The organism is Erysipelothrix aquatica (assembly GCF_009828775.2).
GTDB lineage: Bacteria > Bacillota_I > Bacilli_A > Erysipelotrichales > Erysipelotrichaceae > Erysipelothrix > Erysipelothrix aquatica.
This window is the reverse complement of sequence record NZ_WTSY02000006.1, coordinates 1-83,225: the sequence shown is the minus strand read 5'-3', so window position 1 is coordinate 83,225 and position 83,225 is coordinate 1. Positions and strand designations below refer to the sequence as shown.

At 39.0% G+C, this 83,225-nt stretch carries 79 protein-coding genes, 1 tRNA gene, 2 pseudogenes and 1 riboswitch; of the genes and pseudogenes, 23 read left to right on the top strand and 59 right to left on the bottom strand.

Going from position 1 to position 83,225, the window contains the following annotated elements:
* Nucleotides 1–117, top strand: a pseudogene (locus tag GVV20_RS03130) (IS30 family transposase); the annotation flags it as partial.
* 40 nt (nt 118–157) lie between these two features.
* On the opposite strand, the gene GVV20_RS03125 reads toward GVV20_RS03130, so the two are convergent.
* The 5 genes from GVV20_RS03125 to sdaAB form a co-directional block, all read right to left on the bottom strand.
* Nucleotides 158–2,869 carry an InlB B-repeat-containing protein gene (locus GVV20_RS03125; RefSeq protein WP_159740889.1) on the bottom strand — a complete coding sequence of 904 codons (2,712 nt, stop codon included), beginning with the start codon at nt 2,867–2,869 and terminating at the stop codon, nt 158–160.
* A gap of 125 nt (nt 2,870–2,994) precedes the next feature.
* Nucleotides 2,995–4,311, bottom strand: coding sequence for a sensor histidine kinase (locus GVV20_RS03120; protein WP_159740888.1), 1,317 nt, complete (start codon nt 4,309–4,311; stop codon nt 2,995–2,997).
* A gap of 11 nt (nt 4,312–4,322) precedes the next feature.
* Entirely contained in the window at nt 4,323–5,042 is a 720-nt protein-coding gene (locus tag GVV20_RS03115; protein ID WP_159740887.1) for a LytR/AlgR family response regulator transcription factor, read from the bottom strand.
* Nucleotides 5,043–5,221: 179 nt separating this feature from the next.
* Entirely contained in the window at nt 5,222–6,103 is an 882-nt protein-coding gene (gene sdaAA / locus GVV20_RS03110; protein ID WP_159740886.1) for an L-serine ammonia-lyase, iron-sulfur-dependent, subunit alpha, read from the bottom strand.
* Nucleotides 6,103–6,780: an L-serine ammonia-lyase, iron-sulfur-dependent subunit beta gene (sdaAB, locus tag GVV20_RS03105; RefSeq protein ID WP_159740885.1), complete on the bottom strand. Its 678-nt coding sequence runs from the start codon at nt 6,778–6,780 to the stop codon at nt 6,103–6,105. Before sdaAB ends, sdaAA begins: the two co-directional genes overlap by 1 nt.
* A gap of 419 nt (nt 6,781–7,199) precedes the next feature.
* Here sdaAB and GVV20_RS03100 point away from each other — a divergent pair, with 419 nt between their 5' ends.
* The gene (locus GVV20_RS03100; RefSeq protein ID WP_159740884.1) at nt 7,200–8,945 is read left to right on the top strand and encodes an ABC transporter ATP-binding protein; all 1,746 of its coding nucleotides are present in this window, start codon (nt 7,200–7,202) and stop codon (nt 8,943–8,945) included.
* Nucleotides 8,938–10,752: an ABC transporter ATP-binding protein gene (locus tag GVV20_RS03095; RefSeq protein ID WP_159740883.1), complete on the top strand. Its 1,815-nt coding sequence runs from the start codon at nt 8,938–8,940 to the stop codon at nt 10,750–10,752. The genes GVV20_RS03100 and GVV20_RS03095 overlap by 8 nt, the downstream gene beginning before the upstream one ends.
* A 43-nt stretch (nt 10,753–10,795) precedes the next feature.
* Here the strand turns inward: GVV20_RS03095 and GVV20_RS03090 are convergent, their stop codons facing one another.
* The 7 genes from GVV20_RS03090 to GVV20_RS03060 form a co-directional block, all read right to left on the bottom strand.
* Complete coding sequence (locus tag GVV20_RS03090) at nt 10,796–11,401, bottom strand: SIMPL domain-containing protein (protein ID WP_159740882.1); 606 nt, start codon at nt 11,399–11,401, stop codon at nt 10,796–10,798.
* A gap of 54 nt (nt 11,402–11,455) precedes the next feature.
* Nucleotides 11,456–12,028 (bottom strand): phosphoribosyltransferase family protein, encoded by a 573-nt coding sequence (locus GVV20_RS03085; protein ID WP_159740881.1) that lies wholly within the window; start codon nt 12,026–12,028, stop codon nt 11,456–11,458.
* Between the two features lie 14 nt (nt 12,029–12,042).
* Nucleotides 12,043–13,419 carry an NCS2 family permease gene (locus GVV20_RS03080; RefSeq protein ID WP_159740880.1) on the bottom strand — a complete coding sequence of 459 codons (1,377 nt, stop codon included), beginning with the start codon at nt 13,417–13,419 and terminating at the stop codon, nt 12,043–12,045.
* A gap of 66 nt (nt 13,420–13,485) precedes the next feature.
* A riboswitch (purine riboswitch) is annotated at nt 13,486–13,587 on the bottom strand.
* 27 nt (nt 13,588–13,614) lie between these two features.
* Nucleotides 13,615–14,961 (bottom strand): sensor histidine kinase, encoded by a 1,347-nt coding sequence (locus GVV20_RS03075; protein ID WP_159740879.1) that lies wholly within the window; start codon nt 14,959–14,961, stop codon nt 13,615–13,617.
* Nucleotides 14,962–15,200: 239 nt separating this feature from the next.
* Nucleotides 15,201–16,352: a hypothetical protein gene (locus tag GVV20_RS03070; RefSeq protein WP_159740878.1), complete on the bottom strand. Its 1,152-nt coding sequence runs from the start codon at nt 16,350–16,352 to the stop codon at nt 15,201–15,203.
* Between the two features lie 8 nt (nt 16,353–16,360).
* Nucleotides 16,361–17,200: a YitT family protein gene (locus GVV20_RS03065; protein WP_159740877.1), complete on the bottom strand. Its 840-nt coding sequence runs from the start codon at nt 17,198–17,200 to the stop codon at nt 16,361–16,363.
* Nucleotides 17,193–18,314: a M20/M25/M40 family metallo-hydrolase gene (locus GVV20_RS03060; RefSeq protein ID WP_159740876.1), complete on the bottom strand. Its 1,122-nt coding sequence runs from the start codon at nt 18,312–18,314 to the stop codon at nt 17,193–17,195. Before GVV20_RS03060 ends, GVV20_RS03065 begins: the two co-directional genes overlap by 8 nt.
* 140 nt (nt 18,315–18,454) lie before the next feature.
* Here GVV20_RS03060 and GVV20_RS03055 point away from each other — a divergent pair, with 140 nt between their 5' ends.
* Complete coding sequence (locus GVV20_RS03055) at nt 18,455–19,894, top strand: AcpB/EbpR/MafR family transcriptional regulator (RefSeq protein WP_159740875.1); 1,440 nt, start codon at nt 18,455–18,457, stop codon at nt 19,892–19,894.
* A gap of 41 nt (nt 19,895–19,935) precedes the next feature.
* Here GVV20_RS03055 and GVV20_RS03050 read toward each other — a convergent pair whose 3' ends face one another.
* The 16 genes from GVV20_RS03050 to GVV20_RS02975 all read right to left on the bottom strand — a co-directional run bounded on the left by GVV20_RS03050 (nt 19,936) and on the right by GVV20_RS02975 (nt 35,422).
* Nucleotides 19,936–21,087 carry a hypothetical protein gene (locus GVV20_RS03050; protein WP_159740874.1) on the bottom strand — a complete coding sequence of 384 codons (1,152 nt, stop codon included), beginning with the start codon at nt 21,085–21,087 and terminating at the stop codon, nt 19,936–19,938.
* An 89-nt stretch (nt 21,088–21,176) separates the two neighbouring features.
* Nucleotides 21,177–21,548 (bottom strand): hypothetical protein, encoded by a 372-nt coding sequence (locus GVV20_RS03045; RefSeq protein ID WP_159740873.1) that lies wholly within the window; start codon nt 21,546–21,548, stop codon nt 21,177–21,179.
* 122 nt (nt 21,549–21,670) lie between these two features.
* Nucleotides 21,671–22,966 carry a phosphopyruvate hydratase gene (gene eno / locus GVV20_RS03040; protein WP_159812795.1) on the bottom strand — a complete coding sequence of 432 codons (1,296 nt, stop codon included), beginning with the start codon at nt 22,964–22,966 and terminating at the stop codon, nt 21,671–21,673.
* A gap of 33 nt (nt 22,967–22,999) precedes the next feature.
* Nucleotides 23,000–23,743, bottom strand: a complete 744-nt coding sequence (gene tpiA, locus GVV20_RS03035) for a triose-phosphate isomerase (RefSeq protein ID WP_159812793.1) — start codon at nt 23,741–23,743, stop codon at nt 23,000–23,002.
* 3 nt (nt 23,744–23,746) lie between these two features.
* A complete protein-coding gene (locus GVV20_RS03030) occupies nt 23,747–24,946 on the bottom strand; it encodes a phosphoglycerate kinase (protein ID WP_159812791.1) in 1,200 nt (399 codons plus the stop codon).
* 158 nt (nt 24,947–25,104) lie between these two features.
* Nucleotides 25,105–25,512, bottom strand: coding sequence for a hypothetical protein (locus GVV20_RS03025; protein WP_159741102.1), 408 nt, complete (start codon nt 25,510–25,512; stop codon nt 25,105–25,107).
* 43 nt (nt 25,513–25,555) lie between these two features.
* Entirely contained in the window at nt 25,556–25,747 is a 192-nt protein-coding gene (locus GVV20_RS03020; protein WP_159649366.1) for a copper chaperone, read from the bottom strand.
* 69 nt (nt 25,748–25,816) lie between these two features.
* A complete protein-coding gene (locus tag GVV20_RS03015; RefSeq protein ID WP_159741101.1) occupies nt 25,817–28,267 on the bottom strand; it encodes a heavy metal translocating P-type ATPase in 2,451 nt (816 codons plus the stop codon).
* 23 nt (nt 28,268–28,290) lie between these two features.
* Complete coding sequence (locus GVV20_RS03010; RefSeq protein WP_159741100.1) at nt 28,291–28,491, bottom strand: heavy-metal-associated domain-containing protein; 201 nt, start codon at nt 28,489–28,491, stop codon at nt 28,291–28,293.
* Between the two features lie 371 nt (nt 28,492–28,862).
* On the bottom strand, nt 28,863–29,153 hold the full coding sequence (locus GVV20_RS03005) for a hypothetical protein (protein ID WP_159741099.1): 291 nt from the start codon (nt 29,151–29,153) through the stop codon (nt 28,863–28,865).
* A gap of 178 nt (nt 29,154–29,331) precedes the next feature.
* Nucleotides 29,332–29,616 (bottom strand): hypothetical protein, encoded by a 285-nt coding sequence (locus GVV20_RS03000; RefSeq protein ID WP_159741098.1) that lies wholly within the window; start codon nt 29,614–29,616, stop codon nt 29,332–29,334.
* A gap of 86 nt (nt 29,617–29,702) precedes the next feature.
* A complete protein-coding gene (gene deoD / locus GVV20_RS02995; RefSeq protein ID WP_159639186.1) occupies nt 29,703–30,422 on the bottom strand; it encodes a purine-nucleoside phosphorylase in 720 nt (239 codons plus the stop codon).
* Nucleotides 30,423–30,482: 60 nt separating this feature from the next.
* Entirely contained in the window at nt 30,483–31,268 is a 786-nt protein-coding gene (locus GVV20_RS02990) for a GNAT family N-acetyltransferase (protein WP_159741097.1), read from the bottom strand.
* Nucleotides 31,269–31,409: 141 nt separating this feature from the next.
* Nucleotides 31,410–34,019 (bottom strand): bifunctional acetaldehyde-CoA/alcohol dehydrogenase, encoded by a 2,610-nt coding sequence (gene adhE / locus GVV20_RS02985; RefSeq protein ID WP_159741096.1) that lies wholly within the window; start codon nt 34,017–34,019, stop codon nt 31,410–31,412.
* Between the two features lie 159 nt (nt 34,020–34,178).
* Nucleotides 34,179–34,574, bottom strand: coding sequence for an MJ0042-type zinc finger domain-containing protein (locus GVV20_RS02980; protein WP_159741095.1), 396 nt, complete (start codon nt 34,572–34,574; stop codon nt 34,179–34,181).
* Entirely contained in the window at nt 34,571–35,422 is an 852-nt protein-coding gene (locus GVV20_RS02975; protein WP_250690169.1) for an aldose 1-epimerase family protein, read from the bottom strand. The genes GVV20_RS02980 and GVV20_RS02975 overlap by 4 nt, the downstream gene beginning before the upstream one ends.
* A gap of 122 nt (nt 35,423–35,544) precedes the next feature.
* On the opposite strand from GVV20_RS02975, the gene GVV20_RS02970 reads away from it, so the two are divergent.
* Nucleotides 35,545–36,309 (top strand): lipoyl protein ligase domain-containing protein, encoded by a 765-nt coding sequence (locus tag GVV20_RS02970; RefSeq protein ID WP_159741093.1) that lies wholly within the window; start codon nt 35,545–35,547, stop codon nt 36,307–36,309.
* 49 nt (nt 36,310–36,358) lie between these two features.
* Here the strand turns inward: GVV20_RS02970 and GVV20_RS02965 are convergent, their stop codons facing one another.
* On the bottom strand, nt 36,359–36,766 hold the full coding sequence (locus GVV20_RS02965) for an OsmC family protein (protein WP_159741092.1): 408 nt from the start codon (nt 36,764–36,766) through the stop codon (nt 36,359–36,361).
* A gap of 209 nt (nt 36,767–36,975) precedes the next feature.
* Between GVV20_RS02965 and GVV20_RS02960 the strand changes: the two genes are divergently transcribed.
* Genes GVV20_RS02960 through GVV20_RS02950 form a run of 3 tightly spaced genes read left to right on the top strand, consistent with a single transcriptional unit; the run spans nt 36,976 to nt 39,165 of the window.
* On the top strand, nt 36,976–37,695 hold the full coding sequence (locus GVV20_RS02960) for a methionine ABC transporter ATP-binding protein (RefSeq protein WP_159741091.1): 720 nt from the start codon (nt 36,976–36,978) through the stop codon (nt 37,693–37,695).
* Nucleotides 37,692–38,354: a methionine ABC transporter permease gene (locus GVV20_RS02955; protein WP_159633547.1), complete on the top strand. Its 663-nt coding sequence runs from the start codon at nt 37,692–37,694 to the stop codon at nt 38,352–38,354. Before GVV20_RS02960 ends, GVV20_RS02955 begins: the two co-directional genes overlap by 4 nt.
* Before the next feature lie 13 nt (nt 38,355–38,367).
* A complete protein-coding gene (locus GVV20_RS02950; RefSeq protein ID WP_159741090.1) occupies nt 38,368–39,165 on the top strand; it encodes a MetQ/NlpA family ABC transporter substrate-binding protein in 798 nt (265 codons plus the stop codon).
* 41 nt (nt 39,166–39,206) lie between these two features.
* Here GVV20_RS02950 and GVV20_RS02945 read toward each other — a convergent pair whose 3' ends face one another.
* The 5 genes from GVV20_RS02945 to GVV20_RS02925 are packed head-to-tail and all read right to left on the bottom strand — an operon-like array spanning nt 39,207 to nt 43,673.
* Entirely contained in the window at nt 39,207–39,950 is a 744-nt protein-coding gene (locus GVV20_RS02945; RefSeq protein WP_159741089.1) for an ABC transporter permease, read from the bottom strand.
* Entirely contained in the window at nt 39,943–40,953 is a 1,011-nt protein-coding gene (locus GVV20_RS02940) for an ABC transporter substrate-binding protein (RefSeq protein WP_159741088.1), read from the bottom strand. The genes GVV20_RS02945 and GVV20_RS02940 overlap by 8 nt, the downstream gene beginning before the upstream one ends.
* 7 nt (nt 40,954–40,960) lie before the next feature.
* Complete coding sequence (locus GVV20_RS02935; RefSeq protein WP_159644650.1) at nt 40,961–41,728, bottom strand: ABC transporter permease; 768 nt, start codon at nt 41,726–41,728, stop codon at nt 40,961–40,963.
* The gene (locus GVV20_RS02930) at nt 41,715–42,479 is read right to left on the bottom strand and encodes an ABC transporter ATP-binding protein (protein ID WP_159812789.1); all 765 of its coding nucleotides are present in this window, start codon (nt 42,477–42,479) and stop codon (nt 41,715–41,717) included. The genes GVV20_RS02935 and GVV20_RS02930 overlap by 14 nt, the downstream gene beginning before the upstream one ends.
* 12 nt (nt 42,480–42,491) lie before the next feature.
* The gene (locus GVV20_RS02925; protein ID WP_159741007.1) at nt 42,492–43,673 is read right to left on the bottom strand and encodes a PucR family transcriptional regulator; all 1,182 of its coding nucleotides are present in this window, start codon (nt 43,671–43,673) and stop codon (nt 42,492–42,494) included.
* 169 nt (nt 43,674–43,842) lie between these two features.
* On the opposite strand from GVV20_RS02925, the gene GVV20_RS02920 reads away from it, so the two are divergent.
* Together GVV20_RS02920 and GVV20_RS02915 are read left to right on the top strand one after the other, a co-directional pair.
* Entirely contained in the window at nt 43,843–45,054 is a 1,212-nt protein-coding gene (locus GVV20_RS02920) for an MFS transporter (protein ID WP_159741008.1), read from the top strand.
* Between the two features lie 4 nt (nt 45,055–45,058).
* A complete protein-coding gene (locus GVV20_RS02915; RefSeq protein WP_159741009.1) occupies nt 45,059–45,817 on the top strand; it encodes a nucleoside phosphorylase in 759 nt (252 codons plus the stop codon).
* A gap of 34 nt (nt 45,818–45,851) precedes the next feature.
* Here GVV20_RS02915 and GVV20_RS02910 read toward each other — a convergent pair whose 3' ends face one another.
* Nucleotides 45,852–46,151: a hypothetical protein gene (locus GVV20_RS02910; protein WP_159741010.1), complete on the bottom strand. Its 300-nt coding sequence runs from the start codon at nt 46,149–46,151 to the stop codon at nt 45,852–45,854.
* A 246-nt stretch (nt 46,152–46,397) separates the two neighbouring features.
* Here GVV20_RS02910 and GVV20_RS02905 point away from each other — a divergent pair, with 246 nt between their 5' ends.
* Complete coding sequence (locus tag GVV20_RS02905) at nt 46,398–47,093, top strand: GntR family transcriptional regulator (protein WP_159633577.1); 696 nt, start codon at nt 46,398–46,400, stop codon at nt 47,091–47,093.
* Complete coding sequence (locus tag GVV20_RS02900) at nt 47,090–47,893, top strand: triphosphoribosyl-dephospho-CoA synthase (protein WP_159741011.1); 804 nt, start codon at nt 47,090–47,092, stop codon at nt 47,891–47,893. Before GVV20_RS02905 ends, GVV20_RS02900 begins: the two co-directional genes overlap by 4 nt.
* 35 nt (nt 47,894–47,928) lie before the next feature.
* Here the strand turns inward: GVV20_RS02900 and GVV20_RS02895 are convergent, their stop codons facing one another.
* Nucleotides 47,929–48,843 (bottom strand): LysR family transcriptional regulator, encoded by a 915-nt coding sequence (locus GVV20_RS02895; RefSeq protein ID WP_159741012.1) that lies wholly within the window; start codon nt 48,841–48,843, stop codon nt 47,929–47,931.
* A gap of 101 nt (nt 48,844–48,944) precedes the next feature.
* Here GVV20_RS02895 and GVV20_RS02890 point away from each other — a divergent pair, with 101 nt between their 5' ends.
* Together GVV20_RS02890 and GVV20_RS02885 are read left to right on the top strand one after the other, a co-directional pair.
* Nucleotides 48,945–50,306 (top strand): acyclic terpene utilization AtuA family protein, encoded by a 1,362-nt coding sequence (locus tag GVV20_RS02890; protein WP_159741013.1) that lies wholly within the window; start codon nt 48,945–48,947, stop codon nt 50,304–50,306.
* On the top strand, nt 50,306–50,617 hold the full coding sequence (locus GVV20_RS02885; protein WP_159741014.1) for a DUF4387 domain-containing protein: 312 nt from the start codon (nt 50,306–50,308) through the stop codon (nt 50,615–50,617). Before GVV20_RS02890 ends, GVV20_RS02885 begins: the two co-directional genes overlap by 1 nt.
* 128 nt (nt 50,618–50,745) lie before the next feature.
* Here GVV20_RS02885 and GVV20_RS02880 read toward each other — a convergent pair whose 3' ends face one another.
* From GVV20_RS02880 to GVV20_RS02835, 10 genes are read right to left on the bottom strand one after another with little or no spacing between them, the layout of a single operon-like run.
* Nucleotides 50,746–52,134: an oxaloacetate decarboxylase subunit alpha gene (locus GVV20_RS02880; RefSeq protein WP_159649391.1), complete on the bottom strand. Its 1,389-nt coding sequence runs from the start codon at nt 52,132–52,134 to the stop codon at nt 50,746–50,748.
* On the bottom strand, nt 52,118–52,705 hold the full coding sequence (gene citX, locus GVV20_RS02875; protein ID WP_159741015.1) for a citrate lyase holo-[acyl-carrier protein] synthase: 588 nt from the start codon (nt 52,703–52,705) through the stop codon (nt 52,118–52,120). Before citX ends, GVV20_RS02880 begins: the two co-directional genes overlap by 17 nt.
* Nucleotides 52,698–54,239, bottom strand: a complete 1,542-nt coding sequence (citF, locus tag GVV20_RS02870; protein ID WP_159633598.1) for a citrate lyase subunit alpha — start codon at nt 54,237–54,239, stop codon at nt 52,698–52,700. The genes citX and citF overlap by 8 nt, the downstream gene beginning before the upstream one ends.
* Before the next feature lies 1 nt (nt 54,240).
* The gene (locus GVV20_RS02865; RefSeq protein WP_159741016.1) at nt 54,241–55,137 is read right to left on the bottom strand and encodes an aldolase/citrate lyase family protein; all 897 of its coding nucleotides are present in this window, start codon (nt 55,135–55,137) and stop codon (nt 54,241–54,243) included.
* Nucleotides 55,125–55,445, bottom strand: a complete 321-nt coding sequence (gene citD / locus GVV20_RS02860; RefSeq protein WP_236261792.1) for a citrate lyase acyl carrier protein — start codon at nt 55,443–55,445, stop codon at nt 55,125–55,127. The genes GVV20_RS02865 and citD overlap by 13 nt, the downstream gene beginning before the upstream one ends.
* On the bottom strand, nt 55,432–56,472 hold the full coding sequence (gene citC, locus GVV20_RS02855) for a [citrate (pro-3S)-lyase] ligase (RefSeq protein WP_159741018.1): 1,041 nt from the start codon (nt 56,470–56,472) through the stop codon (nt 55,432–55,434). The genes citD and citC overlap by 14 nt, the downstream gene beginning before the upstream one ends.
* A gap of 18 nt (nt 56,473–56,490) precedes the next feature.
* Nucleotides 56,491–56,634, bottom strand: coding sequence for an OadG-related small transporter subunit (locus GVV20_RS02850; protein WP_159741019.1), 144 nt, complete (start codon nt 56,632–56,634; stop codon nt 56,491–56,493).
* A gap of 15 nt (nt 56,635–56,649) precedes the next feature.
* Nucleotides 56,650–57,762 carry a sodium ion-translocating decarboxylase subunit beta gene (locus tag GVV20_RS02845; RefSeq protein ID WP_159741020.1) on the bottom strand — a complete coding sequence of 371 codons (1,113 nt, stop codon included), beginning with the start codon at nt 57,760–57,762 and terminating at the stop codon, nt 56,650–56,652.
* Nucleotides 57,763–57,780: 18 nt separating this feature from the next.
* Complete coding sequence (locus GVV20_RS02840) at nt 57,781–58,188, bottom strand: biotin/lipoyl-containing protein (RefSeq protein WP_159741021.1); 408 nt, start codon at nt 58,186–58,188, stop codon at nt 57,781–57,783.
* Between the two features lie 3 nt (nt 58,189–58,191).
* Nucleotides 58,192–58,509, bottom strand: a complete 318-nt coding sequence (locus GVV20_RS02835) for a hypothetical protein (RefSeq protein ID WP_159741022.1) — start codon at nt 58,507–58,509, stop codon at nt 58,192–58,194.
* A 176-nt stretch (nt 58,510–58,685) separates the two neighbouring features.
* Between GVV20_RS02835 and GVV20_RS02830 the strand changes: the two genes are divergently transcribed.
* Both GVV20_RS02830 and GVV20_RS02825 read left to right on the top strand, forming a co-directional pair.
* Nucleotides 58,686–59,669, top strand: coding sequence for a biotin--[acetyl-CoA-carboxylase] ligase (locus tag GVV20_RS02830; protein ID WP_159741023.1), 984 nt, complete (start codon nt 58,686–58,688; stop codon nt 59,667–59,669).
* Entirely contained in the window at nt 59,659–60,213 is a 555-nt protein-coding gene (locus GVV20_RS02825; RefSeq protein ID WP_159741024.1) for a biotin transporter BioY, read from the top strand. Before GVV20_RS02830 ends, GVV20_RS02825 begins: the two co-directional genes overlap by 11 nt.
* A gap of 44 nt (nt 60,214–60,257) precedes the next feature.
* Here the strand turns inward: GVV20_RS02825 and GVV20_RS02820 are convergent, their stop codons facing one another.
* From GVV20_RS02820 to GVV20_RS02810, 3 genes are all read right to left on the bottom strand, one after another.
* The gene (locus GVV20_RS02820) at nt 60,258–61,658 is read right to left on the bottom strand and encodes a CitMHS family transporter (protein WP_201287529.1); all 1,401 of its coding nucleotides are present in this window, start codon (nt 61,656–61,658) and stop codon (nt 60,258–60,260) included.
* Nucleotides 61,659–61,901: 243 nt separating this feature from the next.
* The gene (locus GVV20_RS02815) at nt 61,902–63,458 is read right to left on the bottom strand and encodes a phosphoenolpyruvate carboxykinase (ATP) (protein WP_159740904.1); all 1,557 of its coding nucleotides are present in this window, start codon (nt 63,456–63,458) and stop codon (nt 61,902–61,904) included.
* A gap of 108 nt (nt 63,459–63,566) precedes the next feature.
* On the bottom strand, nt 63,567–64,421 hold the full coding sequence (locus GVV20_RS02810; RefSeq protein WP_159740903.1) for a DegV family protein: 855 nt from the start codon (nt 64,419–64,421) through the stop codon (nt 63,567–63,569).
* A 182-nt stretch (nt 64,422–64,603) separates the two neighbouring features.
* Here GVV20_RS02810 and GVV20_RS02805 point away from each other — a divergent pair, with 182 nt between their 5' ends.
* The gene (locus tag GVV20_RS02805; RefSeq protein ID WP_159740902.1) at nt 64,604–65,329 is read left to right on the top strand and encodes a hypothetical protein; all 726 of its coding nucleotides are present in this window, start codon (nt 64,604–64,606) and stop codon (nt 65,327–65,329) included.
* Nucleotides 65,330–65,341: 12 nt separating this feature from the next.
* Here GVV20_RS02805 and GVV20_RS02800 read toward each other — a convergent pair whose 3' ends face one another.
* A complete protein-coding gene (locus GVV20_RS02800) occupies nt 65,342–66,613 on the bottom strand; it encodes an APC family permease (RefSeq protein ID WP_159740900.1) in 1,272 nt (423 codons plus the stop codon).
* 270 nt (nt 66,614–66,883) lie between these two features.
* Here GVV20_RS02800 and GVV20_RS02795 point away from each other — a divergent pair, with 270 nt between their 5' ends.
* Nucleotides 66,884–67,852 (top strand): hypothetical protein, encoded by a 969-nt coding sequence (locus GVV20_RS02795; RefSeq protein WP_159740899.1) that lies wholly within the window; start codon nt 66,884–66,886, stop codon nt 67,850–67,852.
* 12 nt (nt 67,853–67,864) lie between these two features.
* On the opposite strand, the gene GVV20_RS02790 is transcribed toward GVV20_RS02795, so the two are convergent.
* The 3 genes from GVV20_RS02790 to GVV20_RS02780 all read right to left on the bottom strand — a co-directional run bounded on the left by GVV20_RS02790 (nt 67,865) and on the right by GVV20_RS02780 (nt 71,195).
* On the bottom strand, nt 67,865–69,754 hold the full coding sequence (locus GVV20_RS02790) for an LTA synthase family protein (RefSeq protein WP_159740898.1): 1,890 nt from the start codon (nt 69,752–69,754) through the stop codon (nt 67,865–67,867).
* Between the two features lie 9 nt (nt 69,755–69,763).
* A complete protein-coding gene (locus tag GVV20_RS02785; RefSeq protein WP_159740897.1) occupies nt 69,764–70,636 on the bottom strand; it encodes a diacylglycerol/lipid kinase family protein in 873 nt (290 codons plus the stop codon).
* A gap of 97 nt (nt 70,637–70,733) precedes the next feature.
* Nucleotides 70,734–71,195: an NUDIX domain-containing protein gene (locus tag GVV20_RS02780; protein ID WP_159740896.1), complete on the bottom strand. Its 462-nt coding sequence runs from the start codon at nt 71,193–71,195 to the stop codon at nt 70,734–70,736.
* A gap of 234 nt (nt 71,196–71,429) precedes the next feature.
* Here GVV20_RS02780 and GVV20_RS02775 point away from each other — a divergent pair, with 234 nt between their 5' ends.
* Genes GVV20_RS02775 through GVV20_RS02765 form a run of 3 tightly spaced genes read left to right on the top strand, consistent with a single transcriptional unit; the run spans nt 71,430 to nt 74,105 of the window.
* On the top strand, nt 71,430–72,236 hold the full coding sequence (locus GVV20_RS02775; RefSeq protein WP_159649408.1) for a TrmB family transcriptional regulator: 807 nt from the start codon (nt 71,430–71,432) through the stop codon (nt 72,234–72,236).
* Nucleotides 72,237–72,245: 9 nt separating this feature from the next.
* Nucleotides 72,246–73,115: a sulfite exporter TauE/SafE family protein gene (locus tag GVV20_RS02770; protein ID WP_159633657.1), complete on the top strand. Its 870-nt coding sequence runs from the start codon at nt 72,246–72,248 to the stop codon at nt 73,113–73,115.
* 3 nt (nt 73,116–73,118) lie between these two features.
* Complete coding sequence (locus GVV20_RS02765) at nt 73,119–74,105, top strand: ornithine cyclodeaminase family protein (RefSeq protein ID WP_159740895.1); 987 nt, start codon at nt 73,119–73,121, stop codon at nt 74,103–74,105.
* 21 nt (nt 74,106–74,126) lie between these two features.
* Here the strand turns inward: GVV20_RS02765 and GVV20_RS02760 are convergent, their stop codons facing one another.
* The 4 genes from GVV20_RS02760 to GVV20_RS02745 all read right to left on the bottom strand — a co-directional run bounded on the left by GVV20_RS02760 (nt 74,127) and on the right by GVV20_RS02745 (nt 76,858).
* Nucleotides 74,127–74,879 carry a helix-turn-helix domain-containing protein gene (locus GVV20_RS02760; protein ID WP_159740894.1) on the bottom strand — a complete coding sequence of 251 codons (753 nt, stop codon included), beginning with the start codon at nt 74,877–74,879 and terminating at the stop codon, nt 74,127–74,129.
* 66 nt (nt 74,880–74,945) lie between these two features.
* Nucleotides 74,946–75,476 (bottom strand): hypothetical protein, encoded by a 531-nt coding sequence (locus GVV20_RS02755; protein WP_159740893.1) that lies wholly within the window; start codon nt 75,474–75,476, stop codon nt 74,946–74,948.
* Nucleotides 75,477–75,560: 84 nt separating this feature from the next.
* A complete protein-coding gene (locus GVV20_RS02750) occupies nt 75,561–76,625 on the bottom strand; it encodes a MucBP domain-containing protein (protein ID WP_159740905.1) in 1,065 nt (354 codons plus the stop codon).
* Between the two features lie 157 nt (nt 76,626–76,782).
* A tRNA-Arg gene (locus GVV20_RS02745) sits at nt 76,783–76,858 on the bottom strand.
* Nucleotides 76,859–76,964: 106 nt separating this feature from the next.
* Here GVV20_RS02745 and GVV20_RS02740 point away from each other — a divergent pair.
* Entirely contained in the window at nt 76,965–77,882 is a 918-nt protein-coding gene (locus GVV20_RS02740) for a Gfo/Idh/MocA family protein (RefSeq protein WP_159740892.1), read from the top strand.
* A complete protein-coding gene (locus GVV20_RS02735; RefSeq protein WP_159740891.1) occupies nt 77,879–78,295 on the top strand; it encodes a DUF2871 domain-containing protein in 417 nt (138 codons plus the stop codon). The genes GVV20_RS02740 and GVV20_RS02735 overlap by 4 nt, the downstream gene beginning before the upstream one ends.
* A gap of 99 nt (nt 78,296–78,394) precedes the next feature.
* Here GVV20_RS02735 and GVV20_RS02730 read toward each other — a convergent pair whose 3' ends face one another.
* Nucleotides 78,395–82,774, bottom strand: coding sequence for an endo-beta-N-acetylglucosaminidase (locus GVV20_RS02730; RefSeq protein ID WP_159740890.1), 4,380 nt, complete (start codon nt 82,772–82,774; stop codon nt 78,395–78,397).
* Between the two features lie 336 nt (nt 82,775–83,110).
* Nucleotides 83,111–83,225, bottom strand: a pseudogene (locus GVV20_RS02725) (IS30 family transposase); the annotation flags it as partial.

The following is an 83,225-nucleotide window of genomic DNA, read 5'->3' as shown; positions in this document are numbered from 1 at the left end:
CAATATCTTGATGACATTGCCTTTAAAATCAACTCAATGCCTCGCAAAATGTTTGACTTTAAAACTGCTTATGAGATAGAATTTTTAAAAATGAATAGTGGTGCGGTTGAGATTTGATAAAAGAAAAGAAAGTCACAGCGTGACTTTCTTTTTTTATCTATTGTTTTGCTTGACGACGTTTCGAGAACATTACCATCGCCAGTCCGAGCATTACGATTCCAGTTCCATAAATGATTACTGATGAAGCATTAACACCCGTTTGAGGTAATGTATTACTGCTCTCAGGTGCTTTTGGAGTTTCTGGTACGCTTGGAATTTCGGGTTCACTTGGAACTTCTGGTTCTTCTGTTATTGCTTTCCATTGTGCAACAAGTACAATATCTCCATTCACAAGATCTGTATCAAAGTTCCAATAGTTAAGAATCCGTGTTGGCTTCTGTAAGGTCCATCCCATGAATTCAAATCCATCTCGTGTTGGATTCATGACTTTCGACACTTTCGAACCAAGCTGTAATACTTGTGTTAAATCAAAAGACCCAACACCACCATTCAAGTCGAACGTCACTGTAGCTGTTTCAACAGGCACAATAATTTCGGCCCACTGTGCATAAAGTACAATGTTTTCTTGTGCGATTGTATCAGTTGTAAAGTTCCAAAGTGTGGAAATATCTGATTTACTCAAACTCCATCCTTGGAAAGTATATCCAGGGCGCGTTGGCGTGACTGGCTCCTCGACTCTTGAACCACTCTCTAGGGTTTGAACATCTGGTTGAATACCTGTCCCGCCATTTAGGTCAAAGATTACTGTGTAGGTTTCTATCTTCTCCCATTGAGCATGGAGATACTGATGCACTTCTTGAACTTGACGGGTCGCGAAATCCCATTGTATTCCCGCTTCATCAAACCAACCAACAAAGCGATATCCTGGAATCACTGGTGTTAGTGGCTCTTGGATGTTTTGGCCAAGAATCGTAAACGCGTAATTCAGGTCTGGATTATACTCCAAAGTCTCAAGTCCCGGAATCATGTCTGGATTGGGATCAAAATATACGATAGCGGAATAATCGACGTGAATGTCATCCCCGTTATAAGCATTGTCGTATGCTGCCATAAAAGCATTTTGTGATGCTGAGTATGTTGTATTGAGAATGCTGTCGTGATGGATGCTACTTAGTGTATCATCACTGCGTTGGCTCAAGGACCATTCCACTGGATATTCTGATTTATTATCAGTGAAGGTAACGCCGTTGAGTTTTAATGCACGAGGACTATCTTCAAAATTACCATAGTAAATTGCACCACCATAACCACCTTCGTTAAAACCCGGTCCTGCATCATTTCCAGTTACCGTATTGTGGGTGATTTCTGTATCATTAATTTGAATTGAACCTACCGTTTCTGTATTACTGTAGGTATTAAAATTAAGCGCCCCTGCGTGGTAGTCTGCGATATTACCTGTAATCGTGGAATTCTCGATTAAGACATTCGTATTTCCACTAAAATCCGTATAAATATAGAATCCACCACCCGACGTCGCAATGTTATTTGAAATTGTAGAATTTGTAATTGTAACATAGCCTAGGTCGCGAAGCTGCTCAACATAAATTCCACCACCGCTACTTGATGTTCCGGATTGTTCTCCAGTTTCTGGATTATAAAGATGTCTTGATGCAGTATTCCCATCAACTGTAACGGTATCGAGTGTTAAGCCGTTTGTTGTTTCGAGGACTGCATTAATCCCTGACCCACCACGATCGGCAAAGTTATTTTCAATATGTGTATTCGATAAAGTTGTTGCCGATGCATCTTTGAGTCGAAGATTAATGGCACCGCCCATTCCTTCAGTGTTTCGATTGCCTTTAAAATGGCTGTTTGTAATTGAAAGTGTTGATGTACCACTTCCTGTATAGAATACACCAGCACTATTACTTGCTGCTTCGTTTTCGTTCATCGTGATATTATTCATTGTGATTGCACCATTTTGTGCATAAACACTAATCATCCCACCACTTTGATTTGCTTTTTTATTGTTCGTAAATACAATGTTGTCAAAGTTTACATCTGTATTCTTCGTATCAATAAGAATCAATGCCGACGAGACGGCGTTTCGAGATTCGATGCCATTATTGATGAATGTTGTATTGGTAATATCGAGACTTCCGCCATTTCCCGTAAAGACAAGGAATCCTGAATTCCACCCTGTCGCTACTTGCGGGTTATTCATCGCGGTTAATCCGGAAATTTTATTCCCTTGTAAGTTACTTGAGAATGCGATACCACCCATTGTTAAGCCATAGTCACCATCGGTACTTAAAACTACGTTTGAAAATGATAGGTCTAAGACACCTGTTCCAGATGTTGTAAAATGGCGTTGTGCATTCGCATGATTCAAGATGACAGGACTGTCATTGGTTGATTGAATGCTCAGACTTGTAATTTTTGATGTGTCGATAACAAGTGGTTTTGTTAAATTAATAACACTCCCACCAACAATTTCAAGAACCACATCTCCTTGAGCGTTTGCAAGTTCTTGGATTAAGGTTGTTTCATTATCGGTACCCATTGCCGCAACTTGCGGCGCAGGCTGTTGAATTTCAACTTCTAATTTATGATCAGATTCAAGCACTACTTCTTCGTTGGCTTCCTTTTCGGTTACCACATCGGTTGTTGGTTCTTCCTGTACTTCTGCTACTTCACTGATTGCTGTCTCTGGCTGGACTACTTCTTGCTGTAGGTCAGTTGTAGTACCGTCCGTCACTGTTTCGTTATTTTCTTGTGTGCTTACGATTGTTTCATCGGCACGAATCGAAAATGTTGGTAGGATTAAAGCCACGCTGACTAATAATCCAACTAATTTCTTTTTCTTCATACTTATATATCCCCCTCATATATAAATACTATATCATAAGCCATCACCAAACCCCAAAAAGGCGTAGAACGCAACAAAAACGTTCCCAACTGCATTGATAAATAAAAAGAACCTCATGACTGAGGTTATTCGTATTGAACAAGAATTGTGACAATAAATTGCTTTTGAACTTCATTGACTTCAATTTTGAGAATACCGTGGGCATTTTCAATGATTTCACGAACAATTTGTAAACCAATACCATGGATATCAGCATTTTCTTTAGTGCTTTGATAGACACCATACTTCTCAATTGGTGCCACACTGTAATTATTCGTAATTGTTAATGAGAGCCAGTTTTTATTTACATGATTTGAAACGGCGATATAGCGGTCCTCTGGATTTTCGATACGAAGTGATGCTTCAATCGCATTATTTACGAGATTGGTGATGACACGTAGCATATCCAATTCAGACAAGCGAAACAACTCTGGTAAGTGTAAATCCAAATCATAGCGAATTTCATTTTCGGTACATCTCTTTTTCACATCCCGGATAATTGCATCTAACAAATGACTTTGTGAATACGGATCCAACGCGACCGTGTCCTTAAATGAATTATTGGTTTGATCAATGAGATTTTGGGCACTTTGAATCTGATTTGAGTTAATAAGCGTATTTATCGTCCGTAAGGTCGATCTGTAGTCATGTTTAAATTTCTGATATTCAATCATTAATTCTCGGTATGTTTCGTAGTGTTCAATCTGCATCTTAAGTTGATTCTCAATTTTATGCGTATAGCGTGCATTTTCAAGTAACTCTGCACCGCGTAAAGCATCTGTCCACGACACACACAAAATCACTAAAATAAAAAGAGATGATGATAAATAAAGTGTATTGAACCATAGAACGTTATTTGTTAAGAACCGTCCGTCATTAATAATCATCAAATAAAAGAGCATAATAACTTCAACTCGTAAGACATGCTTCGTCTTCATGGTATTTCGGAAGAGTTTAATTTGTTTTTGGACAATACTTTCACTGTTCATGCCTATCCATACAAAGGTATTGAAGATAAGATATGTCACGACTAGAATTGCCCAACGCCACGATGTCGTAGTTAGAATTTCATGGGTTGTTGTCTGGAAAAGAAACGCAATGATTGCAGCAAGGCACCCTCTAACAGTATAAATAAACAAAATTGGGAAGAGGGATATGGTGAGTAGATTTCGATGCGAAATGGTAAATACTGCATAAGTCATAATTAGTAAATAAATGAGCAAGTAAAATGTGCTCATACGCACAGCACCCAGTTGGTCCACAAAGAAAAAATCTAGGGCATATACGATAATGAGTAAATACTCCAGATATTGTGTATCAAAGCGCTTTTCGAATACTTTGGACAGATTCTTGATCCACAAGTAACCACTAAACAAAAGAAGAGGTAAGAAAATACTGATCATTTTGCTTCCTCCTAACGATTAATAAATTCTACAAATCTATTTTCAAGAACATTTTGGTATGTTCGACCCACGGGAACTAAACTGCCATCGAGAAGTTCGATTTCACTTTTTCCAAAGGTTTTAATGTACGTCATATTCACGATAAACGAGCGTTGGACACGAACCAGTGGACTGCCTTGAATTTGTTGTTCGACATCTGTTATTGTACTGTAAAATTCAATATGCTGACCTTGCCGTGTTTTGATTATGATGATCCGTTTCTTAACCTCTAGATACATGATGTCTGAAATAATCAACGTGTGCGACAACCCTTTAATGTCATAACGGAAAAGTTGCTCGCGGGTGATGGTGAGATTCTCGATTGTTTTTAGAAATACAGCTTCGAAGCGATCATTTGTGGTTGCATACTTGAGTAAGTAATTTGCGGGCATGACATCAAACGAATCGAAAACATATTCTTTCAAATTTGATAAGAAAATAATTTCTGCTTGTACACCCATTTCACGTAATTTCGCAGCTGCTTCTAAACCATTCATCGCACCCATTTGAATATCAAGGTAAACAATATCCGGTAAAATTTTAATATCTTCAAGCATAAAAAAGAGTTCTTCCGCAGAATCAAAAGTCGTTATCGAAATATAAAGTTGATGTTTGGATGCAATTTCTTGCAGGAGTTCTTGATAATGTGTACGTATTGACGCATCATCATCACATAAGAATATCGTTATCATAGGCCCCACCTCTATGTAAGTATAGTATCTCAAATGTTAAGATTTCACAATATTGTTAATTGTATTTATGAAGTGTGATGTCTCCAAATTATCTTCATGCTCAGAAAATGAACGTTGTTTGTATAAAAAAAAGAAACTTTGCACATTTTTATGTGCAAAGTAAGTATTGTATGAATTTCTTATAAAAGTGTATCATCATTATTAAATATTTGATGTTCAAATTGTCTACCCGTTGGCGTATCGGCCAAACCACCTTCACCCGTTTCACGGAACTCGCGTGGTAAGGCTTTTCCAACTTTATACATTGTGGCGACAACCTCATCACTTGGTATGGCACTTCGCACACCTGCAAGAGCCATGTCTGCCGAAACGAGAGCTTGCGCAGCACCCAGTGCATTTCTTTTGACACAAGGAACTTCAACAAGTCCTGCAACCGGATCACAAATAAGTCCAAGCATGTTTTTAATGGTCATTGCAAATGCTTGTTCCGCCGCCTGAGGGCTGCCTCCTAATATTTCGACGGTGGCTGCCGACGCCATTGCGGATGCACTCCCTATCTCTGCTTGGCATCCTCCGGTTGCACCAGCAATCGACGCATTGTTGGCTACAACTAAACCAAAACCGCCTGCAACAAACAAGAAATTTATTTGTTGTTCACGGGTAAGGGAATAACGCTCGATAAGGGCATTAAGCACTCCTGGTGCAACACCTGCACTCCCCGCTGTCGGTGTTGCGCAAATACGCCCCATGGCTGCATTGACTTCGTTCGTCGCTACCGCACCTGCTACGGCCCGTACTACAGTTGGTCCACATATCGTTTCGTGACATTCAAGGTAAGTGTTAAGTTTCAATGCATCTCCTCCAGTTAGTCCTGTTTTGGATTGTACACCTTGAATCCCTTGTGCAACAGACCGTAGCATTACATCCAGTTGTTTTCCCATAAGACTCGTGATGGCTTCACGACTTTTTCCTGAATTTTCAATTTCTGCAAGGATTACAGCTTCCGCAATCGAACCCACTTTCTCGGCTTGATGAATCAATGCCTCTATCGACTCAAACATTAAATGTTCCTCCCAATATATGTCACGCTTTTAATATATGGAATTTCCCGAATTGCATCAAGCGATGTATGCAATTCTTCTTGATCAAGTTCAATAACCATATAAGCATTATTCCCTTTGGAATCCCGATCTACTTTCATCGTACTGATATTAATTTCCAAATCAGACAAAATTGTAGCCACACGCGCGATAAGACCTGGTAAATCTTGGTGGAAAATTAGAATTGTGGGGGTACCACCATTGATATCAACTGGAATATCGTTAATATTTGTGATTTTAACACTTCCACCACCAATAGATGCACCAACAATGGTCATTTTTTTATCGCGAGCACGCATCACAAGTTTGGCGGTATTCGGATGGTGTACGTCCTCTGCAAGGGGGATAAATTGTATTGCAACATCGTGTGCTTGAGCAATTAATAATGATTCGTGCAGTTTTTCATCATCTGCATTCATCCCTAAGATTCCACCCGCGATTGCGACATCTGTGCCGTGACCTCGGTAGGTTTTCGCAAATGACTCATATAGATAGACATTTACGGACTCTGGCGTCTCTCCAAAAACTTCTCGCGCAATTTTACCAATGCGAGCGGCACCAGCTGTATGGGAACTACTTGGCCCCGTCATAACCGGACCGATAATATCAAATACTGACGTATAATCTTGTTTGGACATAGTCTCACCTCTTTTCATATTGTATCATTGATTATTCTTTATAAGTATATTAACTTTCATATTTTACATAAAGTGTAAGGGCTTTATATTTTCCTCAATTAGCATGCGAAACGCCCCTTAAAGAAACAAAATATCGAACTATTTTTAAAATCTTCAGTGCTTTTTCTTGCCAATAAATTATGGGTGTGCTATTATCGAGTGAGCAAAATCCCTAAGAGTTTTCGCCGGATAACTCAAGGACGTTATTGATGCTTCGTAGGCCACACGAAGAAGCATTCAAGACGTTCTTTTATTTTGCATGGCACCCAAATTCCCTAAGAGTTCTCGCCGGACAACTCAAGGACGTTATCGATGCTTCGTAGGCCATACGAAGAAGCATCTGTGACGTCCTTTTAATTTATCAAACAGAAGGAGTATTTATGAAATTAGTAAAGCAATTTATACGTCAGAACCTAAGTCTTGTTTTAGGGACTTTATTCTTACTTTTAATCCAACTCATCGCGACATTGTATATTCCATATCTTGTTGCTCATATAGTGGATGATGGTATCCTAGCAAATAACCTCAACACCATCTATTCATTAGGACTGGAAATGTTATTCGTCGCAATTATCGGCGTTATCGCCGCAGTAGCATGTAGTTACTACTCATCTGTGATTGCAACCCGCTTTGGAACAGACTTACGCCTACAAGTCTTCAAAAAAGTTCAAGTCCTCTCGGTCAAAGATGTTGAAGATTATGGAACTTCATCCCTTGTCTCTCGTATCACATCCGATGTTGTGAACATCCAACAAGTAGTGGTAATGCTATTCCAAATGATTCTTCCTGGACCCTTAATTGGTATCGTATGTGTCATCATGTCTTACATGATTTCACCAACCCTAGGACTTGTCGCATTAATGAGTATCCTTGTATTCTTAGGAGCCGCTATTATTGTCACAAAACGTGCAGTTCCGTACATGAATGCAATCCAGTATTATTTGGACCGTATGATTCTTGTTTTAAGAGAATTCTTTGTCGGTGTGCGTATTATTCGTGCGTTTGATAACTCAGAGTATGAACAAAAACGAACCGATAAGACATTTGAAGACCATGCTGAAAATATGATTAAGATCAACCGCCTCTTTGCCTATTTATCGCCGATTGCGTATGCCCTCTTAGGTGTATCCATGGTTGCGATATTATGGTTTGGACTTATCGATGTTCCAAGTGGTACCCTCCAATTAGGAGAAGTCACTGCAGTTATTGAATATACAACACTTACGATTTTAACACTGATTATGGCTGCGCTTGTAATTGTGATGATTCCACGTGCACTCGCTGCCTTACAACGGGTCGATACCTTGATTGCGATTGAGCCAAGTGTTCAGGATATTACGACCGCCCATAAGCTCTCCCATGCAAGTGATGATATTGTCCGCTTCGAACATGTCTTCTTTGGTTATGAAGGTGAAGATGGTGATGCTTTGGTTGATGTTAGTTTCTACATTCCTAAAGGACAAACAACTGCGATTATCGGTGCTACGGGATCTGGTAAAAGTACGATTGCGAAACTCATTATGAGATTCCATGATACAACCAATGGGCGTGTCATGTTCCAAGATACAGATATCCGCGATCTTTCCCAACACGATTTACGTGATTCAATTAGCTATATTCCACAGAAATCGTTCTTATTCAGCGGTACTGTTCAAGAAAATATTAAATTTCACAAACCCAACGGAAGTAACGAAGCAATGCGTCAAGCGGCGCGAACCGCGCAAGCAGCACCTTTTATCGAATCTTTAGATGCTTCGTACCACTCCGAAGTTGTCCGTGGAGGGATGAACTTCTCAGGTGGCCAAAAACAGCGTATCAGCATTGCGCGTGCGCTTTACAAGGATGCTGACTTGTATGTTTTCGATGACAGTTTCTCAGCACTTGATTACAAAACAGATGCAATTTTACGTCAAGCTCTAAAAAAAGATATGCCCGAAGCGACTTACTTAATTATTGCACAACGGGTAAGTACGATTATGAATGCCGACCAAATTATTGTCATGGATCAAGGACACATTGTCGGTATCGGTACCCATGCATCTCTCATGCAAACAAGCCCAGTTTACCGACAATTTGCACAATCACAACATATCTTTGATGAACAGGAGGAAACAGACCATGTTTAAGCGAAAAAAATCAAGACTAACACCTACTTCGAAACAAGAACAACCTTCAAATATGAAGCATGCGTTTCGTCTCTTTATCCAATTATTGCTTAATTGGAAAGGCAAAATAACACTTGTCTTTATCGTTGCACTACTTGGAAGTATTACCTATACGATTATCCCTTGGATAATGGGACTTGCTATTGATGCAGTTGCCAACTTAATCAGCACTCAAAGTCTTTCAATCGAAAATATTGAGGCAGTCATCATGCAACCTTTAATTTGGCTTATTATTGCATCTGCTTTTTCATTTTTATTCTCGTTTGTTCAAGAACGAATTATGGCATCAGTCAGTGAAGATGCCGGTACTTTTTTACGCAAAGTAATCACTGATAAAATGACGACACTTCCCTTACGTTTCTACGATGACGTTAAAGTTGGTGAAATTTTAAGTCGTGTTTCTGTTGATATTGAGCGAGTTGCTGAAATTTTAGTCGTTGGATTCAACCAATTCATATCATCCTTTTTTAATATAGTTATTGGTTTAATTGTGATGACTCAAATTGCAAGTTCACTAACCTTACTGATTTTTGCATTGATTATTTTTAGTGGACTGGTTACGTATATCATTTCCATCAAGAGTCAACGATCCTTCTTGGAAAATTTTAGTTCTCTAGCGGATTTTAACAGTCTTGTCGAAGAATACTTCACCGGTAATGTCATTTTAAAATCTTATAACAAACAAGACCATGCGATGGATGCAGTCATCACGACAAATGAAACACATGAAAAGGCACATCTAAAAGCAATGTTCTTAAACTATGCGATTTATCCGGCCGTACGTTTTCTTAATCAACTTGCATTCATTGCAAGTGCGGTTATTGGAGGATATTTTGCAATTCGTGGATCACTTAGTGTGGGTATCCTTCAAGCATATCTCCAATACGTTTCCCAAGTATCTGAACCGATTACAGAAGCATCATTTATTATTAACTCATTTCAAGCAGCGCTTGCGTCACTCGAACGTGTATATGATATTACGGCTATAGAGGATGAGCTTGAACATGACCATGAAACGCCAAAAATAACACACCCTAAAGGCGACATTTCATTTAAAAATGTATCATTTGGGTATGGTCCAGACCACCTTCTTATGACTGACGTTACGTTTGATGTGAAAGCAAAACAAACTGTTGCGATTGTGGGACCTACTGGTGCCGGTAAGACGACGCTTGTAAACTTGTTGATGCGTTTCTACGATATTAACAGTGGTGAGATTTCTTTTGATGGCATTGATACTCAAACAATGACACGAACTGACGTTCGGAATATGTTTGGAATGGTGTTACAAGATACGTGGTTATTTGAAGGGACTGTTGCTGATAACATTGCCTATGGACGCAAAGATGCCTCCCGCGAAGCAATCATTGAAGCAGCGAAACTTGCACAAAGTCACGACTTCATTATGCAAATGCCACAAGGTTATGACACCATCATTTCCAGTGATGCCGCTATTGTTTCTCAAGGGCAACAACAACTTCTGACAATTGCCCGGGCTGCACTTGCAAACCCATCTGTCATGATCCTTGACGAAGCGACCTCAAATATTGATACCATAACGGAACAAAAAATTCAAAAGGCACTCAATGCCCTCATGGAGAATCGTACAAGCTTTGTGATTGCACACCGCTTATCGACGATTCGAAATGCCGATATGATTCTCGTTATGAACAAGGGTAATATTATTGAAAGTGGAAATCATGATACCCTCTTGGCGTTAGGTGGTATTTATGCAGACTTATACCACAGCCAATTTGCCATTGCTTAAAGAAACGAAAAGCAAGCGATTCGCGTCGCTTGCTTTTTTTGTGCTATTTAATTTCCCAGGACATGGTAACGAATTGCTCAATCGTGATATTAGTTGCATGAATATCGGATCCACCAGTATCATATGCGTAAGCACGCATCAATGAAGGGTGACTTTGTGAATCACTTTCATAAACAATATTGGTAATAGAACCCAGACGCACACCCGCACTCTCTGTGATAACTTTTGATTTATCATGCGCATCGTTAATCGCAAGTATTAAAGCATCGTTTGTATACTTAGTCGCATCTTTGATGAAATACGAAAGCGAAAAATTAAAGTCATCTTCCGAACGGAGTCCGTCCAAAAGTTTGGACATTTTCGCAAGATTAATGCGATCTTCAAAGATAAGACTTTGATTGCCTCTGAATTTTTTCTTTTGAACATCCGTTTCGTGAATGATTGAAACATTAATGGATGATGTCTGAATGAGTGAGACATTAAACCCTACTGTTTTAAAAACCTTTACCAAAGCATCAAATTGTTTCGATAACTTATCAAATGCTTCGCCATAGGATGGAGCATCCTGAACCAATTCATAATTAAAACGCATCATATCAGGCTCTGCCTTTAAAGAACCACGTCCTACTACTTCTAATAATCGTGTCATCGTTTCACCTCTTATAGGGTTATTATACGCTTTTTTAGAATAATAATGAACTCTCTATTTAATATGGATTGCATTTGTCTCTGGGTTCAATCCCGTCACATGCACTTGACAATAGACATCTTTACCCGCTGCCGATAGTTTTTTAAATCCAGGTTGATAATCTTTAGAGATACATATTCCCGTTGCAACTAAGGTCGCATCCGCTTTATTTAACAGCGTTTCAACGTTTGTTACAACGCTTCCCTGTGCCAGAAAATCGTCAATGAGAATGATACGTTTTCCTTGAATAAAATCAAGATGCGTTGTGAGATGATATGCATTTCCTTTGGTAAATGAAAAAGACTCTTGTTGAATGTAACGCGGATCATCCAATACTTTTTGTGATTTCTTAATAATAACAAGTGGCTTTTGCGCGGCAAGACTTGCAAAAACTGATGGGGCAATCCCAGAACTTTCCACTGTAACAAATGCATCAAATTCATGATTTGCAAAGTAATCGGCAAAATCCTGACCAATGGCCTGCATTAACGTTGCATCAACTTGAGCATTGAAAAATGTACTCACATCTAAAATTTCCTCGGTCCGCGCAATGCCTGCTTCTCTAATTCGTTGCTTCAACAATTCCATATCTTTTCCTCTTTCTAAAGTGTAAACATATATGCAAGTGAGACTATAGTAATACCATGCATAATCCAACCTAATTCTTTATGACGTCCTGCAAAAATCATGCAAAGTTCATAGGAAACAAAACCCATCGTCAATCCTAATGCAATTGAACCGGTCAATGGCATCATAACAATTGTGATGAATGAAGGTACAATCACTTCATAACCCCCATGCCAATCGATATTTACAATGTTTTGCATCATGAAGATTCCAATCACAACCATGGCAGGTGTCGTTACTGCTGCCGTTACTAATGAAAGCAATGGATAAATAAAGACTGACAACAAGAATAAACATGCCGTGACAACAGCCATTAAGCCTGTACGGGCACCATTAATAATTCCCGAAACCGATTCAATATAGGTTGATAGATTTGATGTTCCCAGTACACCACCGATAAACGTTCCAACTGCATCGGCAACATAAATACGATGGTTGTTTTCAAATGCTTCAGCAGGTAAATCGGGAATCTGTGATGCTGCGGCAGATAGTGTTGTAGCAGTTCCAAAGAAATCTAAGAACAAAAATGTTAATACGACAACGATGGCTTGTGGATTTAAAAGTTCTCCTAAATTCTTAAATCCGACAAACAATGTATTATCGATCATCGACTGCATAGGTCCAAAAGGAACAACAATCGGGCTTCCTGCCGGTAATTGCGGTAATGTTGCCGCGACTTCAGATGCCATTGAAATCCATCCCATATCATAGCCAAGGCGAATCAAGAGTCCACACACTGCTGCTCCAATCATGCCAAAGAACACAGCATATTGGTTCTTTTTAACTAAGAAAAATGCAGCTGTTAAGACGCCAACGATAGCAATCACAACGTTGGGATTGTTGAATCCACCAAACGTTATAAACATACTTGCATCAGGGACAATAATTCCTGCATTTTTAAAACTTACAAAGGCAATAAATAAACCCAATCCAACGTTACCAGCCTGTTTGATTGGTAGCGGAATGCCCTTAATGATTTTTGCACGAATCCCTGAAAATGAGAGCATAATAAACAATACTGATGACACAAGAACTGCCGCAAGTGCAACTTCCCATGCCATTCCCATACCCAACACAACACTAAATGCAAAGAACGCATTCATTGACATACATGGGGCAAGACCCAAAGGAAAGCGCGCATAAAGGCCCATAATTAACATTGCAATTGCAGATGATAATATTGTAGCCATAAAGACAGCGTCCTGAGGCATTCCAGCATTTCCAAGAATAATTGGATTTACAAAGATTACATACGACATTGATAAGAATGCTGTAAGACCACCAGCAAACTCTCGTTTAATCGTAGATCCTGATTCCTCAATCTTAAAATACGTATTCAACCATGTTTTCATAGTCTCCTCCTTTTGAATACAAAAAAACTGCCAACAGGCAGTAGTATCAAAAGGTACAAAAAAAACCGCTTTTGAAACTATTGCCATAGTACATGACTTTACGGGTCATGAGTAGAGACTTCCGGACCTTATTTCCAGAATTATATGGTAGTTTTCATAGCGATATGGTAACACTGTACCCCAAGACTGTCAACGTTAAACCGCTTGTTCTAAGTCTTTGTCAGTGTGCTTATAATGCAATATAATTGTGCTTTGAAATGTTTTCTTAAGTTCATCGACTTGAATATTGAAAACACCATCCACAGAATCAATGATATCCTTAACAATTTGAAGTCCAATACCGTGTATGTCCGCTTGTTCTTTAGTACTTTGGTATTTTCCGTACTTATATCGTGGGGCAACGTCATAGTTGTTGATGATACGCAACGAGAGGCACTCTTGATGAACATTGGTTTCAATTGTAATAAGCCTTTGTTCTGGATTATCGATTCGAAGTGATGCTTCGATAGCATTGTTGGTTAAGTTGGTGATAACACGTAACATATCCAACTCCGAAAGCATAAAAGTATTTGGAAGTTGAATATCAAGATGATACTTAATATTCTCGTCGTTACATCGTTGCTCAAAACCTTTAATGATGGCATCTACCAAATAACTTTGAGAATAATGCTCATGAGATTCTGCATCTGCGAATGTTTCATTTGTTTGATCAATAATCGATTGTGCAGTACTAAATTCATTCATCGCAATTAGATGATTGACATTATCCAAAATTGAACGGTAATCATGCTTAAACCTCCGAAAATCGTCCATCAGTTGACTGTAGGATTCATAGTGTTCAATTTGTAACTTCAGCTGATCTTCAACCTTCTTTGTATACCGCTCTGTCTCAAATAGAGACGCGCTTCGCACCGCATCCTTCCAAGCCACAAACATGATAACAAAGATGAAAAAACATGACGTGAGATACACAATATTAAACCACCGAACATCAATGTCCAAGAAACGTCCATTATTAATTATTAAAATGTAGATGAGCATTATAACTTCAATGCGCAGAATATGCTTAACTTTCATTCGATTTCGAAACAATGTTTTCAGATTTTTGATTATCTCACTGGTTGAAAGCATCTTAACGACTAATCCGTCGATCGTTAAATAGGTTAGAATAAATACAATCCACCTTAATCTGGTATTTACTAGAACATCATGTGTTGTGACATCAGAGAGTATCGCAAAAAGTGATGCATAAAATCCTCGAATTAAGAAAAACACAATTACAACAATAAATACAGAAGTCAAAATATCTATCCAAGAAGTCGAAAACATGATACGCATCAAAGCGAGAAGACATAAAGCCATCAGAATCGGACTTGAACGTACCAAATCTAGAGAATCAACATAAACAAAAATCAAGGTGTATGCAATGAGCAGTAAAAAATCAATCAGTTTAAAGTGGTAATTTCGCGAGAAAATTTTGGATGCAATTTGTATCCAGGCATAGATACTGAGGATTGCAATAATTGATAGCAATATGATCATGATTTTTGTTTCCTTTCTCTGTGATTTGCAGGTCATTCGCTTAGGATTATGGATGTGTGTAAATCTCTTTATACATACTACCTTGCATCGAATCTGCTTGATTATTATTGTCCTAGACCTTAATTTTAGTGTCCCATAAATTCATTATTCGAAGATATAATCGTACGAATCTTAAAAATTCATATGCGCTTCCGATTAAAATCTAATACATTGTTGCAGATTTATTATCCATATTACGTCTAATGAATGAACGATACTAAAAGACCTACGACAAGCACTGAAGTTATTGTTACCGTGGAGAATCCAGCTATGATCATCTTCGGCATAATTTCCGCTTGTATTTTTTCGATTTCTAATTCATCGCTTCCAACACTTCGTGCTGCTTCTTGACTAAGAATCATGGTTCCAGGAAAGCCAAAGAGTGATGTTAAACCGATTGCAATAGATATTGGAGCACTGTATCCTAATAGTTTTCCTACGAATAGTGCTACGAGAGCCCCCCCACTGACCCCAATCACGAATGAAAGCACTAGTGGTAAAGCAAGATCCATAAGATCATGGACTGAGATAGTTCCTAAGGGACCAAAGATAATAATCATAATCGATAGCATCATTAAGCCATAGGCATCAATTCCTTCAAGAATATTGCGTTTCAAGATGCCAAGTTCACAAAACACCACTCCCAGTACCAGTGCAATCACAAACTCGTTAACAACCCCATTGGTTAGTTGGCTAAGCGCTGTCGCAATCAACATGACACATCCAACTATAAAAAGCGTTCCTGCAGTTGTTTGAAGCGATTCTGGTAAGATAGTTTTCGTGTTGTCATCTGATGTTTCGACGATGGCGTGGTAATCGTCTTCTCGTTTAATCCGTTGTGCCTCTCGTTTTAGAATTAGAGACGTTAAAGGAAATCCAATAATACCTTGGAACGCTGTAATTAATACTGGCAATACGGCTACCGATGTTAACCCAAACTTTAAGGCTGCATCCTGCGCCAAAATAACCGATATTGTACCCCCAGTGACACCTGCTGCAGCGGCAATTGAGTAGTTTAGAGACCCCAGCAATGGTGCCCCCAACACGAGTGCCCCCACAATCCCGAGCGTTGCACTCACCCCAATGACGACCGTCCGCCAGTGGCGCTTAAATTCTGCGAGACGAATCATCGTTCCAATATGAATGATAATAAAACCTAAAATCGTAGTTCCTAAAGCTAGTAACGACGAATCATGTAAAACAGTTGGGGGCAATAATTCACTTTTAAACCCAACTAAGAAAATTAAACTTGCAACCAATAATGAAGAGACAAGTGACTTTGTTTTTTTCGATACAAAATCACTGACTGTCCAAATTAGCATAATAATGGTAATTGATAATAATGAACTCATAGTTTCTCCTATACAATACTTGTGTATGTAAATCCATTTCCATGGACATCTTTGACATTTTGAACAATCATGAATGCTTTGGGGTCAATACTATGAATTAAATCGTAGTAATCCAAATACTCGCTACGCTTCATTACAATTAGAATCATCTGTCGACGTTCAAGCATATGCCCACCATGCACCGGAAAAACGCTCAACCCCCGCGTTTTAAGATTCCGTAAGGTATTCAAAATATCCCGATGATGTGAAACACTAATAATTTCCATAGATATTTTTTGATTAAACCCTGTGCTCAGATAGTTCATACACATCATTGTGATGACAATTGAAATAACCGCCAGTACAAAGGAGTCCATTCCAAATACAAACAATGACGCGACAACAATTATTAAGTCACTCATAAGAAGACCTATTGATTTGTCAATGCCAAAATATTTTTTCATGATAAGTGGTGGAATGGTTGTGCCACCACTTGAAGCCTGATTTCGATAGAGCAATGCAACCCCACACGCAAAGATAACACTGCCACTTATGACCGCAAGAAAGCGATCTTCAACAAGCATTTGAACTGGGATCCAATACAGCATAAACGGAAGCAAAATACTTCCAAATAATGATTTGAGAAATACCTTGGTTCCCAAGAGTAAAAATGCTGAAATCAACATAATGACATTAATCGTAAAGACAGTTCGTGATATTTCCCAATCCATAACATGATAGAGAAGAATCGCAATCCCACTTGCTCCCCCTGCTGCAATATCATGAGGCGCTAGAAACTGATTAATTGCAAACGAAACAAGTCCAACACCTACGATTATTTGAAAATAATGATTTAATGTTTTAAACATGCTTAACCTCTGAGGGTGACTCAATCAATGCAAGGCAGACATCAACCGCTTCTTCCATTGCAGCAATTGGAATATATTCGTTAACGGTATGAATTTCTTCATAACCAATTGAAATATTGATTGCTTTCTTTCCTTTTTGATTAAAAACATTCGCATCACTTCCACCACCACTAACTTCATAACGAGGCGTAATTCCTGCTTTCATCATTGCACGAGTCACTCGTTCAACGTCCGCATCATTTTGATCAAAACGGTAACCATAACACTTGATTTCTTCTTCAAAGCGAACAGTCGTGCCGTATATTTTTGATGTTGTATCAATAGTGTTGCGGTAAATCTGGCGAATTCCTTCAAATTGGTCAAAGTTTATTGAACGAATTTCACCTGTCAAGACTGCCGCGTCTGCAACAACATTACTTGCGACACCACCTTCTACTGTTCCAAAATTAGATGTAGTTTCACTGTTTATACGTCCATGCGGAAGATTCGCCATAATCTTAGCTAAAACCTCCAACGCACTGATACCCTGCTCTGGTTCTAAACCCGCATGGGCCGCTTTTCCTTCGATTTCAAGGGTATATGTTGACAATGTAGGACTTGCCAGAGTCATAGCTCCTACAGGCCCTGCACTGTCTAGGACAATCCCAAAACGCGAACGAATAGATGACATATCCAATGCTTGCGCGCCGATCAATCCAATTTCTTCTCCAGGGGTAATCACAAACTCTAAAGTTGGATGTAACGTAGCAACTTCTTTAAGGCGCTCTATAATTTCAAGCATGATTGCAATCCCCGCTTTATCATCCGCACCTAAGATTGTCTCCCCTTTGGAATACACCACGCCATCAACGATCACTGGCTCGATTCCTTTTCCAGGTTTCACCGTATCACTGTGACTTGAAAAAAATAGTGGCTCTTGCGTTTTATCTCCTTCTAAAATAAAGACGAGGTTATTTGCTCCCAATCCTGTTTTTTTTAGTGATCCATCCTCAATACATTTCAATCCGAGATTGGTAAATGTTGTCTTTAAGTAATTATGAAAGATTCTCTCATCCCCAGACTCCGAATCAATTCGGACCATCTCGCATAACATTTGCGTAATTCGTGAATTCATACTATTTATGCTCCTTTTTGCGTCATTTGATAGTGCTTCTTTAAAATATTAACAATCAATGAGGAAACTTCGTCATCAAAAATTGCATCGCCACATGCAACTTTTGTTATACTGTAATTAAGAAAATGTGAGGTTTATGTATGAGACGACTTTTATCCACGAAAGATCTTAGAGCCTATTCCGTCCTGACGTATATGCTCGATAATAATGAATCGACACTCAGTAATTTAAGTGATACAACCGGTATTCCCCTACGATCCTTACAAAGCATTATCAACCGCTTGAATGAAATCATTGCACCGGGTTCTATAATTACCCATGCAAACGGTATTTCTCTTCACGACGAACCGGAAACATCCAAACGGTTTTATTATCAAAAAATACTCACCTATAGTTTCGAGTTCCAACTTTTGGAATCCATTTTCCTTCAACCCGATCAATCGGTTGCGAACCTTGCTGAGGCTTTCTTTGTTAGCGATGCGACGATACGCCGAACCATCCATACGCTTAATAAGGAACTAAAATTCCATGATATCGCAATTGATCTGGGAACCATGACCCTCCAAGGATCGGAGCGTTCGATATCTTTATTCTTTGTTGCATATTTTTCAGAACGATACTCTTTTTTAGAAGATTTCATCGATCCATTACAAATTACCGCAATTAACACACTAACAAAGAACATGGGTGATGTTGAGTTAAAACTCACCACAACCCAAGACATTAACCATCTTAAAATTTGGCTTTTTGTACGGATTACTTTAAGTCAGTTAATTCATCCAAAGCAAATTTACCAAGCGTTTGAAATCATCGAAAATGAGGCAATTCAAACTCAATTTCAAATGGCATTTAACATGCCACTCTCGGATGAAATCATAAATTTCTGCTTCGAATTTTTGTTGATTAACCGATTCTCATTTTCCCTTGAACAAGCATCGTTACAAGCTGCTGAATCTGCAGAAGATGCACGCTTGTTAAAAAATTTGGAAACATTGATTGATGTGATTTTAAGCAACGACAAAGTAAGTATCAAAAATCGCGAGTACATGATTATCAATATTTTCAACATTGTTCGAATGACTTATTCGCCAACATTTATTCTCTATGATCGAAACCTTGACTTCCTAGAACATCTCAAGAAAACTGAAGCGAAAATATATACTCAAGTTGATGCGATGTTTGATGAAATTTTCGAGGATTCCTTATCGTTAGAACAAAAACACGAGATTTTGTATATTATTCTTTCGCATTGGTCAGGGCTGTTAGACTCGCTACACCAGCAAATTACAACAGTCAATGTCGCAATTTGCGTTGATCGCGACTATGAATTAGCTACCTTAATCTATAAAGATATTCTTTCTAGTTTTCCCTATGGGATTGTCGTCGAGACTATTGATGCCTTCTCAAAGAACCAGCTAATGAACGACTTGAATAGGTACCAAATTCTAATTACCACAATCCCTGGTATTACCCACACCACGTGCAAGACACTCTGTATTAATGGATACCCATCCTATCAAGATTGGGTCTTCTTCCAGGAAATTGTGACTTACATACGGTCTTCAGTTACGCATCTCTAAAACAAAAAAGAACTCTTTCGAGTTCTTTTTACCTATTTAAGTTATTGCGTTACCTTGTAAGCTATTTCAAGGATCGTATCGTAATCATACATGGACTTTAGCTCTGAAAGCGACCTTCCTTTCATTTCACTCGATTGTGCGTAAGCGTGCAATTGGTCATAAAGTGTTATTGGATTATCGATAGTCATAGTATTTAACTCGCGTTGCCATTCTGGATAGACTTTATCCAAGACATCACCAAGAACTGAACCAAGATAATACATTGCACCATTCGCAATAAAACTTGGATCCATTTTACCTTGATCCACAAATTCAATTACTTTTGCAAAATGCGACTCATTGCCTGCTGCATCCGTTAAATATTCATATTTTTGACCAATTCGCAACGCGGCGTGGCGGTCAATATACGTTGCAACGCCTTCAAGTGTTAACTTATAACTCTCACTCGCTACAAAATTCGCATTATTTTGAGCTCTTGCTTCTCGAATTACTGCCCAATCCATAATTAACTGTTCTAATACCGCTTTGTCTAGGTTTCTATTAAGCGCGGTAATCATCGCATCATAGATATGATATTGTAAAAAGGCAAGTGCAACACCCTCCGCATTTAGAGGCACTTCGAATGAAGGAAGTCCGTTTGATCCATCGGGCCAATTGCGTTGAATCGTATAATGCGTAAATTCATGCATAAAGAATGATGTCGGATAACGATTCGGTTCTGAGTTTTGAATTGCAATATCACCGGATGTATACTTAATGTAGAAGACATCGCGATAACGATCTACCGTATGGTGTGTATCAAAAGAGGGGAAATTTCCGATTGAAAGATTTAGAAACCAAGTTGACGGATTCAAACTCGCAAATCGGCGAAGGGTTCCCTCTAAAGTCGTGATTGATTGCGTCCCAACTTGATTCAGTCCTTGGAGATCATTCATGTTAAAGCCGTAGGCATTGTTAAACCACGCTGACTTATCGACGAAGATAACTGGTTTTTCTGTTAGGTTAAAGTCATCCCAAATAGGGTCTTCGGCCTCGCTACGTTGAAGTTTAAAATAGTTTTGAATAAGTTCCTGATTCGTACTGCTCAATGCCTTAAACTCGGTATTCATGCTCTTATTCATAATCATATTTAAACTAAAAATCAAAATTATAATAATTAGTGCGATAATAAGTCGCCTTAGATTCTTTTTCATCGATGCTCCTAACTTTTTTTCAATTATAGCATGTTGCTTTAACTCCCACCTAACATTACTGTTATACTAAAAACACGATAAACGTGTTTTTAGTATTTTAGAAGTGCTTGAACACCCGGTTTTTGAATATCATTAAGTCCCATTACATTTTTAAGCACATTGGCTTTAAAAACTTTTTTACCATTCACTTTGATTTTCAACTTATAATACAAGATACCACGTTTCGCAATTAATGTCGTATTTCCGTCAAGTCTATAAGTTTCCACGCTGGCAACTTTAAGTGAAAATGCATTCAAACTAATAATAATTACCACCGATGGCTCTAAGAGAATAATTTTTGGTGATGGTGTTATCGCAAATGCCTTTTGTTGAATTGCATAAACAACATTTGAGCTAACACCTGGTGTACCGTATGTCGCCTGCAGTTCACCAACATATTTCTTATCGAGTTTCAATTTCATATTCCATTCCCCCTGTTTACTAGTGTTATTATACTCACATCAAAGCAATGATTCAAATACAATATTTTTATTTCTGAACTCAAAAAAAAGACATCCTTTCGGATGCCCTTTTGATACATCAATTATTTTTTGATGTTGAAGAATGTTTTTGCACCTGAGTATTTAGCAGCTGCTCCCAATTCTTCCTCAATACGGATTAATTGGTTGTATTTTGCTAAACGGTCTGTACGTGACATTGATCCTGTTTTGATTTGACCTGCGTTGAATGCTACTGCGATGTCAGCGATTGTTGCATCTTCTGTTTCTCCTGAACGGTGTGAAACTACTGATGTATATCCTGCACGTTTAGCCATTTCCATAGCGTCAAATGTTTCTGTTAAAGTACCAATTTGGTTAACTTTGATAAGAATTGAGTTTCCAATTCCTTTTTCGATTCCTTCTGCAAGGATTGATGGGTTTGTTACAAATAAGTCGTCACCAACGATTTGTACACGGTCTCCGATACGGTCTGTTAGACGTTTCCATCCATCCCAGTCACGTTCTCCAAGTCCATCTTCGATTGATACGATTGGGTATTTTTCAATAAATCCTTCGTACATATCGATCATTTCATCAGATGTTAAGACTGCTCCACCTGATTTGCTTAATACGTAAACACCTTTTTCTGTGTCGTAGAATTCTGAAGCAGCAACGTCCATTGCTAAGACAATGTCTGTTCCTGGTACGTATCCAGCTTTTTTGATAGCTTCAACGATAACTTCTAATGGTTCTTCGTTTGATGCTAAGTTTGGTGCAAATCCACCTTCGTCCCCAACAGCTGTAACATGACCTTTAGCTTTAAGAACTGATTTAAGAGCGTGGAATGTTTCTGCTCCCATTTGGATTGCTTCTTTGATATTTTTTGCGCTAATTGGCATAATCATGAATTCTTGGAAATCAACAGATGAGTCAGCGTGTGATCCACCATTGATAACGTTCATCATTGGAACTGGTAGTTCTTTTCCATTGAATCCACCTAAGTATTTGTAAAGTGGCATTCCATAGAAATCAGCAGCAGCATGTGCAGCAGCCATTGATACACCTAAGATAGCGTTTGCTCCAAGTTTTGACTTGTCTTTTGTACCGTCTAATTCGATCATTGTTAAGTCAAGTAAGTTTTGGTCTGTAACGTCAAATCCGATTAATGCGTCAGCAATAATTTCGTTTACGTTTTCAACTGCTTTTAAAACACCTTTTCCGTCGTAACGTGATTTGTCTCCGTCACGAAGTTCTAATGCTTCACGTTCACCTGTTGATGCACCTGATGGTACCATAGCGCGTCCGAAAGCACCTGAATCTGTTGCTACTTCAACTTCAATTGTTGGGTTACCACGTGAGTCTAAAATTTCACGTGCGTGGATATCGATAATAAATGGCATATTAATATGTCCTCCTCTATATTGATTATCTAATTACTTAATTGCATCAATGATTGCTTTGAATGAGTCAACTTCTAATGAAGCACCACCAATTAAAGCACCATCAATGTCTTCTTGTGACATGTATTCTGCAATGTTATCTGGTTTTACAGATCCACCGTATTGTACACGTACTTTGCTTGCAACATCATCACCGAAGATGTTACGAACTTCATCACGAACTAATGCACATGTATCTTGTGCAATTTCAATTGTTGCACTCTTACCTGTACCAATAGCCCAAACTGGTTCATAAGCGATTACTAAGTTTGATACAGCTTCTGGAGCTAATCCAGCTAATGTACCAGCAACTTGTTTACGAACTACTGATTCTGTTTTACCAGCTTCAAATTCGAACAATGTTTCTCCAACACAGATGATTGGTGTCATTCCAGCTTCAATAACAACTGCAGCTTTTTTATTGACTTCTTCATCTGTTTCGTTGAAGTATTGACGACGTTCTGAGTGTCCTAAAACAACCCATTTAACACCGATTTCTTTCAACATTTCAACTGAAACTTCACCAGTGTAAGCGCCGTTTGGTGCCCAGTGTACGTTTTCAGCAGCAACGTGAATGTTTTTCGCAGCATTTACAGATGTGTGTAATGCTGTGAAAGGTACTGCAACACCAAAGTCAGCTTTGTCTGTTGCGAATGCATCAACACCATCAAAGAATGATTGTGCTTGTGCATTTGTTTTGTTCATTTTCCAGTTTCCGAAGATAATTGGTTTTCTCATTTTTTATTTATCCTGAATTGCAGCAATTCCTGGCAATTCTTTTCCTTCCATAAATTCCAAGCTTGCACCACCACCTGTTGAGATGTGAGTAATTTGGTCTTTAAATCCTAATTGAATAGCTGCGGCAGCTGAATCACCACCACCGATAACACTTAAGACTTCTGGAAGTTCTGTAATTGCTTTACATACTTCTAATGTTCCATTTGCGAATGCTTCGAATTCGAAGACTCCCATTGGTCCATTCCATACTACTGTTTTAGCGCCTTGTAATTCATTTTTGAATAGTTCGATTGATTTCGGTCCGATATCGAGCCCCATCATATCTGCTGGAATAGCATCTGCTGATACAACAACTGGTGTTGCATCGGGTGCAAATTCAGCGGCAACGACTGTGTCAACTGGGAGAATCAATTTGTCTCCAGCTTTTTCCATAACTGCTTTCGCAATATCAATACGATCCATTTCAACAAGTGATGTTCCGATTTCGCGTCCCATTGCTTTGTAGAATGTATAAGCCATTCCACCACCAACGATAACTTTATCTGCAACATCAAGCAAGTTTTCAATAACATTGATCTTATCGCTAACTTTAGCTCCACCTAAAATCGCTACGAATGGGCGTTTTGGTGCATAGATTGCTTCTGTTAAGAATTTAACTTCTTTTTCCACAAGGAATCCAAGTGCTGAAGGTAAGTGATTTGCAATACCTACAGTTGATGCGTGAGCACGGTGTACAGATCCAAATGCATCTGTTACAAAGAGATCACCCAATCCAGCCCAGTACGTTGCAAGATTGTCATCATTTTTGCTTTCACCTGCTTCATAGCGTGTGTTTTGCATTAATACAATGTCACCATCGTTCATTGCTGCAACAGCTTCTTCTAATTCGATTCCGCGTGTTACAGGAACAAAAGTAACGTTTGTTTCAGGCATTAACTCTTGTAAGCGTGTCGCTACTGGAGCCATGTTGTTTTTAGCTTTGTCAGCTTCTGTTTTTTCAGCGTCCTTATGGTTTACTTTCCCCAAGTGTGACATAAGAATAACTTTTGCGTTATTTTCTACCAAGTATTTGATTGTTGGTAATGCACCATTGATACGGTTGTCGTCTGTAATGACGCCATCTTTTAACGGAACGTTAAAGTCTACACGTACAATGACACGTTTGCCAGCAACATCCAAATCTGTGACAGTTCTTTTTGTCATAATTGCCTCCTTATATACGTTGACTATTATAGCAAATAAACACTGGATAAACAATGATATCAACATCTCTTGTTCTCGTTTTCACAATAGTCTTATAATTTGTCACCTATATTTTGATTGATTGCGAAAAGTTTCATTTCCATCACAAAAAAATACCGCTAAGCGGTATGATTGACGACAATATCTTGTTCGATCATTGTCAAGATTCGATAGAGACGGGCAAATACCGCTTCAATACCATAAACTGCTTTATAAATTTGCCGTTTGGTATGATTAATTGTTGTTGCATCAAACCGTTGAAGAATGCGATAGCTTGCATCGTATTGATACGTTAGCGCATTCGCATAATGACACCGTTCAAATTCTGTCTCGACAGCTTCCAACAGCGGCATTAATGTTTCCACTTCAACTTTTAAAATCTTAATAATGTTCTTGGCTTTCACATGCTGTGACGAAACCGTATAGGTAATTGCATTTAAGCGGTATGCCGGTTTTTGAAGTAACGTCTCGATTTCAAAGAGACGTTCTGCAGCTTTATCAATGATAGCCAAATCAAATGGTTCCATGAAATCACCTCGTGTATCTATTATATCACAGAAAAAAAGCAGGCTATTGTATAACATAACCTGCTTGGATTATTGCTTGTTTTGCACTGTGAATGACATCGTTTGAGCCACTTACCGTGACACTACTTGTCGCTGTGCTGATTGTGAATTCAATACGTGTATTTTCGAGTTCGTATTGTACTTTCTGACGATCTTCTTCAGTTGTTAATCCTTTTACAAAAATTATATGTTTCATTCAAACACCTCTTAGTGCCATTGTACGTTTTTATGACACAATTTTCAATGAAAGCATTTTGAAATGTGCTTAATGCTTCACTTTGAATTTGCGAAGGCGCAGTGCATTTGTAACAACAGACACGGATGAGAATGCCATCGCTGCTCCAGCAATCATTGGATCTAATAACGGTCCGTTGAAGAGAAGTTTGAAGAGTCCCATTGCGAATGGAATCCCTACAACGTTATAAGCAAATGCCCAGAACAAGTTTTGTTTAATATTGCGCATTGTCGCTTTACTTAAAGCAATCGCATTTGCGACGTCCTTGATGTTATCACGCATCAGAACAACTTTAGCAGATTCAATCGCAACATCTGTTCCCGTTCCAACAGCAATTCCTACATCACTTTGAACAAGTGCAATGGCATCGTTGATTCCATCACCGACCATCATTACTTTTTCTCCGCCTTCTTGAAGGCGTTTAATGTTGGATGCTTTTTCATCGGGTAAAACTTCCGCTAAAACATGAGAGATACCAATTTGATCGGCGATTGCTTTTGCCGTATCTTTATGGTCACCTGTCATCATCACTACATCAAGTCCCATTTTTTGTAACGCTGCAACTGTTTCAATTGCTTCATCTTTAATCGTATCCGCAACGGCAACAACACCGACAACTCGATGATCTAACGATACAATCATGGCTGTCTTTCCAGACTTCGCAAATGTATTGACGTCATTTTGATAAGCGGACATATCATTGGCTTGCTCACGCATTAATTTTTCATTTCCAATATAGAGTGGTTTCCCTTGATAGAAACCTTGCACCCCACGACCAACCAACGCCTCAAAGCCTTCGATATCATCATAGACAACATTGAGGTCTTCTGCACCTTTGACTAATGCTTGTGCTAAAGGATGCTCTGACATGCGTTCGATTGATCCAACAATGGTCATCAAGGTTGCATCATCAAGGTCATGAGACACGATATCTGTCACCACTGGTTCACCATATGTTAATGTTCCTGTCTTATCAAAGACAACTGTATGAATATGAGATGCCTCTTCTAATGATTCTGCTGATTTGATGAAGATACCATTTTGTGCACCAACACCCGTTCCAACCATAATTGCGGTTGGGGTTGCTAATCCTAATGCACATGGACATGCGATAACTAGTACTGTTACAAATACAGTCATACTTAATTCAACATCACCAGAATAGAAATACCAAAACACTCCAGAAATAATTGCGATTCCAATAACGATTGGCACAAATATACCAGACACCTTATCGACCATTTTCGATATCGGTGCTTTTTCGTTTTGAGCATTCTCTACAAGTTTGACGATTTTCGCAAGTGCGGTATCTTCATTACTTACAGTTGCTTCAACGATCATTCGTCCATTTATATTCATGGTTCCCATTACAACATTGTCACCAACAGTTTTATCAACTGGCATACTTTCACCAGTTAACATCGCTTCATCGACACTACTGTGTCCTTCAACAACAATTCCATCCATTGGAATCGATGATCCTGGTTTCACGACTAAGTGATCACCAATACTAATTTCGTCACTATCAATCTCGACCTCAACGCCATCTCGCAAGAGAATCGCTGTTGCAGGTTTCAAATTTAGAAGCGCTTTGATAGCAGATGAAGTTTTTGCTTTACTCATGGATTCGAAGTATTTACCAAGACTTATGAGCGCTAAAATAACAACGGCTGTTTCTAGGTATAGATGGTGAGCATAACTTGCATCACCCATGAAGATACGAGCGGTTCCATAGAAACTGTAGACAATGGCTGCCCCTGTTCCAATGGCTACCAAGGTATCCATATTTGGAGAACGTTTCATTAATGTTTTAAATCCACGAATAAAGTAACCACGGTTAACCCATACGACAGGAATTGTGATTGCCCATTGGAATAAGGTATAGCTTAATGGATTTTTCATCATATCGACGAATGCAGGCTGTGGTAATTTTATTGAGAACATTTGCCCCATTGTTATGTAGAGCATAATCGCACCTAATATTAACCCAACAATAACCCCACGACGTTCTTTACGTTGTGCTTTAATGAGAGTGTCGTCATCTTCAATCACATCTTCCATGCGAACCGCACCATAGCCTTGGCCTTTGATTGTTTCAATAATATCGAAAAGCTTTACTTGATTGGGATCATATTCAATGTGAGCACGTTCCATAAGTAGATTCACGGTTGCTTTTTCAATTCCCGGAACCGCACTCAGTGCACCTTCAACGTTCGCAACACATGATGAACATGTCATATCTGTAATTTTTAGGTCTACACTTTTCGTTAATACTTCTTCAGCAACACCATAGCCACTGTCTTCGACAGCTTTGATAATGGCTGCTTCTAAAACATCATCACTCATGGTCACTGATGCTTTATTTGTTACCAGGTTTACATCGACCGCCTCAACACCTGCAACCTTTGAAATTGCTTTTTCAACGTGTAGCTGGCATGAAGAACACGTCATCCCTGTTATTTCATATGTTTTAGTACTCATAGTCTTTCCTCCAAGATGGTGGATTATTGTGCTGAATAACCACTTTCATTTATAGCTGCAATGATTTGTGCATCGGTAACAGACGCATCGGCTTTAACTTTCGCAATGCCTGATGCAAGATCGACATCGACTGTTTCAACTCCCGTAATATCTTGTACAGCATGTGTTACGTGTCGGACACATCCTCCGCATGTCATTCCTGTTACTTTAAATTCTTTTTCCATGGTAAATCCTCCTTGGTTTTATATCGTTTACATTTGTAGTCTATCATTGTTTTTTGGGAATTGCAAGAGATTGACTTCAAATAGTTTACATTTGTAATCAAAATCAAAATACGCACACAAAAACGCGAACACGGGGGGGTTGTGTTCGCGTCTCGTACCCTACTTAAGGATACTCTAATTATAATCTATCTACGCTATAATGCAAAAGAACTTTGCACAATTCACAAAATTTTAATATTATTTACGAATACATCTGTTTTATGAAGTTAGCAATAACCCCGTTTAAGTGGCTTTTTAACGCAATATCTTTTAATAAAAAACTCTTCGCTTTATCATTCTAGAGCCAAAGAGCTTTTTAATCCTTCTTAAACTTACATTTTATCTTGTTTGCTGCGGCTAATCTCTTCTTCACTGCGATCGATTTCATCATTACGGCGCGCTGATCGATCAAGTAAATACATGAGGAGACCAAAACCAATAACCACTAAAAGTATTGACGTAAATTGACCCGAAGACATTCCAAAGACACTATTTTCCTTCTTTGTTGTTTCTGCAAAGACTACACTATAGGGTGAAGTGTAAAGTCCAACACCGATAACACTAACAATCGCTAATCCCTTCATGAGAAGCGATTTCAAAACAAATTTCCCATTTTTTGTCATGTTTCCCTCCTATGACAAGTGGTGCATTCATTTTAAAGATATGATGCACGCACCATCTCTGTATTGATACATTTATTATAATGTATTGTGTGTTTTTTGTCACTTTTGATGAATTGTTTTGGATGGATGTGCATTATTATCCTTTTAAAAATCAATTGAGTTAAACTCAACAGCGATGTTACTTTTTAAAAGCTTTCATCAGGCTCCTGACATTGTATCCTACCACAAACATTCCAACCGTCATAAACATGATATCAGCAAGTTTTAGGCGGTTCGATACATCTAAAAAAAGGATTGTAAGCCCGAGATTTGTAAGAAGCAATCCGGCTACAATGTAGACTCCATATTGTACTTTACGAAATTTACTGTGTTCAGGTACTGTAAAGGTACTCACGATGAGTGCGAGAAAAATACCTGTGACCATTAAGATTATGCTAGCGATAATTGCAGGTGTTAAGTCCATCGGTTGTACCTCCTTGTATTTCTATAATATAGGAGGTACATAAAATACTCAACACTGAAACAAAAAAAGAGTGGCTTACGCTACTCTTAGAATGTAATAGTTGATGCTGTATCCAACGCAATTTCCATCATTTTAGTAAATGACAATTGTCGTTCTTCAGCTGAGGTAACTTCGGATGTTACAAATGAATCTGAAATTGTTAGGATACATGCTGCATGTTTTCCTAATTTTTGTGCATTTGCAAATAATGCGAATGATTCCATTTCAACACATGATACACCGTGGTTATCACGAAGTTCTTGCCATGTTTCACCAGAGTCACGGTAGAATACATCACTTGAGTGTACACGATCTTCTTGCATTGGAATTCCAAGTTTAACGGCACTTGCGCGCAATGATTCGTTAACTTTTGCACTTGGTTTCAAAGTATCCTCTTCGTAACCAAAAGCGACTTTCGCAAAACTAGACTCACTGTACGCACTGTCTGCCATGATTACATCATAAACATTGAGTCCTTCTTTGTATGAACCTGCTGAACCAATACGAATGATTGCTTCAACGCCAAATTGTGTATAAAGTTCATAGGAATAGATACCAATACTTGGTTGTCCCATTCCTGAACCCATGACAGATACTTCTACCCCATTGTAAGTTCCTGTATATCCAAACATATTACGAACTTCGTTAAATTGCTTTACATCCTTTAAGAAAGTTTCTGCAATAAACTTTGCACGTAATGGATCTCCTGGCATAAGTACTACTTTTGCGATTTGTCCTTGCTCTGCATTAATATGTGGTGTTGCCATCTATTGTCCTCCTGACATCATCTATTTTCATTATACATGAAAGTGGCAATAGATATAAGACTAACGTTTCACATCGTTCATAAAATACTGTGTTAAAGGCGCATATCCCATTTTTTCATAAATTCGAGCGGCATTGGGGTTATCGTAGAAGAGCACGCCTTGTTTCCCAGCTGCATACAAGTCATCACTTAACTTTTTGACAACTTGAGTAGCATAACCTTTTTTGCGAGCATCTTCTAAAGTTGCGACACCAACAATCATCGCACTGAATTCTGTCTGTGCAACATAGCTTGCCACTGTCACAACATTGCCATCTTCCACAAACCCGTAGACAACTCGTTCACCGGATTCAATGCCGGTTCGAATACGATCGACATCACGACTTTCTTCACTCGCAAATGCCAGTGTTTCGATATGCGCAATTTGTGCTGCGAATGTCGCATCCAACCTTTGAACTGAATATGTATCTACATCAAAATCATTCGGTGTATAAACAGACATGGTTGTCGGGCGAGGTTCTTGAATATAAGGCAAAATATGGTCGCCCAATAAGTCCATGGTTGGCTTTGTAACCATGATTCGTTTAAAGGGTAAGTCTTTAAATAATTTGTCGATCATTACAATCAGTGACTCTTGAATCTCTGTAGCATAGATGTGGATTGAATCGTCTCGAAAACGGAAGATCACTCCAACAAGTTCCCCATCTTTATAATCACCATAATATGTTTGAATCGTATCATCAAATCCAAAAGCATCTAAGTCACCGATGAGGAAGAGATTATAGTGAGGTTCAACGGCTAAGAAAGCTCTCAATTCTGCTTCGTTATCTTGGTTTAGTTTCTTCATAATATCCTCCTTTTTGATATTTATTACAGTGATTATAGCATGTTAAAGGATTGTTGCAACAGTTTTCAGAAAATGAATATGAATTGTTTCAAACCAATTAAAAACACGATGACAGAATCATCGTGTTTTATGTTTGATTAACTATTCGCCGTAGTATGCTTGTTTTAAGATTGCACGCATATCTTCAACCATTGGAAGACGTGGGTTACATGGTGAACATTGGTCTTCATAAGCAAGGTAAGCAATTTCTTTTTCGTATTTGAGGAATTCTTTCTCATCAACACCTTGTGCTTTAAGATTCATTGTTACACCACAACGAACTGCGAGGTCGTGGCATGCTTGAGCATAGCTTTCAACACCTTCTTCAACAGTATCAGCTTTTAATCCTAAGATTCGTGCAAGTTCTGCATAACGTTCGTGGGCACGGTAGACATTATATTTTGGCCATAATGATGGTTTTTCTGGATGGGTTCCGTTATAACGAATTACATGTGGCATCAAGATTGCGTTGATACGTCCATGAGGTACGTGGAAACGTCCTCCGATTTTGTGAGCCAATGAGTGGTTCATTCCTAAGAATGCGTTCGCAAATGCCATACCAGCCATTGTTGATGCATTATGCATTTTTTCACGGGCAATTAAGTCATTTTTACCATCATGAACACAACGTTCGAGGTATTCAAATACCATCTTAACCGCTTGAATGCAAAGTCCATCTGTATAATCGTTTGCAAAGTTTGATACAAATGCTTCTGTAGCATGCGTCAAGACATCAAGTCCTGTATCTGCAGTAACAGATGCTGGAAGGTTTGTCGTAAAGATTGGGTCAACGATCGCAACGTTTGGCACCATTGAGTAGTCTGCAAGTGGGTATTTTTTGTTTGCCACTTTGTCAGTAATAACCGCGAACGGTGTTACTTCACTACCTGTTCCTGATGTTGTAGGAATACATACCATTTGTGCTTTTTGTCCTAAGTCTGGATATTTAAAGGCACGTTTACGGATATCGATGAATTTTTGTTTAAGGTCATTAAAGTCTGTATCTGGGTGTTCGTAGAAGATCCACATACCTTTCGCAGCATCCATTGGTGATCCACCACCCAAAGCAATAATCGTATCAGGTTGGAATGATTTCATCATCTCAACACCCTTACGGACTGTTTCGATTGAAGGATCTGGTTCAACATCAGCAAAGAGTTGAATATCAACACGGTTTGCGCGGAGGTTTAATTGTTCTGTAATTAAGTTTGCAAATCCAAGATCGACCATAGATTTGTCAGTTACGATGAAGACACGTTGCACATCACGCATTTCTTGAAGGTAACGAATCGAGTTACGTTCGAAATAGATTTTTTGAGGAACTTTGAACCATTGCATATTATTATTTCGTCTCCCTACTTTTTTGATGTTTAAGAGGTGTACGGCACCCACGTTATCACCAACAGAGTTATGGCCATATGATCCACATCCAAGTGTTAATGAAGGGATAAAGTCGTTATAAACATTTCCGATACCACCAAATGTTGATGGTGCATTCCAGATAATACGGATTGCTGGAATCGCTTCTCCAAATTGTTCTGAGATTTCTTTTGATTTCGTATGAATCGCTGCAGAGTGACCCATTCCGTTAAATTCAACCATTTGACGTGCTAATGCGATTCCTTCGTCTGTACTCTTTGATTTAAGAACTGCAAGAACTGGTGACAATTTTTCGCGTGTCAAGACTTCTTTAGGTCCAACTTGAGCACATTCAGCAGCAATAATAACTGTATTTGAAGGGACTTTAATACCTGCTTGTTCCGCAATCCATGTTGCATCTTTACCAACAACATTTGGATTTAAGACTGCATCAGCATAGTTCTTATCCGTTGATGCGACGCCAAACATGAATTTTTCAACTTTTTTCTTTTCTTCTTTGTTAATGAAGTAGACACCGTATTTTTTGAAACGTTCTACAGCTTCATCATAAACTTCCGTATCGATGATAACAGCTTGTTCTGATGCGCAGATCATACCATTATCGAAAGCTTTGGAAAGTGCAATATCGTTTACAGCTTGTGGAATGTCCGCTGTTTTTTCAATATATGCTGGAACGTTACCTGCTCCAACACCTAATGCCGGTTTACCACATGAGTAAGCTGCACGAACCATGGCGTTACCACCAGTTGCTAAGATTGTTGCAACACCTTCGTGATTCATTAGTTCGTCTGTTTTTTCTTTTGATCCACGTTCGATCCATTGAATGCAATCTTTAGGAGCTCCAGCGGCTACAGCTGCGTCACGAATAACTTTCGCTGCTTCAACACTACATCTTTGTGCTGATGGGTGGAATGAAAAGATAATTGGATTACGGGTTTTTAATGAAATTAATGATTTAAACATTGCTGTTGAAGTAGGGTTTGTTACCGGTGTAATACCACAGATAACACCAACTGGATCGGCAATTTCTGTAATACCTGTTACATCATCGTCGCTGATAATGCCGACGGTTTTTAGATGGCGCATGTGGTTAATAACGTGTTCACACGCAAACATATTTTTAGTTGCTTTATCTTCAAATACACCACGGCCTGTTTCCTCAATAGCCACTTGTGCAAGGTAACCGTGTTGGTCAACACCTGCAACACTTGCTTTCGCAACGATGTAGTCGATTTGTTCTTGATCGAGCTTTAAGAATTCTTCTAATGCTTTCTGTCCTTTTGCAACGAGTTCGTTTACCTCATTGTCAATGACTGTCTTTTTGTCTGTCATAAAGTCCTCCTTGTTATTTCTTTCACATTGTTAGTATATCGTTGTTTCAAGTTCCTTGCGAATGTTTGCAAGCTTATTTGACTAATAATTTGACATAAAAAAATAAACGCTTTGTGTAAAGCGTTTACATTGTGAAATAATTAACTAACTTTGGTAAGTTTAAGATTTTGCATCGAATTTCGTTGCACATTTTGGACATTTTACTTCAATTTTTCCACGACCTCGGGGTACGCGCATTTCAGTTTTACATTCAGGACACTTTAAATATTTGTATTTTGGAAAGTCTTTGATGCGTTGTGTTACTTTACGAACCTTCGCACGCCACTTATGCCATAAATAGAGATATGCCTGATTCTCTTGGAATCGTTTGGTCGTTTGCTTCGAAAACATTCGATAATAAACAAAAGCCATAATCCCTACCCATACAAAGATAAGCCAATTAATATTGAAAATCATACTTAGTAGCGCAAGTACCAACGAAAAATACAATAAGTGTGTATTTAACTTATCGGTTCCGTATCGACCGCGCATAAATTGCATAAATTTTTGTCTCATATAAATCTTAACGAATAGCTATACGATTTATCCGTATTTGCCTCCAATTCTTCAATTGCATATTTTTCCTCTAGTTTGCCACTTGCATCAATTCTATCGGTAATACCGATCCATGGTTCGATGCAGATAAATGGTGAGAGTGCGTCGTCAACAACGGATGTCCAAAGTCCCACAAAATTGAAGCCTGGGAAATCGGCACGAACCGTATCACCATTTCGTTTATTGACAAGCTCCACCGCATCAACATTCGTATAGATGATTGCATCATTTTTAAATGCATCAAAAGTTACTGCAACTGGATTCAGTGTTTCCATCGGAATTGCTTGATCAACATGGCCTTTTGTTAAGGTCAGTTCACTCACATCTTTTTGGGCATCGAATCGGAATTCATAATCACCATCAGCATCCAATGCAAACGCAGGATGGCCTCCAATGCCGTAGTACATTGTTTTAGTATCTTTATTAAAGACTTGCCATGTAATGCTTACAACGTCTGCAATTAAACTGTATGTAATCACAACAGCGTGTTCAAACGGATACACCGCTAACTTCGAACCCTTGCTTTCGTATTGGAAACTTACTGAGGATGCGTCATTGCTAAGAACCTCAAACTGTTGATCACGTAAGAATCCATGCTGGGAAAGCTCATATTTTTGACCATCATAAACATAAAAGCCATCTTTTACGCGTCCAACGATGGGAAACAAAACCGGAGAAACGCGTCCCCAGTACTTGGCATCTCCACGCCACATGTATTCACGTTCTTTAACTTTATGGTAGACGGATCGTAACTCAGCTCCCATTGGGTTAATCGTTACTTTTAAAATATCATTTTCTAGTAGTATCATCATTCACCTCTGTCATAGGAGCATTATAGCATAATTCGTATTAATTTCTTTGAATTCTGTATGAACAAATATCTTTACCAATCACATCTTAAGGACTATGATTATTTACATGGAGGTATACGATGAAAGGCTTAATCATTAATGAATTGGGGAAACCCGAAAATGCGATGCATTCAACGGCAATGGACGATTATTCGGTTCGCACCGTTGATCAAGACACGCTTATTTTGCACCTCTTCCAGCATGAAGGTGTCAATATGGGTTTGGACGATACGAAAATTCCAGCATTTGAAAAAGGGCTCGCTTACTATCATAACCATGATACATCCGTAATTGTTCGCAATTCGGGAGGGCGCTCCATTGTCTCGGACTCAGGTGTCCTCAATATGTCACTTGTCTTGAAGTCAAATGCAAATATGTATGATAATTACCGCTATTTGGATCAGTTCATCCGCGATGCTCTATCCCCCATTACCCAAACAATTGATACTGGAGAAATAATTGGCGCTTATTGCCCTGGAAATTCTGATATGAGTATCAACGGACGCAAGTTCTGTGGGACTGCCCAGCGCAAACGTTTGGATAGTGTTGCATTGGTATGTTACATCGGTGTTGATGGGAATCAAGATCAGCGCAGTTCTTTAGTTCAAGGCTTTTATGAAGCTATGGATTATGATGATATAGTGGTACATCAAGATTTCATGGGTACACTGTCATCACTCACAGGGCTTACGCTTACAGTTCCTCAAGTCGCACAGCTGATGATTGATGAACTGAAACGCCGTACTGATTCTACTTACGAAATTACAGGATATGATACAACACAAGACGCATTTAAAAATTCAATGGACATGACGCATCGACAAAATCGTGTTTTATCCAAATAATACCAAACAAAAAGCGTACCAAGGTACGCTTTTCTTAAATTATTATGAATTAGTATGCTTCAACTTCAACAAAGACATGTTCATTTGCTTGGATTAATTTTGAAACAGGGCAACGTCGGTGTGCTTGTTCTGCAAGTTGTTCAACTTTATCCATTTCTAATCCTTCAACTGCCACAAATGCACGCATTGCAAAGTAAAGACCTTTGGTTTCTGGTTGTGGATGAAGTGTTACCTCTACACGAACGCGACTCTCATTATCCCAGCTTCGCGCTTTCATCAATGCTTGCACGGTTTTATTTAAACATGTCGCCCATGCCATTCCCATAAATTGCTCAGGGTTTGCACCTGCTTGATTTGAGGTAGGAGACGCAACCTTAATCTTCCATTCTCCTTCAATACGTGTTTCGTCTTCCATTTTGGAATCATTGACTGCTAATGTTTTATACAATTCGCTCATTTAAAGCACCTCTTTCTTTACCCTATTCTAGCACACATATAAGAAATATTTATCTTGTTTGCCTTAAAACAGTGGCTTTTGATAGGTTTTTATTGCATGCGAACCGCATCACAAATTAAATCTTAAAACTTGAACCAGATGCCCGCACAATACGTGCAATCGCTCTCATTAAGGCTTATAATGAACGCGGGTCAAAGGTTGGTGAAGAAATGATACGATTTGAAAATGTCTCCAAAGCCTATGATGCATTCACAGTTCTCGATTCCGTGAGCTTTGAAGTGCACCGTGGAGAAATCTTTGGAATAATTGGCGAAAGCGGTGCTGGCAAGTCGACGTTGTTACGGTTGATGAATCAACTCGAAACACACGATACTGGCACGGTGTTTGTGAACGGTACCGATATGAGTACCCTCACTGCAAAAGCCCTTCGTAACATACGGAAAGAAATCTCGGTTGTTTTTCAAAACTTCAACCTTCTCAAAAACCGTTCAGTCGCTGAAAATGTTGCCCTACCATTAACACTTAGCAACATGCACAACACTGCACGGGTCGATGAGGTTTTAACGTTTGTAAATTTGCTTGATAAAAAGGATCACTATCCAAATCAATTATCTGGAGGCGAACGACAACGCGTTGCAATTGCGCGCGCATTGGCAACAAATCCAAACATCTTGATTTGTGATGAACCCACTTCTGCACTGGATCCGAAGTCAACCGCAGGCTTACTAGATGTTTTGAAATCAATTAATGAAACTTTTGGAACGACCATTGTTGTCGTTACGCATCAGTTAGAGGTTGCGAAAGCAATCTGTAATCGCGTTGCAGTCATGGAACGTGGCATTCTAAAAGATGTAGTCACTGTTAACAATCTACCAATGGAAACAGATACATCCTATGTCGCACATGCTAAGGCGGTGCTTCAACGATGATGGCACATATCCTTCAATATCAAGCTGAGATTCTTAAAGCATTAGGCGAAACTGGAATTCTAATTGGAATTTCCACATGTTTCGCGATTCTCGTTGGATTACCCTTAGGAACACTTATTTACCTAACACGTAAAGATGGTGTTCTTGAGAATCGCATTGCCTATACGTTAGGAAATCTTTATGTTAACGTAGTCCGTTCTTTCCCATTTTTAATTTTCATCGTAGCAATGATTCCAGTAACACGATTTCTTTTAGGTAAATCGCTTGGAACCATTCCTGCATCCATTCCCCTTTCCTTTGTTGCCGTAGCAATTTTTGCCCGTTTCGTCGAGCAATCATTACTAGATGTCCCTCAAGAAATTGTCGATACGGCACTTTCTATGGGCGCAAGCGTTCCACAACTTATTACGAAGTTCCTTTATGTAGAAGCGCGGTCCGGAATTGTTCTTGGACTCACGTCGTCAATTATTAGTTTTGTTTCCTACTCTACCGTTATGGGTGCAGTAGGCGGCGGTGGTATCGGAGACTTTGCAATGCGTTATGGCTACCAACGCTTTGATTATCTTTTACTTTATTCGATAGTTGCAGTCATGATTGTGATTGTTCAAGCAATTCAGTTTGTTGGAACAACCATTGCACGAAAAATAGATAAACGATGAGGAGATTGAGAATATGTTTAAAAAAATACTAGTTTCATCACTTGCATTATTAGTTCTGACAGCATGTGGCGCCACTGCTAAGGATTCTAAAGAAGACAAAGTTATCAAAGTTGCATCACACATGGAACCGATGACAACCGTCGTTACCATTGCTGGCGAAGTACTCGCAAAAGATGGTTATACTGTTGAACTTGTTCCTGTATCAGATAACGCTGCAGCTAACATTGCATTAAACAATAAAGAGATTGACGCGAACTTCTTCCAACATGTTCCGTTCATGACAATGTTTAACACTGCTAACAATGGCACACTTGTTGGCGTTCAACCCATTTACGATGCAATCGTAGGGTTCTATTCAAAAACAGCATCTGACATCAAAGATTTACCAACAGATGCTAAAATTGCCATTCCTAACGATCAAGTTAATCAAGCACGTGCATTAATGATGCTCGAAGCTGCTGGTCTTATCAGTTTAAATGGAAAAACACACGATGCAACTTTAAAAGATGTTGCAGCAACAAGTTATCAATTCGTCGAAGTTGATTTACTCACATTGACACAAGCATACGATGAAGTAGATTTAGTATACAACTACCCTACATACATCAAAGCACTTGGATTAACACCAAAACAAGATGCTTTAATTCTTGAGACATCCGGATCAACACACTACGCTATTTCACTTGTAGCACGTGAAGATAATAAAGATTCAGAAAAAATCAATAAATTGAAAGAAGCAATGACAAGTAAAGAAGTTAAAGATTTCTTAACGAACGAAGAAAACTCAAAAACACTTGCACCTGCGTTCTAAAGCAAATTAAAAGCTAGCATAATCGCTAGCTTTTTTTAGTTTTAATTCCAATAAATGATTTTCTTTTCAGCATACTCTGCAAGATAATATAAGATAAGACCAAGCACAGACAGAATGACGACTGAGCTGAGAATTATTTTAATATCGTACATTTCACTTCCATAGACCAACAGGTACCCAAGACCAGCTTGAGCCCCCATCATTTCACCAATGACTGCTCCTGTCATCCCTTGAGTCACAGAAACTTTGATCCCACTTAGAACTGCTGTCAATGAATACGGTAGTTCTACATGAATGAATCTTTGTAAAGCATTTCCGTTTAAGACCGTCATATAATCGATATAATTTTTATCAATATTTTTGATGACCGTACTTTGCGCAATCATAACAGGGAAAGAAACAACTAAGATAACTAAAGCAATTTTAGACGTTGCACCTAACCCAAACCATAAAAGGAAGAGAGGTGCAAGTGAAATTTTTGGCGCAATTTGTAGAATCAAGATAATAGGTGTCAATAATCGGTCCACTAATTTTGACTTCGCAATTGCATATCCCAACGCAATCCCAACAAGAATTCCATAGAATGTCCCAACGATAACTTCATGCAGTGTTGTTAAAATATGTTTCGTAATTGAACCTGTTGCAAACTGATTTCCCATATATTGAACCAATTCAACTGGGCTTGGCATAATATAGTTCGGTACCTTCGTAACTTGAACAGCAATTTGCCATATCACGAGAATGATAACTGTGAGAATCATAGGTCTGATTATTTTTTTACTCATGGTTTGCACCTCCTTCAACGATTAATTCCGAAGCATCGTATGATTTAGAGATAATACCAAATTTTGCAAGATCATCGATGAACAATTGATATCGCTCACGATTATTGTAGCCAAATCCATGAATCTTCGTATCATCACTTTGCCATAATCCGTTAACATAGGCATCATCCATTATCGTCACGAATTTATCTCGAGAGTTTTTAGCTGATTGAGCATAGTTGTCAATGGATAAGTCGACGGCATCCTCAAGATTTCCATCCGTAATATATTCGAGTGATTTGTTGAGTGCGTTCGTAAAGCCTTCAACAAGCTCAGGATTTGTTTCTAAGAAGGTGTCACTCACTATAACAACGTTTCCATAGGTAGTTGTAAACTCGTTAGATCTAAATTCTGATACGGATTCTCCATTTGCTCGAAGCTCATAAGTACGCAACATTGAAAAACTGATGGCATCAACTTGATCTGTGATTAAGGCATTCACAATGGCACCTGTACCAATAATCTTAATTGTGACATCGTCGATGGTAAGTCCTTCTGTCTCGAGCAACATTTTTAGTTGACTATAATTAGGGCTACCATATGAGGTAATACCGATTGTTTTCCCTTTTAGATCACTCGGTGTTTTAATTCCAGATGCATCTTTGAAAATGACTGAACCCAATCCATTTTGTAACGTTGTGTGGACAATTTTTACAGGAACGCCGTTTGCACGTCCGATAATAACTGGGTCTGCATTCGGAAATCCGAATTCTATATTGTTGGATCCAACATTTTTTACAATTTCAGCTGCTGAAGCATAATAGAACGAAACATTAAGACCTTGTTCAGCAAAGAAACCACGTTCTTGAGCAACATACATTGGTGCATAGTACGGAACTGCTGCACCATCAATTTGAACACTTACATCAATCAAACCATCTTGATTTGGTGTGTACGTGTGACTTTTTTGCCCACATCCTGCGAGCATTACTGTTAGTAAAAGTATTGTAATAATTCGTTTCATAATCGACCTACTTCCAAAAGACATACTTGCGCTCAAGTATTTCGATAATCTGATAGAGAATCACACCAAGGATAATCGTCACTACAATCCCAGCGATTAACAGTGGTGTATTGAATGTGGATGACGCAAAGGATTGAATATAACCAAGACCATATTGTCCTGCCATCCATTCTGCAACTGTTGCACCGATTATTGCTTGAACAATCGCAATTTTAAGCGACGCAAAAACTTCGGGTAGAATATACGGAATCTCTAAATCAACGATTGTTTTTGACTTTGGCGACTGAACAACGTGTAACAAATCATAATATGATGACGGAATCTGACGCAGTGCAGATTCAATCCCAATTATTATTGGGAATACAACCATCGAAAATACAACTATAATTTTAGACGTCAGGCCCAGTCCAAACCAGACCACAAAAAGCGGTACTAACGCAATTTTAGGTGCAACTTGGAGAAAAATCAAAATTGGTTTTATATAATCACTGAGAGTTTCTGATTTGTAAATTGCATAGGCAATAATCGCCCCAACAATAACTCCCAAAATAAATCCGACCAAAACTTCATACAAAGTGATGCCAATATGAAGCCAAATACTACTTCCACTAAACTGATAGACCAACTCTTTCAACACACTCAGAGGTGCTGGAAGCATGAAGTGTGGCACTTGAACGAGTGTCACATAAAGATGCCAGATCAGAATAAAAACCGTGATAGACGCTACGGTATTTAGTAACGGGTGCTTATCAAAAGTATTTCTAATTGTCTTCATTGAGCAGCCCTCTGAGGTGTTTCGCATAGGTAGTGAAGCGTTCATCAGCACGGATGGATAAATCACGATCTGCCGGAAGATCTATATCAACAATTTCTTTAATTTCGCCTGGGCGAGCTGACATAACAATGACTTTTGATGAAAGAAATACTGCTTCATCAATGTCATGGGTTACGAATACAACAGTCATTTTTTCTTCACGAGAGATTCGTGCCAGTTCTAAATTGAGCGTATCGCGAGTAATTGCATCTAGAGCTCCAAATGGCTCATCCATTAATAATAACTGAGGACTATAGGATAATGAGCGGACAATTGAAACTCGTTGCTTCATTCCTCCAGATAGTTCTTTTGGTAGCGAATTTTTAAATTTTTCTAAACCTGTTGTTTTCAAAAGATGATCAACATATTGGAGATGAGCATCCGTCATCATATTTTTCACTTTAAGTGGGAAAATCGCATTTTTATATACAGACTTCCATGGAAATAGCACAGATTCCTGAAAAACAAATCCGATGTTATCAGCTATTGGACCATCGGTGAAGTATTCAATGTTACCACTATTGTATGTTTCAAGTTGAGATACAATCCGAAGCAATGTAGATTTTCCACATCCAGATGGACCGATAATTGAAACAAACTCTTGACTATTAATTTCAAAATTTATATCTTTGAGTGCCGTGATCGTTTCATTCGCTTGGTTTACGAATGTTTTATTTAGATTTTGAACACTGACAATACGTTTACTTGACATAATCTATCTCCCTTATTGGTTGTACTCAGCAATGACCGCTAAGTATAACTTCACTTTGTTTTGTGTCACATTTAAATTTAATCCTGTCACATTTTGAACTCGCTTTAAACGATAATTCAAGGTGTTGATATGGATGTACAGTTGTTTGCTCGTCTCTTGGAGGTTTTCATTGCAACGGAAATACATCAGTAATGTGTCATAAAGAATCGACCCTTTGCGCACAGTGTGTAATGTGGACATTAGGAATGTATCCATATCCGAACCAATGCCCTTGTAAATCATGTGGTAAAACTCGACATTTTCATAGGCTTCAATATAACCACCTTCAACATCATGATTTGTAAAACTCAAAGTAAATTGGGCTTGATCAAGAAGTTGCGGCATAAATTTAATATGCTCGATGTTACTCAGTCCGACACTCAGCACATTTAAATTCTCTTTGTATTGACCCAATGCTTCGATTGAATAGTGCTTTAATTTCAGTTCTTGGAGTTGTTCTCGATTCCCAAGAAAAATGATAATAAAACTATTCAACTGGCGTACAAACAAGTATTCTGTAATCTTCGATGTATTAATTAAATCTGAACACATAAGTTGGACAGTTTTAAAAAATGCATCAAAATGAACATTAATGCGATTGTCTTCTGAGTCCGCCTTAAAATTAAAATTAGCAACCAAGCAGTCTAAATTCGTAATATCGACATCGTACGACTTAAATGAGTCAACAATTAAACTGTCTATCGTTCCGTTGTTAAAAATAATATTGTAGGCTGCACGTTCTCTAAAATCATTGTATTCTTTGATATTAAAGAGCATGGAATTGACATAATTCATAATCTCAAGATATGTAACATTGTGGGGTATCCATAAGATTGGGAATTCTAGATTTTCGGTAAGAGCTTCGAGCTCGTCCTTAGACGGGCGATCTTCCTCAATAACTTTTATCGCAAGACATGTTGCATGCTTTTGTTTGAGTGTCTCAATTAATGATGTTAGGCCCTCTTTTGACTTTGGAAATGTTGAACTACTTGTAAGTATGAGTTCTCCGCCTTTTACCCACTGGTCAACATTTACCGTTTCCATTACGGTTATTGAAGAAACGGATGCATGTTCCGCGTATTCTGCACGCTTGTTAAGCGATACGATATCGAATCGTCGATTCAGTGCATCGTATATTTCTTTTAAACTAATCATTGCAATCTCCTGAGAGCGCTACCGTTCCGCATTCATTATATAGCGGTATCCGCTTACAAACAATTGTATTATAACACAATAATTTTCGATATTTATGTGTGATTCCACAATATTTTATTCAATGTGTGTTTGTTATAGTTAAGGCGTTCAAAGTCGAAGGGAGACAAATATGAATACAATAACAGAAACACATGATAACAAGTCATATCGTCGTCAAGCTTTATTCAGCTCGATGGCTGGGCTCGGATTACAAAGCATGAGTACTATGATGTTATCATTTGCACTCAGTTCCATGATTCTTGATTTTGGAATCAATGGTGCCGCTGGAGGATTTATTTCCACAATTACGAATATCGGGATGCTTGTAGGAGGTATCATATTCGGGACACTCGCTGATAAATACGGTCGAATCAAGATTTTTGCAATCACCGTCGCAATTTTCTCTATCGCTACAGGAATGATGGCATTCGCAACAAATATTACGATGGTTTACTTCTTACGATTCCTCGTTGGTGTCGGTGGTGGTGGTGAATATGGTGTCGTAATGTCACTTGTCGCCGATGCTTTCCCCGCAGAGAAACGCGGACGCATGAATTCATTTGTTACCATCGCAGGTCAAGTTGGTAGTATCATTGCAGCCATCGCAGCAGCAATCATCATGCCAAGCTTCGGTTGGAAAGGCCTCTTTATTTTTGGTGCATTGCCAATCTTCTTAGCAATTTATGTTTACCTAACTATGGATGAATCTGCATCATGGAAAGAACAACGTCAACAATCTACGGAAAAAGCTGAAAAAATTGGGATCTCTGAATTATTCAAAGAAGGACGTGCAGCTACTACAATCAAACTAACGATTATGGCTACAGCTCAAGTTGCAGGTTACTTTGGTTTAATGAACTGGTTACCTTCAATTCTACAGAAAAAAGCTGGTATTAGTATTTCGGGTTCTTCAATTTGGATGATCGCAACAATTGTCGGGATGTCCCTAGGAATGCTCGTATTTGGTCAAATTATGGATAAACTTGGTGCTAAAAAAGCATATGCTTCATTCCTAATTGCATCCGCCCTCGCTGTTTATCTCTACTCATTCGCATCCTCTAACCTTGGTATCCTAATTGGTGGTGCTGCTGTTGGATTCTTTGCAAATGGGATGAATGCTGGTTATGGAGCAATCGTTGGAAACCTTTATCCAGCACGCATTCGTGCAACTGCCAATAACATTATCTTTAACATTGGCCGTGCTGTTGGAGGATTCTCATCGGTAGCAATTGGATTCTTCCTCGATAACTACTCGTTAACAATTGCAATGCTTTTCTTATCAGGACTGTATTGTGTTTCTTTAATTACTGTACTATCATTGAAAATAAATACAAAGGAGTAACATTATGAGCATACATTTAAAAGGATTAAAGCCTGGCGATTTAGGAGAAGTAACACTCATCGTTGGCGATCCAGGTCGGGTTGAGTTAATATCATCATTATTTACGAACGTGGAGTCAGTTGTTGATACCAGTCGTGAATTTGTCTTGTATGTTGGCGAATATCAAGGACGTCGCGTTTCTGTTTGTTCAACAGGTATCGGAGTTGGTTCTACAGAAATCGCAATTACAGAACTCCTGGAGAATGATGCACAAATGATAATTCGCTGTGGTGGCTGTGGTGCATGGCGAGAAGGAATCAATCCCGGTGATATTATTTTAAATAGTGGGATGGCACGTTCTGAAGGACTATTATCAGCCTATGTACCTGCAGTTTATCCTGCGGTTCCAAACCCCTTGCTGCTATCACAAATACACAATGAATTAACTTCAAATCATAAGACAGTACATGTTGGCATTGGGCTTACATCGGAAACATATTATTTCGGACAAGGGCGCACACCAGCATTGAACACACGAATTGAGACACCTAATCTTATCGAGTATTGGGAGCCTCGCGGCATTATTAACTGTGAAATGGAAACTGCGGTTCTGTATCTACTTGGATCACTTTATAACATTCCAGTTGCAAACTGCCTCGTAGTTCATGTTAGTCGTACGAATGAGAAATGGACAAACGATGAAGACTATCGTCGCCTCCACCGTGAGTCGGCAGAACTTGTCTTAAATGCTGCTCTAAAATTCGTTAACACAAATACGCAATAATCCCCTCAAAAAGCAAGCTCACGCTTGCTTTTTTTTAATAGAACATCCGGATATTCCATAATGCGGCAAATGCCCCCACTGCTAACGCCCCACCAACAACGCCACCTGCGATTACCGCGGCAGTTCCAAACTTCATATAGGCTGCACCATAGCCCATGCGAACCACACCCCACAATCTACTTGTATTAATCCCAATCGCCTTGAGTGCTCGATTAGCCGACGGAACACCTAAAATAAGTCCACGAAGGTTATTAAAAAAGCGTTGACCATCGGATCCATTGATTCGTTCGTGTTGCTCAATCAAATCATAATGCATTGGTAATTCTAAATTCATGTATATCATCTCCTAATTTTAAATATGATCCCTCCCTCACTCCTCCTATTCAAAATCGAATATTCTTAACAATTTATAAAGTACATCGAAAATACCGTGATAAAGAAAACACCAAAACGCACTTATTAGTGAATATATGTACAATTTATAGTGTATACAGTGTATACATCATTTTGACCTATACTAGAAAAATAGCATATAATAAGAATAACCATGAGCTTACTAAGCAAGCAAGGAGATAAATATATGAAAGATTACATGGATAGAGTTATTGACTTGGTTGATTTGAGCCAAAATTTGCCGCTCAATCAAATCATTTACGAAGGACTTCGTACCGCAATCATTAGTGGTGTTATTCCTATGGGGGAACGTATCAATGAAAAATTCTATGCTGAATCACTCAACGTAAGCCGAACACCTGTTCGTGAAGCATTACGACGGATTCAAGATGAAGACATTGTCCAATACATTCCAAACTACGGAATTGTCGTCACAACATTTAACTTAGACGATGTTCGCGAAATTTATCAAATTCGTACAGCATTGGATATTCTCGCAGCTACAAATGCCATGCAATTAATGAATGACGAGCGCTTTGCTCGTATGGAAGCGCTGCTTGATCGTACCGATGCTGCTCAAGCTGCTAACGATGTCAACAGTGTCATTCAAATGTCTAAAGAGTTTAATACAATGATCTATGAATTCTCTGAGATGCCACGTCTTGAAACCATTCAGAATCGGCTTCGTGACTATCTAACACGCTTCCGTGATATTTCACTTACGGCTGCACCACGTCGTGAGCGAGCTTTGGCAGAGCACCGACTCATCTATCGTTGCCTGAAAAACGGTGATGTCGAGCAAATGAAACTTGTGATAACCGAACATCTTGCACTATCAGAAGAGTTTATTATCTTAGCAATGGAATCAGAACAACACGCATGAGTCAAGATCAACTCGTTTCCCTTGCACTCAAAGCACTCATTCAAGAAGTCACCTTAACGCCAAAGCCTGGACTTGTTGATCCTTACCATCCAGGAGCACATACTGACATGGATGCCTTTACCTTTATTGATAGCTGTTTTGCATTAGTACCTGGGTTTCATGTTTATTATGAGATTGGAGCACAACATCACGGCACATTACCAGAACTCTTCGCAAATATTCGCCAAGCAGGCATCGATAATGAAACTAAAATGTTTACAGCTACAGCGAATGTTAACACGCATAAAGGTGCCAATTTCATGTTTGGTATCTTAATTGCTGCAATTGCTTATCTTGATTACCCAGACTTAGAAACATTACAAACTAGCATTCAAACTATGACAGCTGGATTGGTTCAAGCAGAACTCGGTTCGCTAACCCAGTTCCAAACACATGGTGAAAAAATGTATGAACAATACGGTTTTACAGGCATTCGAGGCGAGGTCGAAGCCGGTATGCCACATGCCTTTAATCTAGCACTTCCGATTCTTAAAAATGAGTCCGTACCCTATGATCAACGCCTCAAACGTGCTTTACTCCAACTTATCGCAACCAACGATGATGCAAATATGGTCAAACGTGGAGGCATCTTAGGACTTGATTATGGAAAATCACTGGCAGCTATGGATTATCACGATCTCGACTACCATTTGAGCTACATGAATCGCATGTTCGTTCAAAGAAATTTGAGTCCGGGGGGAAGTGCAGATTTACTTGCCATTACAATTTTCTTGTATCTCTATGATAAGGAACGGTTCTAACAGCAAAAGCATCGACACATTAACGTCGATGCTTTTTATTTATCCAATTTCAACACTTCCATTTTGATAAGCGTGATTAAATAGTTTGCGGCCTCCTGATTTTCAAGCGATTCTGAAATATATCCATACAATGACCAATATCGCGGTGTTTCTAAATCAAAATGAACAATATTATCCAATTCAGGTGCAAACTCATAAATGTGGGCAGGGACAAAAGCCGCACCGATGCCCGACTCCGCAAGTTTGTACGCAGTCGCAATGTTTTCTGTTTCAAGAACGATATTTGGTGCAAAACCCAGTTCCGTAAATTGTTGATCTGAAAAGTGTCGCATCTTTTGCCCACGCTTCAAACTTATATAAGGCAATTGCTTCATAGTCTCACGATCCACAACATTGGACATAATCCCATAGTATCGCTTCAAGTCACGATTTATCGCAAGTACAATCTTCTCTTTCAATAAGCGCTCGCAACTGTATTGCGCATAGGTTCCCGATAAGTCAACTGGAGGGGAAAAGAAAGCAACATCCACGTCCTTGTGTTCTAATTTATCCGAAAGTTCAAACGTCCGCGTTTCACTAATTTCAAGTTTAATATGTGGATAACTATCTTGAAACCGGCCCAAAATTCGTGGCAACAACAAACCACTCCAATAGCGCGTGGTACCAATTCGTAAAACTGAAATCTTTTTTGCATCAACAGTCTGTAATTGCGTCCTTAATTTATCTTCAAGATGCATGATTACATAGGCCGTCTCTAGATATATTTTACCATGTTGCGTCAACTGTATAGGCGTTTGAGATCGATCAAATAACGTCACATCCAACGATTTTTCCAAATTGAGAATATATTGACTGAGTGATGATTGGGCAATATATAAATTCTTCGCAGCTTGCGAAAATGATTGTGTTTCTGCTAGCGCAATAACATATTCGTATTGTTTTGTTCGCATACTTTCTCCTATCGTAAATAACGATACATTTTATCGTTTAATAGTCTTAGACGATTTCTTATTATCATTGTACACTATATTTATAAATAAGGAGGCATTACATGGATTCTTTACGTATTTTAGTACCTACACCAATGATGGGGTATGGTTTTCCGATTAAGGAATTTGAACGTGGTTTAAGCTATAAGCCACATGCAATTGTATTAGATGCAGGATCAACCGATAGTGGTCCGCAAAAGTTAGCACTTGGCGAAATGACGTGCCCTGCATCTGCATATAAAAAAGAAATGGAAATTCTTATCCCTGCTGCAGTTAAGGCAAATGTACCACTGATTATTACATCTGCAGGCGGTGATGGAACCAACGAACACGTTGATTTATTTATGGAACTTGCTGAATCGGTTGCGAAAGCACATCAACTTGAAATCCGGATTGCTGCAGTTTATAGCGATATTCCAAAAGACACCGTCCGCGAAGCACTCAAAAAAAATAAGGTCAGCGCAATGACAAATGTTCCAGATTTAACGTTCGAAGATATTGATGATGTTACGGTTATTACCGCTCAAATGGGCGCAGAGCCTTACATCAATCTTCTGCAATCTGATAATCCACCGCATGTTATTATTGGTGGTCGTACGTATGATCCAGCACCAACTGCGGCGATTGGAATCATGAATGGATTCGATCCTGCACTTGCATGGCACATGGGTAAAATCATTGAATGTGGGGCATTATGTGCAGTTCCTTCAGGAAAGAGTGTCATCGGAACGCTTTACCATGACCATTTTACGATTGAACCTATGAATGAAAATTCTCAAGCAAAACCACACACCGTTGCAGCCCATACAATGTATGAAAAAAGTAGTCCAAGCATCCTACCAGGACCAGGTGGACAGCTTTTACTAAATGACTGCGCCTTTAGTGCCGTAACAGATTCCGTCGCACAGGTATCAGGCAGTAAATTTGCACCAGACACACAGTATCGAATCAAACTTGAAGGTGCCAAAATTGTTGGTTACCGTTCAATTACTGTGATGGGACTTCGCGACCCAATTCTTTTAAGTCAACTCGATGACGTTTTAAACTATGTACGCACCGAAGTTGCGAAAGCATTACCTGCTGAGAGTTCACAATGTACCATTATCATGCACGAATATGGACGCAATGGTATCATGCAGTCACTCGAATCGTATGACGGACCAAGTGCTCATGAAGTGTGTGTCATTGCTGAAGTGACCGGTCCAACACAAGAAATAGCGCAACTTGTAACCAACCGTGTGCGAACTACATTACTACATTATCATTATCCTGGACGCATCGCGACTTCTGGAAATATTGGCATGCCATTCACTCCTTTAGAAATTCCATTGGGTCCTGTATGTGCCTTTAATGTTTATCATTTAATGGATATTACCGATCCCATCGCTCAATTCCCAACTCGAATTAAGGAGGTTACTTTATAATGAAACTTAAAGATTTTGCTCAAGTTATACGCAGTAAAAACTCGGGTCCTTTTGAAATAACTTTTGATATAATATTCAAAAGCGAAGCTGACTACAATCACTTTAAAGACAGTCAAGCACTTACCAAAGAGTCCTTTGCGACGTTGTATCATCTAACCCCTGCTGATGTCATTACATTTGAATACTTCGACCCTGCCCGTGGTTTGAAAATTACCATACCACGCCCTTGGGCACAGGGAAGTATTGGTGAAAGTGATATGCATGGCTCGCAACAATATGCACCTTTACTCGACATCATTATTTCTGAATAACGAAAGCACCACATTGTGGTGCTTTTTTATTTGCTGTAAAAAAGAACACTGCAGGGAAAAGTGCAGTGTTCAAAGTTTCATCAAGGTCATTGGTCTTGATGTATAATACACACATTATAGGCGTGTGTTTAGATTACGATCGTTACGATTTGTTCAGGTACATCGTAGAAAGGATCTTGTTTTTTCTTAAGGAAAGGAGTAGCAATTTGTGGGAATAATGCATAAGACAAGACATCTTCTGTTGTCGTTGCAAATGCTTCCGCTTCTTTCGCAAATGTTGCCATAGCTGGCTGTAGGAGGTCAGCTGGGCGGACAGTTACGATTTCTGCATCTTTACCTACGATTTTTTCAACTATCTCAGCAGCAATCGGAGCTGGAGATTTACCATAGTAACCTTTGACGTATTCTTTAATTTCGTTTGGTATCAGTTTGTAGCGCTCACCACTCAAGACGTTCATAACGGCTTGTGTACCAACCATTTGCGATAATGGGGTAACTAAAGGAGGATATCCCATATCGGCACGCACTCTTGGAACTTCCGCAAGTACTTCTTCATATTTATCCAATTGTTTCGCTTCTTTTAGTTGTGAGAGAAGGTTTGACAACATACCCCCTGGAACTTGGTAAATTAGCGTGTTTGGATCTGTTTCGAGAACTTTTGGATTAAAGACACCACTCTCTTTGAATGTTTCTTTTACAGCTTTGAAATGATCCGCGACAATTTGGCAGTCTTCGAGGTTCACATCAATGTCGTATCCAAGTTCGCGTAATGCAATAACCATGGATTCTGTTGAGGGTTGGCTTGTCCCTCCAGCAAATGATGAGTTTGCTGTATCAATTACATCTGCTCCTGCCTCAACAGCTTTAAGGTATGTCATTTCGGCAATACCACTTGTTGAGTGTGTATGAACATGAATTGGTAATGCTGTCACTTCTTTGATGAGACGGACTAAAGTTTCAGCACGTGCTGGAGTCAGGATTCCAGCCATATCTTTAATACAGATTGAATGTGCACCCATTGCTTCCATATCTTTAACCAATTGAACATAGTATGCATCTGTATGAACTTCACTAATTGTATAGCAAATTGTCATTTGTGCATGACCACCATGTTGAATAATTGATTTAACAGATTGCTCTAAGTTTCGTAAGTCATTTAAAGCATCGAAAACGCGGATGACATCAATACCATTTTCAATAGATTTTTGGATGAACGCATCCACAACATCATCTGGATAGTGTTTGTATCCAAGAAGGTTTTGACCACGCAATAGCATTTGGAGCTTGGTATTTTTTACGTGTTTGCGGATTGTACGGAGTCGCTCCCATGGATCTTCTCCTAAAAAACGGATACATGCATCAAAAGTTGCACCACCCCATACTTCAAGACTTTCGAATCCAGCATGGTCAAGTGTTTCCAATACTGGAATCATTTGTTCTATTGTCATGCGCGTTGCAATTTGACTTTGGTGTGCGTCACGTAAGATTGTATCGGTGATTTTAACGTGTTTCGTCATTAAACGTCACACTCCCTTCTTTAATTAATATATTTTGCATTGCTTTGTGCAAAGCTTTAACTGTATGTGTTCGATTACGACCACACGCCTTACTTGATTCATTACAAATCAAGCAACGGCGGCCATCGTATCCTAGATCTTCACGAGAAAGTGATCCTTTTGAATTATAAACATCAAAGTCATAGAGTCTTCCAAGTGCATTTTGATCTTCGAGTTGAATTGTGAGTCTTTTTATGAGGTCAATTTGTGATGTATTGACGACAATGAAATATTCGATACCTGTGATGGCATTCACAGTTTTCGTATAGATCGTTTCAAGTGCTGCAGCATTCAGGGCTGCATGCAAGTGTTCAATTCCAAGTTCTAAGAGTGTTTGAATCAGTTCATTGTTTTTAACAGGACCTGGCATATTGACCTTTAATGCAATGAGAACTGCATTCGGATAAAGCGACACAAGTTGTTGTTGGAACTGAATGCGATGATCACGATGTGCAAGGACTGCTTCAAGCGTCGGAACAGGTCCTACTTCAAAAGCATCCTCTACACTCTGATCAATGTGATATTTAGTCACGTTTAACTTGGCGCACTGCATCGATTAAGCTACCATCACGGTATTCAATTAATGCAACCACTTTATCTCCATATTGAATTGGCTCAGGAGTTCCAACGATTCCATAAGCACGATCACGAAGTTCTTCAATGGTGAATTGCGGAATATCAACATTTTTGAAACGTTCGATTAGATCTTGACGTAATGGGTTAATTGCAATCCCTACTTCAGTAACAACGACATCAATCGATTGTCCTGGTGTAATAACAGTATTAACGTCATCAACAATTGTTGGGATACGTCCACGCACAACTGGTGAAAGGATAATGCTGAGTTTTGAACCTGCAGCGGTATCACTATGTCCACCTGAAGCACCACGGATTAAACCATCAGAACCAGTCATAACGTTAACATTGAATTTAGTATCAACTTCTAGAGCAGATAGTACAACGACATCAAGCATGTTAACAGCAGCACCTTTATTTCCTGGGTTTGCATACATTGAAGCACTGATTTCATAGTGTTTTTCATTGTTTTTGATGGAATCAATCGCACCACGATCAAATGATTGTGTATCAATTAATGTATCGATTAAGCCTTCTTCATGCATTTCTGCTAAGTGACCTGTAAGTCCACCTAAAGCAAATCCTGCTTTAATGTTCTTCTCAATCATTGCATCTTTTAGGTAACGTGCAACTGCAAGAGATGATCCACCTGTTCCTGATTGGAATGAGAATCCTTCTTTGAAGTATGGAGATGCTTGGATAACTTTACTTGCATATTCAGCAATTAGAAGTTCTTTAGGATCTGTTGTATAGCGTGTTGCACCTTTAGCAATCCCGTTTGGATCACCAATTGAATCAACGACAACAACGTAATCTACGTGGTTTTGTGGAATACTAATTGGTGTATTTGGGTATGGTACAAGTGTATCTGTGATGATGACGACTTTTTCTGCAAACTCTGCATCAACGCGCGCATACCCTAATGATCCACATGCTGCTTTACCATGTGATCCATTTGAGTTTCCATATTCATCTGAACTGGAAGCTCCAAGGAAGGCAACATCAATTTTAATATCGCCCATTTCGATTGCGCGTGCACGACCACCGTGTGAACGGATCACAACTGGGTTTTCCATGAGTCCATTAGAAACAGCTGCTCCAACTTTATCACGAAGTCCACTTGATGTAATATTTGTAATCACACCATTTTTGACATGGTCAATAATTGGTTCGTGAACGTTTGCGATAGAACTTGATGCAAGTGTTAAGTTTTTAATTCCAAGTTTCGCAATTTCTTCCATAACCATGTTGAGGACTTTATCCCCTTCACGGAAATGGTGGTGGAATGATACGGTCATACCATCTTTTAAACCTGTTTCAATAATGACATCTTTAATGGATTCACGTAGTTTTGATTCCCCAGGTAATACTGCAGTTACAGTTGCGGCATTACGTTGGTATGTTGGCTTGCGATCAAATTGATCAACAAACATTCCAAATTTTTCTGCGTATTCTGTAGGAATTTCACGTCCGACTTTATTTTTTGGCATATTAACGTACCTCCCCGTCTACATCGATTCCAGCAGCGCGTGCAAGCATGATGACACGCTCAGCACGTTCTACGATTGGTTTATCAATCATTTTTCCATTTAATGCAATAACACCTGAACCTTTTGCTTCAGCTTCAGCGATTGCTGCAATAACGTCTTTCGCGTTTTTGATTTCTTTGTCTGTAGGACGGTAAACGCTATTAACGATAGGAATTTGACGTGGGTTAATGACAGATTTTCCATCGAATCCGAGTTGACGAATTAATTCTGTCTCACGGCGAAGTGTTTCTGGATCATTAACGTCTGAGAAGACGGTATCAACTGCAGCAACACCTGCTGCACGGGCAGCATGTACAATCATTGAACGTGCAAAGAATAGTTCTTCACTGTTACGTTCTGGGTAACGACGTGTTTTCATTGAAGTAACATAGTCTTCTGCCCCGATAGCGATTCCCACGATACGTGGACTTGAAGTTGCAATTGCATACGCATTGAGGACACCCATTGGACCTTCAATCGCTGCAAAAATCTTAGTAGATCCTTCTTCACGACCGGATTGTTTTTCAGCTTCAAGCATAATTGCTTCAACATCAATAACATCTTGCGCTGTTTCCGTTTTTGGAAGACGAATAACGTCGATTCCTGCACGAACCATCGCATGGATGTCGTCACGACCACCTTGGGCTAAGTCGTTGATACGGACAACGGTTTCAGTTGTTCCAAAATCGAGTGTTTTTACTGCTTGGTAGACTAAGAATCGTGATGTATCTTTTTCTTTTAGTGAAATTGAATCTTCGAGGTCGAACATAATGGAATCAGCCCCGTATAAGTTTGCATCGCGTAACATTCCTGGATTACTTGCAGGAATGAACATCATTGTTCTTCTTAAACGTTCCATGATTCTAATGCCTCCCAATCGATATTTTGTGTAATACCTGATGCACGGTGAACAACTGCTATGGTACGTGCTTTAATGGTACAGTCCAATGCTCCTTGATCAACGATTGATACTTTAGCATCCGTAACTCCAAGATTCGCAAGTGTTTCCTCGACAACTTTACGAATTTGTTTTCCAAATTGGAATTCAACGCTACTTTGTAGGTCGATTTCAATTCCTTTACCAGCGTTTTGGTCAATCATAATCTGTAAATCTGATGATTCCAGCGTACCGGCTACCGCTTGATTTTTAATTTCAAATTTTGCCAATTGATGTTCCTCCATTTCGAATCTCACTGATGAGTGTTTGACCATCCTCTGACATTAAGTAGTCATAGGTGGTCGTTGGCACGAGCTTTTGAACTAGCTCTAAATCATTTTCGAAAAGCGCTTTACGGACCCTTGAAGCACTAATTACATCTCCAGTAATCTCTTTACGTGGGATAATATTTAGATGAATCTCAGGTTCTAAAACAGATTGTAAGGCTTGGTTATAGATGGCGGTTGCTTCAGAATATGGCTCTTCACCAACAAAGCGTTTCGTTATATTCATAACGGTTGCGATATTTTTGAAGATGGTTGCATCTAAAGTCGCTTGAACCGCGGTCACACTCACATCTTCTTTGAGAAAATATGACGGAAAGGTTTGATTGGATACCATATAGTTTCCAGTATCAAGGACCGTCACATTTGCAAAGTGCGCTGTTCCTTTTTCTACAAGATCACGACGCACACTCGCAGGGAATGTGGACGCATCTTCAGAAAGAACAAACACAAAGACATGGTCAGCATGCATCGTCGCATATTCAACAAGGTACTGATGTCCCTTGGTAAACGGATTTGCATTCATAACAATGGCTGCACTTACGCCTGTTTCTTTTCGATAGGGTTCGATGCGTTCAAGATAACGATCGAAACCATTCATTGCTTTTTCTAAGAATACAAGGTCTTCACCGACAGCGGCAATTTGCTTAAACCCTAAGTATTTAAAGGATTCAACCGCGCTGGGTTTTGTATAAACGTACACATTCGTGTAACCGTTGTCCAACACCTCATTCATTAAGAATGAGATAAGTTGGTTCAAGGTTCCACCTCCAGTGTACTTTTTACACACGGCGATGCATTTTAGAATATTTTGATAGATGGATCCCGTCGCAATTAACGTATCCCCTTCAAAAACTCCATAAGTATAATCGACATTGTCCTCATGACGAATGTTGGCATCGTTTAAGAACGAAACCCATTGTTCATATTCATCACGATAACGTTTGATGTGCATTCGACGAATTTCTGACATCTGGCGCACCCCTTTCGATTATTTTTTGTCTTCTGGGAAGACTTTAAGTAAGATGGCACTTGCTGCATAAATAATTAATAATGCGGCAAAGATTCCACCCATTCCAATTACCATAATTTCCAATGCTGGCATAATATCTGCCATGTTTAAGTTTAATGTCATATTGATACTCCTTTATTAAGCGAAGAACATGAGGATCATTCCACCAGCAACAACTGATGCAATTTGACCCGACACGTTCGCTCCAATAGCGTAGTTGAGTACGAAGTTTTGTGGATCTTCTTCTGTCGCAAGTTTTTGAACAACACGTGCGGACATTGGGAAGGCTGAAATACCAGCACCACCAATCATAGGATTAATTTTTTCTTTACGGAATAAGTTAATGAATTTTGCAAAGAGTACACCACCGATTGTGTCCATAATAAAGGCAACAAGACCAAACGCAATGATTAATAATGTTTGAACATTGAGGAATTCTCCCGCTGTCATTTTCATTGCAATGGTGAATCCAAGAAGGATCGAAACAAGGTTAACCAATTCATTTTGTGCTGTAAGGCTTAAACGATCAAGAACACCACATTCACGAAGTAAGTTTCCAAACATCAAGAATCCAACAAGTGGCAATGAAACTGGTGAAATAAATCCAGCAACTACTGAGATGATGATTGGGAAGAGAATCTTCGTACGTTTTGATACACCAGATGCTTTATAGTTCATCTTAATTGCGCGTTCTTTTTTAGTTGTGACTAATTTGATTGCGGCAGGTTGGATGATTGGTACTAAAGCCATGTATGAGTATGCGGCAACAGTGATTGGTCCTAAGAGCTCTGGTGCAAGTTTGTTAGCAACAAAGATTGATGTAGGTCCATCAGCAGCTCCGATAATTCCGATTGTAGCGGCTTGTGGTAACGTAAAGTTTGCGATTACTGCAACCACAATCGTAAAGAAGATTCCGAATTGTGCTGCTGCTCCATAAAGTAACATTGATGGGTTTTGAAGTAATGGTCCAAAGTCGATCATTGCTCCAATTCCAATAAAGATAAGGAGTGGGAAGAGTTCTGTTTCAATCCCTGCGGCAAAAAGAATGTTTAGAACACCTTCTGGCCCTCCTGGTTGTGTAATAAGTCCCGAGTTCGGGAAGTTAACAAGAATCGCGCCGAGACCCATTGGTACTAAAAGCGTTGGCTCGTATTCTTTAACAATTCCTAAATAGATGAGTGCTAATCCAATTACCATCATAATAATCTGTGGTATTGTGATTTGCATTATCCCCTGAATTAAAATATCCATATGTCTTTCCTTCCTTTACTATTTAATGATGACCATGACTTGTCCAACGTCAATAGCTGATCCTTTTTCTGCATAAATTGCAGCAACAGTTCCTGCTTGTGGTGCGACAATATTGTTTTCCATTTTCATTGCTTCAAGAACAAGTAATACTTGGTTTTCAGTAACTACGTCACCAACTTTAACAGCGATTGATAAGATATTTCCTGGCATTGGTGAAATAACTTCTGTTCCGCCTTCAACACTAACTGGTGCTGCTGCAGGTGCTGCTGCAGGTGCTGCTTCAGCTACTGGCTCTGCGGCTGCGACCGGTGCAGGTGCTGCTACTGGTGCAGCAGGTGCAAAGGATAAACCTTCTGGATTTCCAATTTCTTCCATTTCAACAACGTATTCTTTGTCGTTTAATTTTACTCTAAATTTTCTAAGCATATTCTAATTGCTCCCTTCCTCAGTAATACTTACCAACCTAAAGGTTGATTCTGGCTTATCGTGTGCCAGGACACTTGCTGCAATCAACGCTGCAGCTTCTTTGTCTTGATCAATACGACGGATTGATTTAATCTTAACTGTCGCATCATCAAAGCTTGTAGATAAAATTGCAGAAGCAATGACAGCTACCGTATCGTGCTCCTCTTGATCTGTGATTGCTTCAGTGAAGTCAACCAATGGAATTTGAGGGGCGGCAACTGGCGTTGGTGCTACAGTTTTATCTTCAACGGATTCTACTTTATTACGTTTTCTCCAAAACATGCCAGTACCTGCTCTTTCTACTCTCTTATTATAATGTATACACTTCTGGATATATGATTTTATGGTGTTTTTTACGTGTCTGAACATCCAAAAAACACCTATTGTAAACTATTTATATAATTTGAGTTTACAATGCCTGATTTGCATGATATTCTAGCATGCATAAGGAGGCTTTTATGACGCCATCAGTTTTAGAAATACTGGAAAACAATATGGGATCTTTTATCAGCGGTGAAACGATTGCCACCCAATTTGGGATGACACGCGCTAATGTATGGAAAGAAATCCAAAAACTTAAGGCTCAAGGCTACCGAATTGAGTCAGTTCGCAATCAAGGTTACCGCCTCGTTGATTTAAACGGTAATCTATCAAAGTCACAAATTCTAACACATGTTCACGACGGTTTGATTAAAGATGTTGAGTATTTGGAATCCGTTGATTCAACCAACACTTATGCCAAACTGCTAGCACAAGATAGTGACATTAAGGACTATGTTGTTGTTTCTGACCTTCAAACCGAAGGTCGTGGACGCATGGGACGCTCATTTTACTCCCCTTCCAAAAATGGGGTTTACATGAGTTTTATTCTGCGTCCTAACCTTGCGCTGCAAGATACGCAGCTACTCACGATTGCTGCCGCAGTAGCAGTAGTCCAAAGCATTAAACACCTTTACGATGTTGATGTTGATATTAAATGGCTCAATGATATTTATAGTCATAAACGCAAATTGTGCGGGATTTTAACCGAAGGTGAAATTGTCCTCGAATCCAGCAGTTATCGCTATTTAATTTTAGGACTTGGAATTAACGTTTATACAGATTCCCAATTACCAGAATCCATTCAAAGTATCTACACTGCTTTAGATGCCGTAGTATCCCAACCCATTGATCGAAATCAATTAGTCGGTGCTATCATTAATAATTTCTATGACATTTACCGAGGAATCCCACAGAATCGGTCGGCATTGTTGAATGAGTATAAAGCATCTAGCATTGTTTTAGGTGAAGTCGTTCATGTCAACAACGATCCAGATCAGTCTTATACTGCTGTCGATATCGACGAGCATGGCTATCTCATTGTTGAAGACGTTGAACTCAACCGTCATATTTTAAACGCTGGCGAAGTCAGCATTGGAGGAAGTTTCAAAAATGAAAACTAAAGATTTAACACTCGCTGCACTTTTTGCAGGATTTATTGCGATTAGTTCTTATATCGTCATTCCACTCCCCGTTGTTCCCTTCTCGCTTCAGGTATTTGCTGTTAGCTTAACGGCTATTTGCCTTACGCGTAAACAAGCACTTTTCGCAATTCTGACATATACCCTTATCGGTTTAATCGGACTTCCAGTTTTTGCTGGTGGTCGTGGTGGTTTTCAAGTTATCTTATCGCCATCATTTGGATTTATTCTTGGCTTTATACCTATGGTCTTCATCATCAACACGTTATTTCATAAACTCCCGAAAGGAAAACGTTGGCTTGCCTTCGGTGCTGGTAGCCTCTCGTTATATGCTGTAGCCCTTCCAATCTTGTACTTCAATCTGAAGATTAATACTGGTACGGTACTGCCACTTTCAAAGTTACTTGTCACATATTGGTTAATCTTCTTACCAACAGATTGCTTATCAATGGGACTAAGCTATGTCGTACAATCTAAGATTTTACCTTTTACGCAATCGCAGTCTCCTTCATCAGAATCGTTGTAAATAGTTACAAAAAGCTGGTATTGCGAAATACCAGCTTTAGTTTGTTATTTAAGGAATGGTACAGCACCTGTGAATCCAGCTACGAGGATGAAAATCACGAAGATTCCCAATGCCCATTTTGCTGATTCTTTTTGCCATTCACCCATATCTAACTCTGTCATTTGTAAGAGTAAGTAGATGAAGGCAACGAGTGGACTGAGTAAGTGGAATGCTTGTCCTAAGAGTGAAGCAACTCCCAACTCCATTTGTGTCCATCCGTATGTTGCACCAGCTTCTGTAAGCACTGGTAACACACCATAGTAGAATGCGTCGTTTGATAGGAAGAATGTACCTGGTGCTGACAAGAAGGCAACAACAAGACCCCAGAAACGACCAAAGCTTGCAGGAATAATTTTTGTTAAGCTAATTGCTAATGCATCTGACATTCCTGAAACTGTAAATAATCCTGTAAATACCCCAGCACCAAGTACTAAGATAACAACAGCAACTGCGTCTCCTGAGTTTTCGTGTAAACGCGTTTTTTGATCTTTAAGGTTTGGATAGTTCATCATTAATGCAATAACTGTACCTACAAGGAACAAGAATACTGATGGGAATGTTCCTTCCATCATTAGCAATGTAACAATTGTTAATGTAAGGATTAAGTTTGGCCAGAATAAGTGTGGACGACGAATTTTTAGAATTTCTTCATCATCTGTTGATGTAAGTTCAAGTAATTCTTTTTCTGATAATACTTTGATTCCAATACGTTTACGTTCTTGGAATCCCATGTAGATTGAGACACCTAACATATAGATAACTGCTAAGATCATTCCAGGTGCAACTGCACGAAGAACCTCTGAGTCCATTCCGTTTAGCTCAGGTAATACTGAGATAACGCGGGCTGTAGGACCACCCCATGGTAGTAAGTTCATAATTGTGTTCATGAGGATAACAAGAACACCCAAGTTCATCATCTTCATGCCCAGTTTTTTATAAAGCGGTATAAATGCGGTACATGTAATCAGCGTTGTTGTCGTTCCATCACCATTCAGTGATACGGTTGCTGCAACAACTGCAGTAGCGAATAAGACTTTTAATGGATCTCCATTCGCGAATTTAATCATGACTCGAGTAATTGGATCAAACATCCCTGCATCAAGCATCAATGCGAAGTAGAAGATCGCAAAGAGTAACATGATACCTGTTGTCGATGTTTTCTTAATTCCATCAAGAACAAAGTCCCCTAGAATCCAAATTTGGTCCATGAATGTGACCATTGATGGATCAGCTAGTTTTTTAATTTCAACTATTTGATCCGTGTAGAGTCCCATGAAAGACCCTGCTAATGCAAATACAAGTGGAACAATGATCAAAGCTGTAAATGGTGATAATTTTTTCTTCATTATCAAGAATAGGAATACAGCGATCATTCCCCACGCCAACACTGTTAGTGCTATAGGCATAATATTTCTCCTCCCTGTGGATAATTCTTTATCAGAATGTACATTCATCATAATGCCGGAAAGCGATTACAACAATACTTAACCAGTCCAAAAAACACTCAATAAACACCCTATACACTTGGGGTACACTATGGGATTACTCACTTATTAAGCCATATTTTCACATAAAAAGCCACGTTTGAGTGGCTTTTTACGGTTCCGCTTAAGCAAGCTTTGACAATTCACTTGTGAAAAAATAGATTATTAGTGTATCTCTTGGAGGATGTTTTTGATGATGGAATAGGTTTCTTTAGGAAGCCAATGCCATTCATCCGCATCCAATAAATATTTCTCGCGAAGGGTAAATGTACGACGAAGTTTTTCTAAATAGTCAACATCATCAAAGTTTGGAGTGAACGCATCGGATACAGCATATGACATTTTGGGAAGTGATCCGAAAGGTTCAAATACCGCAGTATCTGTTAAAATATCATGAATTACTTTCATCGTATCTTCAGGTTTAATCTTTTCACCATTGAAATATCCCGTATTCAAGATATAACCCGTAACATCCTCTGATTCAAACAGTGACTTAAACTGTGTATAATCTTCCAGAAGTGGATAGAGTCGGAATGGATTTGCATACGGTTCAATGACCAATTTTCCAACCTCATCCGTATTTTCAGCATTACTACGCGTTGTACTAATGGTTGCGCCCATAACAGCCGCTAAAACAGGATCGTCTAAACGCACGCAAGGTGGAAAGGCATCATCACGCATAATCCAAAAGACTGTTTTGAGTGGCGTATCGATCGCATCGATGCGATTATCAGTCCAATATTTTGATTTGATGGTACGACCATTACCATTTCGGACATCTTCAGTTTTTAATACAAGCTTTCCAGACTCATCACGAACTACGCCGTTGTTTTGAACCGTAATGAATGCTTCAATCGCATCATGACCCATCGGATAATCGGCAGTCTTATCAAAGTACGATGGCTCGAGTGCAATCGCCCGTTTCGTCTCTTCATGAATGATAAATGCATCATCATGTAAGACTTTAACCTCTGTAGTTGCTTTGGGTTGAGCAAATGTTATTGTAGATTTACCAGATCCCGAAAGCCCGAACGCAGCCATGACTTGTTCATGTTCACCGTCTTTCATGTATTTTAGGCCACCATGACAAGGGATATAGTTGTAGCGTTTCGCTGCATTCCATGCTAAAGAAAGAATTGCTTTCTTAATTTCACCAAAATAGTTTAGTCCTAAAATGACAGCAACATCTTCGTGAGGGTCTAAGAGTACGAGCCCATGAGGATAGTCTGGATGACGCCATTCAGGATCGACATAAATGAACTGTTCTCCCTTTGGATTTTCGATACAACCAGTTTCAAAATTCATCATTGTATTATAGAGGTTGTTTTCGTGACCTTGAGGTATCATGATGTGCACATTCATTTGAAAGTCATCATCCAATCCAACATAGACACAGGAACTGTAAAATGGCCGATTATGGTTGTTTACAATGATATCTTGAACAAGTTTAACAAATGCCATGTCTTTGGGGCTGTCGATAATATGGCGCGCACGTGCAGTTCTTCCAACGACGGAACCGTTGTTATCAACGAGAACTTTTGCATTTTGGGGAAGGCCAAGTGCTTCTGTATGATTCACAACAAGATCTGTGACAATGGTAGCAGGTGCAGTTTCTGACATGCGGTATGCTGCTTCGCGGGTTTTAACCGGAATAACGTGATTATGGTAGAACGCGGTTTCAACGGTAGACTTAAACGCTTGATGTACGTGTTTGTGGAACATGAGAGATCCCTCCTATACAAATATTTTACCATGCATTACTTCCACTCGTTGTTTTTAATCGGTTTTGTATGTTTTTTTTATGTATACAAAAAAATCACCTTGCGGTGATTAGAATTTTGGTGCCCACTGTATGGCGATAGTTCCCAGCCCTGCATGGGTTGCTACAGCTGCAGGAAGTGGAATAATATAGTATTTGAAGGTCCCTAGTTTTTCAAAAAGGTAATCACGACATGCTTCAAGAACCGCCATCCCCTCACTTTCAAGTAAGTAAAGGTCATGCGTTTCTGGTTTTACATGATGCGTCGTCATATCGTCTACAAGCGCTTGGAATGCTTTACGATCAGTACGTCCAATACTTCGTTTTTCAATAGATACCCCTTTATTTTCTAAATAGAGCATCGGTTTTACCCGAAGTAATGACGCAATTTTTTGTGCTGTCTTGGACATACGTCCACTTAACACAACTTGTTCTAATGTCTCTGGATAGACATATGAAATTGTATCCGAGAAAATTTTGTCGAGCATACTTTGAATTGTTTCAATGGATTCGCCGCGTGCGTTGTATTCTCGAATACCACGGACAGCTTGTTGAACGGGTCCTGTAATCGTATGCGTATTTATAACTGTTGTATTTTGAAGTCCACTTTCATTAACGGCTTGTTGGAATGATGGATAGGATCCGGAAAGCGCCGTACCAATACTTAGGACGAAAACATGGTCATAGTTTTCATCAACCATCGATTCAAACAATTCAATCATAAATCCAATACTTGGTTGGGATGTTGTCACACGTTCTTTATTGCGAAGTAGGTTGTTTACCTCTTCTTTTGTGATTGTCACTTCATCAATGTATGCATGGTTATTATTCATGACAGTTAAAGGCGCAATTTTCACATCAAAATGCTTGATTTCTTCAGGGGTGAACGACACGGATGAGTCGCAAACGATTGCAATTTTTTTCATGGGCATCATACTTTCTATATTTATATTAGCACGCTTAGTATACCAAATTTTTTTCTTATTTTCACAAATACTTTATGTTGTTTTTCACACTTTTGTTATTTATACACTAAAAATGCAAATGCGAATGTAGTATCTTATCCTTTATTATGATATGTTGGGATTAATAGAAATGAGGCAACCTTATGATTCAGTTAATCAATCACCTTAATTCACCCCAAGAAGTCCAAGCAAAATTGGACAAAGCCTTTGCGAAAGGGTATACGTTAGATAAAGTAAAGTTTGGGTTTCGCTTTTTTAAGAAGGAAGAAACTCCCAAAGCTGCTACCTACCTTGTTGAGCGCGAAACTGCTTTAGAACGCAAGTATCTCGTCGATAAAACTGTATTTACCCAACCCAATGTTTCTGTAACCTATTGCTTAGGTGTTGATGAGAAACAAGATACTATTTCTGACATTTTACTTGTTGATTATTACCAACATCAGAAATCGCTTTATAGTCATGTATCGTTGCGACTCAGTATCTATATCATGATTGGCTTGTATGCGCTAATGTTCCTTAGCATTATTCCTGCAGCTTTAACTGGCTGGTTATTCCTTGTTATTTTCTTATTTTTATTGCACCGCTTTGTCAGTTATCGTGCATTCTATAAAACTGTATTCAAACCGCTTTTAGACTCTACCAACTCAATTGATGTTGCGAAGGCCATTAGCCTTGTAATCGTGGCTGATCGTAAGTTGAACAGTGAGGAATTTGCGCTAATCCGTGAACTTGGAAATTTTGAATTTTCCAATGAAAAAAACGGTAAATTTGTTTACAAACTCCTCACCCTATCAAAACATAAATTGGTTCAAGAGAAATTGGACACATTAACTTCTATTGAAACGGAACTCTTTGCTACAGCACGTTAATCGTGCTTTTTTTTATGACTGTTGATACTTCATTGCGAGATAAAATGGAACGGCAAGAAATAGTCCTGCGAGACCAGCAACAAGTTCCAGTGGTGGAGCTTGTAAAAGAAGCCATATTGACGCCACAATACTATATGCAGGAATCAAAATTCCAAAAGGTAATCGGAAAGGACGTACGACATCTTTTTTTGTGCTTCGTAGTCGAATTACCGCCATCGCTGTCGAAATATACTGGATAAATCCCGAAACCACCGCAAGCGTTACGAGCATTTGATAACTTCCCGACAAAGCGACTGGTATCGCAATAATTGTTGATGCAACAATCGCAAAACCAGGAGTACCAAAGCGTGATTCTTTCGCAAAGCACGACGGTAAAAGTTTATCCTCAGCAAGAGCTACCATACAGCGGGGAGTAATAAATGAGTTTGCAATGTTAATACCTGCAATTGAGATTAAAGTACCAGTGCAAGCAATCATAAGACCAGTAGGCCCGATCATACGGAATAGTGCAGCTTGAATAGGCATAGTTTCCGTCTTTAAATCGTTGCCCAAAACTCCGATTGATAAAACATGGACCCCAATATAGAATACGGTAATGACAGACATAACAATCATAATCGCACGTGGTAGATTTTGTTTTGGATTTTCCATATCCTCAGACGCAATTGCGAGTGATTCAAATCCTTGAAATGCATAGAACCACATCAAGCTAATGGCTCCAAATTTACTCCACTTGAATGCCGAATCAGTCATGACAAGTTCGAAGTGTGATCCTTTGACAAAGAAAACACCTAAGACGATAAATATCAGAATCGGAATGATTTTTGAAACAGTCACAACATTATTGAGAACTTTCGTAAAATTAACACCCAGATAATTTACGATCCCCAATCCAACGAGAGTACCAACTACAATTATTGCGCCTCCTGTTCCCGTTCGGGCTGGGCTCCAAATTACGCCCAAAGCAACTTTCAGCGCGCACGCTGTTGACGCCCATGTAATTATTTGAACCACTAACTTACTAAATCCGACAACAAAACCCGGAAATTCTCCAAATGCATCACGAACATAAACATAGGGTCCGCCATTTTGTGAATAAATACCGGCCGCCTCAGCAAAGCATGCTGCCAATGACATCACTACCATCGCTATAAACAATAACGTCCAAAGACTTCCAAGACCAATTTCTTTACTTGTTATATGTGGAAAGAAAAAGACACCAGAACCAATAATCGAATTAATACCAAGCAATACGATGCTTGTAAATCCAAGTTTCTTTTGCATTATAAATACTCCTTAATTTCGTTTTTTCCCTGTAGATGGAGTTATTTTACAGAAACAGTTTGCGTGAAACAAGGTATAAATCCACTGATTTAAGTAGCTAATGTCTAAGTGACAAATTGTCCAAAGTGTCTAAATCGCTATTTAATGCCACCTGTAGCGATTACATTACTTGTCTTGAAATGATTTAATACCGTAAACTAAATACAAATAGCTACCGCTTAATCACTTTCTTTTTTAGTATGAACGTGCGAAGCAACGAAAGGAATTCCTATGTTCAAAAAATTTATGATACTAAATCTATGTCTAGTGTTTATTACTGGGTGTAGTGTTACCACGCCGAAAGACCCTCAAACAGCTACCAATACGATGACGCGCAACAATCATGATTATACATTTGATGTTGTATCTGGAGCGACGAATGGAAAACATGAGGGGATTGCATATCGTGGCGATGAAAAATGGCAACGTATGATGTGGTCAGGACGCCCTGAAATTGGGGTTGTTACAGGGGAATACTATTTTGATGCTCTCGACTTCAATGGTGGCTATATTGCAACGGTAACGGTTGTCGCCGAAAACAATGCTTTACAGCTTGTTGAATTTGATGAAATCTCACCACAAAACTACTATGCCCCTGAATGGGCTAACCGCACAAAACGTACCTCTGGCTATGCCAATTGGCAAATGGATAATGGTCGTACCGATACGACGCTTGTTACGATTGTCAACGCGATGACATTTCTTGAGTACCAAATGATGACACAAAACAGTCTTGTAGGTGAGTTCAATGCACCTGCAGGTTCATCAACCAGTCTTCGCGGTGGGTTTGAACCGGTTGCAAAGAAAATTGCACCGCGTGTCGAGAAACCATCAAATCTATACTATATTGGTATCACGGAAGCTATTGGCGATGGGCTGTATGCCCGACTTGCTGTTATCTACAATAAGCAAGATCAGACAATCTATGATGTTATCTACGATGAGTATTTTGACGATAATCCTGAAGCCATCACTGACTCAACACTTCAGCAGTTTTACCGTCAATCAAAGTACCATGCGCGTGAATTTGAAGCCGTTACTCAACAGCACTTTCACGATGATGTGAACGCATTAAAAGCTGCCGTTAAGCAACACCAAACACTTGATATTCCAATCGAAAATACTGCCATTTCACCCCATTATCGTGCGTTAGCAGAGCGTGTTTATCAATTAAGCCAAGAAAAAATGTCTGACTTTTAATCAGACATTTTTTTATTGATTGAGATAGGGTAACGCGTAACCTGAACCATCAATTAAATCATACTGAATAACTTCATACGCTGTCAGTAGTTTTTGTTGATATGGCGTTAATTGGTCATAGCTTCGAGGACTCGTATCACCATACAAGTAATAACCCGTACTATGAATACTGATGAACGTTTCGTTAACTTCTTGAACCAAAGCTTGGTATGGACTTATTTTGACATCCCCAACTGCATAAATTAAATTCTGTGCATTTGTCAAAGAAATCAGGTCCGTGTTGTAAGCTTCCAGACTTGCATCAGGAAGGTTGGTCGCCATAAAGTAGTTGGTTTGATATTTTTTGATAGGTGCATTAACGTTTAAGATACTATTATAAATGCCTGGAAGATGATCCCCATAGAAAAAGAGTATATACGGTTTTTCTTCTTCATTCAAAGCCGTTACAAATTCTTTCGTATAACCATCTGTTCGATGAATTCCTTCACTATAATTTTTGACGACTGTTTTATAGCCATCTGATAATAGTTCACTCTCAACATCATAAACACTATCTGGGAAATCGTTAGGGTATGGTGCATGATTTTGCATCGTGACTAAGTGAATTGACATTGGATTTTCATTGGTTCGATAATGGTCAAGAACTTCATTGTAGGCAGACTCGTCTGAGATATAGCCATACATAACGAGCAACCCTTTATGCTGCATATCATTTTCAAAGATACTTGTATCAATCCCAAAGTTTCGATAGGTAGGGACCCGTTTGAAGAACTGCGATCCATAACTATGGATTGCAAGTGTATCGCGTTGACCGTCTGATTGAATCGATTTGAAAATTGAAGGTAGTTGATCATTGGTTGATGTAAATGACTGGAATGCTGTCGCTACAGCTGGACTTAGTGATCCATAGCTCATCCCTGTTATGAGTTCATACTCGGTATTCGGTGTCTGACCACCATAGGTTGGTGAAATGATTGATCCCACTGCTACTTTGTCCGAGGAATCTTTCAAGTATTCAAGCGGTTCCTCTGCGAGTATAAAGCCATCCAAATTGCTCGGATCACTCATCGATTCACTCAGAATGGTGATAACATTGATATCTTCAAAATTTTCACGACTGCGAGTTGCATTGATGGCATCCGCATCTTTTGTATAATGGGCCATAATTTTATCAACCGTTTCTTTTGAGTACGAATCGGGTTGATACATATTGTCACCTGGAATATTGACAACAAATCCATTTAGAAAACCATAGTATTGATAATTATCGATTTGATTCCAAATTGAATACTCCGGAAAGAAATTATTGTTCACAGCATAACTTCGAAACCAAGAGTCGTGCTTGTTGTAAGACATCATATATGAAGAGCCCAACATTAATATCACAAGTCCTGAGATTAAAGTCGCTACACGAATATGTTTATTGTAGACCGGCTTGAAAATTCCCAATTTGCGGTTCAAAATTACCATGACAGCTACAAGTAGCACGAGAACCACGACGCTGATGAGAATCATCTTCAGTTGACGCGACGTTATCATTGAGAGTAAGTCTTTGGTATTGCGAAGATAACTCACATCAGCTGGATAAATAGGTTCAACTAATACGTTCAACTTTATATAGTTTAGGACTGCAACAATAGCGGTTACCGTTAAATATCCAATACTTACAAAAAGAATATTATTAAAAATAAGGACTAGCAGTATAAATACGATAAACAAAATTACTGTACTAAACACATATGCTGGTGTTGAATAGGCAATTGATTCAAAAACGAGATCATAATCAAACTTAAATAAACTTGCTGTAGTCACCAACTGAAAGACCACACTAATAATGATTCCTGTTACGATGATTGTCAGACTATAGGCCAACCATCGTTTCCAATTTTTATTTTTTAACATCTAATTTCCTCATTTCAAGGGGCCAACAAGCATAATAGGTTCCGGTTCTACATTGAACTGAATTTGCTTGGTCTTGCCTCCAAACTCGCCATCAAGGCCGTATTCGACCGTTGATTCACTGTTGATTGTAACTTTTTTTGCACGTCTAAAAATGATACTATCATCTTCAAAACTCTGCGTATTGATTTGATGAAGTGCTTTTACGAGCTGAACTGGTGTTTTGGGTGTCCGAACCAGCATCACTTCAAACAAGCCATCCGCTAAATCTGTTGAATCAGGAAAGCGGACGAAGTTTGCCATCTTTTTTGTATTGGTAATGGATACAAAACTGAATTTCCCTTTTACAATTTCATCATCCACAGTAACATCAAGACGGTATTTCTTTAATTTCCAGATTTCCCAAAAACCTCGCAACATATAGGCAAAGTAGCCAAATTTATTTTTGAGTTTCTGGTCTGTCGTATACGGCACATTCGATAAATAACCAAAAGTTAGTGCATACGAAAATACTTTATCATTAACAATACCTAAATCTGTAGTGATTGTCTTTGTAAAGTCAGTTGTTGTTAGTATTTCTTCAATATTGACGGTTTCATAATAGTTCTTTGCAATATCGTTCGTCGTTCCACTTGGAAGCATCAGAATTGGTTGTTTTAAATTTAACGCTGCTGCCATGGTAAATGCCGCACTGATTGTTCCATCTCCACCCATTGCCGCTAGGACATCAAAGTCTGTAGTTTTAATGCGCTCCATCAAGGCATCGGGATCTTGTTGTATAGATTCTTTCGAAACGATGTTGAGGTGGGCGTATGAAGCATCATTGATCGTGGGAATCCCCTTACCGGATTCTGTATTACCAATAAAGAAAATACGAGGGGTCATAATCATCACCTATTCTTATCATTCTTGTTTATATCTATGTACAGTATACCTTTATTTCACTTTTTTTCAATTTTCTTCACAATTCCTCGTTAAAATTTCATTTATGAAAGCCTTGCTCCGAATAGCAAGAGTTTGTGAGTATCGCTTGAAGGACATCATAGCGTGCTGGAATCATACGCTCTGGTAATTCGTTGATTTTAAACCATTTGAGTTCCGCTATCTTATGGGGTTCTTTAATCTGTGGTATCTTTGAGAACGTTTCGACCCAAAAGTAGCAATTGAAATACGTATTATCATGGTCTTGATCGTATAGATGCGTGAGGTGGACAAATTTCATGTCTTGCTCTAAAACATCGATTCCGATTTCTTCCATGAATTCACGACGCATGCACATCGTTGCGGATTCGTGCGCTTCAATATGCCCTGCTGCTGCAAAATCCCAATGATCATCCATAAATCCTGTATTTATTCTTTTTTGCAACAAAATTTCTATATCTTTTTGGTGGTGTCGAACCACCAGTCCCATTGATGCACCGCGTGCCTTAAAATATTTATCCATAGTCCCTCCCAGTTCGTGAAATAATCATAGTACGATTCATTTTCAATAGCAACTTTATAAAACAATGTGAAATGTATCACTAATTTATCAAGCGTGGTTACCCTGAGTAACTATTATATATTTTTTCCATCATTTTCTTCTAAATCTGTGAAAATCGGACTTCTTTTTCTCAAATTCCACGATATTCTAGAAGTGGAGATGACAAATATCGATTTGTTATTGAAGGAGTCGAACATGGAAAATTTGATTACAGTCTTGAATTCTCTTGGTTTCACAGAAAATGAAGCAAAGATCTATATCTCATTGTTGAAGACCGGACCGCAAAATGGCTATGAAATTAGCAAATCAAGCGGTGTTCCTCGCAGTAAAATCTACGTCCTACTCGAACGGCTTTTACAACGTGGCATTCTAACAAGTTCTCATAATGGCAAAAATGTCATTTACAAAGCAGAACCGGTATCCCGCCTTGAAGATATGGCAACCTTGGACCTCCAACGCAACCTTCAAGCGTTACGAAAAGAGACCAGCAAAATAAGTGAAACTGGAGACGACGATCAGATTTGGCATTTATCAGGATACGATAACATTCTGCTGCGTGTTGAGGAAATGATTCGCACTGCTGAGCACGAGTTATTAATTCAAATTTGGCAACCCGAATTAATGCCTCGTATTGAGCAAGCGATTCTCGCAGCTGAAGGCACGATTAAAATTGCGGTTATTTTATATGACGAAACGCAATCGTATCAAACTGATGTTAAAAATGTCTACAAACACGGTTTCGAAGACAATCTCTTGGATGAGAATAATGCGCGGTGGTTAACGTGTGTTAAAGATGCTTCGGAAATGATATATGTTACCATTCCTAATATTCAGCAAGCAACCGCAATTCATACCACCAATAAGAGTATGATTTGGTTCTCTACTGAATATGTGAAACATGATGTTTTCTGCTTAAGACTGATTGATGATATGGGTGAACTCGCACACACACTATACGGTCCTAAGATTGCGAAACTTCGTGATATTTACACACTCCAATAGGAGGAAATTATGAATATCGTAACAACAATTTTAGTACTAATCGCAGTCGTGAACGGAATTTTTGCGATTACATTAGTACGTGACTTAGCAAAGAATAAAGATTCGGTCATGAAGGAACCGGGAAATCCCATCGTCATGGCGATTACCGAATTCTTTATGTTCTTATTATCTACATTTGGGATTTCTGACTTTGCCATTGGTGCAGCAATTTATCCGAAATCAAAATGGGTAAGTGATGAAAAACTTCCTGGAACGCTTAATACACAATGTGTTATTCCAGTTGCTGTCATGGCTTTATCCTACATTTCTGTTATTGAAGTTGACTTAACAACATTGCTTGTTGCTATTTTTGCACAAGTACTTGGTGCCTATATCTCACCACGTTATGTCGTTAAATTACCCGTTAACACAATCAAAAAATTTGTTGCAACAGGACTTATTATTGCCGGTGGATTGATTGTAGCAGGTAAAGTTGGACTTTATCCTGCTGGAGGAACTGCAACAGGCCTTTCAGGTTTTAAACTTGTTTTATTAGGGGTTCTTTCATTTGTCTATGGTGCTGTCAATAATATTGGTATCGGATCTTATGCCCTTACCTCTGCAACTGTTTATGCTTTAGGAATGAGTCCATTAGTTGCTTTCCCAATCATGATGGGTGCATGCACATTCTCAGTTCCTATTGGTTCAATGCAATTTATCAAACTTGACAGTTATTCACGTAAAATTACACTGTTTGCTGCTATCTTTGGTTCACTTGGGGTTTTAGTTGCTGTCTTTGTGGTTCAAAGCTTAGATGTTGCTCTACTCCAATGGGTCGTAGTTGCAGTCGTTCTATTCAGTGCTACACAAATGATTTTATCAGTTCGTAAGGGGGCTTAACACATGGAAATCAAAGTAATTAATAAAGCAATTATTGATGAAGTTTATACGATGCTTGATGCAATTCAAGCAAATAAAGATGCACTTGCCATTTACTCACGCAATGGGTCCATCATTCCATTACGGACTAACATTGATGTCGCTGCATTCGAAGGTCAAAGCTTGTATATGCCTGGTTATGCTGCCGATGCGCATGCATTGGGTGTAAAAATTGTCTCTGTTTATCCTAATAATATTGCGAAGGGTATCCCAAGTGTTCCTTCAACAATGGTTTTAATTGATGATGAAACAGGTCAAGTTATCGCTCTATTGGATGGTACGTATTTAACACAAGTACGTACGGGTGCCGTTGCGGGTGCCGCAACCGATTTATTAGCTCGTCAAGACAGTAAAGTCTTTACCATTTTTGGGGCTGGTGGTCAGGCTGAGAGTCAAGTTGATGCAGTTCTTGCTGTTCGTGATATCGAACAGGTTTATGTCTGTGATCTTGATGAAGCCCGTCGTGAAGCGTTTGCGGCCCACATTGCTGAAAAGCATCACGTCAAAGCCGAAGCTGCTGCATCAGCAGAAGATGCAGTTCGTCAATCAGATATTATTACGTGTGTCACAACAACACGCCGCCCACTCTTTGATGCCTCATGGCTCAAAGCAGGCGCACACGTAAACGGCATTGGTTCGTACACTCCTGAAATGCAAGAAATTCCTGCTGAAGCAATTCTAAATGCCGATGGGGTCTATGTTGATACCTTTGATGGCGTTTTAAACGAAGCAGGTGACTTCATCAAACCAATTTCAGACGGCTTGTTCACCAACAAAATTATTACAGGTGAATTGGGTGATATCGTCAATGGCAAAGTTACTGGCCGTACCGATCCAGCACAAATCACTGTCTTTAAGTCAACAGGTTCTGCAGTCATGGATGTCGTGAATGCACGTCGTATTTACGAAAAAGCCCTTGCGCATAACGCTGGTGACTCTATCAATTTATAGTTAAAACGCAAAAATACCACTCTATGAGCGGTATTTTTTTTGTTGTTCATCATAGATGCTTTTCCCAGTAACAATCATCGGTATAATGTCGTCATCATCCTCAATCGCTACGCCTTTTTTTCCAAGGTAATCGCACAGGATTGGAAGGTCCTTAGAGAGCGTTGCAGTAACTTCGTGTGTATACACCGCACCATCGTTTGCCAATAGCGAAATATTGAAACTATCAGGTCCCCAATCACCGATTCCGATTCGAGGTCGAGACGTATAGTTAATTTTAAAAATATCAATATCATCAAATCCATACGTCTTCTTGAATTGCTGAGGCTTAAAGATAGCGATGAGACGTTCCCACCACGATTGATAATGAACGGCAGTAATATCACGTTTACCAATAATAATCCGACCTTCCTTCACCATGATTAATGTCAAAAACATAAAGAAACCACAGAAGATGAAGAATGTCCAAATGTATGGACGTATCGTCATCGTCGCACCGAAAAAGAGTGCGAATACAAATCCGATAACTGTATTCCGGACCAAATTACGTTCACCAATCTGATAAGGTTTCTTTAAATGTTTAGATCCCCGTAAAAGTTGATCAATTGAAATATCATACAAATCACTGAGCATGATAATGTTTTCAATATCTGGCATGGATTCCCCACGCTCCCATTTTGAAATTGCTTGGCGCGAAATCATCAATTTCTCGGCGAGTGCTTCTTGCGTATACCCGTTCACTTCACGGTAGTATTTTAGATATTCGTTCAGTAACATATGTGCCACCTCTTTCTATCTAAAGCATAGACAATTTTCTGTTTTTTGTAACGCAACGTGTGGTTTCTATCCGTGATTTTTCTGATATAACTTATAAATACTGAGGATTACAAAGATTTTAAATACAATTTGTGACAGCATTGCGAGTAATGATCCTCCAAAACCAATTCTCAAAGTGCTTAGCAAATTAATTGCGATAATGATACTGAGGATAATCGCAACCGTTTGTTTTGTCTGTACGACAAAGTCATAATCCCCCGCAAGATAAATGTAGTAAAACATCGCAAATGAAATGATCAACCCTACAATTGCATAAATAACTGCGATAATTTCCGGACGAATAATGGCAACTATATACATAAGACCAAGCATCCCCAGTGTTGTATATGCAATTAAGACAACCAAAAGATTCAGTGCCATTTTGAAGTATCGATTCCATAAAGGTGTTTTCTTAAGCATGTACAATGAATACAGTAACAATCCCAAAGCTCCTACCAACACAATTGTAGAGTTTGTAATCGGTAATGACATGATGACCACACCTACTAATATCCCCAGTAATGCATTATTTTCTATTTTTTGAACATCTTGCCCCATAAGCTTTCCCTGCTTTCTTATTTTTATAATAGCATGAATCGGTTCATGACAAAATAAAAACTCTCGTTAGAGAGTCCTTATAAACTAATTATTATTAATACTTTTCTTTCTAAAATACAGTACCGCAAATCCAACAGCAACCAAGAGAATACCAACATTGACTAAATTATTATCCCTACCCGTATTTGGTAGTGTTTCGACTGTTGGGGTTGGCTCTGATGATTTAACAACTTCGGTTGGTTTTGTAGGCTCAACAGGCTTCACTGGTTCTACGGGATCAATAGCATCTTGTTTATAGATAAATATGAATTCCTTATCGACCGCAGTATACACTTCTTCAATATCTTTGGAAGAAACAATCGTATATCCATCAATTGTTGGTGCTGTAAAAGTAAAGGCTTCGTCCACCATTATTTCCTTCATTTCATCATTTCGAATTTTGTTACCTTTTTCATCTACGAACTTAAGGGTTACACGTGGCAATCGAATTCGAATATCAACAACTTGGTCCTCTTCCAAATAGTCATACACCAAACTGACATTTGGGGTAACTGGAATAAACATCGACATAAAATCCTCTATATCATAGGCTTCACCAGTTACTTTAAATTCCTGCATGTATTCTGTATCAAACATACCGTAAGAAACATCTGAAGTAAGTAGCGTATCTTCACCATCTAGGCCAACAAGATAAATATTCAGTGTTAGTTTAGATTTTGGTCCAAAATAGGTTTGAACTTGATCGATACGTTTTCCAGAATCAATCTCTTTTTGGTGGAGTTGATCATAGGTAAACTCTCTTTCATATGATATTTCCTTTGACCCGTCTGTGTACCAAATTGAACTACCATAATACGTATATGGTGCTACACGAAAAAAGTTCCCGCCGGTCACTTCGTTCACTAATTGGTCATCGCTATGCGCGCTCCAATTCTGATTCTCTTCTGATAAAAAAGTTGACCACTGTCCAACTGACGGTGCCGTCATTTTAATCCCTGCAACTTCTCCATCTTCATAAATGAGATTAACTAAGTGTTCTTTCACATTAATTTGTCCTTCAAAAGGATCATACTCAGCTGCTATTGGCATTATCCCAAAGGATAAGACCAGAATCAATGAACATACTAAAAGTCTAATTTTTCTATTCATCAAAAATTTCCCCCTCCTGATGATTATCTTAATTATACCACTTCTCTATTATAATGATAATTAATTAACAAAGTTTCATTTTATAAACAACTTGTATAGCATAATTTATAGATTCTTTTTACAAAAAAAAAAGACCTGAGGTCTTTGAATTTTATTTTGGCACGCCCGACAGGGATCGAACCTGCAGCCTTTTGAACCGGAATCAAACGCGCTATCCGTTGCGCCACGGGCGTATGCACGATTATCATACCACGCTTGATACATTTATTTAAGTTTTAATTACATAATTTAACCTATTTTTGCGAATATGCTATGATTACCACACAAGGAGATTATTTTATGATAAAAGTAGGGGTCCTCGGGATTGGAAATATAGCACAAAAAGCCTATATCCCTGTCTATGCTGCACGTAACCAAGATGTCGAATGGCATCTCTATTCACGGAGCCAAGAAAAGCTCAATGCTTTATCCCGCCAGTATAACTTTAGCAACACACATACAGATATTGATACGATGATAGCGAGTGGAATTCAAGCAGTTTTTATTCACACTCCGACACAAACTCATGCAGATCTGATTCGCAAATTTCTTAACCACGGTATCCATGTTTATGTCGACAAACCAATCAGTGAGGACATACTCGAAGTCAAAGAACTTGTCGCACTTGCACAAGCACACTCATGTATTCTTATGACTGGTTTCAACCGTCGAATGGCACCACTCTATCAACAACAAAAAGCGGTCGCACAAAAGAATATGATTCTTGTACAGAAGCATCGAGAGCATGCCGAGCAGGACGTGAAATTTGCACTCTTTGATATGATGATTCACGTCGTTGATACGCTGGTCTATCTCATGGATACGCCTATCACATCTCACCACATCCGTGGTGTAACTGAGGCAGGCATCCTGAGCCACGCACACCTTGAATTGCATGGCGACCATGTCACAGGCATGGCAACCATTAATATGTATTCAGGTGGCCGTAGTGAAGTTGTGGAGGTAATGTCACCTAATGGATTTTACCGTTGTGTTGATATGAATGAGCTACAGATTCATTCGGACCAACATCAATATACTGAACGTTACGGGGATTGGGTCCCAACGCTCAATAAACGGGGATTTGTTCAGATCGTTGACCATTTTATTGAATGCGTTAAAGCCGGCAAACAATCTGATATCTTTACATTGGATGACGCATTGGTCACCCATCAATTAGTTCATGATATATACGAAAGTATAAAGGAGAAAAAATGAAAAAGATTTTACGACAAGCAACCATTTACCTTGCTTTAGGGTTAATCGCAGGTGTATTCTACCGCGAGTTTACGAAGTACATGGCATTTACAGGAACAACGCAACTTTCCATTCTACATACACATATTTTAATGTTGGGTATGTTTATGATGTTGATGGTTTTAGTCCTTGCAAAAACATTCAAAATTCATCGCCATAAAAACTTCAAAAAATTTATGGGCTTCTATAATGGGGGGCTTCATCTGACAATTTTAATGATGCTGACACGCGGTACCACACAAGTTCTAGGTACCGAATTATCCAAAGGAATGAATGCTGCAATTTCTGGAATGGCTGGACTTGGTCACATTATTTTAACAATCGGACTTGTTTACTTATTTATGATCCTACGTGACAACACGCATGATGCCTAACACCATCTCAATACGTTTTACTTAGATATAGTTATCCACATATAAAAAGGTTCTAAGCAATCGCTCAGAACCTTTTTTTTTGTAATATATCTCAAATAATTATTCTGTTTCTTTACGTTTACGTTTTGATACAAGTACCGTAACAAGTCCGGCACCGACAATTAATGATGACACCATCATTGTATTGCTATCAGCAACACCTGTCGCCGGAAGTTTATCTTTGTCCGTTGTCTTATCAGGTGTCGTTGGTTTAACTGGATTGGTTGGGTCCACAGGATCGACTGGATCAACTGGATCAATAGGATCTTTTTCTTTCAACCCTGATACTGCCTTATCCAACATATCAATTGCATCTAAGACATCTTGTTGTGTGCTTGTTGAACGAAGTGCTAAGCGGAACATTGTTGCATCGTCTGCGACAACCACTGGCAAGTTATTGACGACATTATCGCCAAATTCAATCGCTGTTTCAAGGTTTAAGACGGTCTCTTGAGTATATTTATCAGTCTCAATTGCTTTTGCATCAACAAGTTTCTGTTTTAAAAGAGCAATCGAGTCAGCTTGTGGTGTTTTCACGTCCACTAAGCCTGTAAAGGCTTTATGAAGTGCTTCATATGCTTCATTGATTTCCACTTGAGTTGCGGCTTCATTTTCTAATACAGCCTTTGCATTTGCAAGGTGCGTGCTGAACACTTCGTAGGACGCTTCTGTATATTGCGTTGCATCGATATCACCAATTGCAGCAATCAGCGATACTAAGAGTGACTTGTCTACTTTCTTAATCAGTTGTGATTCAATCGTTTGTAAACGGACTATGATTGCGTCAACCGTTTCTTGTGTTGCTTCATCATCCGCAATAATAGCTTTCGCATCATAAATTAATGTTTCAAGAAGTGCTTGTGATGCTTCATTGTATTGATCTTGATCCAATGATTCCACTGTGTTCAAGAGTGCGACAACTTCTTTTTTATCAATCAATTCTGGTTTCGCTTCTAATGCATCAATTGCGTTATTGAGTGCAGTATGTGCATCTTGAATCATTTCAAGTGTGGCATTTTCTGTAGCAATCACTGCTTTAGCTTCTGTAATTGATGCGACAAGATTTGCATATGTTGCTTTTGAATAATCTTTTTCTTTGAGTTTTTCTGCATTTTTTATAGCAGCACCCAAGTCACGTTTAGCTTTATCGACAGTTGGTACAAGTCCATCAATAGCTTCATTCAATGCACTCAATGCATCGGTATAAGTATTATCTTCAATGGCTTGATTTTGATGAATTACTTTCGCAGTTTCGATTGCCGCTTTTAAAGTAGCAAAGGATGATGCTGAGTAATCTGCCTCTTTGAATGACCCTGCTTGATAGATTCGTAGACCTAACGCTTCATAATTGTCGAAGTAATTTAAGCGAATAATAAGTTCGTTCGTTTCGCCTTCTACGACTGTGAATGGAATAGAAAGACCATCATATTTAACACCCACTGGGATTGATGTTAGGACCAAATCATATGTCCCGACTGGTAATTGTGTGTTAAGTCCTGAGTCGGATGTTCCACCGAGATTTCTAACTTTACCCATTGCGTCAATGACATCAAAGGTTGTGTTTAAGCCCATTTCACCAACATAAGCATGGATGTACATGTTTTCTGACTTACGGCTGACATAGTTCTGAATACTGTTTTTTAGACTTTCTTCAATACCTTCATTTTGGGTTGTAACATAGATGCGTTCACCAAATTTAGTAAAGTCGACATCTTCAAAAATCACAACACCTTTATCATTCGCTACACCAGTTAAGACTGCCTCAGTTGCAGTAATTGCATCGTATAAACGAACTGTAGCTTTCGCTTCTACTTCGGATACCGTTACTTTTTTACCTTCAAAATCGGCTTTAATTTGGTATTGTGATACCATTGGCGTTTTGGTGAATCCACCGTCGAACATTTGCCATTCATAGATACGAATCGCGCCCCAAGGCGATGTTCCCGAATTGGTTACATCTAACTTCCATTCTTGAGCTGTAATTGGTGTATCCAACAACACATCCGTGACTGCTTTGGTATTTCCTTTGATTGCTTTAGCTATTTGCCATTGACCGTTTTCATCTTTGTATTGCAATGAGAAATCAACCGTATTCATGTTATTTGCTTCACCACCATATTCAGCATGTTCAACACGCCATCTGGAAACACGTTGTGGTTCGCTTAATTTAATATCCATGTATCCGGATTTTTTATTGGTTGCTGCCCATTTACTATTTCCCGTTGCTGTTCCATCCAATGCTTTGGATGCTGGTTCTGCATCGTTTTCGAATGACACAGCTGTAACTTGTGCATTCAAGGCAACGTTTACTGGCGCAACTTCGTTATTTTCATCACTTCCGTCCAGTGAAACACCCCATTCAAATGTGATATCTTTTCCATCTGAGCGATTGTTGCTTGCATCGAGAGTGCGGATACGAATTGTGGTGGTATCGTCTGCTTTGGCATTTGCATCGGTGCGCGTAATCTTATCGGCGTAGAAGGCTGTGTTTGGTGTCGCCCCTAACAAGACTTCTTTACCATCTTTGTTCACTTGGTACACTTCATATACATCGGTGCCTTCAACTGCATCCCATGATAATCGTGCACTTGCTTCACGTGCATCTTTTACAAGCGTTTCATCCACACGCGCATTTGCAGTATTAGCAAGACTACCCGTAGTTTTACTATCAATTGTTAGTTGGCCAACATTTAAATTAAGGGTCTCTGTATCTGCATTACTTACTCTGATACTTACCGCATAGATTGTTTTGCCTGCATGTGCACCAAGATCTATTGTCTGCGTACCCCATGCTTCATTACTTGTTACTGGGAAATATGTTAAATCATTATCAACATAGTTTTCATCAAAAGAAACACCAACTTCTACTTTTGCTGCTGTGTTACCTTTTAGGGTAACCGCAAGTTCAGTATCTTGAGAAACATCTAATTTCGTACTGTAAAGCATGACATTATTGGTGCTTCCAGCTGCTAGATTTCCTGATAATTTGAGTGAGTTTCCACCGTTATAGGCATCGTTGAAATCATAATCCACGGCTAAGCGAGTTCCAACTTGATCTTTTACCCACCATCTCCAGGTTGGCATAATGTCTTGCGCTGAGCGGTAGTTCCATGTACGGTCACGAACCTCTACCCCATCAACAAACCATTTTTTACCATGCCCTGCATTGAAGCTCGTTCCAAATGATGTCCCTTCAATGACTGACTTGTCTGTCACAAAGCGAGACATTCCTTTCCAATCTGCTGAATCATCAGCCAAGCTTGGATCGCCTTGAGGCCCCGTATAAAGAATTTGTTCATGTTTATTAAATTCTTCAGCACTTGCTGCGAATCCCATAGTTGAGTTTGGAGCATAAAGTGCGATTGAACTTAGTGCTTTACCATTATCATCAACCAATGCATCGGTATTGATTTTCGTTTTATAACTGTTTTGTTGAATTTCAAAACCGGCATATGCGTCATAAGGGTTACGGTCCAATGTATTACGCATATAATCATGGGTACTTTGAATTTTTGAGGGTGACCAGTTAAAGTTCATAAAGAACTCGTCAACTGCATAATCATTATCCGATCCTCTTCTTAACCAAAGGTCATTATATTTGTTTACTGCATCTTGGTGCGACACTGAGCCACTGTTTGCCATTGCATCATACCAACCAATATTAATTGGATATCCCATTTCGCGGGATTTTTGACGAACATAGACAAGCATGTCGTGAGTACTTTGGGCTACTTTTTCGGTAGAGCCATATGATTCTTGATTAAAGAAGTAGCCATCAAAACCAAAGTATTGTGCGATTTCAATGAGTTTATCCGCGACAGGGTAATTACCTTCCTCATCTTGAACAGACATATTTTCAAGTTCTTTAAGTGAATCATAATGGCCAGTTCCCCATGGGAAATGAAGCGTTGCATAGACAGGAACGCCATTTCGGTGGGCCGCATCAACAATATCTGGCGAAGGGACTGCAATGACCCCTTCTTCGGAACTTGCCCAATAAATCATGGAATCAAGATATTGCCAGTTATCAAATGCATAGATATTAAAATCTTCGCCTCCTGTAGAAGGTGATTGATCATGATTTGCGTTTGATATTGCTGCTGATGTAATTTTCGCCTCAGGATTTGCCAATTTATTGATTTGCTGACCTTGGAATCGACGTGATTCTAAAGGGACTGTTGAACGGTTAAGTTTTGCATCCGGGTCTGTTTCGGGTGACCATTTTAATAGTGTTTCCAAACGAAACGCTGGTGCGAGTGGTTGTAGTGATTTCCCATTTTCATAGTTTTCATTCACTGCATCAGTACCATCTCCGGTAATTGCAGCTTGAATCGTCATATTGCTTGCGAACATTGTGAAGGCCAGTGTTGTTGCTGTTAGCCCAATGCAGGCACTACGAAAAAGCGATTTTACAAATCGTGTATTTTCATTTTTCTTCATATTTTCTCCTCAATAAACAATAAATTGGTAAACGCTTACAATATCATTATAGAGGATATGATTTATTTTTTAAGGTAAAAACTATAGTACATTATCCACATACTATAGTTTTTATTTCACACACAATACAATTTGGTTTAAGAATCTTTACTTTAAGATTTTTCACGTACGTACATTATATTTCGAAATTGATGCCGTACATCTTCAAAATTCAAAAGTTATCGACCCCAAAGGACTTGCCTCTCTATTGCACGGCTAAACGTGTTCTTAAATTTCCAGTGAACATAAGTAACAAAAAAAAATAGAAACATGAAACTGTTTCTATTTTTTCTTTTATCAAATCTCAACCGCACCACTATTCATTTTTAAAAATTCTATCTCATAAGCAGTTTTAAAGTCAAACATTTTGCGAGGCATTGAGTTGATTTTAAAGGCAATGTCATCAAGATAT

Bases quoted from the DNA above. Each gene is read 5' to 3' on its own strand.
- GVV20_RS03125 (WP_159740889.1), bottom strand. From the start codon at position 2,869: ATGAAGAAAAAGAAATTAGTTGGATTATTAGTCAGCGTGGCTTTAATC.
- GVV20_RS03120 (WP_159740888.1), bottom strand. From the start codon at position 4,311: ATGATCAGTATTTTCTTACCTCTTCTTTTGTTTAGTGGTTACTTGTGG.
- GVV20_RS03115 (WP_159740887.1), bottom strand. From the start codon at position 5,042: ATGATAACGATATTCTTATGTGATGATGATGCGTCAATACGTACACAT.
- sdaAA (WP_159740886.1), bottom strand. From the start codon at position 6,103: ATGTTTGAGTCGATAGAGGCATTGATTCATCAAGCCGAGAAAGTGGGT.
- sdaAB (WP_159740885.1), bottom strand. From the start codon at position 6,780: ATGTCCAAACAAGATTATACGTCAGTATTTGATATTATCGGTCCGGTT.
- GVV20_RS03100 (WP_159740884.1), top strand. From the start codon at position 7,200: ATGAAATTAGTAAAGCAATTTATACGTCAGAACCTAAGTCTTGTTTTA.
- GVV20_RS03095 (WP_159740883.1), top strand. From the start codon at position 8,938: ATGTTTAAGCGAAAAAAATCAAGACTAACACCTACTTCGAAACAAGAA.
- GVV20_RS03090 (WP_159740882.1), bottom strand. From the start codon at position 11,401: ATGACACGATTATTAGAAGTAGTAGGACGTGGTTCTTTAAAGGCAGAG.
- GVV20_RS03085 (WP_159740881.1), bottom strand. From the start codon at position 12,028: ATGGAATTGTTGAAGCAACGAATTAGAGAAGCAGGCATTGCGCGGACC.
- GVV20_RS03080 (WP_159740880.1), bottom strand. From the start codon at position 13,419: ATGAAAACATGGTTGAATACGTATTTTAAGATTGAGGAATCAGGATCT.
- GVV20_RS03075 (WP_159740879.1), bottom strand. From the start codon at position 14,961: ATGATCATATTGCTATCAATTATTGCAATCCTCAGTATCTATGCCTGG.
- GVV20_RS03070 (WP_159740878.1), bottom strand. From the start codon at position 16,352: ATGAGTTCATTATTATCAATTACCATTATTATGCTAATTTGGACAGTC.
- GVV20_RS03065 (WP_159740877.1), bottom strand. From the start codon at position 17,200: ATGTTTAAAACATTAAATCATTATTTTCAAATAATCGTAGGTGTTGGA.
- GVV20_RS03060 (WP_159740876.1), bottom strand. From the start codon at position 18,314: ATGAATTCACGAATTACGCAAATGTTATGCGAGATGGTCCGAATTGAT.
- GVV20_RS03055 (WP_159740875.1), top strand. From the start codon at position 18,455: ATGAGACGACTTTTATCCACGAAAGATCTTAGAGCCTATTCCGTCCTG.
- GVV20_RS03050 (WP_159740874.1), bottom strand. From the start codon at position 21,087: ATGAAAAAGAATCTAAGGCGACTTATTATCGCACTAATTATTATAATT.
- GVV20_RS03045 (WP_159740873.1), bottom strand. From the start codon at position 21,548: ATGAAATTGAAACTCGATAAGAAATATGTTGGTGAACTGCAGGCGACA.
- eno (WP_159812795.1), bottom strand. From the start codon at position 22,966: ATGCCATTTATTATCGATATCCACGCACGTGAAATTTTAGACTCACGT.
- tpiA (WP_159812793.1), bottom strand. From the start codon at position 23,743: ATGAGAAAACCAATTATCTTCGGAAACTGGAAAATGAACAAAACAAAT.
- GVV20_RS03030 (WP_159812791.1), bottom strand. From the start codon at position 24,946: ATGACAAAAAGAACTGTCACAGATTTGGATGTTGCTGGCAAACGTGTC.
- GVV20_RS03025 (WP_159741102.1), bottom strand. From the start codon at position 25,512: ATGGAACCATTTGATTTGGCTATCATTGATAAAGCTGCAGAACGTCTC.
- GVV20_RS03020 (WP_159649366.1), bottom strand. From the start codon at position 25,747: ATGAAACATATAATTTTTGTAAAAGGATTAACAACTGAAGAAGATCGT.
- GVV20_RS03015 (WP_159741101.1), bottom strand. From the start codon at position 28,267: ATGAGTACTAAAACATATGAAATAACAGGGATGACGTGTTCTTCATGC.
- GVV20_RS03010 (WP_159741100.1), bottom strand. From the start codon at position 28,491: ATGGAAAAAGAATTTAAAGTAACAGGAATGACATGCGGAGGATGTGTC.
- GVV20_RS03005 (WP_159741099.1), bottom strand. From the start codon at position 29,153: ATGACAAAAAATGGGAAATTTGTTTTGAAATCGCTTCTCATGAAGGGA.
- GVV20_RS03000 (WP_159741098.1), bottom strand. From the start codon at position 29,616: ATGGACTTAACACCTGCAATTATCGCTAGCATAATCTTAATGGTCACA.
- deoD (WP_159639186.1), bottom strand. From the start codon at position 30,422: ATGGCAACACCACATATTAATGCAGAGCAAGGACAAATCGCAAAAGTA.
- GVV20_RS02990 (WP_159741097.1), bottom strand. From the start codon at position 31,268: ATGAAGAAACTAAACCAAGATAACGAAGCAGAATTGAGAGCTTTCTTA.
- adhE (WP_159741096.1), bottom strand. From the start codon at position 34,019: ATGACAGACAAAAAGACAGTCATTGACAATGAGGTAAACGAACTCGTT.
- GVV20_RS02980 (WP_159741095.1), bottom strand. From the start codon at position 34,574: ATGAGACAAAAATTTATGCAATTTATGCGCGGTCGATACGGAACCGAT.
- GVV20_RS02975 (WP_250690169.1), bottom strand. From the start codon at position 35,422: ATGATACTACTAGAAAATGATATTTTAAAAGTAACGATTAACCCAATG.
- GVV20_RS02970 (WP_159741093.1), top strand. From the start codon at position 35,545: ATGAAAGGCTTAATCATTAATGAATTGGGGAAACCCGAAAATGCGATG.
- GVV20_RS02965 (WP_159741092.1), bottom strand. From the start codon at position 36,766: ATGAGCGAATTGTATAAAACATTAGCAGTCAATGATTCCAAAATGGAA.
- GVV20_RS02960 (WP_159741091.1), top strand. From the start codon at position 36,976: ATGATACGATTTGAAAATGTCTCCAAAGCCTATGATGCATTCACAGTT.
- GVV20_RS02955 (WP_159633547.1), top strand. From the start codon at position 37,692: ATGATGGCACATATCCTTCAATATCAAGCTGAGATTCTTAAAGCATTA.
- GVV20_RS02950 (WP_159741090.1), top strand. From the start codon at position 38,368: ATGTTTAAAAAAATACTAGTTTCATCACTTGCATTATTAGTTCTGACA.
- GVV20_RS02945 (WP_159741089.1), bottom strand. From the start codon at position 39,950: ATGAGTAAAAAAATAATCAGACCTATGATTCTCACAGTTATCATTCTC.
- GVV20_RS02940 (WP_159741088.1), bottom strand. From the start codon at position 40,953: ATGAAACGAATTATTACAATACTTTTACTAACAGTAATGCTCGCAGGA.
- GVV20_RS02935 (WP_159644650.1), bottom strand. From the start codon at position 41,728: ATGAAGACAATTAGAAATACTTTTGATAAGCACCCGTTACTAAATACC.
- GVV20_RS02930 (WP_159812789.1), bottom strand. From the start codon at position 42,479: ATGTCAAGTAAACGTATTGTCAGTGTTCAAAATCTAAATAAAACATTC.
- GVV20_RS02925 (WP_159741007.1), bottom strand. From the start codon at position 43,673: ATGATTAGTTTAAAAGAAATATACGATGCACTGAATCGACGATTCGAT.
- GVV20_RS02920 (WP_159741008.1), top strand. From the start codon at position 43,843: ATGAATACAATAACAGAAACACATGATAACAAGTCATATCGTCGTCAA.
- GVV20_RS02915 (WP_159741009.1), top strand. From the start codon at position 45,059: ATGAGCATACATTTAAAAGGATTAAAGCCTGGCGATTTAGGAGAAGTA.
- GVV20_RS02910 (WP_159741010.1), bottom strand. From the start codon at position 46,151: ATGAATTTAGAATTACCAATGCATTATGATTTGATTGAGCAACACGAA.
- GVV20_RS02905 (WP_159633577.1), top strand. From the start codon at position 46,398: ATGAAAGATTACATGGATAGAGTTATTGACTTGGTTGATTTGAGCCAA.
- GVV20_RS02900 (WP_159741011.1), top strand. From the start codon at position 47,090: ATGAGTCAAGATCAACTCGTTTCCCTTGCACTCAAAGCACTCATTCAA.
- GVV20_RS02895 (WP_159741012.1), bottom strand. From the start codon at position 48,843: ATGCGAACAAAACAATACGAATATGTTATTGCGCTAGCAGAAACACAA.
- GVV20_RS02890 (WP_159741013.1), top strand. From the start codon at position 48,945: ATGGATTCTTTACGTATTTTAGTACCTACACCAATGATGGGGTATGGT.
- GVV20_RS02885 (WP_159741014.1), top strand. From the start codon at position 50,306: ATGAAACTTAAAGATTTTGCTCAAGTTATACGCAGTAAAAACTCGGGT.
- GVV20_RS02880 (WP_159649391.1), bottom strand. From the start codon at position 52,134: ATGACGAAACACGTTAAAATCACCGATACAATCTTACGTGACGCACAC.
- citF (WP_159633598.1), bottom strand. From the start codon at position 54,239: ATGCCAAAAAATAAAGTCGGACGTGAAATTCCTACAGAATACGCAGAA.
- GVV20_RS02865 (WP_159741016.1), bottom strand. From the start codon at position 55,137: ATGGAACGTTTAAGAAGAACAATGATGTTCATTCCTGCAAGTAATCCA.
- citC (WP_159741018.1), bottom strand. From the start codon at position 56,472: ATGTCAGAAATTCGTCGAATGCACATCAAACGTTATCGTGATGAATAT.
- GVV20_RS02850 (WP_159741019.1), bottom strand. From the start codon at position 56,634: ATGACATTAAACTTAAACATGGCAGATATTATGCCAGCATTGGAAATT.
- GVV20_RS02845 (WP_159741020.1), bottom strand. From the start codon at position 57,762: ATGGATATTTTAATTCAGGGGATAATGCAAATCACAATACCACAGATT.
- GVV20_RS02840 (WP_159741021.1), bottom strand. From the start codon at position 58,188: ATGCTTAGAAAATTTAGAGTAAAATTAAACGACAAAGAATACGTTGTT.
- GVV20_RS02835 (WP_159741022.1), bottom strand. From the start codon at position 58,509: ATGTTTTGGAGAAAACGTAATAAAGTAGAATCCGTTGAAGATAAAACT.
- GVV20_RS02830 (WP_159741023.1), top strand. From the start codon at position 58,686: ATGACGCCATCAGTTTTAGAAATACTGGAAAACAATATGGGATCTTTT.
- GVV20_RS02825 (WP_159741024.1), top strand. From the start codon at position 59,659: ATGAAAACTAAAGATTTAACACTCGCTGCACTTTTTGCAGGATTTATT.
- GVV20_RS02820 (WP_201287529.1), bottom strand. From the start codon at position 61,658: ATGCCTATAGCACTAACAGTGTTGGCGTGGGGAATGATCGCTGTATTC.
- GVV20_RS02815 (WP_159740904.1), bottom strand. From the start codon at position 63,458: ATGTTCCACAAACACGTACATCAAGCGTTTAAGTCTACCGTTGAAACC.
- GVV20_RS02810 (WP_159740903.1), bottom strand. From the start codon at position 64,421: ATGAAAAAAATTGCAATCGTTTGCGACTCATCCGTGTCGTTCACCCCT.
- GVV20_RS02805 (WP_159740902.1), top strand. From the start codon at position 64,604: ATGATTCAGTTAATCAATCACCTTAATTCACCCCAAGAAGTCCAAGCA.
- GVV20_RS02800 (WP_159740900.1), bottom strand. From the start codon at position 66,613: ATGCAAAAGAAACTTGGATTTACAAGCATCGTATTGCTTGGTATTAAT.
- GVV20_RS02795 (WP_159740899.1), top strand. From the start codon at position 66,884: ATGTTCAAAAAATTTATGATACTAAATCTATGTCTAGTGTTTATTACT.
- GVV20_RS02790 (WP_159740898.1), bottom strand. From the start codon at position 69,754: ATGTTAAAAAATAAAAATTGGAAACGATGGTTGGCCTATAGTCTGACA.
- GVV20_RS02785 (WP_159740897.1), bottom strand. From the start codon at position 70,636: ATGACCCCTCGTATTTTCTTTATTGGTAATACAGAATCCGGTAAGGGG.
- GVV20_RS02780 (WP_159740896.1), bottom strand. From the start codon at position 71,195: ATGGATAAATATTTTAAGGCACGCGGTGCATCAATGGGACTGGTGGTT.
- GVV20_RS02775 (WP_159649408.1), top strand. From the start codon at position 71,430: ATGGAAAATTTGATTACAGTCTTGAATTCTCTTGGTTTCACAGAAAAT.
- GVV20_RS02770 (WP_159633657.1), top strand. From the start codon at position 72,246: ATGAATATCGTAACAACAATTTTAGTACTAATCGCAGTCGTGAACGGA.
- GVV20_RS02765 (WP_159740895.1), top strand. From the start codon at position 73,119: ATGGAAATCAAAGTAATTAATAAAGCAATTATTGATGAAGTTTATACG.
- GVV20_RS02760 (WP_159740894.1), bottom strand. From the start codon at position 74,879: ATGTTACTGAACGAATATCTAAAATACTACCGTGAAGTGAACGGGTAT.
- GVV20_RS02755 (WP_159740893.1), bottom strand. From the start codon at position 75,476: ATGGGGCAAGATGTTCAAAAAATAGAAAATAATGCATTACTGGGGATA.
- GVV20_RS02750 (WP_159740905.1), bottom strand. From the start codon at position 76,625: ATGAATAGAAAAATTAGACTTTTAGTATGTTCATTGATTCTGGTCTTA.
- GVV20_RS02740 (WP_159740892.1), top strand. From the start codon at position 76,965: ATGATAAAAGTAGGGGTCCTCGGGATTGGAAATATAGCACAAAAAGCC.
- GVV20_RS02735 (WP_159740891.1), top strand. From the start codon at position 77,879: ATGAAAAAGATTTTACGACAAGCAACCATTTACCTTGCTTTAGGGTTA.
- GVV20_RS02730 (WP_159740890.1), bottom strand. From the start codon at position 82,774: ATGAAGAAAAATGAAAATACACGATTTGTAAAATCGCTTTTTCGTAGT.